Origin of the sequence: Kitasatospora gansuensis, assembly GCF_014203705.1 — a bacterium.
GTDB lineage: Bacteria > Actinomycetota > Actinomycetes > Streptomycetales > Streptomycetaceae > Kitasatospora > Kitasatospora gansuensis.
Map to the genome: position 1 here is coordinate 7,299,648 of NZ_JACHJR010000001.1, position 113,501 is coordinate 7,413,148.

At 71.0% G+C, this 113,501-nt stretch carries 106 protein-coding genes and 3 pseudogenes (2 of these 109 cut by a window edge); 51 read left to right on the forward strand and 58 right to left on the reverse strand.

Annotation, left to right across the window (positions count from 1 at the left end):
* The 4 genes from F4556_RS32890 to F4556_RS32905 form a co-directional block, all read left to right on the forward strand.
* Positions 1-1,017, forward strand: partial view of a cellulase family glycosylhydrolase gene (locus F4556_RS32890; RefSeq protein WP_184922683.1) — the 3' portion only. It extends 738 nt beyond the left edge of the window; 1,017 of the gene's 1,755 nt are visible here — the last part of the coding sequence; its start codon lies off the left edge, out of view; its stop codon occupies positions 1,015-1,017.
* A gap of 70 nt (positions 1,018-1,087) precedes the next feature.
* Complete coding sequence (locus tag F4556_RS32895; protein WP_184922685.1) at positions 1,088-3,217, forward strand: beta-galactosidase; 2,130 nt, start codon at positions 1,088-1,090, stop codon at positions 3,215-3,217.
* A gap of 62 nt (positions 3,218-3,279) precedes the next feature.
* A complete protein-coding gene (locus tag F4556_RS32900) occupies positions 3,280-5,697 on the forward strand; it encodes a SpoIIE family protein phosphatase (protein WP_184922687.1) in 2,418 nt (805 codons plus the stop codon).
* A 64-nt stretch (positions 5,698-5,761) separates the two neighbouring features.
* Positions 5,762-6,655 (forward strand): IS982 family transposase, encoded by an 894-nt coding sequence (locus tag F4556_RS32905; protein WP_184910699.1) that lies wholly within the window; start codon positions 5,762-5,764, stop codon positions 6,653-6,655.
* Positions 6,656-6,693: 38 nt separating this feature from the next.
* Here the strand turns inward: F4556_RS32905 and F4556_RS38700 are convergent, their stop codons facing one another.
* The 3 genes from F4556_RS38700 to F4556_RS39820 form a co-directional block, all read right to left on the reverse strand.
* Entirely contained in the window at positions 6,694-7,188 is a 495-nt protein-coding gene (locus tag F4556_RS38700; protein WP_184925799.1) for a hypothetical protein, read from the reverse strand.
* 152 nt (positions 7,189-7,340) lie between these two features.
* Positions 7,341-8,048, reverse strand: coding sequence for an HNH endonuclease (locus F4556_RS32915; RefSeq protein ID WP_184922689.1), 708 nt, complete (start codon positions 8,046-8,048; stop codon positions 7,341-7,343).
* 113 nt (positions 8,049-8,161) lie between these two features.
* Positions 8,162-8,434, reverse strand: a complete 273-nt coding sequence (locus tag F4556_RS39820) for an HNH endonuclease (protein ID WP_376775763.1) — start codon at positions 8,432-8,434, stop codon at positions 8,162-8,164.
* A gap of 475 nt (positions 8,435-8,909) precedes the next feature.
* Between F4556_RS39820 and F4556_RS32925 the strand changes: the two genes are divergently transcribed.
* Entirely contained in the window at positions 8,910-9,302 is a 393-nt protein-coding gene (locus F4556_RS32925; protein ID WP_184922693.1) for an SHOCT domain-containing protein, read from the forward strand.
* A 1,249-nt stretch (positions 9,303-10,551) separates the two neighbouring features.
* Here F4556_RS32925 and F4556_RS32930 read toward each other — a convergent pair.
* Positions 10,552-10,830, reverse strand: a complete 279-nt coding sequence (locus F4556_RS32930) for a hypothetical protein (RefSeq protein WP_184922695.1) — start codon at positions 10,828-10,830, stop codon at positions 10,552-10,554.
* A complete protein-coding gene (locus tag F4556_RS32935; RefSeq protein ID WP_184925588.1) occupies positions 10,827-11,606 on the reverse strand; it encodes a phytanoyl-CoA dioxygenase family protein in 780 nt (259 codons plus the stop codon). Before F4556_RS32935 ends, F4556_RS32930 begins: the two co-directional genes overlap by 4 nt.
* A 140-nt stretch (positions 11,607-11,746) precedes the next feature.
* Between F4556_RS32935 and F4556_RS32940 the strand changes: the two genes are divergently transcribed.
* From F4556_RS32940 to F4556_RS32950, 3 genes are all read left to right on the forward strand, one after another.
* Positions 11,747-12,592, forward strand: a complete 846-nt coding sequence (locus F4556_RS32940) for an AraC family transcriptional regulator (RefSeq protein WP_184922697.1) — start codon at positions 11,747-11,749, stop codon at positions 12,590-12,592.
* A gap of 30 nt (positions 12,593-12,622) precedes the next feature.
* Complete coding sequence (locus tag F4556_RS32945) at positions 12,623-13,576, forward strand: expansin EXLX1 family cellulose-binding protein (RefSeq protein ID WP_246511152.1); 954 nt, start codon at positions 12,623-12,625, stop codon at positions 13,574-13,576.
* Between the two features lie 237 nt (positions 13,577-13,813).
* Entirely contained in the window at positions 13,814-15,322 is a 1,509-nt protein-coding gene (locus tag F4556_RS32950; RefSeq protein ID WP_184922699.1) for a non-reducing end alpha-L-arabinofuranosidase family hydrolase, read from the forward strand.
* A 77-nt stretch (positions 15,323-15,399) separates the two neighbouring features.
* On the opposite strand, the gene F4556_RS32955 is transcribed toward F4556_RS32950, so the two are convergent.
* The 5 genes from F4556_RS32955 to F4556_RS32975 form a co-directional block, all read right to left on the reverse strand.
* Positions 15,400-16,800, reverse strand: a complete 1,401-nt coding sequence (locus tag F4556_RS32955; protein WP_184922701.1) for a GH1 family beta-glucosidase — start codon at positions 16,798-16,800, stop codon at positions 15,400-15,402.
* Between the two features lie 53 nt (positions 16,801-16,853).
* Entirely contained in the window at positions 16,854-17,756 is a 903-nt protein-coding gene (locus F4556_RS32960) for a carbohydrate ABC transporter permease (protein WP_184922703.1), read from the reverse strand.
* Positions 17,757-17,773: 17 nt separating this feature from the next.
* Complete coding sequence (locus F4556_RS32965; RefSeq protein ID WP_184922705.1) at positions 17,774-18,760, reverse strand: carbohydrate ABC transporter permease; 987 nt, start codon at positions 18,758-18,760, stop codon at positions 17,774-17,776.
* Positions 18,761-18,854: 94 nt separating this feature from the next.
* Positions 18,855-20,156, reverse strand: a complete 1,302-nt coding sequence (locus F4556_RS32970; RefSeq protein WP_184922707.1) for an ABC transporter substrate-binding protein — start codon at positions 20,154-20,156, stop codon at positions 18,855-18,857.
* Positions 20,157-20,387: 231 nt separating this feature from the next.
* Positions 20,388-21,401: a LacI family DNA-binding transcriptional regulator gene (locus F4556_RS32975; protein ID WP_184922709.1), complete on the reverse strand. Its 1,014-nt coding sequence runs from the start codon at positions 21,399-21,401 to the stop codon at positions 20,388-20,390.
* Between the two features lie 209 nt (positions 21,402-21,610).
* On the opposite strand from F4556_RS32975, the gene F4556_RS32980 reads away from it, so the two are divergent.
* The gene (locus F4556_RS32980) at positions 21,611-22,588 is read left to right on the forward strand and encodes a glycoside hydrolase family 6 protein (protein WP_184922711.1); all 978 of its coding nucleotides are present in this window, start codon (positions 21,611-21,613) and stop codon (positions 22,586-22,588) included.
* A 71-nt stretch (positions 22,589-22,659) separates the two neighbouring features.
* A complete protein-coding gene (locus F4556_RS32985; RefSeq protein ID WP_184922713.1) occupies positions 22,660-23,955 on the forward strand; it encodes a glycoside hydrolase family 6 protein in 1,296 nt (431 codons plus the stop codon).
* A 26-nt stretch (positions 23,956-23,981) separates the two neighbouring features.
* Here the strand turns inward: F4556_RS32985 and F4556_RS32990 are convergent, their stop codons facing one another.
* Positions 23,982-25,121 carry a DUF418 domain-containing protein gene (locus F4556_RS32990; RefSeq protein ID WP_184922715.1) on the reverse strand — a complete coding sequence of 380 codons (1,140 nt, stop codon included), beginning with the start codon at positions 25,119-25,121 and terminating at the stop codon, positions 23,982-23,984.
* Between the two features lie 206 nt (positions 25,122-25,327).
* Between F4556_RS32990 and F4556_RS32995 the strand changes: the two genes are divergently transcribed.
* The 4 genes from F4556_RS32995 to F4556_RS33010 all read left to right on the forward strand — a co-directional run bounded on the left by F4556_RS32995 (position 25,328) and on the right by F4556_RS33010 (position 28,641).
* Positions 25,328-25,999, forward strand: coding sequence for a response regulator (locus F4556_RS32995; RefSeq protein ID WP_184922717.1), 672 nt, complete (start codon positions 25,328-25,330; stop codon positions 25,997-25,999).
* Positions 25,996-27,114 carry a sensor histidine kinase gene (locus F4556_RS33000; protein WP_184922719.1) on the forward strand — a complete coding sequence of 373 codons (1,119 nt, stop codon included), beginning with the start codon at positions 25,996-25,998 and terminating at the stop codon, positions 27,112-27,114. The genes F4556_RS32995 and F4556_RS33000 overlap by 4 nt, the downstream gene beginning before the upstream one ends.
* Positions 27,115-27,355: 241 nt before the next feature.
* Positions 27,356-27,886, forward strand: a complete 531-nt coding sequence (locus F4556_RS33005; protein WP_184922721.1) for a SigE family RNA polymerase sigma factor — start codon at positions 27,356-27,358, stop codon at positions 27,884-27,886.
* The gene (locus tag F4556_RS33010) at positions 27,883-28,641 is read left to right on the forward strand and encodes a hypothetical protein (RefSeq protein WP_184922723.1); all 759 of its coding nucleotides are present in this window, start codon (positions 27,883-27,885) and stop codon (positions 28,639-28,641) included. The genes F4556_RS33005 and F4556_RS33010 overlap by 4 nt, the downstream gene beginning before the upstream one ends.
* A gap of 21 nt (positions 28,642-28,662) precedes the next feature.
* On the opposite strand, the gene F4556_RS33015 is transcribed toward F4556_RS33010, so the two are convergent.
* Both F4556_RS33015 and F4556_RS33020 read right to left on the reverse strand, forming a co-directional pair.
* Positions 28,663-29,346: a response regulator gene (locus tag F4556_RS33015; protein ID WP_184922725.1), complete on the reverse strand. Its 684-nt coding sequence runs from the start codon at positions 29,344-29,346 to the stop codon at positions 28,663-28,665.
* Positions 29,343-30,551 carry a sensor histidine kinase gene (locus F4556_RS33020; protein WP_184922727.1) on the reverse strand — a complete coding sequence of 403 codons (1,209 nt, stop codon included), beginning with the start codon at positions 30,549-30,551 and terminating at the stop codon, positions 29,343-29,345. Before F4556_RS33020 ends, F4556_RS33015 begins: the two co-directional genes overlap by 4 nt.
* 142 nt (positions 30,552-30,693) lie before the next feature.
* Here F4556_RS33020 and F4556_RS33025 point away from each other — a divergent pair, with 142 nt between their 5' ends.
* Both F4556_RS33025 and F4556_RS33030 read left to right on the forward strand, forming a co-directional pair.
* Positions 30,694-31,422, forward strand: a complete 729-nt coding sequence (locus tag F4556_RS33025; RefSeq protein WP_184922729.1) for an ABC transporter ATP-binding protein — start codon at positions 30,694-30,696, stop codon at positions 31,420-31,422.
* A gap of 83 nt (positions 31,423-31,505) precedes the next feature.
* Entirely contained in the window at positions 31,506-33,827 is a 2,322-nt protein-coding gene (locus tag F4556_RS33030) for an ABC transporter permease (protein ID WP_313068984.1), read from the forward strand.
* 19 nt (positions 33,828-33,846) lie between these two features.
* Here F4556_RS33030 and F4556_RS33035 read toward each other — a convergent pair whose 3' ends face one another.
* From F4556_RS33035 to F4556_RS33050, 4 genes are all read right to left on the reverse strand, one after another.
* Positions 33,847-35,355, reverse strand: coding sequence for a prealbumin-like fold domain-containing protein (locus F4556_RS33035; protein WP_184922733.1), 1,509 nt, complete (start codon positions 35,353-35,355; stop codon positions 33,847-33,849).
* Between the two features lie 106 nt (positions 35,356-35,461).
* A complete protein-coding gene (locus tag F4556_RS33040) occupies positions 35,462-35,824 on the reverse strand; it encodes a DUF1304 domain-containing protein (RefSeq protein WP_184922735.1) in 363 nt (120 codons plus the stop codon).
* 134 nt (positions 35,825-35,958) lie between these two features.
* Positions 35,959-37,374 (reverse strand): non-reducing end alpha-L-arabinofuranosidase family hydrolase, encoded by a 1,416-nt coding sequence (locus F4556_RS33045; RefSeq protein WP_221504663.1) that lies wholly within the window; start codon positions 37,372-37,374, stop codon positions 35,959-35,961.
* Between the two features lie 168 nt (positions 37,375-37,542).
* Positions 37,543-38,517, reverse strand: a complete 975-nt coding sequence (locus F4556_RS33050; protein ID WP_184922739.1) for a glycoside hydrolase family 11 protein — start codon at positions 38,515-38,517, stop codon at positions 37,543-37,545.
* 630 nt (positions 38,518-39,147) lie between these two features.
* Between F4556_RS33050 and F4556_RS33055 the strand changes: the two genes are divergently transcribed.
* On the forward strand, positions 39,148-40,581 hold the full coding sequence (locus F4556_RS33055; protein WP_184922741.1) for a glycoside hydrolase family 43 protein: 1,434 nt from the start codon (positions 39,148-39,150) through the stop codon (positions 40,579-40,581).
* Positions 40,582-40,641: 60 nt separating this feature from the next.
* Here F4556_RS33055 and F4556_RS33060 read toward each other — a convergent pair whose 3' ends face one another.
* Positions 40,642-41,265, reverse strand: a complete 624-nt coding sequence (locus F4556_RS33060) for a hypothetical protein (protein WP_184922743.1) — start codon at positions 41,263-41,265, stop codon at positions 40,642-40,644.
* A gap of 171 nt (positions 41,266-41,436) precedes the next feature.
* Positions 41,437-41,805: a nuclear transport factor 2 family protein gene (locus F4556_RS33065; protein WP_184922745.1), complete on the reverse strand. Its 369-nt coding sequence runs from the start codon at positions 41,803-41,805 to the stop codon at positions 41,437-41,439.
* Positions 41,806-41,875: 70 nt separating this feature from the next.
* Between F4556_RS33065 and F4556_RS33070 the strand changes: the two genes are divergently transcribed.
* Positions 41,876-42,751, forward strand: coding sequence for a LysR family transcriptional regulator (locus F4556_RS33070; protein ID WP_184922747.1), 876 nt, complete (start codon positions 41,876-41,878; stop codon positions 42,749-42,751).
* 77 nt (positions 42,752-42,828) lie between these two features.
* On the opposite strand, the gene F4556_RS33075 is transcribed toward F4556_RS33070, so the two are convergent.
* On the reverse strand, positions 42,829-43,527 hold the full coding sequence (locus tag F4556_RS33075) for an SDR family NAD(P)-dependent oxidoreductase (RefSeq protein WP_184922749.1): 699 nt from the start codon (positions 43,525-43,527) through the stop codon (positions 42,829-42,831).
* A 114-nt stretch (positions 43,528-43,641) separates the two neighbouring features.
* Between F4556_RS33075 and F4556_RS33080 the strand changes: the two genes are divergently transcribed.
* Complete coding sequence (locus F4556_RS33080) at positions 43,642-44,508, forward strand: helix-turn-helix domain-containing protein (protein WP_221503756.1); 867 nt, start codon at positions 43,642-43,644, stop codon at positions 44,506-44,508.
* 621 nt (positions 44,509-45,129) lie between these two features.
* Here F4556_RS33080 and F4556_RS33085 read toward each other — a convergent pair.
* Complete coding sequence (locus tag F4556_RS33085; protein WP_184925593.1) at positions 45,130-45,345, reverse strand: DUF6243 family protein; 216 nt, start codon at positions 45,343-45,345, stop codon at positions 45,130-45,132.
* Between the two features lie 68 nt (positions 45,346-45,413).
* Here F4556_RS33085 and F4556_RS33090 point away from each other — a divergent pair, with 68 nt between their 5' ends.
* Entirely contained in the window at positions 45,414-45,746 is a 333-nt protein-coding gene (locus tag F4556_RS33090; protein ID WP_184922753.1) for a hypothetical protein, read from the forward strand.
* Positions 45,747-45,814: 68 nt separating this feature from the next.
* On the opposite strand, the gene F4556_RS33095 is transcribed toward F4556_RS33090, so the two are convergent.
* Together F4556_RS33095 and F4556_RS33100 are read right to left on the reverse strand one after the other, a co-directional pair.
* Positions 45,815-46,045, reverse strand: a complete 231-nt coding sequence (locus tag F4556_RS33095; RefSeq protein ID WP_184922756.1) for a hypothetical protein — start codon at positions 46,043-46,045, stop codon at positions 45,815-45,817.
* Between the two features lie 402 nt (positions 46,046-46,447).
* Entirely contained in the window at positions 46,448-47,287 is an 840-nt protein-coding gene (locus F4556_RS33100; RefSeq protein ID WP_184922758.1) for an SDR family oxidoreductase, read from the reverse strand.
* Positions 47,288-47,379: 92 nt separating this feature from the next.
* Here F4556_RS33100 and F4556_RS33105 point away from each other — a divergent pair, with 92 nt between their 5' ends.
* Entirely contained in the window at positions 47,380-47,754 is a 375-nt protein-coding gene (locus F4556_RS33105) for a winged helix-turn-helix transcriptional regulator (protein ID WP_184922760.1), read from the forward strand.
* Positions 47,755-48,437: 683 nt separating this feature from the next.
* Here F4556_RS33105 and F4556_RS33110 read toward each other — a convergent pair.
* The 7 genes from F4556_RS33110 to F4556_RS33140 form a co-directional block, all read right to left on the reverse strand.
* On the reverse strand, positions 48,438-48,923 hold the full coding sequence (locus F4556_RS33110; RefSeq protein ID WP_184922762.1) for an NUDIX domain-containing protein: 486 nt from the start codon (positions 48,921-48,923) through the stop codon (positions 48,438-48,440).
* Between the two features lie 93 nt (positions 48,924-49,016).
* A complete protein-coding gene (locus F4556_RS33115) occupies positions 49,017-49,844 on the reverse strand; it encodes a protein-L-isoaspartate O-methyltransferase family protein (protein ID WP_184922764.1) in 828 nt (275 codons plus the stop codon).
* A complete protein-coding gene (locus F4556_RS33120; RefSeq protein WP_184922766.1) occupies positions 49,841-50,233 on the reverse strand; it encodes a hypothetical protein in 393 nt (130 codons plus the stop codon). The genes F4556_RS33115 and F4556_RS33120 overlap by 4 nt, the downstream gene beginning before the upstream one ends.
* Positions 50,230-50,379 (reverse strand): hypothetical protein, encoded by a 150-nt coding sequence (locus F4556_RS33125; RefSeq protein ID WP_184922768.1) that lies wholly within the window; start codon positions 50,377-50,379, stop codon positions 50,230-50,232. Before F4556_RS33125 ends, F4556_RS33120 begins: the two co-directional genes overlap by 4 nt.
* Positions 50,379-50,924 carry an NUDIX domain-containing protein gene (locus F4556_RS33130; RefSeq protein ID WP_313068987.1) on the reverse strand — a complete coding sequence of 182 codons (546 nt, stop codon included), beginning with the start codon at positions 50,922-50,924 and terminating at the stop codon, positions 50,379-50,381. Before F4556_RS33130 ends, F4556_RS33125 begins: the two co-directional genes overlap by 1 nt.
* Positions 50,925-50,957: 33 nt before the next feature.
* On the reverse strand, positions 50,958-51,998 hold the full coding sequence (locus F4556_RS33135) for an NUDIX hydrolase (protein WP_246511153.1): 1,041 nt from the start codon (positions 51,996-51,998) through the stop codon (positions 50,958-50,960).
* A 459-nt stretch (positions 51,999-52,457) separates the two neighbouring features.
* Entirely contained in the window at positions 52,458-52,673 is a 216-nt protein-coding gene (locus tag F4556_RS33140) for a hypothetical protein (protein WP_184922770.1), read from the reverse strand.
* A 334-nt stretch (positions 52,674-53,007) separates the two neighbouring features.
* On the opposite strand from F4556_RS33140, the gene F4556_RS38710 reads away from it, so the two are divergent.
* Together F4556_RS38710 and F4556_RS33150 are read left to right on the forward strand one after the other, a co-directional pair.
* Positions 53,008-53,460: a P-loop NTPase family protein gene (locus F4556_RS38710; protein ID WP_184922773.1), complete on the forward strand. Its 453-nt coding sequence runs from the start codon at positions 53,008-53,010 to the stop codon at positions 53,458-53,460.
* 161 nt (positions 53,461-53,621) lie between these two features.
* Positions 53,622-54,419 carry a hypothetical protein gene (locus F4556_RS33150; protein ID WP_184922775.1) on the forward strand — a complete coding sequence of 266 codons (798 nt, stop codon included), beginning with the start codon at positions 53,622-53,624 and terminating at the stop codon, positions 54,417-54,419.
* Between the two features lie 579 nt (positions 54,420-54,998).
* Here the strand turns inward: F4556_RS33150 and F4556_RS33155 are convergent.
* Positions 54,999-55,376: a VOC family protein gene (locus F4556_RS33155; RefSeq protein ID WP_184922777.1), complete on the reverse strand. Its 378-nt coding sequence runs from the start codon at positions 55,374-55,376 to the stop codon at positions 54,999-55,001.
* Between the two features lie 267 nt (positions 55,377-55,643).
* Between F4556_RS33155 and F4556_RS33160 the strand changes: the two genes are divergently transcribed.
* Positions 55,644-56,084, forward strand: a complete 441-nt coding sequence (locus F4556_RS33160; protein WP_184922779.1) for a PPOX class F420-dependent oxidoreductase — start codon at positions 55,644-55,646, stop codon at positions 56,082-56,084.
* 32 nt (positions 56,085-56,116) lie between these two features.
* Here F4556_RS33160 and F4556_RS33165 read toward each other — a convergent pair whose 3' ends face one another.
* Together F4556_RS33165 and F4556_RS33170 are read right to left on the reverse strand one after the other, a co-directional pair.
* On the reverse strand, positions 56,117-56,602 hold the full coding sequence (locus tag F4556_RS33165) for a universal stress protein (RefSeq protein ID WP_184922781.1): 486 nt from the start codon (positions 56,600-56,602) through the stop codon (positions 56,117-56,119).
* 4 nt (positions 56,603-56,606) lie between these two features.
* Positions 56,607-57,863, reverse strand: a complete 1,257-nt coding sequence (locus tag F4556_RS33170) for an arsenic transporter (protein ID WP_184925602.1) — start codon at positions 57,861-57,863, stop codon at positions 56,607-56,609.
* 292 nt (positions 57,864-58,155) lie between these two features.
* On the opposite strand from F4556_RS33170, the gene F4556_RS33175 reads away from it, so the two are divergent.
* The 3 genes from F4556_RS33175 to F4556_RS33185 all read left to right on the forward strand — a co-directional run bounded on the left by F4556_RS33175 (position 58,156) and on the right by F4556_RS33185 (position 63,422).
* Entirely contained in the window at positions 58,156-59,508 is a 1,353-nt protein-coding gene (locus F4556_RS33175; RefSeq protein WP_184922783.1) for a jacalin-like lectin, read from the forward strand.
* A 97-nt stretch (positions 59,509-59,605) separates the two neighbouring features.
* Positions 59,606-61,531, forward strand: coding sequence for a phosphatase PAP2 family protein (locus F4556_RS33180; protein ID WP_246511154.1), 1,926 nt, complete (start codon positions 59,606-59,608; stop codon positions 61,529-61,531).
* Between the two features lie 160 nt (positions 61,532-61,691).
* Positions 61,692-63,422 carry a hypothetical protein gene (locus tag F4556_RS33185; protein WP_184922785.1) on the forward strand — a complete coding sequence of 577 codons (1,731 nt, stop codon included), beginning with the start codon at positions 61,692-61,694 and terminating at the stop codon, positions 63,420-63,422.
* 59 nt (positions 63,423-63,481) lie between these two features.
* On the opposite strand, the gene F4556_RS33190 is transcribed toward F4556_RS33185, so the two are convergent.
* Both F4556_RS33190 and F4556_RS33195 read right to left on the reverse strand, forming a co-directional pair.
* Positions 63,482-64,957, reverse strand: coding sequence for an RICIN domain-containing protein (locus F4556_RS33190; protein WP_184922787.1), 1,476 nt, complete (start codon positions 64,955-64,957; stop codon positions 63,482-63,484).
* A 206-nt stretch (positions 64,958-65,163) separates the two neighbouring features.
* The gene (locus F4556_RS33195; protein ID WP_184922789.1) at positions 65,164-65,964 is read right to left on the reverse strand and encodes a FadR/GntR family transcriptional regulator; all 801 of its coding nucleotides are present in this window, start codon (positions 65,962-65,964) and stop codon (positions 65,164-65,166) included.
* Positions 65,965-66,328: 364 nt separating this feature from the next.
* Between F4556_RS33195 and F4556_RS33200 the strand changes: the two genes are divergently transcribed.
* The 12 genes and pseudogenes from F4556_RS33200 to F4556_RS33255 form a co-directional block, all read left to right on the forward strand.
* Complete coding sequence (locus tag F4556_RS33200; RefSeq protein ID WP_184922791.1) at positions 66,329-67,651, forward strand: ABC transporter substrate-binding protein; 1,323 nt, start codon at positions 66,329-66,331, stop codon at positions 67,649-67,651.
* On the forward strand, positions 67,648-68,556 hold the full coding sequence (locus F4556_RS33205; protein WP_184922793.1) for a carbohydrate ABC transporter permease: 909 nt from the start codon (positions 67,648-67,650) through the stop codon (positions 68,554-68,556). The genes F4556_RS33200 and F4556_RS33205 overlap by 4 nt, the downstream gene beginning before the upstream one ends.
* Positions 68,546-69,436, forward strand: coding sequence for a carbohydrate ABC transporter permease (locus tag F4556_RS33210; protein WP_184922795.1), 891 nt, complete (start codon positions 68,546-68,548; stop codon positions 69,434-69,436). Before F4556_RS33205 ends, F4556_RS33210 begins: the two co-directional genes overlap by 11 nt.
* Positions 69,437-69,471: 35 nt before the next feature.
* Entirely contained in the window at positions 69,472-71,496 is a 2,025-nt protein-coding gene (locus tag F4556_RS33215; RefSeq protein WP_184922797.1) for a DUF8034 domain-containing protein, read from the forward strand.
* Positions 71,493-71,828 carry an L-rhamnose mutarotase gene (locus F4556_RS33220; RefSeq protein WP_184922799.1) on the forward strand — a complete coding sequence of 112 codons (336 nt, stop codon included), beginning with the start codon at positions 71,493-71,495 and terminating at the stop codon, positions 71,826-71,828. The genes F4556_RS33215 and F4556_RS33220 overlap by 4 nt, the downstream gene beginning before the upstream one ends.
* Before the next feature lie 40 nt (positions 71,829-71,868).
* Positions 71,869-72,771, forward strand: a complete 903-nt coding sequence (locus F4556_RS33225; protein WP_184922801.1) for an amidohydrolase family protein — start codon at positions 71,869-71,871, stop codon at positions 72,769-72,771.
* Positions 72,768-73,811 (forward strand): zinc-dependent alcohol dehydrogenase, encoded by a 1,044-nt coding sequence (locus F4556_RS33230; RefSeq protein WP_184922803.1) that lies wholly within the window; start codon positions 72,768-72,770, stop codon positions 73,809-73,811. Before F4556_RS33225 ends, F4556_RS33230 begins: the two co-directional genes overlap by 4 nt.
* Positions 73,808-74,569 (forward strand): SDR family oxidoreductase, encoded by a 762-nt coding sequence (locus F4556_RS33235; protein WP_184922805.1) that lies wholly within the window; start codon positions 73,808-73,810, stop codon positions 74,567-74,569. Before F4556_RS33230 ends, F4556_RS33235 begins: the two co-directional genes overlap by 4 nt.
* Positions 74,566-75,189, forward strand: coding sequence for a bifunctional 4-hydroxy-2-oxoglutarate aldolase/2-dehydro-3-deoxy-phosphogluconate aldolase (gene eda / locus F4556_RS33240; RefSeq protein ID WP_184922808.1), 624 nt, complete (start codon positions 74,566-74,568; stop codon positions 75,187-75,189). The genes F4556_RS33235 and eda overlap by 4 nt, the downstream gene beginning before the upstream one ends.
* Complete coding sequence (locus F4556_RS33245) at positions 75,186-76,223, forward strand: sugar kinase (protein ID WP_184922810.1); 1,038 nt, start codon at positions 75,186-75,188, stop codon at positions 76,221-76,223. Before eda ends, F4556_RS33245 begins: the two co-directional genes overlap by 4 nt.
* Positions 76,224-76,319: 96 nt before the next feature.
* Complete coding sequence (locus F4556_RS33250; RefSeq protein ID WP_184922812.1) at positions 76,320-77,318, forward strand: aldo/keto reductase; 999 nt, start codon at positions 76,320-76,322, stop codon at positions 77,316-77,318.
* 43 nt (positions 77,319-77,361) lie between these two features.
* A pseudogene (locus F4556_RS33255) lies at positions 77,362-77,559 on the forward strand (DUF1330 domain-containing protein); the annotation flags it as partial.
* Between the two features lie 136 nt (positions 77,560-77,695).
* On the opposite strand, the gene F4556_RS33260 reads toward F4556_RS33255, so the two are convergent.
* The 4 genes from F4556_RS33260 to F4556_RS33275 all read right to left on the reverse strand — a co-directional run bounded on the left by F4556_RS33260 (position 77,696) and on the right by F4556_RS33275 (position 82,323).
* Positions 77,696-79,762, reverse strand: coding sequence for an alpha-L-fucosidase (locus F4556_RS33260; RefSeq protein WP_184922814.1), 2,067 nt, complete (start codon positions 79,760-79,762; stop codon positions 77,696-77,698).
* A gap of 285 nt (positions 79,763-80,047) precedes the next feature.
* Positions 80,048-81,112, reverse strand: a complete 1,065-nt coding sequence (locus F4556_RS33265; protein ID WP_246511155.1) for a class I SAM-dependent methyltransferase — start codon at positions 81,110-81,112, stop codon at positions 80,048-80,050.
* Positions 81,113-81,297: 185 nt separating this feature from the next.
* Positions 81,298-81,759 (reverse strand): cytosine permease, encoded by a 462-nt coding sequence (locus tag F4556_RS33270; RefSeq protein WP_313068993.1) that lies wholly within the window; start codon positions 81,757-81,759, stop codon positions 81,298-81,300.
* A 183-nt stretch (positions 81,760-81,942) separates the two neighbouring features.
* On the reverse strand, positions 81,943-82,323 hold the full coding sequence (locus tag F4556_RS33275; protein WP_184922818.1) for a YybH family protein: 381 nt from the start codon (positions 82,321-82,323) through the stop codon (positions 81,943-81,945).
* A gap of 138 nt (positions 82,324-82,461) precedes the next feature.
* On the opposite strand from F4556_RS33275, the gene F4556_RS33280 reads away from it, so the two are divergent.
* On the forward strand, positions 82,462-83,367 hold the full coding sequence (locus F4556_RS33280) for a helix-turn-helix domain-containing protein (RefSeq protein WP_184922820.1): 906 nt from the start codon (positions 82,462-82,464) through the stop codon (positions 83,365-83,367).
* A 12-nt stretch (positions 83,368-83,379) separates the two neighbouring features.
* On the opposite strand, the gene F4556_RS33285 is transcribed toward F4556_RS33280, so the two are convergent.
* The 3 genes from F4556_RS33285 to F4556_RS33295 are packed head-to-tail and all read right to left on the reverse strand — an operon-like array spanning position 83,380 to position 85,427.
* Positions 83,380-83,610, reverse strand: coding sequence for a hypothetical protein (locus F4556_RS33285; protein ID WP_184922821.1), 231 nt, complete (start codon positions 83,608-83,610; stop codon positions 83,380-83,382).
* Between the two features lie 28 nt (positions 83,611-83,638).
* On the reverse strand, positions 83,639-84,172 hold the full coding sequence (locus F4556_RS33290; RefSeq protein ID WP_184922823.1) for an NUDIX hydrolase: 534 nt from the start codon (positions 84,170-84,172) through the stop codon (positions 83,639-83,641).
* Positions 84,173-84,182: 10 nt separating this feature from the next.
* On the reverse strand, positions 84,183-85,427 hold the full coding sequence (locus tag F4556_RS33295) for an NsdA family TPR-like regulatory protein (RefSeq protein ID WP_184922825.1): 1,245 nt from the start codon (positions 85,425-85,427) through the stop codon (positions 84,183-84,185).
* A gap of 117 nt (positions 85,428-85,544) precedes the next feature.
* Here F4556_RS33295 and F4556_RS33300 point away from each other — a divergent pair.
* Positions 85,545-85,898, forward strand: a pseudogene (locus F4556_RS33300) (IS5 family transposase); the annotation flags it as partial.
* Between the two features lie 372 nt (positions 85,899-86,270).
* Here F4556_RS33300 and F4556_RS33305 read toward each other — a convergent pair.
* Together F4556_RS33305 and F4556_RS33310 are read right to left on the reverse strand one after the other, a co-directional pair.
* Positions 86,271-86,603 carry a hypothetical protein gene (locus tag F4556_RS33305; protein WP_184912732.1) on the reverse strand — a complete coding sequence of 111 codons (333 nt, stop codon included), beginning with the start codon at positions 86,601-86,603 and terminating at the stop codon, positions 86,271-86,273.
* 73 nt (positions 86,604-86,676) lie between these two features.
* Positions 86,677-87,546, reverse strand: coding sequence for an IS5 family transposase (locus F4556_RS33310; RefSeq protein ID WP_184912734.1), 870 nt, complete (start codon positions 87,544-87,546; stop codon positions 86,677-86,679).
* A gap of 80 nt (positions 87,547-87,626) precedes the next feature.
* Here F4556_RS33310 and F4556_RS33315 point away from each other — a divergent pair, with 80 nt between their 5' ends.
* From F4556_RS33315 to F4556_RS33330, 4 genes are all read left to right on the forward strand, one after another.
* Entirely contained in the window at positions 87,627-87,857 is a 231-nt protein-coding gene (locus F4556_RS33315; RefSeq protein WP_184922827.1) for a hypothetical protein, read from the forward strand.
* The gene (locus F4556_RS33320) at positions 87,812-88,186 is read left to right on the forward strand and encodes a hypothetical protein (RefSeq protein ID WP_184922829.1); all 375 of its coding nucleotides are present in this window, start codon (positions 87,812-87,814) and stop codon (positions 88,184-88,186) included. Before F4556_RS33315 ends, F4556_RS33320 begins: the two co-directional genes overlap by 46 nt.
* A 204-nt stretch (positions 88,187-88,390) precedes the next feature.
* A complete protein-coding gene (locus tag F4556_RS33325) occupies positions 88,391-88,729 on the forward strand; it encodes a hypothetical protein (protein WP_184922831.1) in 339 nt (112 codons plus the stop codon).
* Positions 88,730-88,736: 7 nt separating this feature from the next.
* Positions 88,737-89,006 (forward strand): hypothetical protein, encoded by a 270-nt coding sequence (locus tag F4556_RS33330; protein WP_184922833.1) that lies wholly within the window; start codon positions 88,737-88,739, stop codon positions 89,004-89,006.
* A gap of 75 nt (positions 89,007-89,081) precedes the next feature.
* Here the strand turns inward: F4556_RS33330 and F4556_RS33335 are convergent, their stop codons facing one another.
* A complete protein-coding gene (locus F4556_RS33335; protein ID WP_184922835.1) occupies positions 89,082-89,813 on the reverse strand; it encodes an SDR family oxidoreductase in 732 nt (243 codons plus the stop codon).
* A 100-nt stretch (positions 89,814-89,913) separates the two neighbouring features.
* Between F4556_RS33335 and F4556_RS33340 the strand changes: the two genes are divergently transcribed.
* Both F4556_RS33340 and F4556_RS33345 read left to right on the forward strand, forming a co-directional pair.
* Positions 89,914-90,408 (forward strand): RrF2 family transcriptional regulator, encoded by a 495-nt coding sequence (locus F4556_RS33340; RefSeq protein WP_184922837.1) that lies wholly within the window; start codon positions 89,914-89,916, stop codon positions 90,406-90,408.
* Positions 90,409-90,487: 79 nt separating this feature from the next.
* Positions 90,488-90,664 (forward strand): hypothetical protein, encoded by a 177-nt coding sequence (locus F4556_RS33345; protein ID WP_184922839.1) that lies wholly within the window; start codon positions 90,488-90,490, stop codon positions 90,662-90,664.
* Positions 90,665-90,728: 64 nt separating this feature from the next.
* Here F4556_RS33345 and F4556_RS33350 read toward each other — a convergent pair whose 3' ends face one another.
* From F4556_RS33350 to F4556_RS33370, 5 genes are all read right to left on the reverse strand, one after another.
* On the reverse strand, positions 90,729-93,212 hold the full coding sequence (locus tag F4556_RS33350; RefSeq protein ID WP_184922841.1) for a glycoside hydrolase family 9 protein: 2,484 nt from the start codon (positions 93,210-93,212) through the stop codon (positions 90,729-90,731).
* Positions 93,213-93,381: 169 nt separating this feature from the next.
* The gene (locus F4556_RS33355) at positions 93,382-95,745 is read right to left on the reverse strand and encodes a beta-xylosidase/alpha-l-arabinosidase (protein ID WP_446684976.1); all 2,364 of its coding nucleotides are present in this window, start codon (positions 95,743-95,745) and stop codon (positions 93,382-93,384) included.
* Complete coding sequence (locus F4556_RS33360) at positions 95,742-96,563, reverse strand: carbohydrate ABC transporter permease (RefSeq protein ID WP_184922843.1); 822 nt, start codon at positions 96,561-96,563, stop codon at positions 95,742-95,744. The genes F4556_RS33355 and F4556_RS33360 overlap by 4 nt, the downstream gene beginning before the upstream one ends.
* On the reverse strand, positions 96,563-97,456 hold the full coding sequence (locus F4556_RS33365) for a carbohydrate ABC transporter permease (protein WP_184922845.1): 894 nt from the start codon (positions 97,454-97,456) through the stop codon (positions 96,563-96,565). Before F4556_RS33365 ends, F4556_RS33360 begins: the two co-directional genes overlap by 1 nt.
* Complete coding sequence (locus F4556_RS33370) at positions 97,453-98,694, reverse strand: ABC transporter substrate-binding protein (protein ID WP_246511156.1); 1,242 nt, start codon at positions 98,692-98,694, stop codon at positions 97,453-97,455. The genes F4556_RS33365 and F4556_RS33370 overlap by 4 nt, the downstream gene beginning before the upstream one ends.
* A gap of 234 nt (positions 98,695-98,928) precedes the next feature.
* On the opposite strand from F4556_RS33370, the gene F4556_RS33375 reads away from it, so the two are divergent.
* The 3 genes from F4556_RS33375 (at position 98,929) to F4556_RS33385 (ending at position 102,167) form a co-directional block, all read left to right on the forward strand.
* A complete protein-coding gene (locus F4556_RS33375; RefSeq protein WP_313068996.1) occupies positions 98,929-99,948 on the forward strand; it encodes a LacI family DNA-binding transcriptional regulator in 1,020 nt (339 codons plus the stop codon).
* Between the two features lie 144 nt (positions 99,949-100,092).
* Positions 100,093-101,589: a glycoside hydrolase family 10 protein gene (locus F4556_RS33380; RefSeq protein ID WP_313068997.1), complete on the forward strand. Its 1,497-nt coding sequence runs from the start codon at positions 100,093-100,095 to the stop codon at positions 101,587-101,589.
* Between the two features lie 74 nt (positions 101,590-101,663).
* A complete protein-coding gene (locus tag F4556_RS33385; RefSeq protein ID WP_184922852.1) occupies positions 101,664-102,167 on the forward strand; it encodes a GNAT family N-acetyltransferase in 504 nt (167 codons plus the stop codon).
* Here F4556_RS33385 and F4556_RS33390 read toward each other — a convergent pair.
* The 7 genes and pseudogenes from F4556_RS33390 to F4556_RS38715 all read right to left on the reverse strand — a co-directional run.
* A complete protein-coding gene (locus F4556_RS33390) occupies positions 102,158-102,811 on the reverse strand; it encodes a lysophospholipid acyltransferase family protein (RefSeq protein WP_184922854.1) in 654 nt (217 codons plus the stop codon). The genes F4556_RS33385 and F4556_RS33390 overlap by 10 nt on opposite strands.
* Positions 102,812-102,946: 135 nt before the next feature.
* Positions 102,947-105,265 (reverse strand): protein translocase subunit SecD, encoded by a 2,319-nt coding sequence (secD, locus tag F4556_RS33395; RefSeq protein WP_184922856.1) that lies wholly within the window; start codon positions 105,263-105,265, stop codon positions 102,947-102,949.
* Between the two features lie 186 nt (positions 105,266-105,451).
* Positions 105,452-105,868, reverse strand: coding sequence for a hypothetical protein (locus tag F4556_RS33400; RefSeq protein WP_184922857.1), 417 nt, complete (start codon positions 105,866-105,868; stop codon positions 105,452-105,454).
* A gap of 115 nt (positions 105,869-105,983) precedes the next feature.
* Positions 105,984-109,913, reverse strand: a complete 3,930-nt coding sequence (locus F4556_RS33405) for an nSTAND1 domain-containing NTPase (protein WP_184922858.1) — start codon at positions 109,911-109,913, stop codon at positions 105,984-105,986.
* The gene (locus F4556_RS33410) at positions 109,910-110,311 is read right to left on the reverse strand and encodes a hypothetical protein (RefSeq protein ID WP_184922859.1); all 402 of its coding nucleotides are present in this window, start codon (positions 110,309-110,311) and stop codon (positions 109,910-109,912) included. The genes F4556_RS33405 and F4556_RS33410 overlap by 4 nt, the downstream gene beginning before the upstream one ends.
* A gap of 69 nt (positions 110,312-110,380) precedes the next feature.
* Entirely contained in the window at positions 110,381-111,466 is a 1,086-nt protein-coding gene (locus tag F4556_RS33415) for an LLM class flavin-dependent oxidoreductase (protein ID WP_184922860.1), read from the reverse strand.
* A gap of 36 nt (positions 111,467-111,502) precedes the next feature.
* Positions 111,503-111,706: pseudogene (locus F4556_RS38715) on the reverse strand (DNA starvation/stationary phase protection protein); the annotation flags it as partial.
* Between the two features lie 347 nt (positions 111,707-112,053).
* Here F4556_RS38715 and F4556_RS33420 point away from each other — a divergent pair.
* On the forward strand, positions 112,054-112,818 hold the full coding sequence (locus F4556_RS33420; RefSeq protein WP_184922861.1) for a glycoside hydrolase family 12 protein: 765 nt from the start codon (positions 112,054-112,056) through the stop codon (positions 112,816-112,818).
* A gap of 58 nt (positions 112,819-112,876) precedes the next feature.
* Here the strand turns inward: F4556_RS33420 and F4556_RS33425 are convergent, their stop codons facing one another.
* Positions 112,877-113,501, reverse strand: the 3' end of a protein-coding gene (locus tag F4556_RS33425; protein ID WP_184922862.1) for an alpha/beta hydrolase family protein. The gene runs 854 nt beyond the window's last position; the window shows 625 of its 1,479 coding nt (coding positions 855-1,479); the start codon falls outside the window, past its right edge; its stop codon occupies positions 112,877-112,879.

Genomic DNA, 113,501 nt, shown 5'->3' on the forward strand with positions numbered 1-113,501 from the left:
CTGGACAACCTGTACACCGCGATCGCCGCGCTGAACGACAGCCAGCTCATCGCGCAGGTGCACTTCTACAGCTGGTACCCGTTCAGCGTGAACGTCGCGGGCGGCACCCTGTACGACGCGGTCGCGCAGAAGCACCTGGACGACTCCTTCGCGGCCATGCACGACACCTTCGTCGCCAAGGGCATCCCGGTCTACGTCGGCGAGTACGGTCTGCTCGCCTACCCCGACCACTTCCACCCCTCCCGCATCGAGCGCGGTGAGGCGCTGAAGTACTACGAGCATGTGGGCTACGGGGCCCGCAAGAACGGCGTCACCACCGCCCTGTGGGACCCGTTCGCCTACCTGAACCGCGACACCCTCCAGTGGCGTGACCCGGAGCTGTTCGCCGTGATCAGGTCGAGCTGGACCACCCGCTCGGGCTCGACCTCCTTCGACAAGGTCTTCCTGCCGAAGTCCGCTCCGGTCACCGCCAAGTCGCTCACCCTGAACCTCAACGGCCTGGCCTTCCGGGGTCTGTGGCAGGGCGACACCAAGCTGGTCGCGGGCCGGGACTACACCGTCTCCGGCACCACGCTGACCGTCACCGAGAAGGCGCTGACCCGCCTGGCCGGCAACCGCGCCTACGGCGTCAACGCGACGCTCCAGGCCCGGTTCAGCCGTGGGCTGCCCTGGAACATCGGCATCGTCACCAACGACGTTCCGGTCGTGTCCGATGCCACGGGCACCAACGAGGCGTTCACCGTGCCCACCCGGTACAAGGGCAACGACCTGGCGACCATGCACGCCACCTACGCCGACGGCACCAACGCCGGCCCGACCGGCTGGACCCCGTACCAGGAGTTCAACCAGGCCTTCTCGCCGGACTACGCGAACGGCACGATCATCCTGACCCCGGCGTTCCTGACCTCGCTCCGCGAGGGTGAGACGGCGACGCTGGTGTTCCACTTCTACAGCGGCGACACCGCCACGTACCACGTCAAGAAGTCCGGCACCACGGTGACCGGCACCATCGCCTGACGATCCGTCATATCAAGCCCCGGCCACCGCACTTAGGCGGCCGGGGCTCCTCGCGTCCGGAGGTTCACCCATGTCCACGCTGCCCCCGCGCGTCCTGTTCGGCGCGGCCTACTACCACGAGTACCAGCCGTACGAGCGGCTGAAGGAAGACCTCGACCTGATGGCGCGGGCGAAGTTCACCGTCATCCGGGTCGGTGAGTCGGTCTGGTCCACCTGGGAGCCCTCGAACGGCCGGTTCGAGCTGGACTGGCTGCGGCCGGTGCTGGACGCCGCCCACGAGCGCGGCATCGCGGTCGTGCTCGGCACGCCCACCTACGCCGTACCGCCCTGGCTGGCCCGCCAGTACCCCGAGATCGCCGCCGAGGACGGCACCGGGAAGCCCGCCCCCTGGGGCGCCCGCCAGGAGGTCGACTTCACCCACCCCGCCTTCCGGTTCCACGCCGAACGGGTGGTCCGGCGGATCGTCGAACGCTATGCCGACCACCCGGCGGTGATCGGCTACCAGGTCGACAACGAGCCGGGCTGCCGACTGCCGCACAACCGGGGCGTGTTCCAGCGCTTCGTCGACGAGCTGCAGCGGCAGTACGGCGACGTGGAGACCCTCAACCGCGAATGGGGACTGGTCTACTGGTCGCACCGCCTGAGCACCTGGGCCGACCTGTGGACGCCCGACGGCAATGCCCAGCCGCAGTACGACGTCGCCTGGCGGGCCTTCCAGGCCCGGCAGACCGACGGGTTCATTGCCTGGCAGGCCGCGATCGTGCGCGAGTACGCGAGCCCCGGGCAGTTCGTCACCACCTGCCTCCAGTACGGCCACCCGGCCGTGGCGGACGACGAGCTGACGGACGCTCTGGACGTCACCGCGGGCAACCCGTACTACGACATGCAGGACGCCCTCGCGCTGCCCGACCCCACGCCCGACGACCACGTGCAGGGGTGGAAGACCGCCGGTGTCTGGGCCCTGTACCAGAGCGCCGACCGGATCTTCTCCTCCCGGCAGGAGCCGTTCCTGGTCACCGAGACCAACGCCCAGGCGATCAGCGGCACTTCGGAGAACCGGCCGGCCTTCGACGGCCAGTGGCGGCAGGCCGCCTGGGCGCTGGTCTCCCGGGGTGCGCGGATGGTCGAGTACTGGCACTGGCACACCCTGCACTTCGGCGCCGAGACGTACTGGGGCGGCGTCCTGCCGCACAGCGGCCGGCCCGGCCGGGTCTACGCCGAACTCGCCCGCCTGGGAGCCGAGTTCGAGACCGCCGGAGCACTGGTCGCCGGGATCGAGCCCGACGACGACATCGCGATGGTCTACTCGATGCCCAGCAGGTGGCTGATGCAGAAGTACCCGCCGCTGGCCACCAACGGCGGTGACCCGGACGGCAGTTCCTACCACGGGCTGTTCGACCCCTTCTACCGGGGCGCCTTCGAGGCCGGCCGCCAGGTCCGCATTCTGCACGCCCGCCAGCTGCACGACGCCCGGGGCGAACGGGAGGGCGTGGCACCGGAGTCGGCCGCGCAGCGGCACCCCGTGCTGGTGGTCCCCGGGCTGTACCTCGCCGAGGACTCGCTGCTCGACTGGCTCGCGGCCTACGCCGAAGCGGGCGGCCACCTCGTGCTCGGCCCCCGCACCGGCTACGCCGACCACGAGGCCCGGGCCCGCCACGAGCCCGCCCCCGCGCGCCTGGTGACGGCCGCCGGGGTCTGGTACGAGGAGTTCGGCAACCTCGCCGCCGCCTTGCCGGTACGGGCCGCCGCCGACAGCCCGCTCACCCTGACCGCCGACGCCACCGCGACCCGCTGGGTGGACGGCCTCACCCCCGTCGACGCCACGGTGCTGGCCGAGTACGACCACCCGCACTACGGCCGCTGGCCCGCCGTCACCACCCGCCGCCACGGCGCCGGCCGGATCACCTGCGTCGGCACCGTGCCCGGCCGCGAACTCGCCCGGGAACTGGCCGCCTGGCTGGCGCCGACCCCGCGCAGCGGCTGGCACGGCCTGCCCGAGTCCGTCACCGCGACCACCGGCACCTCCCCGGACGGACGCCGGGTCCACGTGGTGCACAACTGGAGCTGGCAGCCGGCCGAGGCCCAGGCACCCACGCGGCTGACCGACGCCCTGGACGGCAGCTCTGTTCCGGCTGGCGGGCCGGTGCGGCTCGCGGCCTGGGATGTCAGGGTCTTCGTCGGGGGACAGCGCGTCGGTTGAGCGGCCGGTGCCGCGGCGGGATGCTGGAGGGGCGCGGCAGGAACGAGGTCGGAATACCCGCCATGGAGAACGAACCCGGAACGCCCACACGGGGCGCAGCAGTGCCCGAGGACTTCGCGGTGGTCGTCGACGACCGCGGAGCCGTCCTGGTGTGGAGCGCCGGAGCCGGGCGGCTTCTCGGGTACGGGCCCGAGGAGGTGGTGGGCCGCCCGGCCGCCCGGCTGCTCGCCGCGGAGCTGCCCTCGGCCCTGCGGCATCACCTGGCCGCCGGTGAGCCCTGGACCAGCGATCTGGCGCTGCGGACCCGGGACGGCGACCGGGTCACCGCGCACCTTCGGGGCACGCCGCTGGCGGACTCCGACGGCCGGACCCCCTGGGTCGTCACCCCGGCGGCGGTACGGTACCCCGCCGGGCCGACCGACGCGGCGCCGGCCGAGCTGTGGGACCTCACGCTCGCTCAGCTCCCGCTGCCGGTCGCCGTGTACGACCGGGAGGCCCGGTTCGTGGCCTGCAACCAGGTGATGAGCCGGGCCATGGGGCTGACGCAGGAGGAGATGCGGGGGCGGACGCTGTGGGAGATCTATCCCAGCCCGCCCCTGGACGAGATCGACCGCCTGCAACGGCAGGTGCTGCGCACCGGCGAGACGGTCTTCCGGGAGGAGCAGCCGTTCCGGGCCTCCGGCGAGGTCCGCGACCACGCGTGGTCGGTCTACATCTCCCCGCTGAAGGACCGGGCGGGGGAGGTGCAGGGGCTGTCGGCCCTGGTGATCGACATCACCGAGCAGTACTGGGCCCGGCGCCGCCTGGCGGTGCTGAACGACGCCGGCCTGCGGATCGGCCGTTCCCTGGACGTGACCCGGACCGCCGAGGAACTGGCCGAGGTGGCGGTGGAGGGGTTCAGCGACTACGTCACCGTCGACCTGCTGGAGTCGGTCGCCCAGGGGCAGGAGCCGCAACCGGCACCCCCCGACAAGCCGGTCGTGTTCCGCCGCACGGCGCAGCGATCGGTGATTCCGGGGTGCCCGGAGTCGGTGGTCGCGGTGGGTGACACCGACGTCTACCCGCCAGGCTCCCCGCCCGCCCAGGCGCTGATCACCGGTCAGGGCGCCCACTACCGGATGGGTGACCCGCAGCTGCGCGATTGGTTGACGGCCTCACCGGCCCGCGCGGAGAGCATGCGACGGTACAAGATCCATTCGCTGATGCTGGTGCCGCTGCGCGCGCGAGGCATCACCCTCGGCGTGATGCACCTGCTGCGGCACCGCACCGCCGACCCCTTCGGTCAGGACGACCTGGTGCTCGCCGAGGAGATCGCCGCCCGGGCGGCACTGAGCATCGACAACGCCCGCCGCTACACCCGTGAGCGGCACACCGCGCTCACCCTCCAGCGCAGTCTGCTGCCCGAACGGCTGCCGGAGGTTCCGGCGCTGGACCTCGCCTACCGGTACCTCCCCGCCGGCGCGGGGGAGGAGATCGGCGGTGACTGGTTCGACGTCATCGCCCTGTCCGGCGGGCGGGTCGCGCTGGTGGTGGGTGACGTGGTAGGCCACGGGGTGCACGCCTCGGCCACCATGGGCCGCCTGCGCACCGCCGTACGGACCCTCGCCGACGTGGACTTCACACCCGACGAGCTGCTCACCCGGCTGGACGACCTGGTCCTCCGGCTCGACCGGGAGCGGGGGAGCGAAGGGGAGGGCACCTCCGGAGAGGTCGGGGCCACCTGCCTCTACGCCGTCTACGATCCCGTCACCGGCCGGTGCGACCTGGCCCGGGCCGGGCATCCGCCGCCCGTCCTGGTGACCCCCGACGACACCGCACGAATCCTGGACCTGCCCGCCGGGCCACCGCTCGGCCTGGGCGGGCTGCCCTTCGAGTCCGTCCGGATCGACCTGGCCGAGGGCAGCCTGCTCGCCTTCTTCACCGACGGCCTGATCGAGACCCCCGACCGTGACCGCGACATCGACGTCGGCCTCGAGCTGCTGAGCGAGGCACTGCGCCGCCCGGGCGCCGATCTGGAGGAGATCTGCGACGAAGTACTGCGCAAGGTACGTCCCGACCCGTCGGCCGACGACATCGTCCTGCTCCTGGCCCGCACCGCCACCCTCGGCGCCGACCGGGTCCGCAGCTGGCAGATCCCGGCGGACCCGGCGGCCGTGGCCGGCGTCCGCCGGGCGGCGAGCGAACAGCTGGCCGCCTGGGGGCTCTCGGAGCTCGACTTCGCCACCGAGCTGATCGTCAGTGAACTGGTCACCAACGCCATCCGCTACGGCAGCCTGCCCATCCAGCTGCGGCTGATCCGCGCCGACGTGCTCATCTGCGAGGTCTCCGACGGCAGCAACACCGCCCCGCACCTGCGGCGGGCCCGTAGTTTCGACGAGGGCGGCCGGGGCCTGCTGCTGGTCGCCCAGGTCTCCGAGCGCTGGGGCTGCCGCCAGAGCTCCGTGGGCAAGACGATCTGGGCCGAACAGCTGCTGCCTTGAGCTCTAGACGAGTAGATCCGAAGTTCGGTCCCGCCAAAGGGTCGAGGGCGTCCAAGATCAGTTTGTGACGACCGACCTGAACACCCTCTTGACCGCACTTTACGTGAAGATCGACGACGAGATCGGAGGAACGCGATGGCTGGGCCGCCCGCCCCTGCTCAGCGACTCTGAACTCGTCTGCCTCGCGGTGGCCCAGGCCCTGCTCGGGTACCACTCCGAGGCCCGCTGGCTGCGCTACGCGCACAAGCGCCTGTCCGGCATGTTCCCGTACCTTCCCCAGCGCGCGGGCTACAACAAGCGACTCCGTTCGGCACTGCCGCTGGTAAAGCGCGTGATCCGGGAACTGGCCCGGGATAGCGACTTCTGGACGGACACGGTGTGGATCACCGACTCCACGCCGGTGCCGTGCGGCATGTCGCGCCCGACCGTCCAGCGTTCGAACATGGCGGGCTGGGCCGGCTACGGCTACTGCGCCTCTCACTCCCGCTTTTTCTGGGGCCTTCGTCTGTATCTCGTGTGCACGCCGGCCGGCATGCCAATCCTGTGGGCGCTGGCGAACCCGAAGCTGGATGAGCGGGAGGTGCTGGCCGCGATGCTCGAAGTCGATGCGGAGCTGGTCGCCCGCCGCGAGGGCATGGTGCTCATCTCGGACAAGGGCTTCGCCTCGAAGACATTCGAGCGTGAACTCGCCGAGCTCGGCGTCGAGTTGCTGCGGCCCTCGTTCAAACGCGAGAAGAAGCGGTTCGGCGAGCCGATGCTCAAGAAGGTCCGCCAGCTGATCGAGTCGGTCAACGACACCCTCAAAGGGCAGCTCGACCTGGAACAACACGGCGGGCGGACCTTCGAGGGCGTCGCGATCCGGGTGGCCCAGCGAGTCCTGGCGATGGCCACCGCCATCTGGCACAACAACCGGACCGGCGCACCCGTCACGCGCTCGCTGATCGCGTTCGACCACTGACGGCATCCGGCAGTGACCGCAGGCAGGCTCTCGCCGAGTCAGAGGACCTCGGCCTGCTCTGGGGTCACGCAGTATTCGTGGTCGCCAACCTGCACGATGTAGCCCTTCGGTGGCTCCAAGGACGTCGTCCACCAGACCCCGGCGACCTCCCCGACAGCTTCCGTCGTCTCGCTCGGTGAGTCCGACTCAGTGCGGATTCGGACGCGGGTTCCGTCGGGCAGGTCGCTGCGATAGCGGGGCGGCATGTCGGGATGGAGTCGTCCCCTGGGGATCAGGAACTCCGGCCGTAGCCCCCAGGGACTGCCGTCCTCGGTCTCCACCGAGTAGATCGGCCCGACGTGGCCGTCGCGCTCGTCCTGCTTGATGACACACCCAACGACCACACCACGGCTGCCCACGATCTCCGGCCCGAGCCAACCCAGACTCGGAACTGGCGGATGCGGCGTCGTCAGTTCCACCAACTCGCCGTAAGCCAGGGTGGCCTGCTCTGGCCAGGGAGTCTCGTCCAGCAGCCACTGTTGCTCGACCGTCATGAGCCCCTCCATTTCATGACCTCGGTGGACCCACCAAACCATAACCGCGAGGTGATTGGCCTGATCGGTCTGGCCGGCCCTTCAACCGCGCGATCATGAGACTTCGGCCACCGTCACATCGGATCTACTCGTCTAGTACTTCGGTGAGAGTTCTAGGCGTCGCCCTGATGGCGCTCCGGCGTCGGGCAGACGCCGTCGCGCAGCGGCGTACCGCACAGCGTGAGAGCGACCAGACTGCCGAACACCGCAGTGCCCGTGACCTCCTCGCAGGTGAGGATCTTGTGGTGCGACTTCTTCGGGACATGGCCGAGACGCAGCCGCCGCTCCTGCTTGAGCCTCGTGCTCATGTCGTTCCACTCCTCTGAGTCACACAGCCGAGCGGGCTCGGAGACAAGCACCCGCATTGTCCACAGCTCCTCGATCCGAGTGCGGGACTCCGGCGTTGCCGGCGGCATGCGCAGATCGGTTTTAGCCCGGTGGCATCGCGCACACAGGAGTTGAAGGTTCGGCAGCTCGGGGGAATCGCCGTCGATGTGGTCGATCTCCGTACCGAGCTGTTCCTGGCACTGCTCGCACACGCCGTCGGCCTGGTCGCGGACCGCTTGCTTTACCTCGGGCGGCAGCCGTCGCGCCTTCCCGGCGTAGCCGCCCGCAAGGGCATGGGCGAGGGCGATCTGGACGCCGTACCGGACATCCGGGTTCGTGAAGAACTTGCCGTTGGCCATTGCGACTCGGGCCTTGCGGATGACCTTGGCCGTCTGTCGGCAGCCCTCGGTGCAGTACAGCGTGACGTTCTTCGAGGGCTGGAACGGCAGTGCGGCGTCGCAGTTGGCGCAGTGGTCGGGAGTGAAGGCGGTCATGATGAACAGTCTGGTGTAATGGCGCGGATGAGCACGCTGACCGGCTCCCGCCGGTGCCGCCAGCGCGTCGCGGCGTCGAGGGTGCGGTTGCCGTGGCCAGTGATCCCGCGCAGTCACAGCATGGTCTGCACGGCCGTGCGCTCGGCATCGTGCGGGACACCGAGTAGGTCTAGCCGAATCACGGCCCACCGCTGACCGAGACTCAGCTTCTCGGGAACGGCGCCGGTCCACTCGGCGTCCCGTCCGAAATTGCACCGAGTACACGCTGCGCGGAGGTTGTCCAGCTCGGAGGTGCCCTCGTCGGCCCGCCGGACGATGTGGTCCACGGTCGTCGCGGGCGCCTCGCAATCATTGATCTGACAGCGCCACCCATCGCGGTTCAGCACGGCCAGCCGCGGCTTGCGTTACTCGCGCGTTGTTACGTCCCACGGGGGTTGGGTCTTCGCTCTGTCCGGCGTCGCCTATGACGAGAACGGCCTCAAGCTCACCGCTCACGGCCTCCGCGCCGCTGGCGCCAGCATCGCCGACGAGAACGGCGCATCCCCCACCGACCTGTGACGGCAGGGCCGCTGGTCGCCGAACTCCAAGGTCGCCGACGGCTACGTACGCCCGCACTGCTCTGACCGTCCTCTCGAACGTGGCGCAGCCGCACGTCGATCGGCATCAGGCCGTAGGTGAGATGGCCTCACGCGGCGGGAACAGAGCGAATACGATGCCTTCACCTGCGAGCGGAGAAGGAACGAGATCGTGGCGATAAGGGTTCAGACAGGCTGTCAGAACTGCTCGAAGTGCACTGGGTCTATGGTCGGCAACGCGGGCCGCGCGGCTGGTCGCGCCGGAGCGGCCACGATGACCTTGGGCATGTCGGAGCTGGTGGCCCGCAAGTGCCGCGCCTGCGGGCACCTCCAGATGCTCCACGAGTCGACAACAACGGTCGTGCAGCAGAACGTCCAGGTGGCGCCTCAGCCCTACCCGGTTTACCAGCCGCAGCCTCCGTATCCGGCTCAGCCCTACCCGGCGCAGCCGCCGTACTACCCGCATCCCGTGCAGCCGCCCCAGTACCCGGCGCAGCCGTCGTACCCGCAGCAGGCTCAGTATCCGGCGCCTCCGCAGTACCCGGCTCCGCCAGTGCCCCCGGTGCAGCCCACCGACCGTGCAGCCCGGTTGAGGGAGCTCCAGGATCTCCGGGACCAGGAGCTCATCACTGAAGAAGAATTCCAGGCCCAGCGCCAGGAAATCATCCGCAGCATCTGACCAAATTCTCATCCTGAATCCTGGACGGCAACCGACGTGAACGACCCCATAGTCGTCGCCGAGCTCGTGCACGAGGCGGAAGCCGCACCTAGGGGTCGGCGCGCCAGCCTCGCGGTCGTCCCCGCACTCGCGATCGGAGCCGCCCTCCTCGGCGCCGGGGTTGCGATCGGCGCGCTTCTTCCCACTGCACCCGCCGATGGTGCCCGCGTTGACGCACCAACAGTAGTCGCGACCAGCCAGAGCCCGATGCCCTCCGCTACGCCAGACGCGTACAGTGCAGGCCGCACCTATGGAGCTTCGCTCTATCAGCACAAAGTGACTGGGATGCTTGATAGCTACGCCGAGGCCGCGTCGCTCTGTCGCGCGATCAAGAAGCCCGCCACCACTGACTTGTACAACTTCGTCAGGGGATGCGCTGACGCCCTCTCAGGGCAGTAGTTCCGGGCCGAGGTACCAATCGCCGGACCAGCGGGCCGATCACGTGCTCACAACGGGATGTACTCAATGGGTAGTGGCTGGGGTGCGGCCTTACGGTGGCCGCAGGGCGCCGACCTGGCTGAGAGGCCAACCGATGAGCAACGACAAGATTGCGTACCTCAGCCTACGGAGTGCTGATTGGGACGCGGATGCGGCCAGTGAAGGAGGTCGTCCGGCTCGCGCTGGGCCTGGAGACCAAGGAGGACGACAGGTTCCACTCCGAGAAGGCGTCAGCATGTCTGGACGCCCTCGGCCTGCGCGTCTTCGGCCTCACCCCCTTCACTGACGGCGGTGCGCTCATCCGCCACGACCGTGAGACCCATGAAGAAGGACACCGCGCGACGCCACGCGCGGGACGCCTGACTGAGTCCGGTGCGTGGCGCGGAGGGGCGGAGCCTGCGAAGGCCGCAGCCCGGTCAGGGTGGCCAAGGTAGGCGCGCGACCGTCCAGCATCTCGCGGAGGACTGGACTACGTCCGATCCTCCTGCAAAACCGCTGCGCTGGCTGGTCACTGTTTTCCCATGGCCTCTTCCAGCGCCACCAGCACCTCGGATCGACCACCATCCCCGCCGCGTGGTGGTGCGCGCGAGCCACCGTCGAATCCACGCTGACTAGTGACAAGTCCGCCTGACCGCGCCAGGCGGCCTCCGCGCTCAGCGCCTTCATCAGCGCGGCGAACATGCCCGAGTCACGCGGCCCGAGATCCGCAAGACGACGCACTGAACCAGGCGCGGCCACACTCACCAGGCAGGGGAACCCGGTCTCAGCAGCTTCACGTGACGATCCGTTCGAAGAAGAACTCGTGCTTGAGGAAGGAGACGTCGTACTCGTGGCCCGGGTACGGCGGGATCAGCTGGGCGGCCTGGAAGAGTCGCCAGCCGTCCCGGAGCGCCGCCACTCCCGTCTCGTACGGCGGCTCGTCGCTGTCGCCGGTGGTGGGCGAGGTGCGGCCGGTGCCGTCGTACCTCGACCAGCCGACGACGTGGGAGTCCAGCGCCGAGTCGGACAGGTAGAGCACCAGCACCTGCTGGCGTGTCGAACTCGTCGTCACTTCGCTGTCTCCTTCGGGCGGTTGGTGGCCCTGGTCACCCAGTGGTCGAGGTCGTAGCCGTCGTCGCCGGTCAGCTCCCGCCACAGCAGGATGCGGTTGTACCGTTCCAAGCGGCCGGTCGCCCCCTCGTACCACGGGAACATCGCGTCCAACTCCGCGTCCACCTGCGGGTCGTGGAGATCCGAGGTGTCCCACAGCCGTTGTTGACGCACCGTCGGGTTGAAGCGGATCTTGAACATGTAGCGCAGCGTGTCGCTGTCGTTGCGCCGGCCCCCGTGCCAGAGGCCGTGGTGCAGAAACACCACCGTCCCGGCCGGGCAGACCAGGCGGTCCTGGCCGCGCAGGTTCTGGTAGCGGCCGGTGTCCGACTCGTTGGTCCGGCGGAGGTGGCTGCCCGGAACGCTGAGGGTGCCGCCCATCTCCAGCGTCACCGCCTGCGGGTAGTACATCAGCTGGACGTCGAAGGCATCCGGCCGGACGTCGATGACGGCGTCCCCGTGCAGGGCCTGGGCGTCGCCGCCGTGCGGTTCGCGGGTGTGCACGAAGTGGTGGTCCACCCACGGCTCCGGCCCCACCAGGCTGTGCAACGCCCCGGCTACCTGGGGTAGTTCGAGCAGTCGGCGGACGAAGGAGCCGTCCGGGTAGGCCGTGGACACCGGTGTCCCGTACGGTACCGGTGGCACGTCGTCCGCCAGTACCCGCAGGCCCTCCGCGTTCAACTCCGCCGGGACCACCGCGTCCAGCCGCAGCGACCCGCGCGCGACGAAGCGCGCCATCTGTACCGAGCTGAGCAGCTCCTGTTTCTTCTCCACGGCGGCCACGCTAGGCCCGGCCACCGCCTCGCCGGGTGGGCCGTGTTCACCCAGTGGTGGTCGATTCTCACCATGCTGCGGGCGCCGTGGTAGAACTCCTGACCATGCACACGGCCCTCGCCCATCTCGACGAGCCTCCTACCCTCGCCGCCGTCGGCATCGGCGTGCACGGGCCGGCCGGCCGGGTGGAGGTGTTCTCGCTGCCCGACCTGTGGCAGCTCCATCTGTACGGCTACGACGCCGACTTGACGGTGGACGGTACCGAGCACACGATCCGCCCGGGGCGGGTGAGCCTGGTACCGCCCGGGACCGAGGTTCGCTACCGCTACCGGGGGCGCTCCGAACACCGCTACGTCCACTTCCGCCTGGGCACCGGGGGAGCGCCCACGAGCATCCCGGTGATCCAGTCGGCCGGTCCCGAACTCGCCTTTCTCGAAGCACAGTTGCAGCAGGCGCTGACCGCCTGGCCGCACACTCCGGCGCGGGCCGTGGCCGAGGTGTGGGGCGCGCTGTGGCGGATCGCCGGGCTCGCCCCGGCACGGGAGCGGACCGCGCAGGACTTCCATCCCGCGGTGGCGGCCGCGGTCGCCCTGATCGAGGCGCGGCTGACGGAACCCCTGACGGTGCCGGAGATCGCGAAGGCGGTCGGTGTCTCCCACAACCACCTGACCCGGCTGTTCCGGGCCGCGACGGGGGAGACGGTGGTCGGCTACCTTCGGGCCCGGCGGATGGAGCGGGCCCGCCACTTCCTGTGCGCGACCACGCTCTCCATCCCCGCCGTCGCCGCCTCGGTCGGCATCCCCGACCTGCAGGCGTTCAACAAGACCTGCCGCCGCGAACTCGGGGCGTCCCCACGCGGCATCCGGGCCGCCCGGCCCGTTCAGGCGGAACGCTCGTCGGCCCAAAAATACTCGGCAACCTTTCCGCCACCGGCGGCAACAGTGCACTGAACCATCGGCTCGACCCTCCGGACGGACGACATGCAGACAGCACGGCAGACACGGCAGGCCACCCGGCAGCGCAAGCGCTCACGCAGGCTGATGTTGGGCACCACGGCGGTGCTGAGCGTGGTGGGCCTGCTGGTCTGCCTGGCGATGGTGCTGCTGCGCCCCGACTCCGGGGTCGAGGCGGCCCCGGTCGCCGCTCCGATCGCCGGCACCGAGGCGACGGCGTCGCCCGCGCCAAGTGCGGCTCTGCCGACGGATGTTGTGAGCCCATCGGTGACCCCGACCCTGACCCCGAGTGCAGTCGTGACCTCCGCCACCGCGAAGCCCTCGCCGACGGCAAGCTCGCGGACCTCGGCCGCCACCGTGCCGTCGGGCGGACGGATCCAGCCCAAGGCCAGCTACAAGGGCGTTGCCACCGCCTACGAGGCCGCCGACGGCAACGGCGCCTGCACCTTCGGGCCGAGCGACGACCTCATGATCGCCGCGATGAACAGCACCGACTACGAGTCGTCGAGGGCCTGCGGCGCGTACGTCCTGGTCCAGGCCGCGAACGGCGCCTCGATCACGGTCCGGATCGTCAACGAGTGCCCGCTGCCCTGCGCACCGGGTCAACTCGACCTCAGCCAGCAGGCCTTCGCCAAGCTGGCCGATCTCAAGGTCGGCCGGATCCCGATCACCTGGAGCCTGCTGAGCCCCGGCAGCACCGGCGCGCTCTCCGTCCGGTACAAGGCCGGGTCCAGTGCCTACTGGTGCGGCATCCAGGTGATCAACCACCGCAATCCGGTCGCCCGGCTGGAGGTCCGTACCGCCGCCGGCTGGCGCCAACTGCCGCGCACCGCCTACAACTACTTCCTCGCCGCCGACGGCAACGGGTGCGGCGGCTCGATCAGGATCACCGACATCTACGGGGAGCAGCTGACGGTCGACGGGATCGCGGTGAAGGCGGACGTCGTGCAGCCGACCAGGGTCCAGTTCGCCGCGCACTGACGTGAACGGTCGGGGCGAGCTTGTGCGCGAGTACTTGACGGCCACTCACACCCCATGCTTTTCTCCCTGCAGCCGTTGTTCGACGTTCAAGTTGTTAGCGCTAACAAAGCGCGGGAACTCCGGTATCCCCCACCCCGCAGGGGCCATGTCTTGCCGCCGTCTCGGACGCGCCGTGCCGATGTGCACGCACCCGAGAGGGACTGACCCCTGCCCACGTCCACCCCTAGGAGGGTGCAGATGAACGCTCTCGGTAGATCTCCACGGACCTCGGCACGACGGGGTTGGCGCTCGCGCCTGGCCGCCGTGCTCTCGGTGGTCTCCCTGGCCGGCTTCCTGGTCTCCGTGAACACCACCGCCGCATCCGCCGCGTCGGTCGACACGGCCAAGTGGTACGTCCTGGTCAACCGCAACAGCGGAAAGGCCCTGGACGACTACAACTTCGCCACCGCCGACGGTTCGTCCGTCGTCCAGTGGACCCGCTCCAGCAACGAAGCCCAGCAGTGGCGCTTCCTGGACTCCGGCAGCGGCTACTACCGCCTGCAGAACCGCAACTCCGGCAAGGTCCTGGACAACTACAACTGGTCCTCGGCCGACGGCACCGACGTCGTCCAGTGGAGCGACCTCAATGCCACCAACCAGCAGTTCCGCCTCGCCGACTCCACCGACGGCTACGTCCGCCTCGTGAACCGCCACAGCAGCAAGGCCCTTGAGGTCCAGGGCGCCTCGACCGCCGACGGCGGCAAGATCGTCCAGTACGCCGACTGGGGCGGCAGCAACCAGCAGTGGCAGCTCGTCCCTGTCGCCGACACGGGCGGGGGCACCGGCACGTGCGCTCTTCCGTCGACCTACCGGTGGACCTCCACGGGTCCGCTGGCGGAGCCGGCGAACGGGCAGCTCGCGCTGAAGGACTTCACCACCGTGAAGTACAACGGCAAGAACCTGGTCTACGCGACCACCTCCAACGGATCGTCGTGGGGCGGGACGGCGTTCACTCCCTTCACGAACTGGTCGGACATGGCGGCAGCCACCCAGACCGGGATGAGCGACGGCGCGGTGGCTCCCGAACTGTTCTACTTCGCGCCCAAGAACGTCTGGGTGATGGTGTCCCAGTGGAGTCAGTGGCCGCTCTACTACCGCACGTCCAGCGACCCGACCAACCCCAACGGCTGGTCCGCCAAGCAGCCGCTGTTCACCGGCAGCCTCCCCGATGGCCCCCAGGGTCAGAAGGAAGCCCCGATCGACCCGACCATGATCGCCGACGACCAGAACATGTACCTGTTCTTCGCCGGTGACAACGGCAAGATCTACCGGGCGAGCATGCCGATCGGGAATTTCCCCAGCAGCTTCGGCTCCTCGTACACGACGGTCATGAGCGACACCGCGAACCTGCTGTTCGAGGCGCCGGAGGTCTACAAGGTCAAGGGCCAGAACCAGTACCTCATGATCGTTGAGGCGCAGGGTACGAACCGCTACTTCCGCTCGTTCACCGCCTCCAGCCTGAACGGTCCGTGGACCGTCCAGGCCGGCAGCGAGAGCAGCCCCTTCGCGGGCACCGCCAACAGCGGTTCCACCTGGGCCCAGGGCGTCAGCCACGGTGACCTGGTCCGCGACAGCCCCGACCAGACCATGACCATCGACCCCTGTAACCTGCAGTTCCTCTACCAGGGCCTCCTCAAGAACGTCCCGGCAGGCACCGACTACCTGAGCCTGCCGTACCGCCCGGGTGTGCTGACCCTGCAGCGCTGACCCGCCTGATCCCACCCGAACACGCCCGCGCCGCCGACTGGCCCCACGTCGGCGGCGCGGTGCGTTATGACGCGGCGTCAGCCGAGGGTGCCGCGGCGGATCACGTCGGCGTACCAGCGGGCGCTGGTCTTCGGGGTGCGCGCCAGGGTGTCGTAGTCGACGTGGATGATGCCGAAGCGCTTCTCGTAGCCGTACGCCCACTCGAAGTTGTCCAGCAGGGACCAGAGGAAGTAGCCGCGGACGTCCGCGCCGCCGGCGATCGCCTCGGAGACCGCGGCCAGGTGGTCGCGGACGTAGGCGGTCCGCTCGGGGTCGTGGACGCTGCCGTCGGGGGAGACCGTGTCCTCGAAGGCGGCGCCGTTCTCGGTGACCAGCAGCGGGAGGCCGAACTCGCGGTGCATGGCGAGCAGGGAGTCGGACAGGCCGGTCGGGTCGATCGGCCAGCCCATGGCGGTGACGTTGTCGTTGGCGAGGTGGAAGGCGACGTCCTCGGCGCCGGGCCAGGGGGACGGGCCGCCGCCGTGGCCGTCGTGGCGGGGGAGGTCCTTGGCGTTCTCGGCGCTCGAAACCACGGTCGGGTTGTAGTAGTTGAGGCCGAGCAGGTCGATCGGGCGGGAGATCTCGGCGAGGTCGCCGTCGTGGACCAGTTCGTCCCACTTGACCAGGTGGGCGGTGTCGGCGAGCAGGTCCTCGTCGTACCGGCCGTGGAACATCGGACCGGTGAAGATCCGGTTGCCGACGGCGTCGATCCGGCGGGCCGCCTCCAGGTCGTCGGGGTGCGAGCTGTGCGGCCGGACGGCGTGCAGGTTGAGTGAGACGGCCAGCTGGGCGGTGCGCGGCAGGGCGGCGCGCAGGGCGCCGACGGCGAGGCCGTGGCCGAGGTTGAGGTGGTGAGCGGCCTTGAGCGCGTCGGCCGGGTCGGTCCGTCCCGGGGCGTGCACGCCGGAGCCGTAGCCGAGGAAGGCGCTGCACCAGGGCTCGTTCAGGGTGGTCCAGGAGGACACCCGGTCGCCGAGGGCCTCGGCGGCCAGCGCGGCGTAGTCGGCGAACCGGTACGCGGTGTCCCGGACCGGCCAGCCGCCCGCCGACTCCAACTCCTGGGGCAGGTCCCAGTGGTAGAGGGTGGCGAGCGGGGTGATGCCGTGCTCGAGCAGCTCGTCGACCAGCGCTCGGTAGAAGTCCAGCCCGCGCTCGACGGCCGGGCCGCGCCCGGTGGGCTGGATCCGCGGCCAGGACAGCGAGAACCGGTAGGCGGTGAGGCCGAGTTCGGCCATCAGCCGGACGTCCTCGCGGAACCGGTGGTAGTGGTCGACGGCGGTGTCGCCGGTGTCGCCGCCGGCCACCTTGCCCGGGGTGTGGCTGAAGGTGTCCCAGATCGACGGGGTACGGCCGCCCTCGGTGACGGCACCCTCGATCTGGTAGGCGGCGGTGGCCGCGCCCCAGGCGAAGCCGGCCGGGAAGGTGTGGCTGACGGTCATTCGGATGGCTCCAAGAGGTGTGGTGATGGTGGGGCGGCAGATCTGACGGACGGTCAGCCCTTCAGTGCGCCCTGGGTGATGCCGCCGACGATCTGCCGGCCGAAGACGGTGAAGACCAGGAGCAGGGGCAGGGTGCCGACGAGGGCCCCGGCGGTGATGACGGACCAGTCGGTGGACCAGCCGGTGCCGAGCCCGGCCAGGGCCACCTGGACGGTCGGGTTGGTGGCGCCGTTCATTGCGATGATCGGCCAGAGGAAGTCGTTCCAGGACTGGACGAAGGCGAGCATCCCGAGCACGGCCATCGCGGGCCGGGCGATCGGGACCACGACGTGCCAGACCACCCGCAGCGAGTTCGCGCCGTCCACCCTTGCGGCTTCCAGGAGTTCGGTGGGCAGGGCCTGGCTGAGGTACTGGCGCATGAAGAAGACGCCGAAGGCGGTCACCAGGGTGGGCAGGACGAGCGCGCCGAGCTGGTTGCCGAGCCCCAGGTGCTTCATCAGGATGAACAGCGGGACGATGCTGACCTGGGCGGGCACGGCCATGGTGGCGACCACCAGGGCGAGCAGCGCGCCGCGGCCCGGGAACCGGAGCTTGGCGAACGCGAACCCGGCCAGCACCGAGAACGCCACGGTACTGAGCGCGACGGTGCCCGCGACCAGGGTCGAGTTGAGCAGCGCGACGCCCATGCCGCGCGCCCCGGCGTTGTTCCAGACGTAGCCGATGTTGTCGAAGAGGTTCCCCCCGGGCAGCAACGGCGGCGGCGTGGAGATCACCCGGTGGCCGTCGGTGGAGGCCGCCACCAGCGTCCAGTACAGCGGGAAGAGTGAGGCGAGGGAGACCAGGGCCAGTACGGTCAGGGCGAGCGGCCCGGCCCGGTGCTGGCCGCCCGCGCCGAGGGAGCGCGGCCGGCGCCGGCGCGCGGCGGTGGGGGAGTGCTGGACAGGGATGGTGGTCATGTCGGCGTCCTTCCCGCTCAGTTGGCGGAGCGCAGGCGGCGGGCGATCAGGGTGTTGGCCAGGCCGACCAGCAGGAGCAGACCGAACATCGTCCAGGCGATGGCGGAGGCACGGCCGAGCATGCTGTGGTGGAAGCCGGTGTCGTACATCAGGATGCCGAGGGTCTCGTACTGGTGGTCCGCGCCGCCCTGGTGGCCGCTCTGGCCGCCGAACAGGTAGGGCTCGCCGAAGAGTTGGGTGGCCCCGATGGAGGAGACCACGACGGTGAACAGGATGGTGGGACGCAGCTCGGGGATGGTGACGTGGCGGAACTGCTGCCAGCGGGAGGCGCCGTCGATGGCGGCCGCCTCGTACAGCTCGCGCGGGATCGCCTGCATCGCGGCGAGGTAGATCAGCGCGTTGTAGCCGGTCCACCGCCAGATCACGATCACCGAGACGGCGAACTGCGAACTCCACGGGCCGGCCTCCCACTGGACCGGGCCGGCACCGACCAGACCCAGCAGCCAGTTGGCCATGCCGCCTTCGGGGCTGAAGATCAGCGCGAAGACCAGGGTGGCGGCGGCCACCGAGGTCGCGTACGGCGCGAGCAGGGCGGTGCGGAAGAAGCCGCGGGCCGGGAGCTGGTAGTTGAGCAGGTGCGCGAGGCCGAGTGCGGCGAGCAACTGCGGGACGGTGGACAGCACGCCGAGGGTGATCGTGTTGCGCAGGGCGTTCCAGAAGAAGTGGCTGGGCGGGCCGAACAGCAGGTCCCAGTAGTTCTGCAGCCCCACCCAGTCGGCCTGGTCCACGTTGTAGAGGCTGACCCGGTGCAGGGAGAGCCAGCCGGTGTAGAGCAGCGGGAACAGGCCGAAGGCGGCGAACACCAGGAAGAACGGCGCGACGAACAGGTAGGGCGAGGCGGCGCGGTCCCAGCGGTGCAGGCGGCTCGTCCTGGCGCGGGCGGGTGGGTCCGTGGGCGGTGATCCTGGTGGGTCGGTTCGGTGGGTGCGGGTAGGGGTGGCCACTGGGGTCCTCCGTGCCGGGTGCGTCGTCGCGCTGTACTGGAAGGGGTTCTGGAGGCCGTACGGGCCGGGGCGCGGCCCGTACGGCGCGGCGGGCCTACTGGATGGTGCTGGTGATCTGCTTCAGGGTGGCGGCCCAGGCCTCGTCGGCGCTCTTGTGGTTCTGCTCCATCAGCAGCACGCCGTTGCTGAACGCCCCGTGCAGGGTGCCGTGGTGCGGGCCGGTCTCGGCCGGGGTGATCGCCTTCGCGGCGGTGGAGAAGATCTGGCCCGTCGGGGCCTTCGGGCCGATGTACGGGTTGGTGAAGTCCGTGACGCCGGGCAGCGTGTAGGCCTTCTGGTTGGCGGGGATGTTGCCGACCTTCTGGAAGACCTTGGCCTGCTGCTCGGGCGCGGTGAGCCAGGCGGCCAGCGCCTGGGCCTGCGCGACGTGCTTGCCGGAGGCCGGTACGGCGAGGAAGGAACCGCCCCAGTTGCCGGCGGCGGGCGCCTGGGCGATGTTCCACTTGCCGGCGTTGCCGGGGCCGGAGAACTTCTCGATGTTGGCCTGCTGCCAGGACGGGCAGACGGTGGTGGCGAAGGTGGAGTTGGAGAAGGCGGTCTGCCAGGGGGTGTCGAACTCCTTGAGCCCCTGGGTGACCCCGGCCTGGACCGCCTCGGCGGCCAGCTTCCAGCCCTGCTGGACACCGGCGGAGTCCTGGTAGGCGACCTTGCCCTTCCGGTAGTACTGCTCGGCGTTGGAGGAGACCACGCCGTTGTACAGGCCGGAGGCGGTGTCCATGAAGAAGGTGCCCTTGGGCGCCTTGGCCTGGTACTGGCGGCCCGCCTCGACGTACTTCGCCCAGTCACCCGCCCAGAGCGCGCTGACCGCGGCGGGCTCGGTGGGCAGGCCGGCCGCCTGGAACAGGTCCTGGCGGTAGCAGATCGCCATCGGGCCGACGTCCGTGCCGAGGCCGATGGTCTTGCCCTGGGCGGTGGTCGCCTGCTGCCACTTCCACGGCAGGTAGGCGTCCTTGTCGACGCCCTGAGCCTTCGACAGATCGGTGAACGCGCCCGCGAGTTGCTCGGAGCTGGCCAGCGCGATCCGGCTCAGCTCCAGCGCCTGGATGTCGTCGAGCCCGCCGCCCGACAGGCGGGTCTGCAGGGCGGTCCAGTAGTCGCCCTCCTGGGTGGTGGTGTTCTCGGTGATGGTGATGTTCGGGTGGGCCTTCGAGTACTCGTCGAAGAGCCCGGCCTCCTTGTAACCGAAGGTGCCGAAGTCGCCCACGCTGAGCGTGATCTTCGCGTTCGGGTCGTCGGAGCCCGTTCCGGCGGAGGAACATCCGGTGGCCAGCAGCGCGGTGAGTGCGGCGGCGGACACCAGGGCGGCGGTTCTGCGGGAACGGCGGTGCGCGGACATGGAATCTCCAGGAAAGGGGTGGGTGTGCGGGGTGGCGCGGCGAGGGCCCGGAGGGGCCGGAGCGCAGAGATGTGGGAGCGCTCCCAGGCGGCGGAGTGAAACCTTGCTCTCCCAGGTGAAGGGCTGTCAAGGGGTGATCTTCGCGGCCGCCGAAGGGCCGCGGGCCCGGGTGCGGGCAGGGCGGATCACCGCACCGCGCACGTGGCGGTGCGGTCGGCGGACCGACCGGGATCAGGCGGATTCGCGCCGGATCAGCGTGGTGGGCAGGATCAGCGGACTCGGCTTCTCGCCCGCGATCAGTGCGAGCAGCATGCGGGTCATCTCCCGGCCGATGTCCCGTATCGGCTGATGGACCGTGGTGAGCGGCGGATCGGCGATCTCGGAGATGGCCAGGCCGTCGAAGCCGACCACGGCGACCTCCGAGGGAACGGTGCGGCCCGCGCGGTGCAGCACCCGCAGCGCGCCCGCCGCCATGTTGTCGTTGGCGGCGAACACCGCGTCCAGGTCCGGGTGTCGGGTGAGCAGGGACTCCATCGCGGCCATGCCGTTCCGCTCGGTGAAGTCACCGCCGACCTCCGCGCGGTAGGGGAGACCGGCCAGGGTCAGCGCCTCGTGGTAGCCGCGTCTGCGGGCCCGGCCGACGTCGGTGTCCAGCGGCCCGGTGATGGTCGCGATCCGGGTGCGGCCGAGCGAGACCAGGTGTTCGGTCGCCTCCCGGGCGCCGCGCACGTTGTCCACGTCCACGTAGAACGGGGCGTGCCCGTGCAGCGGCTTTCCACCGAACACGGCGGGGACGCCGGCCTCCAGGGCTAGCTGGGACAGCGGATCGTCCCCGCGCAGGGACATCAGCATCACCCCGTCCACCGCCCGGCTCTGCAGCAGCTGCTTCACCCGGATCTGGCCGCGGGTGGAGGTGGCCAGACAGAGCACCAGGTGCAGGTCGGTCTCCTCCAGTGCGGTCGAGGCACCCGCGATGACCTGCCCGTAGAACGGGTCGGCCAGCACGGCCGGGTCCTCCCCGGCGATGATCAGGGCCACCGCCCCGGCCTGCTGGGTCGCCAGGGCGCGGGCCGTCGGATTGGGGACGTACCCGAGCTCCTTGATCGCGCGCTGGACGGCCTCGCGTTTGCCGCTGCTCACGTTCGGGGCGTTGTTCAACACCCTCGACGCCGCGGTACGGGACACCCCGGCGTGCTCGGCGACCTCGTCCAGGGTCGGCCTTCGGCGCGTCGGTTCGTCCGTCATGGTGGTTCACCTCGGTGTTGATGCCAGTGCACAGGATATCGCGCCTCCGTCGGGTCAAAACTGGAAGCGCTTCCAGTCGGGACTGTACCGCCGAGCACCGGCGCTGTGAAGGTAGCCGTAGGTATTGACATCGCGGCGCGCAGCCTCAATCATCTGGCAACTGGAAGCGCTTCCACCTCCCCCACTCCACCCACAGCGGAGGAAGCCCCATGCGCCGCACACGCCGCAGTACGGCACTTCTCATCGCACCAGCGCTGACCGCCCTGCTGTTCGCGGTCCAGCCCGGGACGGCGTACGCCGCCGACCCGACCGGCATGACCAACGGCTACTACGCCGACCCCAACTCCAGTTCCCAGCAGTGGGTCAACTCCCACCGCGGGGACGGCCGCGCCGCCGCGATCCAGAGCTCGATCGCCAACGTGCCGATGGCACGCTGGTTCGGCAACTGGAGCGGCACCATCGGGACCGCGACCGGCGCCTACGTCGGCGCCGCGGCGGCCGGCGGGAAACTGCCGGTCCTGGTGGCCTACAACATCCCCGGCCGGGACATCTGCGCCGGGCAGTCCGGCGGCGGGGCCGGATCCGTCGCGGAGTACAACTCCTGGATCGCCGCCTTCGCCAGTGGCATCGGCAACCGGCCGGCCCTGGTCGTCCTGGAGCCCGACGCGGTCGGGCACCAGGACTGCATGACGCCGGCTCAGATCTCCGACCGCAACGGGATGCTGCGCAACGCCATCGCCCAGTTCAACGCCAAGGCCCCGAACACCTGGGTCTACCTGGACGCCGGCAACCCCGGCTGGCTGAGCGCCGCCACCGCGGCCCAGCGGCTGGCCGCCGCCGGGGTGAGCGGGGCCCACGGCTTCTCGCTCAACGTCTCGAACTTCTACCCCACCGGGCAGAACACCACGTACGGCAACGCCGTCAACGCGGCGCTGAAGTCCTCGTACGGCTACAGCAAGTCGTACGTCGTCGACACCAGCCGCAACGGCAACGGATCCGACGGCAACTGGTGCAACCCGGCCGGCCGGAAGACCGGCACGCCCACCACCCGCACGGGCGGCGGTCCCGAGATGCTGCTGTGGGTCAAGGCCCCCGGCGAGTCCGACGGCAACTGCGGCACCGGCACCGGATCGACGGCCGGGCAGTTCCTGCCCGAGGTCGCGTACAAGATGATCTACGGCTACTGACCGGGGATCGACACCAACTCCGCTCGGGGCGGGCCACTCCCCGCTCCGAGCGGTCCAGAAGAGGAAAACCCATGAGACCGCGCATCCCCCGCACCCTGCTCCCCGCCGCGCTGGCCGCCCTGCTCACGGCCGTCGCCGTGCCGGTGCAGGCGGAGGCCCAGCAGGCCACCGGCCACACCCTGCCCGCCGGCACCCGGTTCTACGTCGACCCGCAGAGCGACGCCGCGAAGCAGGCCGTCCGCTACCTGCGGGGCCACGACTTCGCGGGCGCCGCCGCCATGGCCAAGCTCGCGAGCTGGCCGGAGGCCGACTGGTTCACCGACGGCACTCCCGCCGAGGTGGAGGTCCGGGCCCGTTCGCTGACCCGCCGTGCGGCCCTCACCGGGACCGTCCCGGTGCTGGTCGCCTACAACGTCCCGCTGCGGGACTGCTCGCAGTACTCCAGCGGCGGCGCGCAGTCCGACGCGGAGTACCAGGCCTGGATCGCGGCGCTGGCCCGCGGCCTGGGCAAGAGCAAGGCCGTGATCGTCCTCGAGCCCGACGCCCTGGCCAACCTGCCCACCGACTGCGGCCCGGACAGCGACCCGACCGGCGCGATCACGGCGGGCCGGATGGCCGACCTGCGGTACGCGATCGACGTGCTGGAGCGGCAGCCGAACACGGTGGTCTACCTGGACGCCGGGAACAGCCACTGGCAGAGCGTCGGCAACGCGGCGAAGCGCCTGCTGGACGCGGGCGTCGAGCGGACCCAGGGGTTCTCGCTGAACGTGTCCAACTTCTTCGCGACCGGCCTGTCCGACCACTATGGCACCTGGGTGTCGAAGTGCCTCTGGTACGCCACCAAGGGCCCGGAGGCCGCGCGCGGGCACACCGACTGGTGCGCGAGCCAGTACTACTCGCCGACCGCGCCGAACGACGGGCAGCCGGGGAACTCGGTCAACGCGGACGACCCCAGCACCTGGCACTGGACCGACCAGTGGTTCGAGCAGAACGCCGGAACCGCGCCGCTGAACGCGCTGACCCATTTCGTGGTGGACACCAGCCGCAACGGCCAGGGCGGCTGGACCCCGCCGGCCGGCAAGTACCCGGGTGACCCGCAGACCTGGTGCAACCCGCCCGGGCGCGGCATCGGGAACCGCCCCACCGCCGACACCGGCACACCGCTGGTGGACGCGTACCTGTGGATCAAGACCGTCGGCCAGTCCGACGGGCAGTGCAACCGCAACATCCCCGGCGGCACGATCGATCCCGAGTACGGCAGCGTCGACCCGGCGGCCGGTGCCTGGTGGCCGGAGCAGGCCATGACCCTGGTGCGCAACGCCAATCCGCCGCTGACCTTCGCCCCCTTCGGCCGGCCTGCGGCCTGACGGAGCGTCAGTGCCCGGCCCCGGGCTCAGGCACGGGGCCGGGCGAGCCTGGTTGAGACATGCAGCAGGTGCTCCAGCGGCCCGCGTCCGAACAGGGGTGACCACACGCCCGCGAAGAGCACCGACACCGTGACGAAGAGAGCGAGCACCGCCGGAGGGGAGCCGGGCAGCTCGTCGATCCCGAGCAGGCCGATGCCGATGACGTGCCCCACGTAGACCGTCAGCGACATCGTGCCGACGGCGATCACCGGGGCGAGCAGCCGCCGTACGGCGGGCAGCGCGTCGAGGAGCGCGAGGCAGCCGGCCACCACCAGCAGCGCCACCCCCGTGCCGCCGAGGATCTCGAAGGTGGTCCCGCTGTGCGGCGAGGCGATCAGCAGGCCGGCCGGGTTCGCGATCGGGACGGTGCCCGTCTCGGCCGGCGTGTCCGGCCCCGAGGTGGCCCGGAGCAGCAGCCAGGACAGGCCGTACCCGTTGGCCGCCAGAGCCAGACCGAGGCCCGCGAGCCGCCGGCGCACCGCCGCCGAGCCGAGGTCGAGGCGGCCCACCGCCATGCCCGCGATCACGAACGGCATCCAGGTCGCCGCCGGGTACACGCCGGTGAGCAGCAGCTCCACCGGGCTTTCGACCAGGCCGGTCGGAGGCTCGTCACCGAGCCCGAAGGCGGTGCGCACCACGAACGACAGCTGAGGACCGGTCAGGGCCCAGAGCGCCGCGATCAGCGCCAGCGTGTCGGCCGGCAGCCGGAGCAGCGGCAGCGCCAGCAGGAAGTAGACGGCGTAGTAGGCCAGGATCACCGCGACCGGGGTGCCCGACAGCGTGAGGCCGAAGCCGAGCAGCAGCAGGATCACCGCCCGGATCACGATCCGGGCCACCGCCTGCCGTCGGGCCGGGCCGGTCCTCGCCTGCGGGCGGCCCGCGACGATCACCAGCGCGACACCGGCCAGCAGGGCGAACAGCGCCGACGCCCGGCCATGGGTGAGGAACAGCAGCGCACCGCCGGGGCCGCCGACCGCCGGATCGGGGCCCACGTGCGCGGCGAACATGCCGAACACGGCGAGCGCCCGGGCCAGGTCCAGGCCGACCAGCCTCGCCGTCGGCGACACCGGGGCGGGGGACGGCCGGGCGCGGGTGGCGTGGTCGGGGCTCGGAAGCGGTCGGGTCATGTCCGTCAGCCTGGTTTCCGCGCGGGTACGTCAGGTACCCGGCGGCAGGCCGGACCTGACGGCCGGTCGGCGGTCGCCCGCCGCCACCCGGCCGCCCGGTGCCCGCCGACCGGCTGCCCACAACCGACCGCAGGGTCGGACGGCAGCGCGCTGATGGACCCGTAGGGTCGGGAGTCGGTGGGCTTGGGCGAGGACGAGGAACGTACGTGATCCGGGTAGTGGTGGTGGACGACGAGGCCCTGGTCAGGTCCGGATTCGGGCTGATCCTGGGCGCGTCCGAGGACATCGAGGTGGTCGCGACCGCAGGCGGGGGAGCGGCCGTCGAGACGGTGCGCCGGGAGCGGCCCGACGTGGTCCTGCTGGACATCCGGATGCCGGACGTGGACGGGCTGACCGTGCTGCGCGAGCTGCGGACGAGGACGGACGGGCCGGTGGTGGCGATGCTGACCACCTTCGACACCGACGAGTACATCCTGGCCGCGCTCGACTCCGGTGCGGCGGGCTTCCTGCTGAAGGACACCGAGCCGGAGCAGCTGGCCCCGATGGTCCGCACCCTGGCGGCCGGGGGCGTGGTGCTGTCGCCCAAGGCGTCCCGTGCCCTGCTGCGCGGCCACCCCGGCAGCGGAGCGGTGGCTGACGAGCAGTCGGCCCGGGTCCGGCTGCTCACCGACCGCGAGCGTGACGTGCTCGTCCTGGTGGCCGAGGGGCTGTCGAACGGCGAGGTCGGAGCGCGTCTGCACCTGGGGACGGGCACGGTGAAGGAGCACGTCAGCGCGATCCTGACCAGGCTGCGGGTGACCAGCCGGGTGCAGGCCGCCCTGCTGGCGCAGCGGGCCGGCCTGCTCGACGAGCACCGGCGGACGGAGACCGGCCGGTGAGCCGCGAACGGACCTGGTGGCGGCGGGTGCCCGCACCGGTCGTCGACCTCGCCCTGGTGCTGGCGGCCGCCGCCGACGTGCTGGTGAACTTCGAGGAGGAGGCGCCGCTCGGTCTGGCGCTGGCCGCGCTCGGCTGCGCCGCGCTGGCCTTCCGGCGCCGGTTCCCGCTCGCCGTCTTCGTGCTCACCCTGCCACTCGCCCTCATGCAGGACGTCGCGCTGGCCACCCTGGTCGCGCTGTTCACGCTGGCCGAACGCTCCCGGAACCGCCGGCTGCTCGCCGGGTGCGCCGTGCTGGCCGCCGCCGTGGGCACCGTCCCCTGGCCGCTGCTCGGCCCGGCGGAGCTCGGCCGGATCACCACGGCGATCTACGCCGCGTACAACCTGGCGACCGCCGCGGCGCCCGTCCTGATGGGCCAACTCGTCAGGGCGCAGCGGAAGTCCGTCCGGCAGCTGGCCGAGATCCAGGAGGCCAGGGAGCACGAACGGGCCCTGTACGCTCAGGCCGTGCTGGCCCGCGAGCGCGCGCAGCTGGCCCGCGAGATGCACGACGTGGTCTCCCACCAGGTCAGCCTGATCGCGGTACAGGCCGGGGCGCTCCAGGTCGCCACCCAGGACCCGGACGCCGAGCAGGCCGCCCGGACGATCCGGACCCTGAGCGTCACCACGCTCGACGAACTCCGCACCATGGTACGGCTGTTGCGCGCCTCCGGCGGCCGCGACACCGAGCTGACGCCCCAGCCCACGCTGGCCGATCTGCGCCGGCTGGTGGAGTCGAGCGGCATCCCGGCCGAGCTGACCGGACAGCTCCCCGCCACGGTGAGCACCCCGGCGCAGCGCGCCGTCTACCGCACGGTGCAGGAGGCGCTGACCAACGTCCGCAAGCACGCCCCCGGCGCCACGGCCCGGGTCGAACTCCGGCAGGAGGGGGAGCGGATCGGAGTGACCGTCACCAACACCCCGGCCACCCGCCCGGCGCTCCCGCTCCCCGGCTCCCAGCTCGGCCTGGTCGGGCTGGGGGAGCGGGCCGAGATCCTGAACGGCTCGCTGGAGGCGGGCCCGACGCCGGACGGCGGGTACCGGGTCCGGCTGCGGCTGCCGTTCGACCCGGCCTGACCTCCCCGGGAAAAAACTTTTCGCGCGGGCGGCAACCTTTCCTCCTCCGGCGGCCACCTAGGGATGCAACGTCGACTCGGGCAGGCGAACGGATGGGCAATGAGGACAACGAAACACGGCATTCCGCGGCTGCGGCGTGGGCGGGCGGTGCGGCGACCGCCGTCCTGACGTGGTGATGGGCACTGTTACGCTCAGGCCGATTGTTAACGCGCACATCGCAGGGAGAGGGCGACCGAGGGAGATGCTCCCCGACAACGCGTCCGCGGAGTTCCACGACTTCTTCGAACGCCACTACGCCGAACTGGCCCGTTTCGCCCACCTTCTGACCGGCGAGAAGGACGCGGCCGACGACCTCGCCGCAGATGCCCTGCTCGCCCTGTGGCAACGCTGGGACCGCCTGCGGGAGGCGCAGCACCCGGTCGCCTACGCTCGCGGCGTGGTGGCCAATCTCGCCCGCGAACGGATCAGGAGCGCGGTCCGCGAACGCCGCCGGATCACGCTGTTCTGGTCCCGCAGCCCGGAGGAGACAGCGGGGCCGGACGTGGCGGGCGTGCTCGACGTCCGGGCGGCGCTGGCCCGGCTGCCGTTCCGCAAGCGGGCGTGCGTGGTGCTGCGTCATGCCTTCGACCTGTCGGAGAAGGACACCGCCGCGGCCCTGGGCATATCGGTCGGTACGGTGAAGAGCCAGACCTCGAAAGGTATGGCCGAACTGGAACGAATACTTGGTGTACGAGCGGTCGGAGAACTGGCGATCGGAAGGGGGGCCCGATGAACGAGGAGATCAGCCGTCGTCTGCGCGAGGCGGCCGAGGCCCACCAGCCGGACCGCGCCCAGATCCTGGCGCGGATGGAGCGCGGCGCGGCCGGGGGCACCGTCAAGCACCGCACACCGTCGATCGCGAGGTCCTGGCGCAGGGCGGTGCTGGCCGGCGTCGTCACCTTCGGCATCCTGACGACCGGAGGTCTCGCCGTCGCGGGCATCGTCGGAGCACCGTCGCCGCCGGCCCCGGTTCCCGCCGTGCCGTCCCCGACCGCCACGCCGACTCCGACACCGTCGGCTCACAGCACCAGTGCCCCGGCCCCGGCCACCACCCCGAGCAGCCCGCGCCCCACTCCGTCGGCGAGCAGCCGGACCCAGAACGGCCCGCTGTGGTCGGAGGGGTCGATGGGCCCGCACAACACCGTGTACTGGGGCCAGAGTGACCTCGTCCTCAAGACCACCCAGCCGCTCACCTCGCTCACGGTGGAACTGCGGATCGCGCAGACCGGCGACGTACGGAGTACCGGAAACTGGCGGACCCTGCCGGTCGACGACTTCACCGTCACCGTCCAGGAGACCGGCGGCGCGCTGGTCTACCGCTGGGTCCTCAAGGCGGGCCGCACCGTGCCGGCCGGACAGCACGAGTTCGCGGCCCAGTACAACCACGCCACCGGCACGCGCAACACCGGCAAGGACAGCTATCGGGTGGAGGCGCCGAGCTCCGCCGGGTCCGCCGCGGTGTGGGGAGGTTTCGGCCCGGCCCAGTGAGCTTGCGCCTACCGTCTGCCCCTACCGTCTACGCGGCACGAGTCCGGTTTCGAAGGCGATGATCGCCAGGTGGACGCGGTCCCGAGCCTCGAGCTTGGCGAACAGACGCGCGACATGGGTCTTCGCGGTCGCCGCGCTGATCACCAGCCGCTCGGCTATCTCGGTGTTCGACAGTCCCTGTCCGACCAGTGCCAGCACCTCGCGCTCCCGGTCGGTGATCCCCGCGATGGGACTCGACTCCGCGGCGGGCCCGGCGTCCGGTTCGGGGGCCGCGGGGCCGGACGTTCCGGCGAAGTCCGCGATCAGCCGTCGGGTCACGCTCGGCGCGATCAGCGCGTCGCCCGCGGCCACCACGCGGATCGCTTCCAGGATCGCGTCCAGGGCCATGCTCTTGAGGAGGAATCCGCTGGCCCCGGCGCGCAGTGCGCCGTAGACGTACTCGTCGTGGTCGAAGGTCGTCAGCACCAGGACCTTGGGCGGGTCAGGCTCGGCGGTCGCCTGTCGGGTCGCCTCGATCCCGTCCATGCCCGGCATCCGGATGTCCATCACCACGACGTCCGGCCGCAGTTCACGCACCAGGCGCACCGCCTCGCAGCCGTCGCCGGCCTGGCCGACCACCTCCAGGTCGTCGGTGTCGCCGACCAGGATCCCGAGCCCCACCAGCATCAGTGGCTGGTCGTCGACCAGCAGCACCCGTACGCTCATGCCGGCAGCCTCGCCGTCACCCGGAATCCGCCCTCCGGACGCTGGCCGGCGCTGAACTGGCCGGACAGCAACGTCACCCGCTCGCGCATGCCGAGCAGGCCGAAGCCGCTCCCGCCGGCCGCGGAGAGCCTCGGACGGCCCGGCCCGCCATGACCGTCGTCCCCGTCGTCCACCACCTCGATCGTCACCCCTTCCGGCTCGTAACCAACCGCGACCCGGCACGTTCGCGCCCTGGAATGCCGCACCACGTTCGTCACCGACTCCTGGACGATCCGGAACGCCGACAGCTCGATCTCCGGCGGCAACGGACGCCGCTCGCCCCGCCAGGTCACCTGAACCCGCACCCCGGCGCCGGCCGTGCGTTCGGCGAGCTGCGGGACGTCGGCCAGGCTGCCGGCCGGCGCCAGCGGAGCGGCCTGCGGCATGGCGTCGTCGGGCTCGGCGCGGCGGAGCGCCCCGAGCATGCGCTGCAGCTCCAGCAGCGTCTCCCGGCTGGTGGTCTCGATGCCGGTCAGCGCCTGCCGCGCCTGCTCGGGCTTGGTCTCCACGACCCGCGCCGCCGCGCCCGACAGCACCGTGATGATCCCGATGCTGTGCGCGACGCTGTCGTGCAGCTCGCGGGCGATCCGCAGCCGCTCGGCCATGACGACGCGGGCCCCGGTCTGCTCCTGCAGGGCTTCGAGGTATTCACGGCGTTTGCGATACACCTGCCCGAAGACCCACGCGACCGCGAACCACAACGCGAACTGCCCGGCCCACTGGGACGCGTCGCTGACGGTCTGCTCGCGGCCGTGGAGGCAGTTGAAGAACGCGGCCACCACGGCCGCGACGGAGCCGACGGCGGCAGCCTTCGGCCGCCGGGCGGCGAGGTACCCGCCCAAGCCGACGAGCAGGACGAACACGATCAAGGGCCGCGCGCCGAAGGCGTCGCCGAGGACTGCTTCGCCCAGGACCGCCGCGAATACCGCCGCGGGCAGCCGGCGCACCAGCAGAACCGGCAGGGCGAGCAGGACGCAGAGACCGAGCATCTGGAAGGGATCGAGCCCGGGGAACCGGAACAGGCCGTCGTAGTGCGCCCAATCAGTGGGCAGCATCGTCAAGGCGAGAATCAGCGCGTACAAGCCGGCGGTGGCCAGCACCACGGCCTGTGACATCAGCCAGGTCACGCGCTTCGATGCCGAGAGACGCTGGAGAAGCTGTTCCATGCGGAGATCGTATTCAGTGGCGTCGGCGCTGCGCGTCGCCCCGGGGATGTACGCCGGATACGCCCCCGGGGCGATGGCCCGGGAAGGGGTGACATCCGCCGGCCGACGCGGTGGACCGTGGTCCGTTCCTAGGTTCATGGTCATGACGAATGCACCGATGATCGATCTTCGCGACACGACAAAGAAGTACGACGACGGCCCGCCCGCACTGGCCGGCGTCACCTTGTCCGTGGCGGCCGGCGAGTGCGTGGCGATCCTCGGCCATTCCGGCAGTGGCAAGTCCACGCTGCTGAACCTGATCGCGGGTCTGGACAAGCCTTCCAGCGGCACCGTGACCGTCGACGGCACCCGCGTCGACCAGCTCGGCGAGGCCGGTTCGGCGAAGTACCGCCGGGCCTCGATCGGCATGATCTTCCAGTTCTTCAACCTGCTGGACGACCTGACCGTGTTGGACAACGTCATGGTTCCGGCGCAGCTGGCCGGGATGGGCAAGGGCGAAGCGAAGCGGCGGGCCGTCGAGCTGCTCGACTCGCTGGGCATCGACCGGCATGCTCAGGCCTATCCGCAGCGGCTGTCCGGCGGGGAACGGCAGCGGGTGGCGGTGGCCAGGGCCCTGATGAACGAGCCGGCGCTGCTGCTGGCCGACGAGCCGACCGGCGCGCTGGACTCGGGCTCGGCCGAGGACGTGCGCGAGCTGCTGCTGGACCTGAACAGCGATGGCCAGACCATCCTGCTGGTCACCCACGACGCGCAGCTGGCCGCGCGCACCGCGCACCGCACGATCGAGTTGGTGGACGGCGCGGTGGCACGGGACGTGGTCAACACGGCGGGCGGCGCCACCGTCAACAGCTCGGCGGGAGCGGTCCGTTGAGCGCCCTGGGCAAGGTCGTACGTTCCGGCGTGGGCCGCCGTCGGGTCCAGTCCCTCGTCATCGCCCTGACAACGTTCGCCGCGGTGACGTCCTCAGTACTCTCCCTCGGCCTGTTGGCCGTCGTGCAGGCCCCGTTCGACCACGCCTTCAGTGCTCGGAACGGGGCGCACCTGGCGGTCCAGTTCGACGGCTCGAAGGCCACGGCCGCGCAGGCCGCCGCCACCGCGCACGCCGTCGGCGTCACCGAGGCGGCCGGACCGTACCCGGTCGCCGCCGCCCTGGACACGACGATCGGCACGGACTGCTCCAAGAAGGACTGGGCCGGTCACGACAACGGTCCGATCACCGTCACCACCCGGCCCGACCTGGGCAGCACCTCCGGGATGGACCAGTTGGCGCTGACCCAGGGGCGCTGGCCGACCGGCCCGGGCGAGATCGCCCTGCCGTGGCAGCACTATGCCACCGACTGCTTCGGCGATTCGGTGGTGTTCTCCGCCCTGCCGGGCAAGCCGTCGTTCAAGGTCGTCGGCTTCGCCAACTCGGTGACCAACAGCGCGACCGCCTTCGCCACCGCCGACGGTTTCGCGCGGCTCACCGCCGCCGGTGCCAAGTCCGACGTCCAGATGCTCTACCGGTTCGCCGAGGCCGGGACCGCCGCCGACATCGCCGCCGACAAGCAGGCGGTGGCCGCCGCCGTGCCGGCCGGCGCGGTCGAGGGCGGACAGTCGTACCTGACCGCGGAGCAGCAGGTGACCGGCAACGCCAAGGCCTACGTGCCGTTCCTGATCGCCTTCGGGATCCTCGGACTGTTCATGTCGGTGCTGATCATCGCGATCGTGGTCAGCGGGGCGGTGGCCTCGGGAATCCGGCGCATCGGGATTCTGAAGTCGTTGGGCTTCACCCCTTCGCAGGTGGCCCGCGCCTACACCGCGCAGGCCATGATCCCGGCGACACTCGGCCTGGTGCTCGGCACGGCTTTCGGCAACCTCCTGGCTGTACCGATCCTGGACGGGGCCACCAAGCAGCTCGGCGCGGCCAGTGCCACGATTCCGTTGTGGGTCAGCGCCGTGGTGCCGCTGGGCACCCTGCTGATCGTCGGTGTCACGGCTCTGGTCCCGGCACTGCGGGCCGGCCGGATGCCGACGGTGCGGGCCCTGGTGGTCGGCCGCGCCCCCAAGGCCGGGGGCGGTCGGGCGGCGCAGCGTCTGGCCTCGCGGCTGCCGCTGCCCCGGGCCGTGTCGTTGGGGCTGGCCCAGCCGTTCGCCCGGCCGGCCCGGGCCGTACTGGTCGGTGCGGCGGTGCTGTTCGGCGTGGTGAGCGTCACGTTCGCGGTGGGGCTGGAGTCCGGGTTCAACAAGTACCTGGACACCAGCACCTCGGGCTTCAACATCGCGTCGGAGTTCGTGATGCCCACAGCCGACGTGGGCGTGCCCTGGGATCGCTACGGCCCCAACGACCCGCGCAAACCGCACCTGGATGCCGCCGAGGTGGCCGCCGCGCTCGCCGAGATCCCGGGCACGAAGGCCGCGTTCGGCTGGGGCGACAGCGGCGCGACCATGGTCGGTGCCCCGCCCGGCGGCGAACCGCCCAGGGTGTTCACGGTCACCGGCGACTTCTCCTGGACGCACATGGAGCTGCTGTCCGGCCGCTGGTACTCGGCGCCCGGCGAGGCCGTGGTCGGCGACAAGTTGGCCTCGGCGGTGGGGATCCACGTCGGTGACGACGTCACCGTGGTGCAGCAGAACAAGCAACTGTCGCTGAAGGTCGTCGGCATCAACTTCGACACCAACCAGGGCGACTACACGGTCATGACGGATGCGGCCACCTTCACCGCCGCCGGTCTGATCCCGCACATCGACCTGTTCAACGTCGAGCTGGCCGACAACGTCAACGAAAAGGACTGGTCCGCCTCGGCCGCCGCCGCGCTGACCCCGCTGAACGCCTCGGTCGAGGCGAGCTCGGGCGGGGGCAAGAACATCATCGTGATCACCATGGGCGCCCTGGTGGCCACCCTCACGCTGATGATGATCGCGGTCGCCGCGCTCGGGGTGCTGAGCACGGTGGTGCAGGACACCCGGGAGCGGGTCCATGATCTGGGGATCCTCAAGGCCCTCGGGATGACGCCCAAGCAGACCGTTGCGATGGTGCTGACCTCGGTGACCCTCACCGGCCTGATCGCCGGGCTGATCGGGGTCCCGCTCGGGGTCGCGGTGGAGCAGGCGACGCTGACCCCGATGGGGAACGCGATCGGCCGGCACCTGCCGCCGAGCGTGTCCCACGTCTACACCCCCGGGCTGCTCGTCCCCCTGCTGGCCGGCGGGATCGTGATCGCCCTGCTCGGGGCACTGCTCCCGGCCGGCTGGGCGGCCCGGTCGCGGACCGCCACCGCGCTGCGGACCGAGTAGGACCGAGCCGAACAGTGAGTCAGCCGCGGCGCCGGGCGGCGAGCAGCAGGACCGTACCCGCGAGAGCGAGCCCGGCCGCCGCGGTGGCGAGCACCGCGAGTCCGGTGCCACCGGTCTCGGGGAGTGCCGGGCCCGGCTCGGTCGAGTCCGGCGCGGGCGTCGGAACGGTGGTGGGTGCCGTCGTGGGCGTGGGCGGCGGCGGGTTCTCCCTGGTGTTGGTGACCGTGCAGGTGGCGCCGCCCGCCGGGAGGTCGAGGGTGAAGCCGTCGGCGGAGGGGGTGGCGGTGGTGCCCTGGCAGGAGACCGCGCTGAGCGACCAGCCGTCCGGGATCGCCTCGGTGACGGTGTGTCGGCCGGGCGCCAGGAACGTCGTACCGGCGCTGACCGGGGTGTCCGGCTGGGTGGTGGTGGCCCGGCCGAGTGCGGTGCCGTCCTCGGCGGTGAAGCCGAACGGCCCGCCCACGCCGCCGCTGGTCTGCTTCAGCAGGGTGAGCGGCGCGACGCTGTCGCTCGGCGCGTCGGTGTAGACGCAGGTGACCGTGTCGGCGGCGGCCAGGGTGACGGAGGCCCGGGCGCCGCTGGTCGTGCTGGTGCTGCGGCCGTTGGCCGAGGTGCAGGCGAGCGAGGTCATGGTCCAGCCGGTGGGAACCTGTTCCTGTACGGTCCACGGCCGCCCGGTTTCGGCGGAGGCCGCCCGCCGGAAGCTCTGCTCGCCGTCGGCGCCGGGCCCGGCGGTGAGCTGGAACAGGCCACCGGGGTTGAAGGAGAGGTCGCCGTCGAAGGCGAACGGCCGTGCCGCAGCAGTGCCTTGCACGTGCTTGCGCACCACGATGGTGCCCGGCTCGCTGGGCTGACGGACGGCGTAGTAGTAACAGAACACGTGGGTGGAGCCGGTCGGGTAGGCGGCCCGGTCCACGTTGTCGGCGCGCTGGTTGTCCACGGCGCAGCGCAGCGTCGCGAAGGAGAACGTGTTGCCGAGCTGCTGCTGGTTGAGCGGGTCGGTGGGAGTGCCGCCCTGGATCTGCAGGCGGCGGTTCCGGGCGACGGTGATCAGGCTGTCGTCCAGGTCGACGGTGACGGCGCCGGCCAGGGTGCGGCCGGTGTCGGCGCGGTTGGTGTCCAGCTCGGGGACGGAGGCGACGGTGGTGGCCTGGGTGAGCCCGTCCGGGACGGGGGTGACGGTGGACAGGCCCTGCACCTCGCCGCCGATACCGCTGCCGAGAGTGAACCGCCAGCCGGTCAGCGGTGTGCAGTTCGGGTCGTTCGCGGCCTCGATGTCGGGGGCCACGGGCTGGCCGTCGGTGTACACCGAGTCCTTGCCGAGGTCCTGCAGCGACTGCATGTTGTCGCCCCGCTGCCGGTTGGCCATCACGTCGCCGTAGCTCGCGCAGACCCGGGCCACCAGGGTCAGCTTGAGGTCGCCGGTGGCCCGCGGCGCGGCGACGGCGGGGCCCGCCCCCAGCACGGGGACGGTCGCCAGTGCTGCCGCCGCCGCACACCGGAAGACGCTGCTGCGCAGGGATCTCATGCGCACCAGCCTGGCGGCTCCGCAGCGGATTCGTGATCAAGGCCGAGGGCGCGGTGGCGTGTCCACCCGATCGGCCCTCCCGTGGCTTCGGGTCGGGCGCGCACGCTCAGTGGGCCGCCAGCACCAGCGCCAGGGCGATCAGGGCGGGGACGGTCTGCACGAAGATGATCTTCCGGCTGGAGGTGGCGGCACCGTACGCGCCGGCCACCGCGACACACACCAGGAAGAACACCTTCACCTGGAAGCCCACCGGGTCGGACGCGACAGCGCCCCACACCAGACCTGCGGCGAGGATGCCGTTGTACAGCCCCTGGTTGGCCGCGAGCGTCTTCGTCGCGGCGGCGAACTCAGCGGTGGTGCCGAAGCTCGCCCGGGCCTTCGGAGTGGTCCACAGGAACATCTCCATGATCATGATGTAGACGTGCACGGCGGCGATGAGCAGGACTGCGACGGTGGCGGCGATTGACATGGGGTCAGGCTCGCACGGCCGTACCGGTGTTGCCCCGAGGCGCGTCGTCGGCCCGTCGGCAGCGCAGAGGTACCCCAGCCGATGCCCCGGCTGGGGTACCTCTAGGCGGTGCTGCCGATCAGCAGACGATCAGGTCAGCGCTGCAGGGTGAGGACACCCGGCCGCCAGGGCAGCTGGTCGTAGGGGCCGCCCGCGTTGGGGGCCTTGCCCTGGTAGAGGAGCTGGAGGTTGCAGGGGTCGATGGTCATGGTCTGGTCGGGGTTGTTGCGGACCAGGTCGCCGTGGCTGATGTCGTTGGTCCAGGTGGCGCCGCTGTTGGCCTTGCCAGCGAAGGGGTTGTTCTCGGTGGCGGCCTGCGGGGTCCAGTTGCCGTTCAGGCTGGTGGCCGTGAAGGAGCGGAAGTAGCGCTGCTCGTTCGTACCCCGAGCCTCGACGATCATGAGGTACTGGTTCTGGCCCTTGACCTTGTAGACCTGGGGTGCCTCGAACAGGTTGGCCGTCGTGTCGGTCATGATCGTGGTGTAGGAGGAGCCGAAGCTGCCGGGGAAGTTCCCGATGGGCATGCTGGCGCGGTAGATGTTGCCGTTGTCGCCGGCGAAGAACAGGTACATGTTCTGGTCGTCGGCGATGAGGGTCTGGTCGATGGGGCCGGTGCCGGAGTTGGGGATGCTGCCGGTGAACAGCGGCTGCGGCGCGGACCAGCCGTTGGGGTTGGTGGGGTCACTGGAGGTGCGGTAGATGAACGGCCACGCGCCCCACTGGTAGGCCAGCACCCAGATGTTCTTGGGCGCGAAGTAGAACAGCGTGGGCGCCACCGCGCCCTGGCTCATCCCGGTCTGGGCGGTGGACGCCATGTCGGACCAGTTGGTGAAGGGGGCGAACGCCATCGACCCGTACGAGGATCCGTTCACGTTCGAGGCGTAGACCAGGTGCTTGCCGTTGTACACGACGTTGGTGAAGTCCTTCACCGACGCCCAGCCGTTCGCGGGCTGCGCGAGTGCGCCGGTCGAGCTCCACCGGTACGTCGACGGGAGGGCACACGTACCGCCGGTCGGCGTGGGGGTGGGGGTGGGGGTCGGGTTCGGCGTACCGGTCAGGCCGGTCCACTGCTGGTTGGTGCCGCCGTTGCAGTTCCAGATCTGCACCGCGGTGCCGTTGGCCGTGCCCTTGGCCGCAACGTCCAGGCACAGCCCGGACTCCACTCCGACGATCGTGCCGTCGGAGTTCACCCGCCACTGCTGGTTCGCCGCGCCGGTGCAGGACCAGATCTGCACCCGGGTACCGGCCGTGGTGGCGTGGTTCGGAACGTCCAGGCACTTGTTGCCGTACACGGTCAGCTGGTTGGTGGACGTCGACGTCCACGTCTGGTTGGTGCCGTTCGAGCAGTCGTAGATCTGCAGGAGCGCGCCGTCGGCCTGGCTGACGTTCTGCACATCGAGACACCGGTTGGAACCTGTACCGCGCAAGGCGCCGCTGCCGGCCGCCTGGGCGGGGTTGGCGACGAGCATCGCCGCCAGCGCCACCACGGCCGCGACAACGGCGGTGAGCATGACGGACAGTTGCCTGCGGCTGGAATTTCCGCTGCGCACGGGTACCTCCTTCGTGATTGGGTGGGAGTTGTCACACAGCTCTGTGAGCGCTCACATTCGCGCGCTCCCTGAAGCGCGCGAACGTGAGGGTGATCGACCGGGCGGGTGCCGCCGTGAGCTGGATGGGGGTCAGCTCACGCTGCAGGAGACCGTCGGCCAGGTGGTGCTGCCGTTCTTCAGGATGGTCATGCCCCAGTTGTTGCCCGCGCCGTTGGGGGTGGCGACGAGCGTCTGGGCGTCGGGGAAGGACGTGGTGGCGTTCCACGTCGAGCCGACCTTCTCCGGGGAGGGGACCTTCACGGTCACCTTCCAGGCGTTCGATCCGGTGACCGAGACGTTCAGGTTGTAGCGGTCGCTCCACGAGGCGCCGGCGGAGAGCGTCGCGGTGCAGCCGCCACCAGGGGGGTTGCCGCCGGTGGAGCCCAACGTGATGTTGGAGCTGCCGCTGCTCTGGTAGCCCTCGGTGGCCATGATCTCGTAGTTCATGGTGCCGAGGTTCATGCCGGCCCTGGCCCACGCGTCGAAGTGGTTCGCGACGGTGATGGTTCCGCCGGTCCGCTTGGTCTGACGGACGCTCCAGTACTGGTTGAAGGTCTTGATGCCTTCGATGGAGGGGGCGTTGTAGCGCGTCGTCTGGTAAATGTCGTAGGTGCCGCCGTCACTGGTGACGGTGCCCTTGTACGTGCCGGAGGGCCGGTACGAGCCGTAGTTCTCGACGACGTAGTACTCGACCAGCGGGTTGGTGCTCCAGCCGTAGAGCGCCAGGTAGGCGTTGCCGTTGGTGCTCCAAGTACCCGAGTACGTCACCGGGTTGCGCGATCCGGTGCGCCAGCCCTTGCCGCCGACGAAGTTGCCGACGTTGTTCCAGGAGGTGCCGTAGTTGCCGCCGCCGTTCAGCGACATCGAGGACTGACCGGAGCCGTCGCTCCAGAACGAGTAGAAGTACCCGCCGTCGGTGCCGGTCTGGTTCGTGTTGATCGTCGCGGCCTCGGCGGTGCCGGGCAGGATCAGGACGGCCGCGAGGGCCAGCGCGAGGACGCGCGCTTTGCTGACGATCCGCCAGATGCGGTTGGTGGTGCGGCTCTTGGGGTGGGGGGAGTTCACGGGCGTGATCCGTCCTGCCGGATGTGTGGGGGTGGGGGAGGGCGTGGGGGTGGGTGCAGCCCGGCGCCACCGATGACCGCGAGGGGGCGGTTCGGCCGGACGGTGTCGCGCGGCGGTGCACGGAGTCGACCAGGCGTCAACATCGTTGAGCCCGAGGCCGGTTGACACGTGCGGCCCGGATACCAGGCCGTTCGGACTTGTCGACGGCGACAGTGTTGGCCCGTGCTCGACGGGCTGTCAACAGTTTCGACCGAAACGGCGACAGATTCGTTCTCTGTCAAGTCGACCCAGGCCAATGACTTCGCAGGTCAGGTAGTTGATGGTCCAGGGCGAGCCCGAGAACTTGACCAACACCTTGCTCATTTCCCGGTGACTACTCCCCGGGTTGGTCGAAACATTCGCGAAAGATCAGCGAAAGTTTCGGAATTCTCGGCATCAGGCGGGGGGTCAAGATTGGGTAACGGCGGATCCCACCTCTTGTCCCGCTGAATTGTGAGCGTTAACAATCTCACAGCGGCGAAACAGTGGCGTCATCTCCGGTTCACACAAACGACCCGGAAGCGCTGCTGCCCGAACCGCGCCGGACCGGGCTGAGCACGGCCCCGGCCCCGTCTGCGTCAGGAGATGTCCATGTCCGCGCTTCGCGCACGGCTGTCGGCGATGCTGCTCGCCGTCTGCCTCCTCTTCACGGGCCTGGCCGTGGCCGCACCACAGCGCGCCGTCGCCGCCGAACCGGGCTACCTGATGGTGCACTTCACCGGTGACGGGTCGACCGGCCAGCAGACGTACCTGTCGCACAGCACGGACGGCGTGCACTGGAACGACCTCAACGGCGGCGGCATGGTCCTGCGCTCCACGGTCGGCACGCAGGGCGTGCGCGACCAGGCGTTGGTGCGCTCCCCTGACGGGAGTCGGTACTGGATCATCGCGACCGACCTGTGCATCGGCTGCGGGCAGAACTGGGATCAGGCCGTGAACAACGCCAGCCGCAACCTCGTGGTGTGGGAGTCGACCGACCTGGTCACCTGGTCGAAGCCGTGGCTGCTCAACGTTGCCGGCGCGATCCCCGACGGCCGTAACGCGTGGGCGCCGGAGGCGATCTGGGACCCGACGACCAACGACTACGTCCTGTACTGGGCGACGAACGCGACCCTGAACGGCGTGCTCAAGCACCGCATCTACGCCGCCCGCACGAGCGACTTCCACTCCACCACCACCCCGCAGGTCTACATCGACCGCGCCGGCACCCAGAACATCATCGACACCCAGATCGTCGAAGTACCTTCGGGCGTCGGCAACTTCCGCTACGTGCGGGCCTCCGGTGACGGGCAGATCACGCTCGAAGGCAGCAACTCGATCATGGGGACGTGGACCAACCTCGGCAACCTCTCCGGCATCGGCCTCACCGGCTCGCAGGTCGAGGGTCCGATGTGGATGAAGTCCAACAGCGGTAACCAGTGGGCCCTCTACCTCGACCAGTACGCCTCGGGGGGCGGCTACATGCCGGTCCTGACGACCGACCCGTCCAACCCCGCCGCCTACCAGAAGCAGGCGTCGGGCAGTTACAACATGGGCGGCACGAAGAAGCGCCACGGCTGGATCCTGAACCTGACGGCCGCCGAGGAGAGCCGGGTGATGGCCCGCTGGCCCAACACCCCCGCCCAGCGGATCCAGTCGTTCAACTTCCAGGACAGGTACGTCCGGCACACCAACCTCGACGCGCGCATCGACCCGAACGTCAGCCCCGCCGACGACTCCCGGTTCCGGCTGCGGCCCGGCCTGGCGGGCACCGGCACGGTCTCCTTCGAGTCGGTGAACTTCCCCGGGTACTTCCTGCGGCACTCCAACTACGACTTCCAGCTGGCCTACTACGACGGCAGCACCCAGTTCGCCCAGGACGCAACCTTCCGTCAGGTGGCCGGGCTCGCCGACCCGAGCTGGTCGTCGTTCCAGTCGTACAACCACCCCGACCACTACATCCGGCACTACGCCTACGAGTTGCGGCTCGACCCGATCACCACCGCGACCGCACGTGGTGACGCCACCTTCCGCGTGACCAGCTGACCCGACCGGGGTGCCGGCGCCTCCGTGGAGAGCGTCGGCACCCCGAGTGCGTCGCCCCGCTCAGGCGGGGTGCTTGCCGCAGGACGTCCGGAACGGGCGCTTGAGCCCGCGTACCGGGAGCATCCCCATCAGCCAGCCGCCATCCGCCTCGCCGCCGCGCATCACCACCACGCTGTTGTGGTCACGGGCCAGTTCACGCCGGTAGGCCGTCAGGAAGCCGTCGGCACTGCCGCCGGTCAGTTCGAGCACGACCGCCTCCAGGAAGCAGACCGGGCAGCCACTGCCCACCTGAAACCGGGACCGCTCGATCCCGGCGTGCTCCAGGCCCCAGACCATCAGGGTCCCGTCGTGGCCGACACCGAAGCGGAACCCCTGCTCCTGGTTGGCCCGGGCGGCTGCCACCAGCCGGGCCGCGAACTCGTCCCCGGGGACCGGAACGACCGCGGGCATGGCGGAGTGCAGCGCGTTCACCACGCAGGCGAGCAGCGCCAACCCGATCACCACCCAGGCGAGCACCGACATCCAGCCCCGGTCGAGTTGCTCACCCGCCACCAACAGCAGTCCTGTCCACAGACCGACCGGCAGCAGCGACCGCGGCCCGACGTCCCCCGCCCAGAGCCGGACCAACGACCAGACGGCGGCCACCGCCAGCAGCCACGGCCCGGCCTCCTCGAAAACGAACACCACACCCTCCCCCCGGCGGCGGCGCGCGCCGACCCCCGGACGCCATTGGAGGGCCACCGCCACGTACTGTCAACGGCTCTGACGGTCCGTCACCTCTGTGCGCCGCAGTGACGCCCGGGCCCCGGACGGCCAGGGCGGGTATCGAGTCTTGATCGCCAGGGTCTGCCGCACTCAGCTCGGCCTCTCGAATCCCGCCAGCAGCATGCGGGGGTCGAAGGTCACCCGGATCCGGGTGACCTTCCCGTCGTCCACGTGCATCCAGTTCGCCGTCGGAGTGGGTGGCGCAACGCTTGTGTGCAGGTCGAACCAGGTGATCACGTCATCACCTTCCGCTACCCGCACCTTCATGTCGATCTTCTCCAGCACCTGACCGAGCCCCTTCAGCCCGGCGAGCGCCGCCTCTACCCCCGACGCCGTTCCCAGCGCTCCGACGAAGTCGACATTCTCGGCCAGCAACCCCCGCAAGGTATCGAAGTCGCCCGCCTCCCAGGCGGTGAAGTAGGCCTCGGCAAGCTCTCGCGCAGTCCTCGTCGTCGTCATGTCCCCATCCTCCAGCCATGCGATCCATCCGTCCAACAGATGGATCGGATGGCATCTATCATTGTCGGATATGGAGATGCACCAGCTGCGCTACTTCGCTGCGATCGTGGACGAGGGTTCCTTCACCGCTGCCGCCCGACGTCTGCACGTCAGCCAGTCCGGCATCAGCACCCAAGTGGCCAAGCTGGAGTCGGAACTGGGCCAGCAACTGCTCGACCGCTCCGGCCGTCAAATCCGCCTCACCCCGGCCGGTGAAGCCGTTCTCCCCCTTGCGAAGAACGCCCTTGCCACCTTTGAAGCCATCAAGCACACCGCCGCCGAGTTCGCCGATGCCGTCCGTGGCCGGGTCCGTCTCGGCATGATCATGGGCTGCTCGATCCCGGCCTTCCTCGACACCATCGCCGACCTCGGCCGCACCCACCCCGGCATCGAGGTCAGCCTGCACGAGGGCTACTCCGACGACCTCCAGACCCAGGTCCTTGCCGGCTCTCTCGACCTCGCCCTGATCGGCTACGCGGGCAGCGTCGCCCCAGGTCTGGAGGCGAGCACCGTCATCGACGAGCCGATCACCGCAGCCGTCCCTGCCGGGCATCCCCTCGACCGGCCGGACCTGCGCCTCGGCGACCTGCGGGGCGAGAAGATTCTCTGCCTCTCCCCGGGCACCGGCATCCGCGCCGCCTACGAGGACTCCTGCCACAGGATCGGCCTCGACCCACGCGTGGACATCGACGCCAGCTCTCCAGCCACCCTGCTCCGCCTCGCTGAGCGCGGTGCGGGCATCGCTGTCCTCAGCGCGTCATCCACAGAAGGCACCGGCCTGCGGACCGTCCCGCTCGCCAACGCGGCCACGCACGCCCGGCTCGGACTCATCACTCGCCGAGGTCAGCACTCCCCAGCCGCACAGCTCCTGCGCACCAGGCTCCTCGCCGCTCTGCAAGCCGGCTAGGTATCCCTGCTTGAGGGCCTGAGCTTGAGGGCCTGATCGCGGAAGCCGCGAAGCGGGGCGAAGTGGCGCGGACGGTTTCAGGACCAGGCGATCTCGCCATGGCGGGAGACGAAGCGTCCGCTGCCAGCGCCGCGCCCCTCGGTGGCGAGGGCGACGATCGCGTCCGTGCCCTCGGTGACGGTTTGGGGGCCGCTGTGACCGTTGAGGTCGGTCGCGGTGTAACCGGGGTCGGCGGCGTTGACGCGGATGTCCCTGAGCCCCTTGGCGTACTGCGTGGTCAACATCGTCAGCGCCGCCTTCGAGGAGGTGTACAGCGGCGCGACGACGTGGGACTCGGGCCGGCCGGGGTCGTGGGTGAGGGCGAGGGAGCCCATGCCGCTGCTGACGTTGACGATCACAGGGTCGTCCGAGCGGCGCAGCAGCGGCAGGAACGCGGTGGTGGTGCGGACGACGCCGATGACGTTGACATCGAGGACGGCGCGGGCGTCGGCGGCGGTGAGGTCGCCGGGATCGCCGACGGGGCCGTGCACACCGGCGTTGTTGATCAGGACGTCGATCCTGCCCTCGTGTTCGGCGACGTTCGCGGCCGCGGCGGCCACGGACGCGTCGTCGGTCACGTCGATGGGGACGTAGCGTGCGCCGAGCGCGGCGGCGGCCTCCTCGCCCTGCTCGCGGTCGCGCGCTCCGACGAGCACGGTGTGGCCACACTTGATCAGGCGGCGGGCGGTCTCGCGGCCGAGTCCCTTGTTGGCTCCGGTGATGAAGGTGATCGTCATGCGTTCGATCCTGGTCCCGACCAGGGAGGCGGGCCAGGGACGCTTCGACGGTAGGAAGACCAGTACCACCCTCGCGCCCCCATGCACGACCGGGGATGCCGGAGGATGGAGTCCATGTCGGCGACACCCGGAATCGGACTGGGCGCGATGATCCGCACGTGGCGGGACCGGCTGCCCCCGTCGGCCGCCGCGCTGCCGGTGGCCCGCGGGCGCCGGGCGGCCGGGCTGCGGCGCGAAGAACTGGCCGACCTGGCCGGGGTGTCGGTCGACTACATCGTGCGCCTGGAACAAGGGCGGGCCACGACACCCTCGGCGTCGGTGGTGGCGTCCCTGGCGCGTGCCCTGCAACTGTCCACCGCCGAGCGGGACCACCTCTACCGGCTGGCCCGGCTCGTACCGCCGGCGGACGGCGCGATCGGTGACCATGTCCCGCCCGGCATGCAGCGGGTGCTCGCCCGCCTCGGGGACGTGGCGGTCGCCGTGTTCGCGGCGGACTGGCAACTGGTGTGGTGGAACCGCGGGTGGGCCGCCCTGCTGGGCGACCCTGCCGCCTCGCCGCCGCGGCTGCGCAACTTCGCCCGCGACAGGTTCCCGGTGGACGCCGGCCCCGCCCGCCTCGCACGGTGGCCGGTGACCGAGGCGGACCGCGACACCACCGACGCCGCCGTCGTCTCCGACCTGCGACGCGCCACCGGCCGCTTCCCCCAGGACAGCCGCTTGGCCGCGCTGATCCGCGATCTGAACGCGGGCAACAGGAGGTTCGCCGAGCTGTGGGCGACCGGTGAGGTGGCCGCGCACCGCGAGGACCACAAGACGATCGACCACCCGTCGGTGGGCCGGGTCACGGTGGACTGCGACGTCCTGACCGACGGCGACTCCGAACTCAAGATCGTCATCATGACCGCCGTGCCCGGCAGCGAGGACGAGACCAAACTCCGCCTCACCGCCATCGCCGGCCCACCGGCCACCACGCGCAACTGATCCCACCTACGCGTCGATCGACCGGCCGGACCCGGCGGCCGCCGTCGACCACCTGGTCCGCGATCTCGCCGCCCAGCTCACCCGGTGGCGGAGGCCATCCACCGGCTCGCCGACAACCTGGCGGAGGCCCGCGCAGGGCCGGCCGCTGCCCGAGCACGTCGCCGACACCGGCCGCACCGAGGACGCCGGACTCGCCCGTCTCGCCAACGACATCGGCATCACCACCGACAAACTGCTGGCGTGCCGCCGCTACGTCATCTCCGGCAACGTCCGGGCGATGGACGGCTGGTAGAGCCGCAGGCCACAGCGGGGGTCTTACAGATTCGCGACCGCTGTCGAGACGGCTCGGCCGAGGCCCGGTCTATGAAACCCTCCCAGGTCAGAGCCGTACGGTCTCACCGCGTCCAAGCCCTCTAGGCCGACCCGCCACCCCACCAGGGGTGCGCATGCTGAGCTATTGGTGCAGCTCGGGCTGGTGGCGGTGACGGGGCTATCAAACCCTGTGGCTGCTCCGGGTGGTCGGCTGCGGCGCGGCGGTCGGCCGAGAGCTGCACGGGACCGCCGCGCCGGGGACGGCAGCAGGACCCGTCGGATGCAGTGCCGCCCTGAGGCGGCAGTGCGTCAGCTCTGTGCGGTTTCGTCGCCCGCCTGCCCGGCGTCGTCAACTGCGCTTTCCTTCTCGCGCATCTTGCGTACCAGCTCCGCCTTCTGGTCGGCTGCACCCTGGCGGTCGAGGTTGCGGTGCGGACCGTTGTTCTGCCGCTCGGTGCGGGACAGCCTCTTCCGCTGGCCACCGCCCATGCCCACGGGGTTGTTGATGTTCTTGCTCACGGTTATGGGTTCTCCCGGTAGTGATGTGAAGTGATCTGCGGATTCATCGGTGGGGACGGGGGTGACGTTGAAGTATGTCAGCAGGGGCGATCACGCTCTCACTCGTAGATCGGCGCCTAGAAGAAGATGACAACGACGTCACCCGGTTCCGTCGGCCCTGCCCGGCGCTGCGTGGCGAACTGACCACGGCCTTCGTCGCGGGCCTGCACGAGATCCGCGAGGAACTGCAGCGCGCCGTGGGCCGGGAGTCGATGATCCTGACCGACGCGCAGCGGGAGATCCGCCAGCTGCGCCGGCAGCTGGACGAGGCCCGCGCCAGCGCCGGTGGCGGCCTCTGCGGCCCCGAAGGCGGCGTTGCCGCCCGGCTCTCCGGATCACGGCTCGGTCTGGAAGTCCGCTGGGCGTGACGCTTCCGACCCGGCCCTTGTCCTGGACTGTTCGGAGGTCCGGCATCTTTCCCGTTTGTGCGGGTGGTTCAGGTGCGGGCGAGGCTGGTGATGGTGCGGGCGGCGGCGAGGAGCAGGCGGTTGGCCGTGCCGGGCACGACCGTGGGGCGGCTGCGGCGGCGCAGGGCTGTACAACCATCAGTCTGGACGACCGCCCTGGTGACTGGACCGAGCTGGATCTCGATGTGTGCTGGACGCGAGACGGACTGCTCGAAGTAGCGGCGGACATTGGCGTCGCCTCTGCTTGCGAGGTCGATCACGGAACGCACTACGTACGGCAGTTCAGCAGGACAGTCGCCGATGGCCTCCCCCTGGCCGAAGCGTTCGAGCAGGCGACCGTTCAGGCGATCGCGTGGACCTCAGGACCGAACGACCCCAACCTCCTGCGGGCCGGCGCCGGACTACCGTCGCCGACCGCGTAGGGGCAGCCCGGACACCCGCAACAGTGCTCAACTCCCCAACTGAAGCGCCAGCTGACCCGGGCTCAGGTCTTTGCCGCCAACCACGAGGCGATGATGCGCGAGACCTTCCCGGACCAGGACTGCCGTGCCTGCTTCTCACCGAGCAACCGGTGTGAGCCGCCTTGGGCTTGGCGCTGTTGTCCTCCGGGGTTCAGCAGCCGCCCCTGAAGGGTGGACGCGGCCGTTCGCCGGGCGACCGGTTCAGCGGAACGCGGCGACGTGCCGGGCGGCCCAGTCGGAGAAGGGGCGCGGAGCACGGCCCAGGACCTGCTCGACGTGCGGGCTGATCCGTAGTTCGGCGGCGTTCGGGGCGCCGATGATGTCCAGGGTGTCGTCGGCGAGCTCTGCGGGCATGGCCAGGGCCATGGCGGCCTTCGCCTCCTGGCGCGTCAGTTCGTGGAACCTCACCGGGGCTCCCAGCGCCGCCGCGAGGTCCGCCGCCTGCTGACGGGGGGTGGTGACCTCGGGGCCGGTCAGCTCGTACACGGCACCCGCGTGCTGCTTCTCCAGTAGGCAGGCGGCCGCGACCTCCGCGATGTCGGCCGGGTCCACGAGGGGCACGCCGGTGTCGGCGAAGGGGGCTTCGACCAGCCGCCGTCCCCGGACGGAGTCGGCCCACCACAGGGCGTTGGAGGCGAAGCCGCCCGGACGCAGGATGCTCCACTCCAGGCCCGATCCGCGCAGTTCGTCCTCCAGCGAGCGCATCGCGACCCGGGTCGGCCCGGAGGGCCGGGTCACCACGCCCAGGGTGGAGAGCAGGACGACCCGTCCCACCCCGGCGTCCACGGCGTCGCGGACGAGGGCGGCGGGGTTCGCTCCGAGGGCGTGCAGGTCTCCCGACAGCAGCAGGAACAGCGCCTCGGCTCCCGTGAGCACGGGCCGCAGAGCGCCCGGCCCGGCCAGGTCGGCCACCACGTGGACGACGCCCTGCGGCACTTCGGCCGCGTGCCGGGACACGGCCCTGACCTGCTGCCCCGACGCCGCCAGCACCTGGGTCAGCGGCCGGCCGATGTTCCCGGTGGCTCCGGTCACCACGATCATGATCACTCCTTCTGGAAGGGTCGTTCGAGGCCCTCACGGTAGGAGCGGCGGCTTACTTCCGGTAAGGACGTACCTCGGGGTAAGTTCATGACATGAAGGAAGGCGTGCAGGACAGGCGGGCCGGCGCGGTGCGCCGCTATGACGTGTTTCACACCGACTGCCCCGCCCGCGAGGTGGTCGACCACGTGACCAGCAGGTGGGGCGTGTGGGTGCTGATCGCCCTGCGCAACAGCGACCTGCGCTTCTTCGAACTGCGCGAGAGCGTCCGGGGCATCAGCGAGAAGATGCTCGCCCAGACCCTGCGCGCACTGGTCGAGGACGGCCTGGTCTGGCGGAAGGTCGAACCGACCACCCCGCCCCAGGTCACGTACGGCCTTACCGAGTTCGGCCGTGACCTCGGCGTTCCGCTGACCGACCTGCTGGAGCGCATCACCCGGCGCCTGCCGCCGCCACCCGTCGTGCCGTAGCGGCCCGCGGTGACGAGGTTGGCCGGGGCGAAACTCACTGGGTGGGCGTGACCCGTCGGCCGCAGGTGAGTTCACCGGAGGAGCGGGCCGCGCTGGAGCCGGCAGCCGCGACCGGGGCCCGGGTGGTGAAGTAGCTGCGGGTGCTGGCCGACCGCGTCCTGGACGGCGCCAACCCGGCCGACGACGGCGACGAGCCGCGCTTCGGTCTCGGTGGGGGCCTGCGGCATCTGACGGGCACGGTGGCCGCGGTGATGGACGGAATCGACCCGGCCGGAGAGGGCGACGTCGACTTCGAGCAGCGGTACGGGCTGACCAGCATGGTGCGCCACTGCGTAATGGAGCCCGCCGGCCGGGAGCTGCTGAGCCGGGCCGAGCGCAGCGCGCTGATCGCGATCGACGACGCCCTGGTCCTCGCCACCGGTGACGAACCGGCAGCCGCTGTGCCCAGCACGGCGGGTGACGGGCCGTCGGATAGCGTCAGCGGGATGAGCAGCACTCCAGCACGCAGGCCGCTCGGCGCGGGGCCGGCCGCCGAACAGCACCCGACCGCACCCACGGCCGAGCGGGCGCCGCCGAGTAGGCCGACGCAGGCGCCCTTGCCCGGACCGGCCGGTCCGGGATCACCGTGGGTCTGCTTCCCACCAGCGCCAGCCCAGCAACTCCCCGTCGGGTGTGCGGATTCGTCACGCCTCGACCAGCCGGTGGTGATCCGGAGTGTCGTCGAAGCCGTAAGTGGTGAACGCCGGACCGCCGTCCAGGTACGCCTCCAGCGCGGTCTTCGACGTTGGGAACATCGGACCGGGCAGCGCGCCGGCCGGTGCCCAGCGGGCCTCCAGGTGCTTGGTGGGTTCGGTGTTGACCAGCTCGCCGGTGAAGGCGGAGGCCGCGAACACGAACATCAGGAACCCGCCCTTGCCGTCCCAGCCCTCCTTCACCTGGACCGTGTGGACCAGGCGTAGGTCGGCGGGCGCGACGACGAGGCCGGTCTCCTCCAGCAACTCCCGGGCGGCGGCGATGTGGATTTCCTCGCCCGGGTCGACCTTCCCACCGGGGATCGTCCACGCCGGACCGGGGCTCCAGCTGCGCTGGGCGTAGTGGAGGGTGGCGATCCGGTCGGTGACCAGGTCGTGGACGATGACGCCGGCGGCGAACCTGTTCGTCTCGTGCATCAGGTGCTCTCCTATTTCTCAGGTGCCGACTCGTGGGTAACGGTGCTGGTAGCGGGTGAGGGCCGACCGGGGTGGTGGTGCGCGGCCGTGCGGTCAGCACACACTCCGACCCTCGTCCCGGCCGGGTAGGTGCCAGGTCAGGCCCGTCCCGCCGTCCACTACTTGGCGCTCGTCCCTGCAGTCCAGGTCGAACGTTGTCGGGCATTCGGCCGCAGACCAGCGGGTGTGGACTTTCTCGGCCTCGGCCCACAGGTCACGCGGCCCCCACGCCTCGGCGAGGGAGCCGTCCGGGGCGACGTGTGCGCGGGAACCGTCCTCGCCGACCAGCACCACCGTCGGGTCCGGCTCGGTGGGCCAGTGGCGGCGCACTCCTGGCAGCAGGTGCGCGAGGGCGACCCAGAACCCGCGTTCGCGGAAGTCCGGGGGCGCCAGCACCCAACTACGCTGCCGAGAGACCCCGTCGGGCTGCTCGGGTACGGGCAGCCACGGGACGCCGCGTGCCAGGACATGCCCCAAGGTGTCGGCGCGCAGCCGCCCGCCGAGGGTGCCGTCGGGGTTGTGTTCGATGACGGCGGTGGCGTGCCAGCCGGGCGCGCCGGTGGAGATGGTGCAGGTCAGCGCCCCGCCCACCGCGAGCTGACGCAACCACGGCTTGGGGATGGCTGGGACGGCGAAGGAGCCGGCGATCCGGTCCCACGGTCCGTCAGGAAGTCCGCGCAGCCCGTCTCGGGCGACCATCCGCACGTCGATGCCGGCCTGGGCGGTTCGCACGGCCGCTGCCCTGGCCAGGTCGGGGTCGATCTCGACGCCGGTGACCTGCCGGCGGGTGATCAGCGCGGCAGCCGCGGACAGGATGCCGGTGCCGGCGCCGACCTCGACGAAGCAGTGCCCCTCCTCCAGGCGCAGGTCCTGCAGCGTCACGGCCAGCAGGCCAGCAGGCCGGCACCGGAGCTCTGTGCGGTCGGCCGGCCGCGGTGAACGGCGCCGCGTTGGGCAGCCGCTGCGGGCCGACCCTCGACTTGGACGACGACCTGGTCCATCGAGTACACCTCCTGCAGCAACGCGGCCGGGTCGTGCTCACCGCGTACCGCCCGCCACGCGGTGGTGGGCCGAAGCGCACCAACGGGGGTGAAGGCCGCGTCGATCAGCCGGTGCCGCTCCACCGCCCCGAGAGCGGCGACGACCCTGTGATCACGGACACCGGGCTGCTGGCCCGGGTCCTCCACGAAGGCCCGTCGCGCCTGCTCCACGGCAAGGCCGTCCCACCAACGCCGGGCTGGCGGCAGGCCGGTGAGTGCCGCGCGCCTCATGCCACGACCCCGTGAACGGTCAGGGCACTGCCACCGCTGATCGCCGCCGGTCCGGTACCGGGGCTTGAAGCGCGCTCGATCGCGATCCGGTCGGTGGGCTTGTCGTGGACGATGCCGCTGAGCGCCTGCCTACTCGTCTCGTGCATCAGTTGCTCGCCGCCACTCGGTGGGTCGCTTCGGCGGTACCGCTGGCGGGCGCTCCTGACCCAGTGCGACGGGCGGCCAGCAGGACGGCTGCCAGGGTGCCGGCCTCGGTGATACGGCCGTCGCCGCACATCGCCACCGCTTCCTCCAGGGGCACCCAGCGCAGGTTCATGTCGGCCTCGCTCGCGTCCCGGTGGTGCCCGCCGACCGTCAGGCCCCTGGCGAGGTACAGGTGTTCGCGGGTGCGCGCGCCGGCGGGCATCCGCCACATCGTCGTCAGCAGCTCGACCTCGTCGGCGCGGATACCGGCCTCCTCGGCCAGCTCCCGCCGGGCGGCCGCGAGCGGTTCCTCCCCGGGTTCGCATCCGCCTCCGGGGCACATCAGCAGCCGCAGGCCGCAGACGTAGACGTTCTCCTCCACCAGGGCGATCCGGCCCCGGTCGTCGAGGGCTAGGACGCGCACCCCGTCGACGGACTCGGTGTACTCGTACGTCCCCAGGCTCTGGTCGGTGCGCCGCACCGAGTCGCGGCGCACCACCACCCGCACGCCCGTGAACTGGACAGCCGAGGACAGCGTGGTTCAGCCGTCGAACAAGGCGGGCACCGTGGCGGCGGGTGCCGCCCTGCTCGGCCGCGCGCGGCCGAGCAGGGCGGTGTGGTGGGCGTGGATCAGCCGGCGGGTGGAGTCGCGCAGCCGCAGCCGGTGCAGTTCCTCGGGGCGGAACCAGTGCAGCAGGACGCCCTCGCGGAGGTCGGCCGCCTGGGGGTCGCCCTGCCAGCGGGTGGTGAAGATCTGGATGGGCACGGCCAGCCCGTCCACGCCGGTGGTCCACTCGACGGTCAGCGGCTCCACCTCACCGAGGGTCAGCCCTGGTGCTTCCTCGGCGAGTTCACGACGCAGCGTCGCCTCCAGGCTGCCGTCCCCGGGTTCCGCGCCGCCGCCGAGCAGGCTGAACTCGCCCGGGGTCCAGATGTGGTCGAAGTTGTCGCGCAGGTGCAGGAGGTAGCGGCCGGTGCCGTCGTGGATCAGCGCGCTGGCGTTCACCGGCTCCGGCCTTCCGTCCAGGCCAGCGGCGTGCAGCTTTGCGCGCAGTGACGGCGAGGCGACCTGGTCGAAGGGTCGCCACTCGCAGCCGGTGACCTCCTGCTCCTGGAGCGCGGTCTCGGGCGTCGCGGGGTCGGCGAGGTAGAAGGCGAACCGGAAGTCGTAGTGCTGGTGGGCGCCTTCGCCCTTGCCGGGGTTGGGGTCGATGTCGTTCGCGTCGATGTCGACGGGCCGGTCGAGCAGCTGCGGGGGCAGGCACAGCGCGCCGGGCGGGATGCCGGCCTCCTCGGTGACCTCGCGCAGCGCGGTGGCCAGTAGGCTGGTGTCGGCTTCCTCGCCGTGACCGCCGGGGCACAGCGTCAGCCCGGTGGCCTTGTGGTGGATGTGCAGGACCTGCCGGTCGTGGTTGATGACGACGGCGCTGCACGTGACGTGCGCGGGCAGGGTCTTGCGGCTGGCCGGCTCCGCCGTGGTGGCCAGCATGGCGAGCAGCGGTGCGAGCTTGGCGTGCTCGGCGGGATGGCGGTCCAGGTAGGCGCGGGTGACGGCGGCAATGAAGTCGGAGGACGGCGGCAAGCGGGTCTCCTTCGAAGTGAGGTTGGGCGGGGCACGGTGGTTCCGGGCGCAGCGGACCGCTCCCGGGTGCGCGCCGGGAGGGGAATCTGCCTCGCTGGGACGTCCCACCGTAGAGGGTCCGGCAGGGCGCGGTCGACGTGTCGCCGCACATCCCACACGATCCGGTGAAGTCATCAACTCACTTCAATTCCAATGGCGTTGAGGGCCCGCCCGGATTCTTCCAGAACGCTCTGACAGCGTCGCCCGCCGTGCCCCGCGAGCCGGCCTCTGCACCAAGACGAGCCCACCGAAGCCTCCCGCACACAATCGGATCCCCGGGGCGCTCCTCCACTCCCTCGGCGAGGCCCTGGACCTCTACGAGCACGTGCTGCGCGTCAACACCGGCCTCTTCACCGGCACCGACCATCCGCTGCTCGGCCTGGACGTGGACGACCACTACTCCGTCGCCGACGCCTTCCTCTACCTGACCCCGCCCGGCGCCAAGCGCGAGCTGGTCACCCTGGCGCTCACCGAGATCCCGGAAGCGGAGTACGGGCCTTCGTCGTTCACGTCCACAACGCGATCGCCGACGTCGGCCCGGCCCGCGAACTGCGCCGCGCCCTCATCCCGGCGGCCGAGGCCGAGCTCAAGCGCACCATCGCCGACACCGCTGGCCGCCGCCAGGCCGAGCAGCACCTGTAGCAGGTCACCGCCCGGGCGAAGAGCGACATCCGCATCCCCGAGCCCGCCGCGAACTCGAAGCCGCCCACGACCGCTGGCACGAACTGGCCGGCCGTCGGCACACCTGACCCCGGATTCCGGCTGGCAGTGCTTCTCCCACAGACCCCGGCCGCCACACTGCGAGACCCCTTCACCCCGGCACAGCTGGAGCAATGCCTTCCACAGCCGGGCCACCGAAGACCCCTGGGGCGACACCGTCCACCAAGTTCCTCGGCCTCGACGCTACGCACGCCGACCACGCCGCACCGATGATCTGTTCTCAACCCTGGCCATGGGTACGGTCGGCGGTGTGGACGACAGCGTGGAGAAGCCCTCCGCCTCAGGTGTCGATGCCGGGGCGGGCAGCGCAAGCACCGTGCTGGTGGCGGTGCGCGGACCAAGCGGCGCCGGGAAGTCGAGCACCGCCGCCCGGATCCGCTCCGCGTACGGCCGGGGCCTGGCGATCGTCGGACAGGACCTGCTGCGCCGTGAGGTGCTGCGTGAGCGGGACGTCGCCGGCGGCGCGAACATCGGCCTGATCAGCCTGGTTGCCCGGCATGCCCTCGACAGCGGCTGCCACACCGTCGTCGAGGGCATCCTCGACGCCGAGCGCTACGGCGCGATGCTCACAGACCTGGTGGCCCACCACCGCGGGCGCAGCTTCCTCTACTACTCACCCCACCGGACTGGACACCGCTCCCCTGAAACCAACGGCCAGGCGGGCCGGCCGGCCCGTGATCCGTGGGACCACGGCGTGTGGTGACGTGCTCGGTCGACGCGAACCGCACGGCGGGCCGACCAATACGCGAAGCGTGACTACCAGACCAGGTGACGGTCAATCAGGCAGACAGTACCCCGGGCAGCGCGGCAGGATGGTGGGGCGGCGCGCGGCGGTACCGGCCGGCGGCCGTCGGGGAGGGGAGCATGGAACGGTTGCGCGTCACCGGGGTGACCTATCTCGGCGGGCATCCGCGACACCCGCGCCTGATCGAGGGTCTGCGGCTGGACGTCGCCCTGGCGGGCCTGTCGGTGGGACGGCCGCTACGCAGCCTGCTCTCCGTGAGCTGGCCGTCGCTCACCTCGCTCTACGTCCTGACAGTGGAGGACGTAGAGCGCAAGGCGCACAGCTGGGAGTTCCTCAACTTCCCGAACCTGCCCCGCACATGGGATCCCGGCGACGCCGCAAGCGTGATCGGGCTGGGCATCGACGACGTCACCTGCTGGCTGCTCGTGCCGCAGATGCCCGTCCGGGAGCTCAGGACGCGGCTGGCCTCCTGGACGCTCGGCGCCACCGACGCCCAGCAGCAGGCGGGCACGGGCGACGCGGGTACACCGGAACAGACGGCTTCGCAGGCCATCGCGTTGTGGCGCGCGGCCGGCCTGGGCCGGGAGCCGCTGACCGACCGCAAGACGCTCAGCTACCGGCTCGCGGTCGCCGAGCAGCACCGCCGCAGCGGCGACCTCCTCAGCGCGCTGACGCTGCTCCAACAGCTCGCCACGCAGGCAGTCGAGACCTTCGGCGCGACGGACCAGGCCACCGTCGTGGCACGCAACAACCTCGCCTTCGCCCTGGCCGTCGGCGGCTTCCGGCACGAGGCCATCGAGGCGTACTGGGAGATCCTGGACGATCTGGCAGCCGCCGGAATCGCCGACCAGGCCAAGGCGGAGATGTTCGCCCGCCAGAACCTGGCGCGACTGCACGACCCCCACTGGCAGCCCTGACCAGCCTCGCCGCCACGACGGGTCGGCCTCGCCAACCGCCGACGGGATCCGCATTTCAGTAGTGCCACCCACTTCGTCGGAGCGCCAGGTGTGTTGACCGGCAGTCGTACGCGTCCCCGGTGCGGGGCGCGGCCACGGGGACGAGGACAGCTGAGGGGCCGTCACCACCGGTGGTGCCCGCCGACTCGAGGTCCCTCTCGGCCACGGCCGCCGCCTTCGGCAGCTTGTCCGGTGGTTCTCCCCGTACACGCGGGGGCAGCCGCCTCAGGTCACCCGGGCTTCCCGGCAACTGACCAACGATCAGGGTCTCCTCCGCTGTTGTCCCCTCGCCGCTGGCCGTAATGCGGCAGGATGGCGCCGCTGGACCACCGTCCGAGGAGACCACTGTGGAGCCCTGGCACTTCGTCGTCATCGCCCTTGCGCTGCTCGCCCCCGCCGTCGTCTGCATCGTCAAGAGAATTCGCCGCAGGTAGCTGTCCCACCCAATTCGGTGTGACAAGTCGTCACCTGTTCGGCGGGTCATGCTGCGGCCGCGGGGCACCGCAGGCCGCGGCATGACCAGTGAGCCTCGGGCGAGCGTCAGAGCGGCTTGATGCGGGCCTTGAGCAGGCAGAACTCATTGCCCTCGGGGTCGGCCAGGACATGCCAGTGCTCGTCCCCGGTCTGGCCGATGTCGGCCCGGCGGGCACCGAGCTTCAGGAGGCGTTCGAGCTCGGCGTCCTGGTCGCGGTCGGTGGGGTTGAGGTCGATGTGCAGCCGGGACTTCCCCGGCTCCGGCTCGTCCCGGACGCTGAAGAAGATCGTGGGCTGCGGACCGCCGAACCCTTCCGGCGTCCCGATCTCCACGCAACCCTCCTCGCGGCCGACCACGACGTAGTCCAGGACCTCGCACCAGAACCGCGCCAACAGTTCGGGGTCGCGGCAACCGAGCACAAGCTCACCGATACGACATGCCATAAAGCAAAAACCTGCTCTCAGTCGGCGGGCCGCCGGGGCCACGCGTGCAGCTCCGGGGCTCCCAGCAGCGAAAACAACTCCGCGACCGTACCGGACGAGGCAAGCACGAGAAAGATCTTTTCCGTGCCGAGGGCCGGCCGGCCGGCCGTTCTGTTCGGTGTGGGGTGGCCGCACAACAGGATTCCCAGGAGTCCGCTCACAGTGCCTTCCCGCGACAGCCGGCCGCAGCCAGGTTCCCCGCCCCTTCGGAGCGGGTAGTGCCCCGGGATGGCTGTGACATTCGACGAGGCCGTACGGGCCCGGCTCCGCGCTCCCAACATCTGGTACGTCGGCACCGTGTTCGCCGACGGTGCCCCGCAGGTCAGCCCGATGTGGGTGGACCTGGAGGGGGAGGGGGAGCTGATGTTCAACACGTCGGTGGGCCGGGTGAAGGAGGAGAACCTGCGCCGGGACCCGCGGGTCTACCTCTCGCACGCGGACCCCGCCGACCCCTACGACCGGGTGCAGATCAGCGGCGTGGTGAGCCGCTTCGTCGAGGGGGAGCCGGCCCGGGAGCTGATGGACCGGCTCGCCCGCAAGTACGTGGGCAGCGAGCGCTACGAGTGGATGCTGCCGGGTGAGCGGCGGATCGCGGTGGTCGTCCGACCGCTGAAGGTGCGTCACATCGTCGGAGTGGAACGGTTCCGTCCGGGCGGCCCGGGGAACTGAGACGGGGCGCCGCCTCTGCGGCACCGAGTCGGCTAGCGTTCCGGCGCCCGGTCGGGCCAGAGCAGCAGGACGGGGCAGGGCGCGTGGTCGACGACGTAGCGGCCGGCCGGGCCGAGGCTGTGCGGTCCGCGGTGGGTGCGGGAGCCGTCGCGGGCGAGCACGAGCAGTTCGGCGTCCTCGGCGGCGGCGACCACCTCGCGTTCGGCCCGGCCGTGGGCCACCCGGACCGTGCACGGCCGGGCCAGGCGTTCGGCGGCGGCCCGGAGCAGGTCCTCGCCGGTGGCGGAGGCGAGCTGCTCCAGCCGGTCGCCGGGATCGCTGCCCCATCCGGCGGCCGGGTGCCGCGGGCCCGGGTGGCCGCGGCCGAGCAGGCCCGCGAACGCTCCGTGCGCGGCGCCCGGTACCTCCGCCGACGCGACGTACAGCAGGACGATCTCCGCGTCCTCCGGGAGCCGGGCGCGGGCCGCGTCGACGCAGGCCGGCCAGGTGCCCTCAGTGATCCAGACGACGACTCTCACGGTGTCACACTCCGAGTGCGTGCAGTGACCCCCACAGTGCCACCACGGCCAGGACCAGGGAAGCAGGCACGGTCAGCAACCCGAGCCGGGTGAACTCCCCGAGGCCGACCTCGGTGTCGTGCGCGTGGACGATGCGCCGCCACAGCAGGGTCGCGAGCGACCCCGCGTACGTGAGGTTGGGGCCGATGTTGACTCCGAGCAGCACCGCGAGCACCGCGCCAGGTCCGGCCGGCGCGGTGAGCGGGAGCAGGACGAGGGTGGCGGGCAGGTTGTTGATGACGTTCGCGAGCACGGCGGCCAGCGCGGCGATGCCGAGCAGGGCCGCCAGGCCGTGACCGGTCGGCACCAGGTCGCCGAGTGCGTCGGCGAGGCCGTTGTCGACGACCGCCCGCACGACCACCCCGAGGGCCAGCACGAACGCCAGGAACGGCACGCTCACCGACCGCAGGATTGCCCGTGGCGTGGTGCGCCGCCGGGCCAGTGAGCGGATCCCGAGCACCAGCGCGCCGGCCAGCGCGGCCCAGGCCGGATCGATCCCGATGATCGAGGTGAGGACGAAGCCGGCCAGCGTGCCCGCGATCGTCAGCAGGGCGAACAGTGGCATCTCCGGCTCTGCCGCGGTGGCCTGCGCCGTGGCACCCGCGTCCAGGTCGGCGGCGAAGAAGCGCCGGAGGACCGCGTACTCGACGCCGATCGCCACCAGCCACGGCAGGGTCATCAAGGCCGCGAAGCGGGTGAAGCTCAGTCCGCTGGCCGCCAACGCGAGCAGGTTGGTCAGGTTGGAGACCGGCAGGAGCAGGGACGCGGTGTTCGACAGGTGGGTGCAGGCGTAGACGTGCGGCTTCGGGCGGGCCCCGAGCCGCGCCGCCGTGGCGAACACCACCGGGGTCAGCAGCACCACCGTCGCGTCCAGGCTGAGTACCGCCGTGATCACCGAGGCGGCCGCGAACACCTGGACCAGCAGCCGCTTGGGCCGGCCCGCCGAGGTGCGGGCCATCCAGGCCCCGCAGGCGTGGAACAGCCCCTCGTCGTCGCAGAGTTGGGCGAGCACCAGGACCGCCGCGAGGAAGCCGATGACCGGGCCCAGCCGCGCCGTCTCCTCCGCCGCGTGGTCGAGGGAGATCGCGCCGGTGCCGATCACCAGCCCGGCGGCCGGGACCGCGACCACCGCTTCCGGCCAGCCGAACGGGCGCACCACCGCGCAGACCAGCACCAGTACCAGCAGGCCGACGGACAGCGCCTCGGCGACAGACGTACTCAGGACCCGATCCCTTCTCGACGTACAAGATGTACGGACAGTCAGGCCCTCATCGAAGCAGACCGGTTCGGCCGGGGAGGCATCGCACCCGGCGACACGAGCAGGCGGCCCGGATCGCCCTGCGCTGGCGAGAACATCATGTTAACGCTCACATAATCTTCCGCGACCATCAGGCCTTCTACGAAGAACCTGCAGCTCACAGGGGTGACGGCGGCTCAGAGGCGATGTTGACGTGGACATTTGACGCTCATACGCTCCGGGGCGCCGGGTCCTTGCGCCTCCTGATCGGAGCTCGATGAACAAGCACCGCTTCCGCCGTTCCGTCGGTACCTGCCTCGCCGGAGTCCTCGCCGCAGCGGGTCTGCTCGGCGTCGTGCCCGCGCACGCCGCGCCGACCGCGTCCGGCGGGTCGCTCTCCGTCCTGACGTACAACGTGGCCGGGCTGCCCCAGGTGCTGTCCAGCGCCTCCACGGACCGGCAGACGAGCACGACCGCGATAGGTCAGCGGATCGCGCCGTACGACCTGGTGCACGTCCAGGAGGACTTCAACTACCACGCCGCCCTGTACGCGGCCGACGCACACCCGTACCGCACCGCGACCAGCGGCGGCGCGGGCATCGGCAGCGGCCTCAACACCCTCTCCGGATCGGCCTACGACGGCGACGACTTCGAGCGGGTGCGGTGGAACGACTGCCAGCTCGACTCGGGTGACTGCCTCACCCCGAAGGGCTTCACCTTCATGCGGGTGCGGCTCGCCGAGGGCGTGTACCTGGACGCGTACAACCTGCACGCCAACGCCGGTACCGAGGACGGCGACGAGAAGGCCCGGGCCGCGAACCTCGCCCAGCTCACCGCGTTCATCAAGACCCACTCGGCGGGCAACGCCGTGCTGGTGATGGGCGACACCAACACCCGCTACACCCGGGCGGCCGACACCATCGCCGCCTTCGCCGCCGACAACCGGCTCACCGACCCCTGGGTGACGCTGGAGCACGGCGGCGTGGCGCCGAGGCCCGGCGCCGACCCCCTGCTGTGCGACCCGAACGCGGTGACGGACACCTGCGAGGTCGTCGACAAGGTCCTCTACCGCGGCAGCCGGCTGGTCTCGCTCACCGCCACCTCGTACGCCAACCGGCACGCCGACTTCCTGGACCCGGCCGGCAAGATGCTCTCCGACCACGACCCGATCGCCGTCGGGTTCTCCTGGAGCCGGAACCCGGCCTACCAGGCGAGCGAGCAGTACGGCGGCCCGCACGGCGACTACTACACCGACATCGACCGGGTCGCGCCGGGCGCCGGGGTGTCGGTGGTCGGCCTGCGCGCCGGATCGCGTCTCGACCAGGTCGGGCTCACCCTCGCGGACGGCACCGCCCTGACCCACGGCGGCACCGGGGGCACCGCCTCCTCGCTCACGCTGGCGAGCGGCGAGTACCTCGACTCGGTCGCGCTCTGCCAGGGCCAGTACAACGGCCGGACCCGGATCTTCTCCGCCAAGTTCACCACCAACCTGGGCCGTTCCCTGGCGGGCGGCGCGACGACGTCCGACTGCGTCACCAGGACCGCGCCGGCCGGGTGGCAGATCGCCGGGTTCACCGGCCGCGCCGGCGACAACGTCGACAAGCTCGGGCTGATCTACACCCAGCGCTGACCCGCCGCCCCACACTCTCCCCGGTCCGGGCCGCCACCCGGGCCGGGGGTACGTACGTCCCCACGAGGCGTCCAGAGGACGCCACAGGAAGAAGAACATGAACGAGCAGAACGCCATGGGCCGCCGCCGATTCCTGCGGACCTCCGCCGGTACGGCAGCCGGCCTGTTCGCCGTCCCGACGGCCCTGGGCCTGCTGACGGCCCCTCAGCAGGCGGTGGCGGCCGAGCAGGGCGCCGCCCCGGCGGCCTTCGTCGACGCCTACACGACCAACACGATGGCGGACCTCACCCCGGAGGGGAACGCGGCGGTCCGCATCCTCACCGGAATGAACCGGGTGTGGAAGACCGGGCCCACCTGGAACACCGGCTCGCCGCTGATGGCCGAGATCCTCCGCGCCAACATGGACTACTGCGCGAGGGTCACCGCGCGGCGGACCGCCGCGCAGGCCCGGGAGGCGTTCATCTACGACCGCCAGCACCAGAGTTACGCCGTCATCGCGGGGCTCGGCCCGCTCGCTGAGCCGTACCGGACCGGCGCCAGGGCCGTCACCTCCATCACCACGGCACCGGATGGCACCCCGCCCGCGAAGATCGACGACGCCGTCCCGGCGGGCGCGCCCGCGGGCGCCGCCCTCGGGCCCGGCGCCGAGGACTCCGAGCTGGGGTCGGTGGTCCGGCTGGTCAACACCGTGCGCGGCCCGTACGCCTCCGGCAACCCCTCCAAGTACGCCTACCGGTACCCGCGGCCCTGGCGTTCGAACCGGGACAGCGCGGTGGTCCCGACCGGTGCGACGGACGCCCTCGGCTTCCCCGTCTACCAGTCCGAGGTCATCGTCGCGCCGCAGCTGCTGCGTCAGCGCAGCACCTCCCCGGCCGACGACGGCGGCTTCGTGAGCGGGCACACCAACGCCTTCCACCTGGCGGCGATCGCCCTCGCGTACGCGGTGCCCGAGCGCTTCCAGGAGCTGATGGCGCGGGCGAACGAGCTCAGCCACACCCGCATCCTGGCCGGCATGCACTCGCCCGTCGACGTCATCGGCGGCCGCACCCTGGCCACCGCCCTCGCCACCGCGACCCTCGCCGACCCGAAGAACGCCGAGCTCAAGGCGGCCGCCCGGGCCCAGGCGGCCGCGTACCTCCAGGCGCACACCGGCTCCACGGCCGACACACTCCAGTCCTTCGCCCACTCGGCCGGCCCCGGCAGCGACCCGTACGCCGACCGGGAGACCAACGCGCGGAACGTCACGCCCCGGCTGACCTACATCCTGCAGCGGCACGGCCGGGAGATCCCGATGACCGTGCCCAAGGGCGCCGAGGTGCTCCTGGAGACCCGCCTGCCCTACCTGGACGCCGCGCAGCGCCGCGAGGTCTGCCGGACCACCGCGCTCCCGTCGGGCTACGTGCTGCTGGACGGCCCGGAGATGTGGGGGCGACTGAACCTGTTCGCCGCCGCGGACGGGTACGGCGCGTTCGACCAGGACGTGTGCGTCACCATGAACGCCGCCGACCGCGGCTTCTCGGCGGCCGACGCCTGGCGCCACGACATCGGCGGCTGCGGCGGCCTCACCAAGCAGGGCACCGGGACGCTGACCCTCAGCGGCACCAACCGCTACACCGGCGGCACCGTGGTCGCGGCGGGTGTCCTCACCGCCGCCTCGCGCGACGCCCTCGGGCGCGGTGACGTCGAGGTCCGCGGCGGTACGTTGCGGCTGGACGTCACCCGGGGCGGGGTCCGGATCGGCGGCGACTACCGGCAGTCGGGCGCGTCCGAGCTGGCGGTGACGATCCATCACCCGCACGCTCCGGCAATGGACGTCCGGGGGCAGGTGACCCTGGAACGCGGCGCGCGGCTCTCCGTCCGGCTGGCCGACACGCGGGGGCTCGGGCGGGAGGCGCTGGTGCCGGTCATCGGCGGCGGTCCGATCCAGGGCGAGTTCGCCACCGTGACGGTCGACGCCGAGGGCTACCGGGCCGTCCCGGTCCGCACCTGGGCGGGCCTCTCGCTCCGGCTGACCCGGCGCTGACCCTGTCGGCTGAGGTCGAGCCGACGAGTCGTCAGTTCCCCTGCTGTCACCCGTTGTTGGTGGACCGGGTGGCAGCAGGACTCGAACAGACTGTCGGTACGAGTCGGTACGATCTTCCGGACCGGCGGGCGACGGGCCCGTCGAGGGAGGGGGTATCGCCATGCGTGTCAACCGTCGGGTGGGGCTGGGGGCGGCCGGAGTCGTACTGCTGGGCGGGCTGCTGCCGGTCCAGGCCGCGAGTGCGGCACAGTTGCCGGCCACATTGCAGCTGGAGTGTGAGACCGCCAATCCGGACATCAGGGTTCCGTGGTCGGCCGACCGCCCGTTCGAGCTCGCGGGCGGGGTGGACTACAACCGGGTCTGCGTGGCCTTCATTCACAACCTGCCGCCCGCAGGTCTGGCGGGCCTGAGGGCGAGTTACACGATCTCCGCCGAGTCCGTCACCGCCAGCGGCTACACCGCGCAGCAGCTCTCCCGGACGATCGTGATGAACGCGGCCATCACCGACGGGGGCGGTCTGCAGAGCGCCGAGACCTGGCCGTGGAAGGTGAACGGCGACGGCTCGCTGACGATGGAGTCCCCGGTGTTCAGCGTCCTGCCGCACGGCCCCGGGACGACCGCCAACGGCGCGATCACCATGCAGTTCTCGGCCGGCTCCGGCCTGCGGTCGGCCCAGCTGCCGGGCCAGTTCAAGGTCACCGGCGCCCAGGGCACGGTGCAGGCCGGCGGCGGTCTGCACTACGTCGCCGACGGCAAGAGCTTCCCCACCGGCACCGCCGGGACGTTCAAGCCCGTCACGCCGGTGCGCGCCCTGGACACCCGGTCCGCGATCGGCGCCCCCCAGGCCCCGGTCGGCCCGAACGGCGAGGTCACGCTGCAGATCGCGGGTGCCAACGGCATCCCGGCCACCGGCGTCACCGCCGTGGTCCTGAACGTCACGGCCACCAACGCCACCCAGAACAGCTACGTCACGGTCTATCCGCACGGCCAGAGCCGCCCGACCGCCTCGAACCTCAACTTCACGGCCGGTCAGACCGTCCCGAACCTGGTCACCGTCCCGGTGGTGGACGGCAAGATCACCCTCTACAACGCCGCCGGGACCACCGACCTGGTCGGCGACATCGGCGGCTACTACACCTCCGCCGGCACCGGCTCCCGCTTCACCACCGCCGGGCCGACCCGGGTGATGGACACCCGGTCCGCGATCGGCGTCCCCAAGGCCCCGGTCGGCCCGGGCCAGGAGGTCACCCTCCAGGTCGCCGGGCAGAACGGCGTGCCCGCGACCGGCGTGACCTCCGTCGTCCTGAACGTGACCGCGACCCAGGGCACCACCGGCGGGTACGTCACGGTCTACCCGCACGGCCAGAGCCGCCCGACCGCCTCGAACCTCAACTTCACGGCGGGCCAGACCGTCCCGAACCTGGTTTCGGTGCCGGTGGTGGACGGCAAGGTCACCTTCTACAACGCCGGCGGCTCCACCGAGCTGATCGCCGACCTGGCCGGGTACTACTCCGGCACCGGCTCGGTCTTCGTGCCCACCGGCCCGACCCGCGCGCTGGACAGCCGCAACGGCACCGGCGGCGTGCACGCCCCGATCCAGGGCGGCAAGAAGGTCAACGTCCCGATCGACAGCTGGAGGAACGGCGTCCCGCCGTTCGGCGCCACGGCCGTCGCGCTCAACGTCACCGCCACCAACGCCTCGACGGCCGGCTACGTCAGTGTCTTCGGCGGCAAGCAGGCCACGCCCAGCTCCTCCAACCTCAACTTCACGGCGGGCCAGACCGTACCGAACGCCGTGATCACCCCCGTCGGCGGAGGAGTGTGGTTCTTCAACGCCGCGGGCAACGTCGACCTGGTCGCCGACGTCGCGGGCTACTTCACCGCGAACTAGTCCGGATACCTGAAGAGCAGCGGGCCCGGCCGTCGGCCGGGCCCGCTGCTGTCGGTCCGTCAGGACAGGGTCCAGTTCTGGCTGGTGGCGCGAGCACCGGTGCTGCTCTCCTGGGCCACCGCGACGCCCTGGGTGGTCGAGCCGCCGGTGCCGATGGTCAGGCCGCTGGCGATGTTGACCAGCGCGTACTTGCTGCCGGTGAGGCTGCCGGTGAGGTCCAGCGCCCACTGCTGGTTGGTGCCGCCGTTGCAGGTCCACTGCTGCAACTGCACACCGGTGGCGGTCGACCTGCCGGGAACGTCCAGGCAGAGTCCGCTGCTGACGCCGGCCAGGGTGTAGACGTTGTCCGCCACCTTGCTGAGCGTCCACTTCTGGTTGGCCCCGCCGGTGGCCGGCCACTGGATGATCGCGCCCCCGTTGGCGGTGGAGTTGCCGGACACGTCCAGCAGCATCGAACTGGCCGCGTTGGTCAGGGAGTAGGTGCCGGGGGAGGGGATTCCGCTGCCGGCCGACCAGGTGCCCGCCGCCGTGTCGAGGGACCAGCTGGGGTACTGGCCGAGGTTCACCGTCGTCCCCCGGATGGTCAGCGGGAGCCAGATCAGCTTGGAGTTGCCCAGGTCGCCGGTGTCCCAGCGGTCGCCCGCGTAGAGGTACGTGGTGCCCGCGGAGCCCTGGACGGTGATGATGTTGGCCGTCTGGCTCGCGTACGTGTTGGTGCCGGGAGCGGCCAGGTTCTTCCAGGACGACCACGGTCCGCTCAGGGAGGTGGCGGTGGCGTAGACGTTGTCGTTGAGGTTCCAGCCCGTCAGGTGCGACCCCAGCATGTAGTAGGTGCCACCGACCTTCACCAGGGCCGGGGACTCGATCGGGCCGCCGCCCATCAGGACGACCGCGCTGTCCACCGAGAGGTAGTCGGCGGAGAGCTTGTCGATCCGCAGGCCGCCGCTGTTGCGGTCCTCGGTCAGCAGGTAGCCGGTGCCGTCGCTCTCCTGGAACAGACCCAGGTCACGGCTGACGTTGCCCAGCGGGCGGAAGCTGCCCCGGTAGGTGTACGGGCCGCAGGGGGTGCTGCTGGTGGCCACGCCGGCTTTCGCGTCGGAGTAGTCGGCGTTGTCGATGTGCAGGTACATCACGTACGTGCCGGTCGAGGCGTTGTGGATGACCTTCGGCCGCTCGACGATCCGGTTCGGCCCCAGATCTCCGCTGCTCTGCCTGGTCAGCGCCGCGCCCTGGTAGGTCCAGGTGCCGAGGTCGTTGGAGGTGTAGCAGGGGATGTTCTGGAACGAGGTGTCCGTCGAGTTCCGGCCGGTCTTGTCCTCGCCGAAGCCGTACCAGGTGCTCCCCGCCTTGACGATGCCGAGCCCGTGCAGTTGGAGTGCGTTGCCGTTCTGGTCGGTGCGGGCGGCGCCCAGGGTGAATCCCACCGAGGCCGCGTGGGCCTCCGCGGCGGGCAGCAGCACCGTCCCGAGGGTGGCCAGCAGGGCAAGAAGCCACCGGCTGATCGGGCGACGGTTGCGTAAAGGGCTGGGGTACAAGGTTTCACCTCTGCAAGGAGAACGGAACCGACCAGAACCAACCGAGATCGAACACTCTCGACGGTTCAGCAAAACGCCGGTCGCGGGTCCATGTCAAGGCTCGTGCACACAGAACGATCCGATGAATCCCCGGAGTTGAGTGCCGGTCAGCCCAACTGGTCGCTCAGCGAGGGAGAAACATCGGATCTCGTCGTCGCCGCGACGCGCTACCCGAACAGGCGGCGCTGGATCTCCCGTCGGTAGTCCTCCAGCGTCCGGTCGAGGTGGATCACCGTGGCCGCGGCCGCCTCCTCGGGCCGGCCGTCGCGGATCGCCCGGTAGATCGCCTCGTGCTCCTCGACCGCGGCCCTGGCGGCATCGCCGAGCATGTCGTGGATGCCGATGGCGCTGGACTGCCGCTGCAGTCGACGGGCGTCGCGTACGGCGCTGAGCAGGAAGGTGTTGTGCGCGGCGGTGGCCACGGCGGTGTGGAAGTCGTCGTCCGCCTGGTTGAAGATGTCGACCTGCTCGTGTTCGACCCCGTGCCGGCACTGCTGCATGGCGACCTCGATGGTGCGCAGCTCGGCCGGCGTGGCCCGGGTGGCCGCCAGACTGCTGGCGGCGGTCTCCTGAACCTTGCGGAATTCGAACAGCATGAGGACGTGGTCGAGGTCGACGGGGCGGAAGAAGCCGCCCCAGCGGCTGGTGATGAGCATGCCCTCGTCGTCCGCGACGAACAGACCGCGCCCCTTGTGGGCACGGACCCGGCCGAGCGCCGAGAGGATCTTCACGGCCTCCCGCACCACCGCCCTGCTGGTGTTGAGCGTCTTGGCCAGGTCGTGCTCGGTGGGCAGCCGGTCGCCCGCCACCAGGCGTTCGCCGGCGATGTACTCGAGGATCTGCTCCGACACGATCTCGTACCCGGGCCGGTAGTCCCGCCGCTCCTCGCCCGAGCCGTTCACGGCTGCTGCGACGGCGGGGGTGGCCTGCCCGGGCAGGGCCGTTCCGGTCGTGGGCGTGTCGTTCATCTGTCCTGCCTCCGGGCTGACTGGCGCGAGGGTTCATTGATCGCTGTGGAGCTGGCTCATCGTACCGCAGGCATTGATGAGTACTACTCATCTGCCAAAGATTATCGGTGTGAATCGACCAGTGAGTCGTAACAAAGGCTGTTATCTCGGGCATAAGGTCGTTGTGTCGACGGGGAGTCGGTCCAAAGGTGTCCGGAATGAGCCTGTGAAAACCCTTGACGGCTCTCTCGATAGGGCGGCTAATTTATTCCACCAAGGGCGGCAGTGGAACGGCAGCCCTCCGTACCGACGGCGGAGCGGGATGGCCCGGCGTCGACCCACCCCACCTCCCGACCTGGTCGGGGCCTCTGCAGTGGAGTCGTTCATGACGAAGAGACGATCGGTGTTGCTGGCCGCGTGTGCGGCCACGATGGCAATGACCGTGGCCGCCTGTGGTGGTTCGGCACCCGAGAAGACCACCAAGGACGGCTTCGCCCAGGCGGCGCAGACGGACGGAACGGTGACGGTCTGGGTGGACGCCACCCGGGTCGCCGCCGCGAAGCAGTATCAGGAGCTCCACCCGGAGGCGAAGTTGGACATCGTCACCTACGACGGTGACGCCAACGGGTCGAACTACCTCCAGACCAAGGTCCAGCTCTTCAACCGGACCGGCAAGGGCTGGCCGGATGTCGTCTTCAGCTCGCAGAACAACGAGGTGACCTGGGCGGTCGACGCGGGCTTCGCGGCGCCGCTCGACAAGGGCCTGATCCCGGCGGCGACCCTGGGCGGGTTCGCCAAGGGCGCCAACGACGTCTGTACCGTCAACGGCACCGTCCACTGCCTGCGCAACGACCTCTCGCAGGCGGTGCTCTGGTACAACGCGCCGCTGATGAAGCAGTTCGGCTACACCGTCCCCAAGACCTGGGAGGAGTACCAGAAGCTCGGCGAGAAGGTGGCCGCCGAGCACCCGGGTTACCTGGTGGGCGACGCCGGTGACTCCTTCAGCCCCGAGATCTACCTCTGGGCGAGCAAGTGCGGGGCCAACCACATCACCGGCCCCAAGTCCGTCGAGGTGAACACCACCGGTGAGAACTGCACCAAGATGGCCAATCTGATGGACGGGCTGATCAAGAACAAGTCGATGTCCATCAGCGGCGTCTTCAGCACCGAGTTCGCCAAGAACGAGGCCGACAAGGTGCTGCTCATGCCCGGCCCGGCCTGGTTCGGCGGCGCGGTGTTCAAGGACACCCTCAAGACCGCGAGCAAGACGATCGCCGTGGCCCCGATCCCCCAGTGGCAGGGCGAGACCTCGCCGGCCACCGGCAACGTCGGTGGCGGTACCTGGCTGCTGTCCCAGCACTCCACCAACCTCAAGGCGGCCACCGACTTCCTGACGTGGGTCACCACCGACAACGCCTACCAGGGTGAGAAGTCCCCCGGCTTCCCGGCGTACGCGCCCGCCGCCGAGAACTGGCTGAAGGCCCAGGGCACCGCCGGGTACTTCGTCGGGGACCTCGGCGCGCTCAAGGAGGGCTCCTCCCAGGTGTGGCCGGGCTGGGGCTCGGGCCAGTTCAGCCAGGAGGCCATCTGGGCGGCCACCGTCAAGCCCGGTCTGACCCAGGGTCAGACCATCGCCTCGCTGCTGCCGGCCTGGCAGGACGCGATCGTCAAGCACGCCCAGTCGTTCGGATACAAGGTCAACTCGTGAGTGTCACCTCCTCACCGGCCGGCCCCGGTCGGCGCCCTCGTGGCGCCGGCCAGGGCTGGGCCGGCCCGGCCTTCGTCGCCGGTTACACGATCCTGCTGGTCGCCTTCGGGGTCCTCCCGATCGGCTACGCCGTGTACTTCGCCTTCACCGACGCGGGGGGCACGTTCACCGGCTTCGCCAACTTCGTCGGCACGGCGCAGGACTTCCGGTTCCTGGACGCGGTCGGCCACGTGGCGGTCTACTTGCTGTTCTGGCTGGTCTCGCTGGTGGTGTTCGTGGTGGCGCTGGCGCTGCTGCTGCACCGGCTGGCCTCCGGGCCGGTCAGCCGGACGCTGCGCTTCCTCTACTACATCCCCGGCGCGCTGGCGGGTGCCGCGAGCGTGCTGGTGTGGCTCTTCATGCTCGACCCGACGGTGAGCCCGGTCAGGTCGCTGCTGTCGGGCATGGGCTTCGACACCTTCGGCCAGGTGATCGCACCGGGCAACCTGGCGGTGCTGTTCACGATCATCGCCTTCTGGACCGGGGCGGGCGGCTGGATAGTCGTCATGTACGGCGCGCTCAACAACATCCCCCAGGACGTGCTGGAAGCTGCCCGGATCGACGGCGCGGGTGCGTGGAAGACCGCCTGGCACGTGCAGATCCCGATGCTCCGCAAGTGGATCGTCTACATGGTGATCCTGGCCTTCGCGGGCGGCGTCCAGCTCTTCGTCGAGCCGCAACTGCTCTCCCTCGCCAGCGTGGGCGTGGCCGGTCGCGACTACTCCCTCAACCAGCTGACCTACGACTTCGCCTTCCAGATGAACAACATCAACGGAGCCGCCGCGGTCTCGGTGGAGCTCCTGGTCGTCAGCGCGTCGGTGGCCGGCTTCTTCGTCGCACGGTCGGGATTCTTCGATGCTGATTAAGAGCAAGACCCCTGCCACTTCGAGCACTTCGTACCGGCTGCTGGCCGGCTCCGTACTCACCGTGTTCGTGGTGTTCTTCGTCCTGCCGGTGCTCTGGCTCGTCCTCGCGGCGACCAAGACCGACCAGCAGCTGGTGCACGGCCACCCGCTCTCCTTCGGCTCCTTCCAGGCGCTGCTGGACAACTGGGACTCGCTGACCGGCTTCCAGGACGGCGCGATCCTGCTGTGGCTGGGCAACTCCGCGCTGTACGCCGTGATCTCACTGGTCATCACGCTCGGCGTCTCGGTGCCTGCCGGGTACGCGCTGGCCATGACCGAGTTCCGCGGCCGGCGGACCCTGCTGATCGCGACCCTGATCGTGATGCTGATGCCGACCGCCACGCTGGTGGTGCCGCTGTTCCTGGAGATCAACGCGGCCCGGCTGATCGGCACGATGTGGTCGATCGTCCTGCCGTACGCGTTCTACCCGTTCGGTGTGTACCTGACGTACATCTACTTCACCACCGCCGTACCGAAGGACCTGCTGGCGGCCGCCCGGATGGACGGCTGCTCCGAGTTCGGTGTCTTCCGCCACGTGGCACTGCCGCTGGCGACGCCGGTCATCGCGCTGGTGGGCTTCTTCAGCTTCGTCGCCAACTGGACCAACTACTTCCTGCCCTACGTGATGCTCCCCGAGAGCGACCAGATGCCGATCCAGGTGGGCGTCGGCAACCTGCTCAGCAGCGTGCCGCAGTTCAACCCGACCGCCGGATCGCTCGCCGTCGAGCGCCCGCAGCTGGCCCTCGCCACCCTGGTGGCCATCACACCGGTACTGGTGGTCTTCCTCTTCGCCCAGCGCTTCCTGGTCAGCGGAATGCTCGCCGGAGCCACCAAGGAATGACGCCCGTGCCGTCACCCCGATCGGAGATCCTCCCCATGTCACTCAGCTCCACCGAACACCCCTCGGGCGAGGACGCCTCCCCGCCGGAGATCCAGGCCGGGGTGCCGCTGCTCGAACCGCCCGGCTGGGCGGTGGCGCAGCGCGCGCTGTTCGACCTGCTCGACCACGGCTGGCGCCGCTTCGCCCGTGACTTCACCGGCCCCGACGGCCGGCTGAACTACAACGGCGAACTGACCACCCGGGACGGCGTGGACGACTTCTACGAGGTCTTCTTCAACTGGCCGCAGCTCTACCTCCTCGGCGGCGCCGACGACCTCCTGACGGCCAGTGAGAAGCACTGGGAGGGGGTGACCAGGCACCTCACCGAACTCGACATGCTCCACGACGAGTACGAGCGCGGCTACGACTGGTTCCACCAGGGCGAGAGCCTGCTGCTGCTCTACTTCCTGTGCATGGCCGACCCGGAGCGCTGGTCCGAACGCGCCCTGCGGTTCGCCGACCTGTACGTCGACCCGGCCCACGGCAACTACGACCCCGAGCACCGCATCATCACTCGCCCGCACAACGGCAGTGACACGGAGCGGCGGGGCCTGTCCGAGGGCGACGTGTACCCGTGGCTGCAGAAGGAGGCGGACACCTACGGCTACCCGCTGGAGTGGATCCCCGAGGCGGAGGGCGGCCCGTTCCCGCTGTCAGCGGACCCGCGGCTGGGGACGCAGATGCGGGACCGGATAGGCGTCGGCGACACCGCGGTCAACCTCGCGGCGGCCGGTCTCGTCCTCAACGCCTGGGTGGTCTCCGGCGAGCAGCGCTACCGCGACTGGATCGTCGAGTACGTCGGCGCGTGGCGGGACCGCACGCTGGCGAACGACGGCATCATCCCCGACAACGTCAGCCCGGACGGGGAGGTCGGCGGCCTGCTGGAAGGGCGCTGGTACGGCGCCCACTACGGCTGGTCCTGGCCGCACGGCTGGCACAGCGTGGGCCACGCGGCGACCGTGGCGGCGCTCGCCGCGGCGGCGACCACCGGGGACGACGACTACCTCTCGATGGTCACCACCTCGCTCGACGCCCTGATCGCCCGGGGCAAGGTGATGCCCTTCAGCGAGGCGGACTCCAGCCTCCGGTCCAAGTGGGTGGCCGAACTCGGCCCGGACGTCGACAAGCCGACGCTCCACCTCCCGTTCCGGCACAACGACTCGGGCTGGTTCGACTACAACCCGGTCACCGCGCCGGTGCCGGTGGCGCTCTGGCACCACACCGCCTCCGACGCGGACCGCGTCCGGCTGGAGCGGCTGCGCGAAGCGGACCCCATCGACTGGCGCACCGTCAGGCCGTTCCGGGCCAAGGAGGAGTCCGGGCACGAGAAGGCCTGGTTCGCGTTCCTGGCCGGTGACGACCCCGGCTACCCCGAGCGGATCCTCGCGGCCGCCCAGGCGCAGGTCCGCCACCGCCTGCGGCGGATGGACGCCTACCGCGACCTGGACGTGGACGAAGCCGACATCCACGTGTGGCAGCAGTCCAACCCCGTGGCCACCGAAGCCCTCGTCCAGCTGACCTGGGGCGGCCCCCAGGTGCTCTACAACGGCGGCCTGCAGCAGGCCCGGCTGCGCTACCACGACGCCGAGGCCCGCCGCGCGGGACTGCCGCAGGACGTGGCCGCGCTGGTCACCTCCATCGACCCGGAGGCGACCACCGTCGAGCTGGTCAACCTCTCGCCCGAGGCGGAGCGGACGGTGATCGTCCAGGCGGGCGCCCTCGCCGAGCACACCATCACCTCGGTCCGGTACACGACCTGTGCGGACGACGGCTGGATGGGCGGCATGTACGACTACGGCCACACGGAGCCGGTGGTCGGCGAGGCCGAAGCGGTCTGCGACGGCACGTTCCTGACGGTCCGGCTGCCCGCGTCCACCCGGATCCGGCTGACGCTCGGGCTCGAGCTCCGCACCCAGGCACCCAACTACCGCTCGCCGTTCGGCAGTTCGGCCGGCGAGGCGCAGGTCGACGGGTCGCAGGCCGACGAGTCGCACGCCGCCACGGAGGAGGAGTCCGCATGAAGCGCTTCGCCCAGACCATCAGGCTCCGGCCCGAGCACCGCGAGGAGTACCTCGAACTCCACTCCGCCGTCTGGCCCGGAGTCGAGGCCGCCCTGCACCGGGCGCAGATCCGCAACTACAGCATCTACCTGCACGGGGACGCGCTGTTCGCCTACTTCGAGTACCACGGCGAGGACTTCGAGGCCGACATCGCGGTCCTCGAAGCCGACCCCGAGACCCAGGAGTGGTGGAAGCTCACCGACCCCTGCCAGGAGCCCTGGCCCGACCGGGGCGACTCCCGCCAGTGGACGGAACTCCCCGAGATCTGGCACCTGAGCGAACCCGGCGCCTGACCCGGCCGCCGCGCCGGACCGACCCCACCCGGAGCCTCCAGTGACACCCACCCCGCCGCCCGCGCTCATCGACGCCCACCACCACCTGTGGGACCTCGCCCAGCGCCCGCAGTCGTGGCTCGACGAGCCCGCCCTGACGTCGATCCGCCGTACGTTCACCCCCGACGACCTGCGCTCCACCGCCACCCGGGCGGTGGCCGGCCGCCGCCTGCACAGCACGGTGGTCGTGCAGTGCGTACCGGACGTGCCCGAGACCGAGGACCTGCTCGCGCTCGCCGCACGGGAGCCGCTGATCGGCGCAGTGGTCGGCTGGGTGGACCTCACGTCCGCCGCCGTCGGTGACGAGCTCGACCGGCTGCTCGCCGGGCCGGGCGGCGGCCACCTGCGGTCGCTGCGCAGCCTGGTCCAGGGCGAAACGGACCCGGAATGGCTGCAACGGGCCGACGCGGAGCGCGGGTTGGCGGCGGTCGAGGCGCGTGGGCTCGGCTACGACGTGCTCGTCCGCAGCCACCAGCTCGACCAGGCGGCCCGGCTGGCCGAGCGCTTCCCCGGCCTGCCCCAGGTGCTGAACCACGCGGGCAAGCCGGACATCGCCGGCGGCGACCTGGGGGAGTGGGAGAGCCGGCTGCGCCGGCTGGCCGGGCATCCCCAGGTGGTCTGCAAGGTGTCGGGCCTGATCACCGAGGCCGACCACCACGCCTGGACCACCGCCGACATCCGCCCGGTGTGGGACGTGCTGCTGAGCGCCTTCGGCCCCGACCGGCTGATGTTCGGCTCGGACTGGCCGGTGGCGAACCTCGCGGGCGGCTGGAACCGCTGGGCCGCCACGGTGGACGAACTGCTCGACGGGTGCTCCGCCGACGAGACCTCGGCGGTTCTCGCGGGCACCGCGACCGCCTTCTACCGCCTCACCCGTACCGAAGAGACTGTGGGATCACGATGACGCTTGCTGTTCGTTACACGGCCGCCCGGACGCTGGACACGGCTCCGGTCGAGCCGTCCGAGCCCGGCCCCGGCGAGGTGCTGCTGGCGCCCGCGTACGTGGGGATCTGCGGGACCGATCTGCACATCTTCCACGGCGACATGGACGCCCGGGTGGCCGCGCCGGCCGTCCTCGGCCACGAGATGTCCGGCCGCGTGCTGAAGGTCGGCGCCGGGGTGGAGGGCTGGCAGCCCGGGGACGCGGTGACGGTGATGCCGCTGCGCTGGGACGGCACCTGCCCGGCGTGCCTGAGCGGTCATCAGCACATCTGCCAGAACCTGGACTTCATCGGCATCGACTCGCCGGGCGCGATGCAGCAGCGCTGGACCGTTCCCGCGTCCACCCTGGTGCGCCTGCCCTCCGACCTCGCGCTGGAGCACGCGGCGCTGGTCGAGCCCACCGCCGTGGCGGTCCACGACGTGGGCCGCGCCGCAGTGCTGCCCGGCGAGCGGGTCGTGGTGGTGGGCGGCGGTCCGGTCGGGATCCTGATCGCGTTGGTGGCGCGGGCAGCCGGGGCGGAGGTCCGGGTGGTGGAGCCGAGTTCCCACCGGCGTTCACTGGCCGAGGAGTTGGGGCTCGCCGCCTGGGACCCGGCCGCCTCCGACGTGCCCGCGGCGGTGGTGGAGTGGACCGGCGGCGCGGGTGCGGATGTCGCGTTCGAGGTGTCCGGTGCGGCGGCCGGCGTCGACACTGCCGTGGAGGTGCTGGGGGTGCGCGGCAGGCTGTGTCTGGTGGCGATCCACCCCCGGCCCCGCGAGATCAACCTGCACGGGTTCTTCTGGCGTGAACTCACCCTGGTGGGCGCCCGGTTGTACGACCGTTCCGACTTCGAGCGGGCGGTGGCGCTGGTGGCTGACGGCACGATCCCGGCCGAGCGGCTGATCAGCAAGGTCGTGCCGCTGACGGAGGCGCCCGCGGCGTTCGAGGCCCTGGAGGGCGGCGGCGACGTGATGAAGATCCTGGTGGACTGCACCGACGACACCCAGGGAGCGACCGCATGAGCGCCTTCGACCTGACGGGCAGGCTCGCCGTCGTCACCGGAGCCCGGCGCGGCATCGGCCGGGCCATGGCCCGCGCCCTGGCCGAGGCCGGCGCGGACGTCATCGGCGTCAGCGCCAACCTGGAGGACACCGGCAGCGACGTGGAGAAGGACGTCCTCGCTGCCGGGCGTACCTTCGAGGCGATCCGTACCGACTTCGCCGACCCGGACGCGGTGCGGGTGCTGGGTGCGGACCTGGCGGGCCGTCAGCGGCCGGTGGACATCCTGGTCAACAACGCCGGTACGATCCGCCGCGCACCGGCCGCCGAACACCCGGACGCCGACTGGGACTTGGTGCTCCAGGTCAACCTGAGTGCGCAGTTCGCGCTGGCTCGGGCGGTGGGCGGGGCGATGGTCGCCCGGGGTCAGGGCAAGATCATCTTCACGGCCTCGCTGCTCAGCTTCCAGGGCGGCATCACGGTCCCCGGCTACACCGCCGCCAAGCACGGTGTCACCGGCCTCACCAAGGCGCTGGCCAACGAGTGGGCCGGGCGTGGCGTCAACGTCAATGCCATCGCGCCGGGCTACATCGCCACGGACAACACCCAGGCGCTGCAGGACGATCCGGCCCGCAGCAAGTCGATCCTGGAGCGGATCCCGGCCGGCCGCTGGGGCCGGGCCGAGGACCTGGCGGGCGCCACGGTCTTCCTGGCCTCGGACGCCGCCGCCTACATCCACGGCACCGTGCTGCCCGTCGACGGCGGGTGGCTGGGCCGATGACCACCTCCCTGGGTGCCGTCCTGGCGGGCGCTCGTGTCGTGCCGGTGCTGACCGTGCGTCAGCCGGCCACGTCGGGCCCGCTGGCCGAGGCGCTCGCGGCAGGCGGCGCCACGTGCGCCGAGGTCACCTTCCGCACCCCGGACGCCGAGCAGGTGCTCAAGACGATGGCGGCCCACGGCGGCCTGGCCGTCGGGGCCGGCACGGTCCTCACCGCCGAGCAGGCGGAACGTGCGGTGGCGGCCGGGGCCCGGTTCGTCGTCTCCCCCGGCTTCGACGAGGAAGTCGTCGCCAAGTGCCGGGAGTTGGGCGTGCCCGTGGTGCCCGGCATCGCCACCGCCACCGAGCTGATGCGGGCCCTGCGGGCCGGCCTCGACACCGTCAAGCTCTTCCCCGCCCAGGCCGTCGGCGGCCTGCGGGCGCTCCGCGCGCTCGCGGCGCCCTTCCCAGGCGTGCGCTTCATGCCGACCGGTGGGATCGGTGTCGACCTGCTGGCCGGCTACCTCGCCGAGCCCTCGGTCCTTGCCGTCGGCGGTAGTTGGATGGCGACGCCCGCGCACCTGGAGAACGGGGACTGGGCGGAGATCCGTCGCCTGACGGCCGAGGCCGTGGGGACGCCATGACCGAGGTGGTGGCGCTCGGCGAGGTCATGCTGCGGTTCGACCCGGGGGAGGGGCGGATCCGCACCGCCCGAACCTTCCACGTGTGGGAAGGCGGCGGCGAGTACAACGTCGCACGCGGTCTGCGCCGCTGCTTCGGCCTGCGTACGGCCGTGGTCACCGCGCTTGCCGACAACGCGGTGGGCCGGCTCGTCGAGGACCTGATCCTGCAGGGCGGTGTCGACACCTCGCTGATCCGCTGGGTCCCGGAGGAGGGCATCGGCCGCACCGCGCGCAACGGCCTGAACTTCGTCGAGCGCGGCTTCGGCATCCGTGGCGCGCTCGGCGTCAGCGACCGCGCCCACACCGCCGTCTCCCAGCTGTGCAAGGGAGACGTCGACTGGGACACGGTCTTCGCGGCGGGGGTCCGCTGGTTCCACACCGGTGGCATCTTCGCCGGGCTGTCGGACACCACCGTCGAGGTCGCCGAGGAGGCGATGGCGGCCGCCCGCCGCCACGGTGTCACCGTCTCGTACGACCCCAACTACCGCTCCAGCCTGTGGGCCGGCCGCGGTGGACCGGAGCGGGCTCGCGAGGCCGACCTGCGGCTCGCCCGGCACGCCGATGTCATCGTGGGCGCCCTGGGGATGGCGGGCCGTCATCCGGGCGCCGACCGCTTCGGCGCCGACGAGGTGCCGGACGCGCTCGCCTCGGTGGCTGGTCTGCTCCCCGACGCGCGGGTGCTGGCGACCACCCTGCGCGAGGTCCCCTCGGCCGGCGTCAACGACTGGTCCTCGGCCGCATGGTCGGCGGAGACCGGGTACGTCACCGGCCCCCGGATGCCCGGGCTGCACGTCCTGGACCGCATCGGCTCCGGTGACGGGTTCGCCGCCGGCCTGATTCACGGCCTGCTCGCCGGCGCCGATTTGGAGCGGGCCCTCGCCTACGGCACTGCCCTCGGCGCCCTCACCATGACGACACCCGGCGACGTCGCCATGGCCTCGATCGAGGAGGTGGAGGCACTGATTGCGGGCGCCTCCGCTGTGGTCAGACGCTGACCGGTGGCCCTGCCTGTACCACCAGATCCATTTTTCGAATGCCTTTGCCTTGATGGGAGTTCACGTGAAACTGCGGCTGCGATCGGAGGTGGCTTTGTGACGCTACGTCAGAATGCGGTTGGGCGTGGTTCGGTGGGGGTGAGTGAGCTCGCTTTTGGTGCGGCGGGTATCGGGAACCTGTTCGCGGCGGTGTCCGATGCTGAGGCGGAGGAGGCTGTGGCCGCGGCTTGGGAGTGTGGTGTGCGGTATTTCGATACCGCTCCGCATTACGGTCTGGGGTTGTCGGAGCGGCGGTTGGGTGCGGTGTTGGGTGGGATGCCGCGCGAGGAGTACGCGATTTCGACGAAGGTCGGGCGGCTGCTGGAGCCGGTTTCGGGTGCTGTGGGCGGTGACCTCGCCAATGGCTTTGCGGTGGCGGCCGACCACCGGCGGCGTTGGGATTTCAGTGCGGAGGGTGTGCGCCGGTCGCTGGAGGGGAGCTTGGAGCGGCTGGGGGTGGAGCGGGTCGATATCGCTTATCTGCATGATCCGGATGATCACGCCGAGTGGGCGCTGAGTGAGGCGTATCCGGAGTTGGAGCGGCTGCGTGCGGAAGGTGTGTTGGGGGCGATCGGGGTCGGTATGAACCAGGCCGGGTTGCCGGCCCGGTTCGTGCGGGAGACGGACATCGACGTGGTGCTGCTGGCCGGGCGTTACACCCTGCTCGACCACGGCGGTCTGGCCGAGCTGCTGCCGCTGGCCGACGAACGCGGCGTCGGCGTCGTCATCGGTGGGGTCTTCAACTCCGGCCTGCTCGCCGACCCGAAGCCCGGTGCGACCTTCGACTACGCCACCGCGCCCGCCGAGTTGGTGCAACGAGCGCTCGATCTCAAGGCGGTCTGTGAGAGCCACGGTGTGCCGCTGCGGGCTGCCGCGCTGCGGTTCCCGTTCGGGCATCCGGCTGTTGCGTCGGTCCTGGTCGGTACGCGCAGTGCTGACGAGGTGCGCGACGCCGCCGCTATGATCCAGCGCCCTGTCCCGGACGCGCTCTGGGCGGATTTGAAGGAGCGCGGGTTGCTGCCCGTGGGCGTTCCGACTCCGGTGGAGGTGGGCTGATGCGGATCGCTCTGTTCATCAACTCCAGTGCTGCCAGTGCGGGTGGCGCGGACTCCGCCAAAGCCGCACCGGCCGTGGTCAATTCGACGCTGCGGGTGTTGCGGAGCAGCAGGGCCGTACCGAGTTCCGTAGCTTTGAACAGGCCGTCGCGGCATACGAGAGCGAGGCGTACCAGAAGGCGCTGGTGGCCCTCCCCGACGGCGTCGAGCGCGACTTCTGCGTCATCGAAGGCATCGACTGACCGGCGATTGCGAGTACTCCCCACCAGCCAAGTGCCGTTCGTTTCGGCGTCACGGTGACGCGGAAACGAACGGCACTCTCCGGCTCAGGACGTCGGCCCAGGAAGTGAACCCGACAACCGCTGCCCTACCAGGTGGTCAGGAGGTGGGCTGGAACGTCCACAGCAGGTTGGTGGTGCCGGCCACCCAGGTCCACTGCTTGGCCACGGACCCGGAGGGGACCTGCCCGCCGCCGTCGAGGACAAGTCCGGTGCCGCGGTTGGCGATCGAGTACTGGCCGTTGCCACGGTCGGTGATCTGCCACTGTTGGTTGGAGCCGCCGTTCCAGGCCGCCTGCCGTGCCGTTGCGCCGGCGTTGGTCGAGCCCCAGCCGTCCACGACCATGCCGTTGGTCCGGTTCACCAGCCGGTGGTAGCCGTTGCCGAGATCGACGGCCTGCCACTGGAGGTTGGCGCTGTCGACGAGGGTCCACTGCTTGAGGTCCGAACCACTGGCGACGTTCCCGCCGCTGTCCAGGGCGAGACCGTCGGTGACATTGACCAGCCGGAAGTACGAGGCCGAGTTGAACGTGACCTTCAGCGAGACGATGGCGTCGTTGTTGCCGGTCACCCGCAGGTCGGGGTTGTCCGCGCTGAACGTCCAGGCCGTACCGGTGAAGTTGTCGGCGGAGTAGCCCGTCACCTGGTACCCCTGGGGCACCCGCAGTGAGGAGATGGCCGAGGGTCCCACCCCTGCGGTCGACAGCTGGGCGGAGGTGTAACTGCCCAGCGGCAGAACGGCGTTGCCCGCCGAGTAGCCCGTGTCCTGGAACGCCACCACCCTGGCCGCACCGCTGGTGGCGGTGGGGATGCCGCTGACCTCGACGCAGACCACGGAGTCGCTGGCGTCCGGCGCGGAGGCCGGCACGGTGACGCTGATCTGGCCGCCGCCGACGGTGTAACCGAGCGCGGCCGAGGGGTTGTTCATCAGGTAGACCCGGCTGATGGAGTTGGAGACCGCCGGGATCTGCAGCACGCCGTTGGCGGGCCAGTTGAAGACGTGGGCGAACAGCTTGCCGTCCTTCTTGGTGACCTTGCCCCAGCTGGGCTCGGTGGCGAAGGGGCTCGCCGTGGTCCCGTGCACGCTGTCGCGGTACGTCGCCATCCAGGAGGCCAGGCCACGCAGCACGGTCACGGATCCGGCGGTGACCGAGCCGTCGCCCTTGGGTCCGATGTTCAGCAGGAAGTTGCCGTCCCGGGAGACGCAGGTGACGAGCTCCTGGACGAAGTCCCTGACGGGCCGGTAGGAGTTCTCGGCACCCGCGTTGTAACCCCAGGCGCCGTTCATGGTGTCGCACCGCTCCCACTGTCGCTCCAGCGGCGCACTGGGGAGGCCGAACTCCGCGACCGCGTAGTCGCCGAGGCCGAACTCACGCTTGACCCGCTCGTTGACGACCAGGTTCGGCTTGCGGGCGATCAGCCAGTTGTAGAGGTCGACGCCGTCCGACCGGACCCACCAGTCCTCCAGGGTGGGGCTGGCCGGTTCGGCGAACCAGTCGCCGTCGAACCACAGGAGCGCCGGGTCGTAGCGGTCCAGCAACTCCTGCAACTGGGCCTTCATGTCGGCGATGTACGCGGTACGGGCGGCCTGCGAGGTCATCGTGGTGAGGCCCCCTCGGTTGTTCTGGGAGGGGTGGTTCCAGTCCAGGATCGAGTAGTAGAGCCCGAACTTGACGCCTCGCGCCTCGCACTCCTTCTTGAGCGAAGCCAGCAGGTCACCCTGGTAACCGGCGTAGTCGTGCAGGTTGTACAGCTTGGTGCCGGTGCTGTCGGTGAAGCCGGGGACGTTGGTGTCCCACATGGCGAAGCCCTCGTGGTGCTTCGCGGTGATCACCAGGTACTTCATGCCGGCGTCCGCGGCCAGCTGGGCGATCGCGGCGGGGTCGAACGCGGAGGGGTTGAAGCCCGCGGAAACCTGGCTCTGGTAGGCGGACTTGGACCAGCTCTCGGCGCTGAAGGCCCATTCACCATGGCCGAGACGGGAGTACGACCCGAAGTGGATGAACATCCCGAACCGGGCCTGGTACCACCAGTCCAGCTTCGAGGGGACAGTGTAGGCCTCGGCGGTGGCAGGCCACAGGGCCTGCGGCAGCCCGATGGCCACGGTTCCGCCGGCGAGCGCGATGGCCTTGATCAGGGAACGCCTGCTCAGGGGTGCGGAGGACATGGTGCGGCTCCTGAAGTGTCGGGGGACTTCCGGGCATGCGCCTTGCTCCTCCAAGTGGGGTGGATGGAGGGGCAGTTGACCGGTTGGCGACACCCTAGGACACTCGATACATCGGATCAATAGCCTGGCAACAAGTTCGTCACACGACTTGTGACCGCTCTCATCGCGAAAAGAGCGGGGACTCATCGGATCACTGGCCGATGGCGGGCGGGCTTGCTACGTGACGGCATGCCGATGCACCGGCCCGGCACGCCCTTCAGCGGGGCCGCCCGCCTGAAGCACGCGTCAACGCCGCGCCACGTAGTAGACGTTCAGGATGTCCCCCTCGACCCGCTGGGTGTCGACCTGGCTGAAACCGGCCTCGGCGAGCATCCGCAGGGCGGTTTCCTCGCCCCACGCCGTTCCCAGCCCCTCGCCGCCCTCGCTGAGCGAGACACTCATGCAGTAGAACGTCGAGAACGTGTACAGCGCCGGACCCAGGGGGTGCTCGATGTTCTCCTCCAGACGGCTGGACGCCGCGATGTCGCCCATCAGGAACACCCCGTCGTCCTTCAGCGCACCGGCGACCGAGGCCAGCGCCTGTGCGGGTCGGGCCAGGTCGTGGATGACGTCGAACGCCGTGACGAGGTCGTAGGCGCCGGTCAGCTCGGCGCAGTCGCCGATCCGGAACGCCGCGTTGGCCAGGCCCAGTTCGGCGGCCTCGGCGCGAGCTGCGGCGATGCCGTCCTCCGACATGTCGATCCCCTGGAAGGAACTGGCCGGGAAGGTCGTGGCGAGGACGTTGACCGCGTGACCCTGGCCGCAGCCGATGTCCAGTACGTCGGCGCCCGCGGCCAGCCGCTCCGGCAGTCCCGGAACCAGCGGAACGATCCCGTCCACCAGCGCCAGGTCGTAGACCTCCCCGGACTCCTCCGCCTGGAGCGCCTGGAACCTGGGGTACGCCGAATACGGAACGCCGCTCCCGGTGCGGAACGCCTCCAGCACCTGCTGTTCCACCTCGCCCATCATGCCGAGGTCCTGGGCGATCCGGGCGAGGTTGTCCGGCCCCGACGCCCTCGTCAGGGAGGCGGCGTGCTCGGGCGGCAGCACGTACGTGGTCCGCTGCGGGTCGTAGTCGACGACCCCGCCTACCACCATCGCCCCCAGCCACTCCCGTACGTAGCGCTCGTTGAGCCCGGCCGCCCGGGCGATCTCCCCGCTCGTGGCCGGAGCCATCCCGGCCATCGTGTCGAACAGGCCGCTCTCGTGGCCCAGACCCGCCATCAGGCCCAGGCAGGCGTCGTTCACCATCTGGAGCATCCGGCCCGCGAACGCCTCCTGCTTCACCGCGTCCAGCTCTGCGACGGACATCATGCCTCCTGACCATCGGGCCAGGACGTGAGGCGGGACGCGCTGCCCGCACTCGCGGGCGGCTCGATGAGACTGCGCGGGAAAAACCTGCTCTGTCAGGCTACGTCTGCCCACTCACGCCGACCGCGCGAACCTGGCCGACCGGTCCGTGCCGTCCGCCGGGAGGATCCGGCTCCTGCCGCCGCTCACCGCGAAGTACAGCGAGCCGGCGACGATGACGCCGATGAACCAGGTGTACGGCCCGAGCGCCGCGCCGTAGCCGGCCGGCCCGTAGACCGGGAGGAGGCTGGAGAAGACCGCGCCGACGGCGGCGGCCGCGAAGGCCCGGATGTTCCAGCCGCCTTGGAAGCGGAACTCGCCGTCAGCGCGCCGGCCTTGACCGACAGGACGACGGCGAGGACCAGCATCATCAGCCAGACGGCCGGCCCGGCGAAGTCCTGGAACCGGCGAACCGTCTCCATCCCCTTACTGATGATCAGCAGCTGCCCGGCCGACACACCCAGGAAGCACACCACCTCCAGGCTGCTGTGCCCGAGCAGGTGGGTGCTCTGGTGGAAGTGCTTGGGGCCGCTGTATCTGGTGAGGAACGCGACGATCGCACCGGCCGCCGCGCTGGTCTGCGCCCCGTACCAAAAGGTGGCGACCACGGCCCGCACCAGCGCCGGGACGAGGGAACGGGCCGTGCGTTTCCTCGCGATTCCGGAGAGGTAAGCGACACATCAACGTCGGAAGCATCATTTCGCATGGCGGAGAACAGTGGTGTGGCCCTCCCCGGATCGGCCGACACCGAGCGGCAGGGTCCCGCTCGGTGTCGTGGGGGAGGGGCGGGTTCAGACGGTGCCCAGCGGGTTGAGGAGGGTGAAGCGCCAGCCGCCGTCGGCGCCCCGGTGGGCGATGTTGGCGGTGGTGCCGGTCGGAGCGATCCGTTCGCCGTCGGGGCCGTCGATCTCCAGCGTCCAGTCGGTGACCAGGAGGGCGGTCTCCGCGCCGACCAGGGTGTGGCGCTGAACGTTCGTCAACTGGCCATGGGCGAGGACGGTTCCGGCGAGCTCCGCGCGCAACGCCTCGGCTCCGGTGACGAGTTCGCCCGTCACCGTGCGCATGCCCGCGTTCGGGGCGAACAGGGCCAGTACGGTGTCGACGTCGCCGTCGTTCAGGGCGTCCTGGAACAGGATCGGCAGCTGCGCGGGATCGGTGACAACAGGGGACATGGTGAAAGGTCCTTCCTTCGGAACAGGGTGATGTGACGGCTTCTCAGTCGGCTGCGCGGTGTGTGGCGCCCGCTGTCGGCCGTGCCTCCACCATGCCTCCGCGGGCGCCCGCGCGACGAGGTAGAGTCACGCCTCGACATGGTCGAAACTGGACAGCACGACATCATCGACATCGCCTACGACAACCCCGGCCGCCGGCCCACCGGCGTCGAGGTGCTGGCCTTCGACGCACTGAAGGCACGGCTGAAGAGCTCAGTTGCCCGGCGGCCGAGCCGCCTCGACTTCCACCAGCTCATGCTGGTACGCCACGGCAAGGGCACCGCGATGGTTGATTTCGTCACCTACCCGTGTACCCGCGGAACACTGCTCCATCTGCGACCCGGCCAGGTTCAAGGTCTGCCCGTCGGCTCGGATGACGCCATCGCGGAGCTCGACGCCACCCTGCTGCTGTTCACCGCCGACTTCCCGCCACCGTTGCCTGCGACCCATGAGGTGCTCGACGCGTTCGGCCCGGTGTCCTGGCGGCTGCCGCCCGCCGAGTTCAACGCCCTTGACCGGGCCGTGATCGACCTGCAGTCGGAGTACCGGAGACTGCAGGACACACAGGCCCCCGCTCCCACCGAGCTGACCCAGGCGCTGCTGCGCCAGCTGCTCGGCGCACTGCTCATCCGCGTGGCGCGCCTGCCGGGCCCGGCCGGACGCTCCGCCACGACCGGCCTCCCCGGCGCGGAGGTCCATCTGGCCTTCCGACGCGAGCTCGAGCGTTCCTTCGCCACCACCCGCTCCGTCGAGGACTACGCCGCGCGCCTCGGCTACTCGTCCCGGACCATCACTCGCGCCTGCCTGGCCGCCACCGGCCGAAGCGCCAAGCAGCTGGCCGACGCCCGCGTCGCCCTGCAGGCGCGGCGGCTGCTCGCCCACACCGATCTGCCCGTGGCCGCGATCGGCCGTGCGCTCGGCTTCACCGAGGCCACCAACTTCGGAAAGTTCTTCGCCCGCGAGACCGGCCGCACCCCCGGCGACTTCCGCCGCACCCACCGGTGAGGTGACGGCCCGTCAGCTGACGGGCGCCTCCGGCGGATTGTTGTGGCAACTGGGCGAGCTGGTCGTCCGCGCGTCCGGGGTGGTCGGGAGTGGGGGCCGGCCGTGCTCGGCTTCGTGCTGCTCGATCTCGGCGATCCGCTGGTGGACCTGGGCGTCGGCCTCGACCCACTGGCGGTGCAGGTCGATCAGGTCTGCGGGGATCTCGATGGTGTCGCTCGCGTGCGCGATCGTAGGCCCGGCCACCGACAGCCCGACGGAACAGCGCGGCCCACTACGCCAGTCGGTGCGGGCCGAGGTAGTACGAGAGTGCGGCGAGCGAGGGGCCGTCTGCCACGTTGCCCGAGGTCAGCAGCTTTACGACCTCGACCTCCGGCAGCCACTCCACTTTGCCCTCGCTCGAATCGACCGGCACTCCAACCTGCGCGCACCCGGTGGCGTGGAAGCTGCGGAAGTGCATGGTGCTGATCCCGGCCAGGGCGTCGTACTCGACGAGCGGCTCCACCTTGCCCGGCCGCCAGCCCGTCTCCTCCTCGATCTCCCGGGCGATCGCCGCAGCCGGGTCCTCACCAGGCTCGGCCCACCCAGCCGGGACCTCCCAGCCCCACCGCCCGGTGATGAACCGGTGCCGGTAGAGCAGCAAGAAGTCGCCCGCCTCGTTGGTCACCACCGAGGTAACCGACGCCTTCGGCATGGTGATGACGTGGTGGTCGATGCGGCCGATCCCGGGGATGTCGACGTCGTCCAGCCAGACCTCGACGTAGGGGCTGTCGTAGACCCGCCGTCGGCCGTAGCTTTTCCACTCCACCGGGTCCTCCTCAGGTACGGACGAGCTGGTGCTCCGACTCTCTCACGCGAGCGCTGAGCTCCCGTACGGGGCCGGATGCCCGCCACGGCCCGAGGGATGCCTGGAACGCGCGAGCCCGCGCGACCAGGGGCTGGATGATGCTGCCTCCCGCGATGTCCAGCGCGCTGTGCGCCAGCGAGCAAGCGCTGGCGACATCGCCCTGGCCGATCCGACACTCGGCGAGGTCGAACGTCAGCAGTGCCAGGCCCTTCACGTCAGCCTGGTCTCGCCGCTCCAGCGCAGTGGTCAGCAGGTCGGCCGCGACGTCGTGGTGGCCGAGCAGGGCATGGCTCTCGCCGGTGATGCCGTCCAGACGAGGCCTGGTGAAGAAGTCGAGTCCGCCGAGCGGTTCGACTGGCGCCAACTCCAGCAGCTCGGCGGAGCGGTCCAGCGTGGCCAACGCGGACCGGTGCTGGCCGGTGGCGGCGAGGGAGCGGCCGAGGTTCGCGGCGATCCACGCGCGGCGCCGGGGGCTGGCTCCTGCCGCCAGGACGTCGGCCTGCCCGAGGAGGCCCGCGGCCTGCTCCGTCCGCCCCGCCGTGTAGTCCACGATGCTCTGCATGGTCAGCAACCAGGCCGTCAGCTCGGCGGTCTCGCTTTCCTCTGCGGCCACCTGGCCCATGTGGAACGTGGCGTCGGAGCGGCTTCGGTCGCCGCAGTCGTGGTAGGCCAGGCCCAGCAGGCCAGACAGGACAGTCAGTATCCGGACGCACCGTCGGCGAGCACCGAGAGCCTGCGGCCGGCTGAGAAGCTCGTGTACGGCGGCGAGCTGACGCTGCATCAGCGGTACGCTCGCCGCCGGCGAGGTGACCGGGTACCTGAACGCTGACTCGGCGACCGCTGACTCCAGGTGCAGCAGGGTGGCGTCGCTTGCGGTCGACCGGGTCAGCATGTCCAGGATCTCCCAGGTCTCGGGGATCGCGGCCGACTGGTAGCTGGCTGGTGTTGCGGGGGTTTCCCAGGGGCGGTCAGCGAGACCGAGCATCCGGCCCGGGATGCCGAGGCCGTCCGCGACACGCTCACAGACGTCCATGCTCGTGGCCACTCGCCCACTGGTCACGTACTCGGTGACACGGCTGGTCTGGAGCCCGGTGAGCCGAGCGATCTGTGCTGGGTAGATTCCAGCACGGATCTTGGCGAGGTGAAACACCGTGCCGATCTTGCGGTCGGCGCACGCGGTGACGAACTGGCGGTCGGCCAGCAGGTGCGCGGGCACCTGATCCGGGCTCGGCATAGGGGTCTCCCGTCGCGGCGATCCACCGAGGCTACCGACGCCGCCTGCTACATGGTGAGTACTCATGGTGGCCCTAGGGCGTGTCTGATAATTGATCACGTGACTGGTCGGGGTGAGTTGACGGATGCGGCGTGGGGGCGGATAGAACCGCTGTTGCCGCAGGTGGATGGGCGTGGCCGTCCGTGGCGCGATCACCGGCAGGTGGTCAACGGGGTGCTGTGGCGGCTGCGGACGGGGGCTCCGTGGCGTGATCTGCCCGAGCGGTACGGGCCGTGGCAGACGGTCTACGAGCGGTTCGCCCGCTGGGAGGCGGACGGGACGTGGGCGAGGCTGCTGGAGCACATCCAGGTTCGTGACGACGCGGTGGGCCGGGTGGAGTGGACCGTCTCGGTCGACTCCACGATCAACCGAGCCCAGCCGGCCAGCAGTCCGAGGAACACCCCCTTCACGGCGCCGTACCCGACCGGGGTCCAGACGTTCCACGGGTAGTTGGCCTCGTGCTCGGCCCGCCGGGCCCCCGCAAGGCCCCAGACGAGCGCGCCCGCTGCCACACCCCATGGCACCACGCCCGCCACGCGCCCAGGCCGGTCCGCACCGGCAGGTCCGCGCTCCGGGGGCACGACCATGACGCCCTCCACCATCTCCGCCAAAGACCGGCCCACCCGCTCCGTCGCTGTCCCGTACGCGGACGCACCGCCGCGCTCGTACGGGGGACGCACGCGCCCGCTCCGCGGTTGCGCACCGCCGGGGCGACCGGTGAACCGGAGCCAACGGCTCCGCGAACCGGCCAGGTGATCATTTGTCAGACACGGCCTAGGCCGTGTTTTAGAAGGCGTCGAAGGTGCCTCTGGTTGGCCGTCCGGGGAAGCTTCGGGCGGCCAGCCAGAGGATGAGGTCGCGCGCGATCGTGTGGATGCTGGTCTCGGTGACCACGTCGTGTTCGCGACGGCTCGCGTCACGGCGGACGATCTCGTATCCGCCCTTGTCGAGGACAGCGACCGAGAGGTACCAGATCGGGTCGTCCTCGTCGGGCTGGATGACGACGAACGTGTTGTCGGTGTCGTTGAGATCGTCGACCAGCATGAAGATGGCGTCTTCGGACGGGTCGTCGATGTGGTCGCCGTTCTCGCTGTCGGCGCAGTAGTAGTCAGCGGCCACCGGTCTCTCCCCTGTGCGACACCCCGCTCCGGGCTCGCGGCCAGCATGGCACGCGAGCCCGACACATCGGTTCTCACAGCCACTGGTTGATCGCGGCGACGAGGACGGCCGCCTCGAAGCGGACGGCGAGTTTGTCGAACCGGGTGGCCACCGCCCGGTGCTGCTTCAACCGGTTGATGCCGCACTCGACGGCATGGCGGCCCTTGTAGTCCTCTCGGTCGAAGTGGGGCGGACGTCCCCCGCTCGCGCCGCGCCGCTTGCGGTTACGGATCTGGTCGGCCGGCTCCGGGATGGTGCACAGGATGCCGCGTCTGCGCAGGTAGGCGCGATTGGCCTTGGACGAGTACGCCTTGTCGCCGCGCACTCGAAGCGGCAGGGTGCGGGGGCGGCCGGGCCCGGTCCGGGGCACGCGTATCGCGTCGAGCACCGCTTCGAACTGCGGTGAGTCCCCGCGCTGGCCGGCCGTGACGAGGAGGGACAGCGGCTTCTGCCGTTGCTCGCAGGCCAGGTGAATCTTGGTCGTGAAACCGCCTCGCGACCGGCCCAGTCCGTGGTCCGCGGGCTCCTTGCCCACGCCGCCTGGCGGCTCCTTCTGCGCGGCCCCGTCCCGCCGGGCGCCAGCGGCGTGTTGGTGGGCTCGGCAGATCGTGGAGTCGACGTTCACTTCCCAGACGATCAGCCCCGCCGCATCGGCCCGCGTCTGCAGGCCAGCCAGGATCTGCTGCCAGATGCCCTGACGCTGCCAGCGGCGGAACAGGCCATAGATCGTCTGCCAGGGTCCGTACTCCGGCGGAACGTCCCGCCACGGAGCTCCCGTCCGCACCCGCCACCGAATCCCGTTGACCAGCCTGCGGCGCGACCTCGCCGGACGACCCACCCCGGCCATCGGCAGCAACGGCTCCAGCACAGCCCACTGATCATCCGACAGATCCCCACGCCCCATCCACAGAGCCTGGCATCACGCCGGACGACCTTCCAAAACAGCCCCTAGTCGCCGTCCTGGCCCGGCCCGAAGCTCGCCCCATGACATCTGCATCACCGGCCCCGGCGGCCGTGCTCGTCACGCTCCGGCCCCTCACCGGGGACGAGTGCGAGGTCGAGGTCACCAGCGAGCAGCTCCACGGCCGCCGCTGCATCGGCTGTGGCACCGACCACCAGCTGGTCGACGCTGGCCACGTCTACACCCCGACCGGGGAGGCGCCCCTCGGGTGGCCGGTCCGGTCCTGCGCGCGCTGCATGGCGGCCGAGCGGTGACCCCGGAGGAGCGGTTCATCGTCGAGGAGTTGGAGCCCGACGAGAAGGGCCGGCCGGGCTGGGGCCTACGCGACCAGGTCACCAGCGAACTGGTCCTCGCCGGTGGCGAGACAGACCGGTACGGCACCCCGTTCCAGGCCCGGATGCACATTCAGAGCCACTGGTACCACGCCCAACGCCTGGCAGCAGTGGACGACCACATCGACCTGTTCGTGGCCGAGGCCGCACACCGCCGCAACGGCCAACTACTACCGCCAGGCGAGCCGCTGTTCGCGCCGGCCCGCCGAGTACGCCGCGCCATTCCCAGCCCGGAGGCCACCAGTGCCTGACCGCTACGAAGCCCGACTGCTGCCGCCGGTCGGCGCGGCGGAGCCCCTGTGGGGGGCCTGGGACCTCAAGAACAAGGACTGGGTCCGGGTCCCGTCGCCGGACCGCCGGCCGGAGTGGTTCACCACCGAGGCTCGCGTCAGCACGTGGGCTGCTCAGCAGGCTTCCGGCCGCAAGGTTCCCAGCTCAACGAGAAGGAGTGCGCATTGAAGTTGCCCGGAAAGAAGAGCGGGCCCAGCGACACCGATCGCGCCGAGGCCGCCAACCAGGCCGAGCTCGCCGGGGTCAGCCTGGATGCCAACGACTCTGCAGCAGGCGCCGCGATGATCGGGAACGCCTGGCGGGCCCTCGGCGGAGGCAAGTTGGCCCGCGAGAAGCGCGACGTTCAGCACCTGTTGGACGTCCCGCGTGGGAGAGGTGCTCGGAGCATGGGCTGGTCGCTGTCTGTTCGTTGTCGGGCGGCGTTGGCCGCCGTTCTCGTGGTGTCCGTGCTGGGTGGGGCGGCGCCGGCCCGGGCGGCGGGGGGCGTCGAGCACTTCGTATGACTTCCACATGGATCTGCCCGACGGACGGTATGTCCAGAGCGGCCTCGACCGGGACGACTTCGCGGTGGTGCTGCGGCTGCCGTACAGCACGGCGGGCAGCTTCAGCGCGCAGGACGAGCGCACGATCCACGCTGCGGACGGGACGGTCATCGGGACCCTGACGATCCGTGAGGACCACGAGGTGGTCTACCGGGACCTGAACACCAACGGGGAAGCGGACCCGGGTGAGGTGACCCTCGAGCGGCACGAGTTCCGGCTGAGCTGCGGCGCGCCGTAGGCGTTCCGTGCCGAGAAGGCCCCGGAAGGCCGCCGCCCCGTTGCGGGTGGCGGCCTTCGGTGCTGCCCGGAGTGGTCAGCCGTTGAGCCAGTCCTGGTAGTGGGTCGGTGCCAGGCGGGCGCCGGGGCCCGGGGTGAGGACGTCTCCGTGGACGGCGGCGAACAGGCCCGCCTGGGCGTCGACGATGACGGGGCGTCGGTCGCCCCGGGCGGCGAGCGTCATGCGGCCGATCTCGTCGAGGGTGAACTTGTCGGGGCCCGCGATGTCGAGAACCCCGCCGAGCGGCGTGCCGGTGGTCACGTCCGCGAGGATGTCGACGATGTCGCGGCTGGCGATCGGCTGGAGCAGCGTCGCGGGCAGTCGCACCGCGGTCCCGTCCGAGGTCCAGGACATGGTGGGCTCCATGAACTCGAAGAACTGCGTGGCGCGCACGATCGAGTAGGGCGTCGGACCGCCGCGCAGCAGCTCCTCCTGGAGCGTCTTGGCGCGGTAGTAGTCCAGTTCGGGGACCTGGTCCACGCCGACGATGGACAGCACCACCTGGTGGCGGACGCCGGCCCGCTCGCCCGCGGCGAGGAGGTTGCCCACCGTGGTGCGGAAGAACTCGATCGACTGCTCGTCGAAGGTGGGGGAGTTGGTCACGTTCACCACGGCCTCCGCGCCGGCGAGCGCCGTGTCGAGACCGGCCCCGGTGAGCAGGTCGACGCCGGACGACAGCGACGCGGTGGTCACCGCGTGGCCTCGTGCGGTCAGCTCGGTGGCGAGCTGCGAGCCGATGAGTCCGGTACCGATGACGGTGATCTTCATGGTGCGCCTTCCTTCGGGTGGGGCATGCCCTCGCAAACTCGGACAGCTTATGTCCGAGATAGTACTCGGATATCCTGTGTCCGAGTCAAGTGGAGGTGGCATGAAACTGTCCGGTGGCGTCGAGTGGGCGCTGCACTGCTGCGTGGTGCTGACGGCTGCCGGTGATCCGGTGCCGGCGGCTCGGCTGGCCGCGCTGCACGACGTGTCGCCGAGTTACCTGGCCAAGCAGCTGCAGGCGCTGTCCCGCGCGGGTCTGGTGCACTCGGTGCAGGGCAAGACCGGCGGGTACGTCCTCACCAGGAGGCCCGAGGAGGTCAGCCTGCTGGACGTGGTGCAGGCCGTCGACGGGGCGAATCCCGCGTTCGTCTGCACCGAGATCCGTCAGCGCGGACCGCTGGGGACGCCGCCGGAGCAGTGCACGAAGCAGTGCCCCATCGCCCGGGCGATGGGAGCCGCCGACGCGGCGTGGCGCGCGTCGCTGGCCGCCGTCACGATCGCCGACCTCGCCGCATCGGTGGAGGGCGACAGCGGTCCGGAGGCGCTGCCGAGGGTCGGCGCCTGGTTGAACGGGGACCCGGACGGACGGCCCCGCTGATCGGCTGCGTTACGGAGCGTCAGCCCGTCACTGGAACGTCCACGCCTGGCGGGACTGGTTCAGGGCCATCGACTGATCGATGACGGCCCCGTTCGTCGTCGATCCGCCGGTCGCCTCCACCACCGGCGGAAACGGTGGCGTGGAGAACATCAGCGGGCTGTCCGGCTCCGGACGCTACGTGCGGATGTACGGCACCGCGCGCGCCACCCAGTGGAGCCACTCGCTGTTCTCGATGCAGGTGTTCAGCAGCCAGTGACGGGGCGGCGGGCCCCTCGATGTACTTGAGGGGCCCGCCGCCTGACGGTCTGTCAGTCCCGAGCTCAGGCGCAGACGGCGCCGTTCAGGGTGAAGGGGCTCGGTGCGGCGTTGGTGCCCGAGTAGGTGGCCTGGAAGCCGAAGCTCGCGGTGGCGCCGGGTGCGAGGGTGCCGTTCCAGCCCGAGTCGCGGGCGGTCACCGCGCTGCCCGACTGGGTCACGGTGGCGTTCCACGCGTTGGAGACCTTCTGGTCACCCGCGAAGCTCCAGCCCAGCGTCCACCCGGAAATGGTCGAGGTGCCGGTGTTCTTGACGGTCACCGTCGCGGTGAAGCCGTTGCCCCAGGAGTTGTCGACCTTGTACGCCACGGAGCACGAGGCCGTCGGGGGAGCGCTGTCGTCGTCCGCCTCGGTGGCGGTGAAGGCCGCCGCCGTCACGCCCGAGCCGCCGGCCGAGAAGGTCGCGCTGCCCGCCAGGGTGTCCGCGTCCTGCGCGGCGGACAGCGAAACCTGCTGCGCGCTGGCCCAGTTGGCCGGGGTGAAGACCAGGGTGGCGCCGGACGAGACCGCCAGGTCCTGGTCGCCGGAGGTGCGGGAGACCGCCACCGTGACGTTCTGCGCGGGCGCCGAGGAGAGCCGCACGCCCACCGCGGCCGAACCGCCCTCGGGGACGGTCACCGCCGCCGGGGTCACCTGGACCGCAGGCGTCGTCGGGGTGCTGCGCCGCTCCGCGGCGAAGGCCGCGAGCCAGGCCAGCGAGGCGTTCCAGTTGATCGCCACCTCGTTGGTGGAGTACGAGCCGATGTCGTCGACGTAGCAGGCCGCCGGTGCGCAGCCGGTGAGTTGGGCCTTCGCGATCGGGTCCTCCAGGCCCGCGTTCGGACCGCCCGCGAAGGAGCCGGCCGGCGGGTGCGGCAGCGAGGCGTCGTTCTGGTGCGCCCAGAACCGGTGGTGCTGGTTCTCGGAGGCGCGCTCGCCGTAGCCGCTGACGTACGAGCGGTCCAGGGCGTTGCGGCCGAGCAGGTAGTCCAGCGACTCCAGCGCGCCGGTGCGGTAGCGCTGAGCGCCCGTCAGCTCGTACGCGACGCCCAGCACCATCGCGTTGTTGGCCACCGAGCTGTTGGAGCCCCAGACGTAGGCGTCGGCCGCGATCGGCACCGCGTAGCCCTGGCTCGACATGGTGGAGAGGTGGGTGTCGGCGGCCGAAGTGAGCAGGCCGCGCACCCGGGTGATGTCGTCGGCGGGCAGGGCCACCCCGGGGACGGTGGCGAGGGTGATCCGGCCCAGGCTCGCGGTGCCGCCCCACCAGAAGCCGTCGACCGGCTTGGTGTGCTGCGGCGAGGAGGTCACCGCGTCCCGGTACTGCGACTCGCCGGTGGTGGCCAGAAGTTCGGCCGCCGCCCAGTAGAACTCGTCGGAGACGTCGGCGTCCTCGTACGCGCCGCCGCCGGTGTTGTCGGTGGCCGGGGCGAGCACGTTGGGGTTGGCCTTGGCGGCGGCCCAGGCCCGTTTGGCGGCGGTCAGCGCCCGCCCGGCGAAGGCCGCGTCGTACGGGGCGTACACCCGCGCGGCCTGCGCCGCGGTGGCGGCCAGGTTGAGCGTGGCCGCGGTCGAGGGCTTGTGCAACTCGCGGTTCTCGGCGTCGAGTTCGGGCCTGGTCGGCAGGGCGGTCCACTTGGTGTCGTGCATCTTGTGGAAGGCCATGCCCGCCTGCGGCTTCCCCTCCGGCACCTGCATCCGGAGCAGGAAGTCCAGCTCCCAACGGGCCTCGTCGAGCACGTCCGGTACGCCGTTGCCGCGCTCGGGCACCCGCAGGGTGGAGTCGCCGAGCGCCGCTTCGGCGCCCGAACGGCGGGCGCGCTCGAAGGAGTTGACGATCTCCCAGGTGGCGATGCCGCCGTTCACCACGTACTTGCCCTGGTCGCCCGCGTCGTACCAGCCGCCGCGCACGTCCAGCTGGTAGTCGCAGACCCCGGCCTGGCAGGGCACGCTGGTGTCGCCCTTGTTCGGCGCCACGCCCAGGTGGCCGGCCGGGTGGGCGTAGGCGGAGCCGGCCAGGGCCGCGTCGATCGCGATGCCGCTGCGCTGCTGGTAGAAGAACGACATGCTGTCGGAGCGCAGGCCGTCGTAGAGCGAGGCCGAGATGTCGAACGGGTGGCTGGCCCGGCCGTCGACCACCAGTGTGTAGCCGGTGCCGGTCCCGGTGTACGCGCCGAAGTCCACCAGGTGGGTGGACTGGCCGGAGGCCCGGTCGGCGCCGCGCGCCGTGGTGCTGCCCGAGGCGGCCAACGCGCCGGAGCCGTCGCGCAGTTGCCAGACGAGCGGGGTGGTGGCGGTGCTGATGACGGTGGCCCGCTTGGGGCCGTCGGGCAGGTAGCCGAGCTGGTTGACCCGGACCGGGACGTCGGCCGGGGCCGCGGCGGTGGTGGCCGCGCCCGCCGGGAGGGTCGTGAGCGCGGCGGTGGTCAGACCGCCGGCGGCCACGGCCAGACCGGTGAGCAGGGCGGCCGCGCGGCGTGACAGACCGCGAGAGGAGAGGACAGGAGGCACGGGTGGAGCCTTCCTAGGTGGGGTGGGGGATTGTGGGAGCGCTCCCATAGGAAGCCAGAGCCGGACGGCTCGCGTCAAGAGCCAGGATCGATACGGCCGTTGACGAACTCCCAGGCACCGGGTCGTGCGGATGCCCCGGGCAGCAGGAGGTGCTGCCCGGGGCATCCGTTCAGCCCGGTGGGGCCTGGACGGTGATCGCGGGGTGCAGTCTTCGGGTGTGGTCGACCCGGCGGACCGGACCGGTGAGGCGGAGCGGTACGGCGAACCGGACGTCGGTGCTGGAGGCGGAGATCCGCAGTTCCAGGGCGCCCGGCTCGACGATCCGGTGATGGTCGCGGCCGGTGAAGGAGGCCAGGTCGGCCGGGAGTTGGAGATCGACTCGGCAGCCGGCCCCGGCGTCCAGCGTGATCCGCCGGTAGCCGACCAGCCGTTGCACCGGCTGGACCACGGAGGCCACCGGGTCGTGCAGGTAGAACTGGACGACTTCGGTGCCGGTCCTCTCGCCGGTGTTGCGCAGGTCGAAGGAGACCCGGAACTCGCCGTCGGTGCCGGTCTCGGCCGTCTCCACCGCGAGGTCGGACCAGGCGAACTCGCTGTAGCCGAGGCCGTGTCCGAAGCCGTAGGCCGGTGTCGGGTCGGTGCTGGAGACCTCGCCGGCCTGGGCGAGCCGGGCGGCCAGGTAGGTGGAGGGCTGGACGCCGGGGTGGGCGGGGACGGAGACCGGGAGCCGGCCGGAGGGGTTGACCCGTCCGCTGAGCACGCCCGCGAGCGCCTGGGTGCCGGACTCGCCGGGGAAGAAGCACTGCACGATGGCCGCCGCCTCGGTGACGGCGCGCCCGAGCGCGTACGGCCGCCCGGCCAGCAGGGCGAGCACCACCGGCGTTCCGGTGTCCAGCAGTTCGTCGAGCAACTGCTGCTGTCGGCCTGGCAGTTCGAGGGTCGGGGCGTCGCAGCCCTCGCCGCTGGTGCCGCGGCCGAACAGCCCGGCCCGGTCGCCGAGCGCGAGCACCACCACGTCCGCCTGCCGGGCGGCCAGGACCGCTTCGGCGATCCCGTCGGTCTCCTCGCCGTCGACCGTCACCCCGCGTATCGTGCGCACCTCGCTGCCGGGGAACTCCTCCGCCAACGCCTCGCGCAGGGTGGGCAGTTCGATGCCGAGCGGGGTGTCCGGGTGCTGGCCTCCGACGTGCACGGGGAAGGCGTAGCAGCCGAGTACGGCGGTGGGCTCGTCCGCGTTCGGTCCGATCAGGGCGATCCGCGGGGGCCGGTTCAGCGGCAGGTGCCCGTCATTGCGGAGCAGCACCACGGCCTGCTCGGCGAGTTCGGTGGCGAGCGCCCGGTTGGCGGGCGGGTCGAGGTCGACCAGGCCGCGCAGCTTCTCCGGTGTGCTCAGGTCGGTGTCGGCGAGGACGTCCGGCACCGGGTTCCAGTCGGCGTCCAGCAGGCCGAGTTGGGCCTTCTGGACCAGGACCCGGTGCAGCGCCCGGTCGATCAGCGCCTCCGGTACGGCGCCGGCCTCGATGGCGTCCAGCAGCGGCTGTCCGAAGGTCTTCACGGTGGGCAGTTCGACGTCGACACCGCTGGCCAGGGCCAATCCGGCGGCGTCGGACCAGTCCTCGGCGACACCGTGCAGCACCTTGAGGAAGGCGATGCCGAAGTAGTCGGCCACCAGCGTGCCGGTGAAGCCCCAGGTCTCCCGGAGCAGTCCGGTGAGCAGGGCTTCGTCGGCGGCGGACGGCAGCCCGTCGGTGTCGGTGTAGGCGTGCATGACCGAGCGGGGGCGGCCCTCGCGGACGGCCATCTCGAAGGGCGGCAGGATGACGTCGGCCCGCTCGCGCGGGCCCATGCTCACCGGCGCGAGGTTGCGCCCGGCCCGCGAGGCCGAGTACCCGGCGAAGTGCTTGAGGGTGGCGACGATCCCGGCGGACTCCAGGCCCTGGACGTAGGCGGTGGCGACGGTGCCCACCAGGTACGGGTCCTCGCCGATGGTCTCCTCGACCCGGCCCCAGCGGGCGTCGCGGACCACGTCGAGCACCGGGGCGAGGCCCTGGTGCACGCCGACGGCCCGCAGGTCGCGGCCGATCGCGGCGGCCGTCCTCCCGACCAGCGCCGGGTTGAAGGTGGCGCCCCAAGAGAGCGGCACGGGGTAGGCGGTGGCGCCCCAGGCGGCGAAGCCGGCCAGGCACTCCTCGTGGGCGAGGGCCGGGATGCCGAAGCGGTTGGCGGCGGCGATCCGCTGCTGGCTGCGCAGCAGGGAGAGCGCGCCGAGCGCCGGGTCGACCGGGGCGGTGCCGAACGGGCGGGTCAACTGGCCGAGCCCGTAGGGCAGTAGCTCGTCGAGGTCGGGTGGCGCTTCCATCTCGTGCTGGTGCGGGGCGACTTCGCCGCCCTCGTCGCTGGCGCCCACCCAGACGCCGACCAGTTGGGCGGTCTTCTCGCGCAGGGTCATCGCCGCGATCAGGGCGTCGGCCCGGGCCTCCGGGGGGAGTGAGGTGTCGTGCCAGGCGGGCCGGGTGTTCTGACGGTGGTTCACTTTCCTCCCACACCCATCAGGCCCTGGACCAGGGCACGACGGGCGAACAGGTAGACGACGAAGATGGGGAGCACGGACAGCACGACGGCGCTGAGCAGGCCGGGTACGTCCACGCCGTGCTCGGTCTGGAACTCGTACAGGCCGAGCGTCATGACCTTGGTGGCGTCGGACTGGGTGAGGATCAGCGGGAACAGGAAGCCGTTCCACGCCTGGAGGGCGGAGAAGACCACGATGGAGGACAGGCCGCCCTTGGACAGCGGCAGCACCAGCTGCCGGAACACCCGCGCCGGGGTGGCCCCGTCGATGGCCATCGCCTCGTACAGTTCGGGCCCGATGTCGCGCATCGCGCCGGTCAGCACCAGGGTGCACACCGGCAGGCAGAACGCGGCGGTCGGCAGGATGACGCCGATCAGGTGGTCGTACAGGCCGGTCTTGCTGATCACGTAGAACATCGGCACGATCACCGCCTGGGCGGGGATCGCCAGGCCGAGCAGGAACAGCCGGAACACCCAGCCGGTGGCCCGGCCGCGGGCGCGGACGATCGCGTACGCGAGCGGCGGGACGAGCAGCAGTACGATGGCGACCACGCTCACGGTGACGACCAGGGTGTTGAGGAAGTCCTGCCCGAAGCCGTTGGACAGGTCGTTGAGGTAGTTCTGCCCGGTCCACTCGCGGGGCAGGCTGAGCGGGCCCTCGGTGGAGTAGTCGGAGCGGGTCCGCAGGGTGGCGATCAGCAGCACGTAGAGCGGCAGGCCGACCAGCAGCAGCCACACCAGGGATCCCAACCCGGCGAGGTAGTTGGGTCGTTGACGGAGCATCAGAGGCCTTCTGTCGTGGAACGCATCCGGTCGTAGCCGGTGAACCGGACCACCGCGAGCGAGATCAGGGTGGCGACCACCACCAGCACCAGGGCGATGGCCGAGCCGGCGCCGAAGTCGAAGCCCTTGAAGGCCTTCTGGTACATGTAGTACGCGCTGACGGTGGTGTCGGTGCCGGGGCCGCCCTGGGTGAGGATCAGCACCGTGTCGAAGGTGGTCAGGCCGCCGACCACCATCAGGACCGTCGAGGTGATCACGGTGTTGCGCAGCTGCGGCAGGGTGATGTGGATGAACTGCCGTACCCGGCCCGCCCCGTCGATCGCGGCGGCCTGGTAGAGCACCTGCGGGATCGCCCGGGCGCCGCCCTGGTAGATCAGCGCGTGCAGCGGGGTGAACTGCCAGACCCCGACGAAGGCCAGCACTCCGATCGCGCCGCTCCGGGTGCCGAGCAGGTTGCCGTCCCCGAACAGCCAGGTGAGCTGGGAGGGCACACCGAAGTTGGGGTCGAGGACGGCGCGCCACACCACCGAGACGGCGGTCGCGGACAGCAGCAGCGGGACGAAGTAGATCGCCGAGAGCACGGCCCGGTTGCGCTGCCGGCCGGCCGCCCAGACCCCGAGCAGGATGCTGACCGGGGTCTGGGCCGCCACGCCGAGCGCGGTGAGCAGCAGGGTGGTGCCGATCGACTCGATCATCACCGGGTCGTGCAGCAGGCCGGTCCAGTTGTCCAGGCCGTTGAACTTCGGTTCGTTGATGCCGTTCCAGCTGGTGAAGGAGAGCACCGCGACCAGCAGCAGCGGCACGATCGCGAACAGCAGGAAGAACACGGCGGCGGGCGCCGCCCAGCCGAAGCCCGGCCGGGTCACCCCCGCACCCGGTTGCTTCGCCGTCATGAGGTCGGCAAGGCCTGCATGGCCTTGATGAAGCCGTCCGCGTCGGTCTTTCCGTTGAAGAACTGCTGGACGGCGGTGTGGATCGAGGTCATGGCGCTCGGCGGGTAGGCCTGGTCCCAGGAGAGCTGGAACGAGGGTGCGGCCTTGACCAGGTCGTACTGGTACTTGGAGTACGCCGGGCTGGCCGCCGTGTCGAGGAAGTTGACGGTGTTGGTGGTGGTCGGCAGGTTGCCGATGGCGAGCTGCGCCTGCACGAACTCGTCGGAGTACATGAGCTTGAGGAACGCCGCGGCGGCCTCGGGGTGCTTGGTCTTCTTCAGCACCGAGTAGAAGTTGTTGGTGTTGCCGACCACGTCGGCCTGGTCACCCTTGCCGCCGCTGACGGAGGGGAAGCCGGTGTAGCCGAGGCCCGACTTGGCGAAGTCGGGGTTGGCGTCCTGCTGGGTGGAGTAGTACCAGGAGCCCATCAGCTCGAAGGCGGCCTTGCCCTTGGCGACCAGGGCGGGGGCGCCGCCGTCGGTGAACTTCACCGAGTCGAAGTTGGTGCCGAAGGCGCCCGCGTCGATCAGTTCCTTCAGGGTGGCCAGCGCCTTGCGGCTGTCCTCGCTCGCCCAGGCGGCCTTGTCGCCGTTGAGCGCCTGCTGGAACAGGCCGGGCCCGGCGACCCGGTCGTACAGGTACTCGAACCACATCAGGGTGGGCCACTTGTCGCCGCCGCCGAGCGCGATCGGGGTGATGCCCTTGGCCTTCAACGCCTTGGCGTCGGTGACCAGTTCGTCCCAGGTCTTCGGCGCGGTGAGGCCGGCGTCGGCGAGCACCTTCTTGTTGTGGAACAGCAGCACCGGCTGGGTGCCGCGCATCGGCACGCCGTACGGCTTGCCGTCCACCACCGCCGAGTTGAAGACCGACGGCAGGAAGTTGTCCTTCAGGCCGGGCTCCTTGGCGATGAACCCGTCCAGCGGGAGCAGCAGGTCCGCCTTGACGAACGGCTGGATGGAGCCGCCGCCCCAGTTGAAGAAGACGTCGGGGGCCTGCGGGGTGTTGATGACGGTCTGCAGCTTCTGCTGGTAGTCCGCGCCGGGGACGGTGTCGAGGACGACCTTGACCGGGGAGGTCTTGTTGAAGGTCTCGACGAGCTGCTTCTCGACCTTGTTGGCGGCGTCGCCGTAGACCAGCACGTGGATCGTCCCGGAGTCCCCGCCGGAGGCTCCGCCGCTGGAGCCGCAAGCGGCGGTCATGCTCAGGAGAAGCGCGGTGGCCGCAGCAGTCGCGGCAAATCTCGAACCCATACCCTGCCCTCGGTTTCGAATGTTTCGGTTATATTGCCGAATGTTGTGGGAAACTTAGGGCCGTGCCAGTCGCCAGTCAAGGGGTTCGGCGGGATCGGATCCGGCCCGCCGAGGGGCTAGCATTCGGGCCGTATGCAGGCCGACAACGGTGTTCGCCCAGCAGGGGCAGTGCAGGAGGTACTCGTGACCAGAGCAGCCACGCTCGCCGAGATCGCGCAGGAGGCGGGGGTTTCCGCGCCGACTGTTTCGAAAGTTCTGAACGGACGGGCCGACGTCGCCCCGGCCACCAGGGAGCGGGTGGAGGACCTGCTGCGCCGGCACGGCTACCGGCGGCGGCGCGGCACCGCCCAGGCCGCCCCGCTGCTCGAGCTGGTCTTCCACGAGCTGGAGAGCGTCTGGGCGATGGAGGTCATCCGCGGGGTCGAGAACGTGGTCCGCGAGGAGGGTCTGGGGATAGTGCTCTCGGAGTCCTCCGGCCGGCTCAGCCCCGGCCAGTCCTGGGTGGACGGGGTGCTCGCCCGCCGCCCCACCGGCGTCCTGCTGGTGCTGTCCGGCCTGGACCGCGCCCAGCAGCAGCAACTGGCGGGCCGGGACATCCCGTTCGTGGTGCTGGACCCGGCCGGCGACCCCGGCCAGGGGGTGCCCGCGGTCGGCACCACCAACTGGGACGGCGGCCTCGCCGCCACCCGCCACCTGCTCGACCTCGGCCACCGCCGGATCGGCCTGATCGGCGGCCCGGCCCGGATGATGTGCAGCCGGGCCCGCGCCGACGGGTACCGGGCGGCGCTCGACATCGCGGGCATCGCGTACGACCCGGAGCTGGTCCGCGAGGGCGACTTCCACCACGAGTCCGGGCGCCGGGTCGGCCTGGAGCTGCTGAGCCTGCCGGACCGGCCGACCGCCGTCTTCGCGGGCAACGACCTGCAGGCGCTCGGGCTGTACGAGGCCGCCCGTGAACTGGGCCTTCGCATCCCGGAGGACCTCAGTGTGGTCGGCTTCGACGACCTCTCGCTGGCCCGCTGGGTCGGCCCGCCGCTGACCACCGTGCGCCAGCCGCTGACCGAGATGGCCGAGGTCGCGACCCGCCTGGTGATCGACCTGGCCAGGGGCGTGCAGCCCGGCACCCTGCGGGTGGACCTGGCCACCAGCCTGGTGGAGCGCAGCAGCACCGCCCCGCCCCGGTCGGTCCGCGCGAACGGTTGACGGACGGCCGGACCGGCCCTAGGGTCACCGATCGGAATCGGCATGGACAGCGAAAGTTTCGAAGACTTCGCCTCCCGTCGGCCTTCCGTGCCCCACCGCACGTCCAGCTCTTTCCCCCACCCGAGAAGAGAAGGGACCACGCCGGTGCCCGTCCGTACGCTCCGCACCCCCCACCCGAGGAACGCCCGTCGCGCCCTCGGCACCGTCGCCGCCACCGTCACCGCCGCCGCCCTGGCGGCGGCCGCCCTGCTGCCGGCCGGCCAGGCCGGCGCGGCAGGGCCGAGCCTGCGCACCCTCGCCGAGTCGAAGGGGATCTACTTCGGTACCGCGATCTCCCAGTTCGACCTGGGCAACGCCACCATCACCGGCCTGGCGAGCAGCCAGTTCGGCATGCTGACCCCCACCAACGAGATGAAGTGGGACACCGTCGAGTCCTCGCCGGGCAACTTCAACTTCGGTCCCGGCGACCGGCTGGTCTCCTTCGCCCAGGCCAACTCCATGAAGACGCGCGGCCACACGCTGGTCTGGCACAGCCAACTCCCGTCCTGGGTCAGCAACCTGCCGAACAGTCAGGTGCAGGGCGCGATGCGCAACCACATCACCACCACGGCGACCCACTACAAGGGCAAGCTCTACGCCTGGGACGTGGTGAACGAGATGTTCAACGAGGACGGCAGCTTCCGTAACGACGCCTTCTACCGGGCGATGGGCAGCGGCTTCGTCGCCGACGCGCTGCGCACCGCCCGGGCCGCCGACCCGAGCGCCAAGCTCTACCTGAACGACTACAACACCGAGGGCCTGAACGCGAAGAGCGACGCCATGTACAACCTGGCGAAGTCGCTCAAGAGCCAGGGCGTCCCGCTGGACGGCATCGGCTTCCAGGGCCACTTCATCCTCGGTCAGATCCCGTCCAGCCTGAAGGCCAACCTGGAGCGGTTCACCGCGCTCGGCCTCGAGGTCGCCATCACCGAGCTCGACGTCCGGATGCCACTGCCCGCGGACGGCGCCAAACTGGCCCAGCAGGGACGCGACTTCGCGAGTGTGACCAACACCTGCCTGGCCGTCAAGGGCTGCGTCGGCATCAGCCAGTGGGCCGTCGGTGACCCCGACTCCTGGGTCCCCGGCACCTTCCCCGGTGAGGGCGCCGCCACCCTGTACGACAACAACTACCAGCCGAAGCCCGCCTACACCGCCACGGTCAACGCCCTCGGCGCCTCCACCGCCAGTCCTTCGCCGTCCACCTCCCCGTCCAACTCACCGAGCCCGAGCCCGAGTCCGAGTTCCAGCCCGAGCCCGACGTCGAGCCCGAGTCCGACCGGTGGGGCCACCTGCAAGGTGACCGGGGAGATCAACGCCTGGAACACCGGCCTGACCGAGAACCTGACCATCACCAACACCGGTTCCACCACCGTCAACGGCTGGGCGCTGGCCTTCACGCTGCCCGGCGGCCAGACCGTCACCAACGGCTGGAACGCGACGGTCAGTCCCGCCACCGGCCAGGTCACCGCTCGGAACCTCAGCTACAACGGCACCATCGCCCCCGGCGGCTCGGTCTCCTTCGGATTCCAGGCCACCCACTCCGGGAACGCGGGCCCGGCCGGTCAGTTCAGCCTGAACGGCGTTGCCTGCAGCACCGCCTGACGACCCCACGGCACCTCGCCCCGCCGCTCCGTGCGGCGGGGCGAGGTGCCGTGCGACCTTGGTAGCGTGCCGGGATGGGAATGACTGTCACGTACCTGGAGATGACCGGTCCCGGGGAGCTGAAGCCCGGTCGGACCGTGCCGGCGTTGGAACTCCGGCGTGAGGCGGGGCTGTCGGCGCTGGTCCGCTCCGTCCAGGCCCGGGTCGGCGCGGCCTACGGGTGGCGCAGTTCGACGCGCTCCGAGCAGGACTGGCAGGAACTGGCGCTGGCGCACCCGCTCCGCCAGTACTGGCTGCTCATGCTGGCGGGCGAGACGGCCGGGATCGCGGCACTGGAGCCCCAGCCCGGCGGGGACGTGGAGATCCGCACCTTCGGACTCCTGCCGGAGTACGTCGGCCAGGGCCTCGGCGGGCACGCCCTGACCCTGGCCCTGCAACAGGCATGGGCGACCGAACCGTTGGAGGCGGAGGCCGTCCGCCGGGTGTGGCTGCACACCAACTCCAACGACCACCCGAGCGCGCTCGGCAACTACCGGAGCCGGGGGTTGCGCGTCTACCGCACCGAGGTTCAGGAGTAGCGGTCGGTCAGGTGCCCTTCCGCGGCGCGCCAAGCCGTGGTGACGGCGTGGTGGGCGGCGGCGGTCGCCTCGGTGATGTCGCCGGGCAGCCGGACCGGGGCGCCGAGGTGCACGTGCAGGGCGGGTCGGCGCAGCGGGGCGGTGGCGAAGCCGGCGAGTTGCTTGGTGGTGCTGCCCGAGCTGAGTCGCCGGGCGCCGCACTGGCCGAGCGGTACCACGGGGGCACCGCTCGCTGTGGCGAGGCGGGCCGGGCCGGTTCGGAACGCGCGTGGCTCGGCGTCTCGGGGGTCCCGGCGCTTGGGCAGGCCGCCCTCGCCGTAGATCAGTACGACGCGGCCTGCCGCGAGCGCGGCGGCGGCCAGGTCGAGGGCCTCGGCCGCCCGGGCCGTACCGCGCTGGACCGGAATGTGCCGGCCGGCCCGCAGCACTGCGCCGAGCGCTGGCACCCGCCACAGACCGGCAGCTGCCATCACCACCGGCTCGGTACCCAGTCGGTGCAGTGCGGCCAGCACCACCCCGGGGTCGGCGAGGGAGCTGTGGTTGGCCACCACGATGCTGCCCGGAGCGATCGGGCCCGGCAGTTCGGAGGTGACGGACAGTCGGCCGAGGACGGGTACCAGCGTGCTGGCGATCCGGCTGAGCATGGACGGTTCCTTTCGTCGCCTCGGGCGAGGCCATGACCCCATCCTCGTGGATCGCCGCTGGTGGCGGCTTGAGTACCCGTACTCACCTGGGACGGCACGTGCCGTCGTCAGCCCAGGGTGTGCCGCTGAAGGACTTCAGACCACGGCCCCGTTGCGGGGCCGTGCCGGGCTGCTCGGGTGCGGCGGCTGGGTGTCGCGCGGTCGGTCAGGGAAGCGTCCCTGGAGCAGGACGATCACCGGCATGGCCGTGAACACGGTGGACGCCATGCCCAGGAGGACCCCCGCGAGCAGGGCCACCGAGAAGTCGGTGAGCGAGTCACCGCCCAGGAAGGCCAGCGAGATCAGGACAAACAGCGCGCCCATGCCGGTGTTCACCGTGCGGGGAAGGGTCTGCGCGACGGCGTGGTCCGCGAGCTCCGACCGGTCCGACGACGGGCTGGTGCGGCGTAGTTCGCGCAGGCGGTCCAGGACCACCACCGTGTCGTTGACGGAGTATCCGACGATGGTGAGCAGCGCGGCGAGGAAGACGCTGTCCACGGGCTTGCCCAGCCAGGCGAAGAGGCCGACGACGAGCAGCACGTCGTGCACCATGGCTGCCACCGCCGCGGCGGCGTACGTCCAGCGGAACCGGACGGTGAGGTACAGGAGTTGGGCCGCGACCGCGAGGCCGAGGGCGATCAGGGCGTAGTTGCGCAATTCGCTGCCGAGGCTCGGTCCGATCAACTCGTCGCTTTCCAGGGACACTTGACCGGTGACCTTGGTGAGCGCCGCCTGGATTCGCTGCTGCTGGTCGTCGCCGGTCTCCTTGGTGCGGACGGACACGCCCGCGTCGCCGGTGGTCTGCACGACGGCCTGCGGGAAGCCGGCGTCGACCACCGCTGCTCGGGCGGCGTCCGCGTCGACGTGTCGGGCGGCGGTGTACTGCGTCACCCGGCCGCCGGTGAACTCGACCCCGAAGTCCAGGCCGCGCACGCCGATCCCGGCCACGGCGAGCAACAGCAGCCCGGCGCAGATGCTCAGCCAGCGCCGCCGGTGGCGCATCAGCCGGGGCGGTCGCCGGGTCAGGCGGGAGCGCAGCCGGCCGGTGCCCGCGATGCCGGTCAGGGCGGGCCGCCGGGCGACGGCCGGCCGCCGGACCGCCCATTCGGCGAGCAGCCGGGTGATCACCATGGTGGAGACCATCGAGGCCAGCACACCGATCGAGAGCGTCACCCCGAAGCCCTTGACCGGCCCGGTCGCGAAGACGAAGAGCAGCCCGGCGGCGAGCAGCGTCGTGACGTTCGAGTCGGCCACCGCGCTCCACGCCTTGGCGAACCCGGTGCGCAGCGGGCGGCTCAGGTCGTGTTCCGCTCCGGGGGCCGTCTCGCGGCGCTTGGTGTACTCCTCCCTGGCCCGTTCGAACACGAGCACGTTGGCGTCCACGGCGATGCCGATGGCGAGCACGAACCCGGCCAGCCCCGGCAGCGTCAGCGTGGCGCCGAGCGCGACCACGGCGGCGTACGAGATCAGCCCGTAGAGCGTGAGCGCGACGGTGGCCAGCAGACCGAGCAGTCGGTAGACCACGATGACGAAGACCCCGGTGCACAGCAGGCCGATGCCCGCGGCGAGCGCGCTGGCCTGGATCGCCGCGGCGCCGAGGGTGGGGCCGACGGTGCTCTGCTCGATCGCCGTCACCGGGACGGGCAGGGCGCCGCCCTTCACCAGGGCCGCCAGGTCGTGGGCCTCGTCGGCCGAGAAACCGCCCGTGATCTGTGCCGACCCGCCGGGGATGCCCCGCCCGCAGGGCACGCTGTTCTGCATCCCGGGGGCGGACACGATCCGGTCGTCGAGCACGATCGCCACCCGCCGGGCGGGGTCTGACGGTGCGGCACACGCGGCGTCCGCCGTGAGCCGGGCCCAGGTGTCGCCGGCCGTGCCGCGGAAGGAGAGGTCGATGCTCCAGCCACGGCCGGAGCTGGAGTCGAGGGTCGCCTCGGCGTCGTCGACGCCCTCGCCCGTCAAGGCCGTCGGGCCCAGCCGCAGGTGCCTGCCGGGTGCGTCCGGATCGGCGAGGACCCGTGAGCCGTCCGCAGCCGGAGACCCGTCCGGGCCGTCGGCGGCCGCGGTGACGGCGTGGAAGGTGAGTTGGGCGGTCCGGCCGATGACCTCGGCGGCCTTGCGGGGGTCCTGGACGCCGGGGAGTTCGACGACGATGCGCCGCTCCCCGGAGCGGGCCAGGGTGGGTTCGGCCACGCCGAGGCCGTCGACCCGGCCGCGCAGCACCTCCAGGGCCCGGTCGGTGGCGGCCGCGTCGGCGCGGACGGTGGGCGAGTCCTGGCTCTCCAGGACGATACGGGTCCCACCGCGCAGATCGAGTCCGAGGCGGGCGGGTGTGGTCAGGGCGACGTAGAACGAGACCCCGACGATGGCGAGCGCGACGAGCGCGCGCCAGAACGTGGCACGGCGAGAGGGCATGAGTACTCCACGGGCGGTCCATGGGATCGGTGTGTCCGCGCGCAGGCGGACGCCACCACCCGGGGACGGGCGGACGCAAGGGGATGACGCACCGTCAGGACGGTCCGGCGCAGGGCGGCCGGAAGCCTCTTGCGTCCCGGGCCGCGGGCATGCCGCGGCTCCCGGAACGGCGGGCGCGTGAAAACGTCAGCTGTGCCAGGTGGAGGGAGGACCGCGGGTGTACCGCGGGTCGTACACGTCACGGGGCGGCGCCCGCTCCTGGCGCGGTCCCGCGACGAACGCCCCGAGCAGAGGCCCCGGACCGGCCGTGTGCACTAGCGGGAGCAGGGCCGGCGGGAAGCCGGGCAGCCGTACGGCGGGCTCCGCGGCCGTGGTCCGCTGCTGGACGGTGTCGGACCGGTCGTGCTCCGCTGTGCGCCGGACTTCCGGGCGGGCCGGGCCGCTGCGTAGGGGCGGGGCGGGCGAGGCGGACGGGGCCGCCAGTGGGCCGGGGGTCGCGTTGGCGCCGGGGGCCGCGCCGAGGAAGACCAGCAGCAGGGCCCAGGTGACGAGGAGCAGGCACGGCAGCGCGGCCGCGACGGTCGGCCGGACGTGTCGGTTCATCCCAGCCCCCCTCGGCACTTGTTCCCCATCTGGCCCGCCCGGTAACGGACTTACTGTAGGTGTACGACGGTGCACCGTCCAGGCCGGCGCCGACTACGCGCCGCTGGCGAGGGCGTCACCGCGGGCAGGTCTGCTCGTAGGGCAGGCCGGACGCGTACGTCTTCGTCCAGACCTGCTCGGCCAGGCCGGTGCCCACGAGCCGGCAGTCGAGGCCGGTGGTGTTGGTGACGGTCGTGGGCAGGTCGCCGAGGTCCCACAGTTGGACAGCCCCGCCCTCCTCGGGGAGCAACATCAGCGTCCGGCCGTCCGGGCTGAACCGGACGTCCTGCGCGGTCTGTTCCAGCGTCACCGCGAGGACGGGCAGGGCAGGGTCGGTGACGTCCCAGAGCCGGACGGCGCCGTGCTTCTCGGCGGTCACCAGCAGGTGACCGCCGGGGTGGTAGCCGACCTGGACGGAGTTCCTGGCCGGCACGGAGCCGAGCGGGTGGGCACCGACGGCCTGGTCGGCCGGCCACAGGCTGACCTCCTCGTCACTCCCGCGCCCGGCCTCCGCCAACCGGTGTCCGTCGGGGCTGAAGGCCGCCCGGTCCATCCCCGACAGCGAGGGTCGCGGCCAACGCCGGTCATCTGCCGGGAGGTTGGCGTGACGCACGCGGACAGGCGCCGACGGGTCCGACACGTCCCAGAGGGAGCCCGACAGGGCCAGCAGCCGGCCATCCGGGCTGAAGGCGGTGGGGGTGGCCGCGACGATGAACGGCACCGCGAGCGGCTTCGGGTCCTCGGTGTCGTGGAGCAGCTGGTTCAACGACTCGTGCAGGTACGAGCGGGTGGGCACCGGCGTACCGGTGTCCCAGAGAGCGACCCAGGTGTTGCCGGCGCCGTTCGTCTTGCCCGAGGCGGCCAGCGTGGCGGTCCGGGGGCTGAAGGCCAGCGAGGTCACACCCGTGGGAGTGGCCAGCACGGCCCGCCGCTGCGGCCGGTCGGTGTCGGTCACGTCCCAGAGCACGATCTCGCCGTGGTCGGAGTTGGCGTCCGCGATGGTGCCCGCGGCCAAGGCGGTGCCGTCCCGGTTGAACGCCACCGTCTGCACCGGTTGCGCGGACTGGCTTCGCAGCGGCGGCAGTTCACGCGGCCGGGCCGGGTCGGTGACGTCCCACCGGTGGATGTCACCGCCGAAGCCGCCGACCGCGAGACGGTGGCCGTCGGGACTGAACGCGGTGCCCTCCGGGTTCGGATCGCCGCTCGGGAAGGTCGCCGCGAGGCCGGGCGCGGTGCGTGGGGTGACGCGCCAGCGCGAGATCGAGCCCGGGAGGAGGGACGGGCTGTCGACCGTGACGACGTGCCGGCCGTCGGCACCGAACGCGAACCCGGCCAGATCGGCCGGACACGGGATCCGGGTCGGCCCGGCCGGTCGGGCCGGGTCCGTGAGTTCCCACAACTGGGCCCGTCCCCCCTCGGACGCGGTCAGGATGCCACGCCCGTCGGGCCGGAAGGCGGCCCCCGTGACCCGGGTCGGATGCTCCAGTACGGCGATCCGCCTGGGCGCGGCCGGGTCGGTGAAATCCCACAGGGCGAGCCGGGCCCCGATCCCCACCGCCAGCACCGGGGCGGTCGGGCTGACGGTGAGCGGTCCTTGGAAGCCGAGTTCGCGGAAGACGGCACGGGGCCGGCGCAGATCCTGGACGTTCCAGAGCTGCCAGCCGGAGTAGTGCGTGATGGAGTTCCCGTCGAACGAGAAGTCCGTCTTGCGCAGCTCGGCGGCCGTGACCAGGGTGCGCCCGTCGGGGCTGAACCGTACGGTGTCGGCGTCGGTCGCGGCGGTCGGCTCGGAGAGCCTGCGGGGCGAGGCGGGGTCTCCGAGGTCCCAGAGGGTCAGCGTGCCGTCCGCGCCGCCGGCCACCACCGCCAGCGTTCTGCCGTCCGGGCTGAAGGCGGCATCCGTCACCTTGTCCGCGCCCGCTCGGAAGGGCAGGCGGCGGGGCCGCTCACGGTCCGTCAGATCCCACAGCGACAGCTCGTGGACGGCCTGGGAGCCGAGGTCACTGGTGACCACGGCCAGCAGCCGTCCGTCGGGGCTCGCCGAGACGTGGGCCACCGGCTCGGGGAAGTCGGCCAGGGTGGCCAGTCGGCGCGGGCGGACGGGATCGGCGGTGTCCCACAGGTCGACGGACTTGGCGCGGTAGGCGCTGCTCGCCAGCAGGGTGCCGCTCCGGAGGAAGGTGGCGATGCCGTCCGCCCGGCCGAGTACCCCGTCGGGTGACGCCCCGTCGAACCGGGTCTGCTGAAGGGTGGTCAGCAGACCGTGCCCGCCCTCCGGAGTCGGGTCGACCCGCTGGGCCGTCAGGCTGAGCTGAAGGGAGGTCCGGGGGTCACTGTCGCGGAGGTTCTCGGCCTGCGCCCTGAGCGCCCGGCCGACGGCCAGGCGGGTCTGCTTCTCCGCCTCCGTGCGCTGCGTGTCGGCCCGGGTGCTCTGCGACTGTGCGGTGACGGCGCCGACGACGGCGAGCAGGGTCAGCACGACCAGGGTCGCCACCGCACCGCGGAACAGCGCGGTGGTCCGGCGAGCCAGCCGGAGCGAGGCGTCGAGGAAGTCGGCGGCGGTGGGGCCGAGGCCGTCGCGGTCGGTCCGGTCCGCCCACGTGCGGGCGTCCGCCAGCCGGCTGCCCCGGTAGAGGTGGGCCCGGTCGCGGTCCTTCCCGGCCCAGGCCGCCGCGTCCTCCTCGAGCTGCTGACGCAGCAGGTTGTCGGCCCGGTGGGCGTCCACCCAGTGCCGCAGCAGGGGCCAGGCCCGCAGGAGGGCCTCGTGGGTGATGACCACCGTCTCCCGCTGCCGGGTGAGCAGCCGCCGTTCGGTGAAGCCGGTCAGCACCGCCTCGGCCACCGCTGGGTCGATCCCCTCCGTCAACTGCTCGACGGGCAGGGGTCGTCGGGTGTCGTCGGTGCCCTCGCCGATCCGGACCAGGCGCCGGAACATCACCTGGGCGGCCTGCCGACCGCGATCGTCCAAGCCGCTGTGGACGTCCTCTGCGCTCCGGGCGACCGCGCCCCGGATGCCTCCGGTGGCGAGGTAGGCCGACAGGGTCAGCGTCCGGTCGCCCTGCAGCCTCCGCCAGGTCTGCCGGAGCGCGTGCGCCAGGTGCGGAAGCCGGCCGGGTTCGTAGCCCTCCTCGGTACCGAGGTCGGTCAGCAGCAGCTCGACCAGCCCCTCCGCCACCTCCACGCCGAGTGCTTCGGCCGGCGAGACGATGGCCTGGCGCAGCTCCGTCCGGTCCATCGGCTCGACCAGGACCTGACGGTGCTTCAGGGCCTCGCGCAGCGGCCGGTACCGGGTGCAGTGGCCGTAGAAGTCCGCCCGCAGGCCGTACACGACCAGTGCGGGCCCGTCCGGTCGGGCCAGCCGCTCCAGCGCGGTGACGAACCGCTGCCGTTCACGCTCGTCGGTGACGAGGGTGAACAGCTCCTCGGCCTGGTCGACGACCACCACCAGGCGGCCGGCCTTCCGCTCGGCGAGTGCGGCGCGCAGATGGCGGGCCAATTCGTCTGGTCCGCTGTCCAGTTGCTCTGCGATCCGGCCCGGCGTACTGTCCGTCAGCACGGCCAGCTGCGTGGTCAGCGCGGCCATCGGCGCGGCGGTCGGGGTGAACACCAGGCAGGGCCAGTGACGCGAACCCGGCAGTGCGCCCAGGGCCAGGTCCGGTACGAGGCCGGCCCGCAGGAGCGAGGACTTGCCCGCGCCGGAGGCGGCCACCACGGCCAGGGCGCCGCCCCGTTCCAGGCACTCGTCCAGACGGTCCGTCAGCCGGGCGCGCAGGGCGTCCCGGCCGAAGTACCACTGCGCCTGTTCGGGACCGAAGGCGCTCATGCCGGGATAGGGGCACTCGTCGACCGGGTCCGGATCCGGCCGCACCCGGTGAGCGCCGTCCTCGTAGTGCAGGTGCAGGTCCCCGCCGGCGATGTACTGGCTCCCGGCCGCCACGTAGATGGTGGCGGATCCGGAGGCGTACGCCTCCAACCGGACCTCGGGCCTGCTCTCCTCGGTGGTCACCGGTTGTTGACGTGCACGTCGCCCCCGGCCATGTAGATCGTGGCGTGGTCGGAGGCGGTGCCGCGCACCACCCGGCTGCCCTGGGCCGCCTCGGGCGCCAACGGGCCCAGCTCGGCCAGCAGTTCGCGCAGGTCACCGGCGAGTTCCGGGTCCGCCGCGAGCAGGCTGCGCAGCCGGGTGCGCCACACGATCTGCAGCTCTCCCTCGGTCTGACGGTTCGTCAGCAGCTCGGTGCGGGTCTCGACCAGTTCGGCCTCGATCGTCTCCACCTCTTCCGGACGGCGCCGCCGCCACACGGCCGCGACCGCCCGCTTGGCGCTCTCCCAGCCGTCCGTCGCCATCATCCCGACCACCGTGGTCGCCGCCGACGACGCCAGCGCCATCAGTTCCGCATCCATGGTTGGACCCCCTCCTCCGGTACTGAACTGACGCCCACCATAGCCGTCTGCGTGCACACGGTCAGGGCTTCATGCGGTCACCCCGACTACGGAGGCGAGCAGGGAGTGGTGGGTCGGCGCCTCGGGTACGTCGGCCGGCCGGCCCTTCGCGAACTCCTCGCGCAGCACCGGTACGACCTCCTCGCCCAGCAGGTCGAGTTGCTCCAGGACGGTCTTCAGCGGAAGTCCCGCGTGGTCCATGAGGAACAGCTGGCGCTGGTAGTCGCCGGCGTACTCGCGGAACGACAGGGTCTTCTCGATGACCTGCTGCGGTGACCCGACGGTCAGTGGGGTCCGGTCGGTGAAGTCCTCCAGGGACGGCCCGTGCCCGTACACCGGCGCGACATCGAAGTACGGCCGGAACTCGCGTACCGCATCCTGGGAGTTCTTCCGCATGAAGACCTGGCCGCCCAGGCCCACGATCGCCTGCTCCGGGGTGCCGTGCCCGTAGTGGGCGTACCGCGTGCGGTAGAGCTCGACCATGCGCTTGGTGTGCTCGGCGGGCCAGAAGATGTTGTTGTGGAAGAAGCCGTCGCCGTAGTACGCGGCCAGCTCGGCGATCTCCGGTGAGCGGATCGAGCCGTGCCAGACGAACGGCGGTACGCCGTCCAGCGGGCGCGGGGTCGAGGTGAAGCCCTGCAGCGGGGTGCGGAACTTCCCATCCCAGTCCACCACGTCCTCGCGCCACAACCGGTGCAGCAGGTGGTAGTTCTCGACGGCGAGGTTGATGCCCTGCCGGATGTCCTGGCCGAACCACGGGTACACCGGGCCGGTGTTGCCGCGGCCCATCATCAGGTCGACCCGGCCGTCGGCCAGGTGCTGGAGCATGGCGAAGTCCTCGGCGATCTTCACCGGGTCGTTGGTGGTGATGAGGGTGGTCGCGGTGGAGAGAATCAGCTTCTCGGTCTGCGCCGCGATGTAGGCGAGCATGGTGGTCGGCGAGGACGGCACGAACGGCGGGTTGTGGTGCTCACCGGTCGCGAAGACGTCGAGACCGACCTCCTCGGCCTTCAGCGCGATGGCGACCATGGCCTTGATGCGCTCGCGCTCGGTCGGCGTCCGCCCGGTGGTGGGGTCCGGTGTGACGTCACCGACGCTGAAAATTCCGAACTGCACGGTTTCCTCCGGGATATCAGGTGATGCAGTGGCTCGTCAGGCGCGGACCAGCGGCGTGTCGGCCAGGCGCTCGGCCACGAACCAGGCCGGCCCTCGGCGGTCCGGGCGGCGGCGTCGTGGGCGTCGATGAGGATGCTCTCATGGGGCGGCCGGCGGCCGGGACAGCATGGCCGGTACTTCCTCAACTCCGTCCGGGGGCCGCGGGATCGACCTGATCTCGGCGACGTGCCGGGGATCGCCCTCCTGGATCACCTCGCCCTTCTGGTGCAGCCAGGGCGGGCTGCTGTCGATGCCATTCGAAGCGCTTCGACACTGACGCTTCGACAGTTCCGTCCGAGGGTGAGAGAAATGTGTCTTCCTGTGCAAAGCATTGCTGTTGAAGCGCCCCATCATTACTGTCCACAGACGCAAGCGCTTCGACGCTTCGCACCTGCGTGTGCAGTCGGCCAACTGCGCACGCAGTTCGGACGGGGTTGAGTCGCGCCGTCCCGAGCCCGGACTCGCCGGCGAGCGACACCTCGCGGCGCCGGAGTCCGCCACCAGACCGGGGGGTCCGCCACAGCCCATCGCCGTCCTTGGAGGGACACATGAGATGGCAAGCCGTTAAATCCATCAGCAGCAAGTCGGTCGGTTTCGGTCGGCTGGCCGTGATCGGCGCCGTGACAGCCGGGCTCCTGAGCTTCGCGTCTCCGGCGCAGGCCCAGGTGTACTCCACCTGCGACCAGTGGGGTCAGTACACCCAGGGCAGCTGGACGATCTTCAACGACGTCTGGGGCCAGAACCGCGGCCCGCAGTGCCTGACCGTGAACAGCATCAAGTCCTGGTACGTCGACGCCAACCACTCCGGCGGCGGGATCAAGTCCTACCCGAACACCGGGGTCCGGCCCCAGACGCCCCTGTCGCAGTTGAACTCGGCGGGCTTCTGGTACAACACGTCGTCGGCTCCCGTCTCCGGCAGTGACTGGTGGAACTGGACGAGCGACATCTGGTCGGCCGGCAACCAGGACGAGATCATGGTCTTCACCAGCTGGTCCGGGACGGCAGGCGGCTGGGGACGGCAGATCGGGTCCAACGTGACCATCGGCGGGATCCTGTACTCGTCGGTCTGGCAGGCCGATCCCGGCTGGAACGTTCTGCAGCTCATCCCCGCCCGGCAGAGCAATACCGGCACCATCGACGCCTCGGCGGTCTGGCGATGGGCCGCGTCGCAGAACCTCCTGCGCAACACCAATTTCGACAACATGCAGTTCGGCATCGAGATCACCTCGACCAGCGGTGTACAGAAGCGGTACTCGCTGAACGCCTACAGCGCCTGGTGGAACAACACCTCCGGCGGCGGATCGACCATCTAGCCGCGAGGCGAACGCCGGAGCGATTCCCGAACGCATGCCTTTCCGCCGGGCCTGTGGCTCAAGACCGGTGGACGCTGAGCTCGCCGTAGGCCGACAGGTCGCCGGCCAGGTCGCCGGGCTTGTTCCGCAGGGTGGCGTCCAGGAAGGCGAGCGTGGTGGCGGCCACGACGTGCGGGCCCTCGTTGCGGCCCAGGGTTCCGACGATCGAGGGCACGGGCGGCAGGTAGAGGGGGCCGTCCATGAAGGTGAGGTGTGCGGCGCCGGGGACGGTGAGCCGGTAGGTGGTCGCGGTGCTGTGATCGAGGGCCTCGGTGAGACGGGGCAGGTAGCGCGGGTCGGTGCCGGGGGTGATGGCCTGGGTGAGCGCGAGCGTCGGCTGACCGAGGGTGGGCGAGGTCGGGCCGTGGGGGTAGCCGTCCAGGTCGATGACGGCGTCGAACCGGCGGTCCTGCCGGGCCGCCTGCAGAGCGGCGGCGCCACCTGTCGAGTGTCCGGTGACCGCGACTCGGGCGGTGTCGAGGCGTCCGGTCAACGGGTCCGCGATCTCACCGCGGTCCAGAGCGTCCAACTGCGTGAGGACGAAGCCGAGATCGGCGGCCCGGACGGCCGTCCAGCCGACCGCGAGCTCGTTGTCCTTGTCCCGGTCCCCGGTGGAGGCGATCGCGGTGTCGACGGTCCGACCG

Excerpts from the sequence above, each read along its gene's own strand:
- F4556_RS32895 (WP_184922685.1), top strand. The coding sequence starts at position 1,088 with ATGTCCACGCTGCCCCCGCGCGTCCTGTTCGGCGCGGCCTACTACCAC.
- F4556_RS32900 (WP_184922687.1), top strand. The coding sequence starts at position 3,280 with ATGGAGAACGAACCCGGAACGCCCACACGGGGCGCAGCAGTGCCCGAG.
- F4556_RS38700 (WP_184925799.1), bottom strand. The coding sequence starts at position 7,188 with ATGACGGTCGAGCAACAGTGGCTGCTGGACGAGACTCCCTGGCCAGAG.
- F4556_RS32915 (WP_184922689.1), bottom strand. The coding sequence starts at position 8,048 with ATGACCGCCTTCACTCCCGACCACTGCGCCAACTGCGACGCCGCACTG.
- F4556_RS32925 (WP_184922693.1), top strand. The coding sequence starts at position 8,910 with ATGTCGGAGCTGGTGGCCCGCAAGTGCCGCGCCTGCGGGCACCTCCAG.
- F4556_RS32935 (WP_184925588.1), bottom strand. The coding sequence starts at position 11,606 with ATGGCGCGCTTCGTCGCGCGCGGGTCGCTGCGGCTGGACGCGGTGGTC.
- F4556_RS32940 (WP_184922697.1), top strand. The coding sequence starts at position 11,747 with ATGCACACGGCCCTCGCCCATCTCGACGAGCCTCCTACCCTCGCCGCC.
- F4556_RS32945 (WP_246511152.1), top strand. The coding sequence starts at position 12,623 with ATGCAGACAGCACGGCAGACACGGCAGGCCACCCGGCAGCGCAAGCGC.
- F4556_RS32950 (WP_184922699.1), top strand. The coding sequence starts at position 13,814 with ATGAACGCTCTCGGTAGATCTCCACGGACCTCGGCACGACGGGGTTGG.
- F4556_RS32955 (WP_184922701.1), bottom strand. The coding sequence starts at position 16,800 with ATGACCGTCAGCCACACCTTCCCGGCCGGCTTCGCCTGGGGCGCGGCC.
- F4556_RS32960 (WP_184922703.1), bottom strand. The coding sequence starts at position 17,756 with ATGACCACCATCCCTGTCCAGCACTCCCCCACCGCCGCGCGCCGGCGC.
- F4556_RS32970 (WP_184922707.1), bottom strand. The coding sequence starts at position 20,156 with ATGTCCGCGCACCGCCGTTCCCGCAGAACCGCCGCCCTGGTGTCCGCC.
- F4556_RS32975 (WP_184922709.1), bottom strand. The coding sequence starts at position 21,401 with ATGACGGACGAACCGACGCGCCGAAGGCCGACCCTGGACGAGGTCGCC.
- F4556_RS32980 (WP_184922711.1), top strand. The coding sequence starts at position 21,611 with ATGCGCCGCACACGCCGCAGTACGGCACTTCTCATCGCACCAGCGCTG.
- F4556_RS32985 (WP_184922713.1), top strand. The coding sequence starts at position 22,660 with ATGAGACCGCGCATCCCCCGCACCCTGCTCCCCGCCGCGCTGGCCGCC.
- F4556_RS32990 (WP_184922715.1), bottom strand. The coding sequence starts at position 25,121 with ATGACCCGACCGCTTCCGAGCCCCGACCACGCCACCCGCGCCCGGCCG.
- F4556_RS33005 (WP_184922721.1), top strand. The coding sequence starts at position 27,356 with ATGCTCCCCGACAACGCGTCCGCGGAGTTCCACGACTTCTTCGAACGC.
- F4556_RS33010 (WP_184922723.1), top strand. The coding sequence starts at position 27,883 with ATGAACGAGGAGATCAGCCGTCGTCTGCGCGAGGCGGCCGAGGCCCAC.
- F4556_RS33015 (WP_184922725.1), bottom strand. The coding sequence starts at position 29,346 with ATGAGCGTACGGGTGCTGCTGGTCGACGACCAGCCACTGATGCTGGTG.
- F4556_RS33020 (WP_184922727.1), bottom strand. The coding sequence starts at position 30,551 with ATGGAACAGCTTCTCCAGCGTCTCTCGGCATCGAAGCGCGTGACCTGG.
- F4556_RS33025 (WP_184922729.1), top strand. The coding sequence starts at position 30,694 with ATGACGAATGCACCGATGATCGATCTTCGCGACACGACAAAGAAGTAC.
- F4556_RS33035 (WP_184922733.1), bottom strand. The coding sequence starts at position 35,355 with ATGAGATCCCTGCGCAGCAGCGTCTTCCGGTGTGCGGCGGCGGCAGCA.
- F4556_RS33040 (WP_184922735.1), bottom strand. The coding sequence starts at position 35,824 with ATGTCAATCGCCGCCACCGTCGCAGTCCTGCTCATCGCCGCCGTGCAC.
- F4556_RS33045 (WP_221504663.1), bottom strand. The coding sequence starts at position 37,374 with ATGCTCACCGCCGTTGTCGCGGCCGTGGTGGCGCTGGCGGCGATGCTC.
- F4556_RS33055 (WP_184922741.1), top strand. The coding sequence starts at position 39,148 with ATGTCCGCGCTTCGCGCACGGCTGTCGGCGATGCTGCTCGCCGTCTGC.
- F4556_RS33065 (WP_184922745.1), bottom strand. The coding sequence starts at position 41,805 with ATGACGACGACGAGGACTGCGCGAGAGCTTGCCGAGGCCTACTTCACC.
- F4556_RS33070 (WP_184922747.1), top strand. The coding sequence starts at position 41,876 with ATGGAGATGCACCAGCTGCGCTACTTCGCTGCGATCGTGGACGAGGGT.
- F4556_RS33075 (WP_184922749.1), bottom strand. The coding sequence starts at position 43,527 with ATGACGATCACCTTCATCACCGGAGCCAACAAGGGACTCGGCCGCGAG.
- F4556_RS33080 (WP_221503756.1), top strand. The coding sequence starts at position 43,642 with ATGTCGGCGACACCCGGAATCGGACTGGGCGCGATGATCCGCACGTGG.
- F4556_RS33090 (WP_184922753.1), top strand. The coding sequence starts at position 45,414 with ATGTCAGCAGGGGCGATCACGCTCTCACTCGTAGATCGGCGCCTAGAA.
- F4556_RS33100 (WP_184922758.1), bottom strand. The coding sequence starts at position 47,287 with ATGATCGTGGTGACCGGAGCCACCGGGAACATCGGCCGGCCGCTGACC.
- F4556_RS33105 (WP_184922760.1), top strand. The coding sequence starts at position 47,380 with ATGAAGGAAGGCGTGCAGGACAGGCGGGCCGGCGCGGTGCGCCGCTAT.
- F4556_RS33110 (WP_184922762.1), bottom strand. The coding sequence starts at position 48,923 with ATGCACGAGACGAACAGGTTCGCCGCCGGCGTCATCGTCCACGACCTG.
- F4556_RS33120 (WP_184922766.1), bottom strand. The coding sequence starts at position 50,233 with ATGAGGCGCGCGGCACTCACCGGCCTGCCGCCAGCCCGGCGTTGGTGG.
- F4556_RS33125 (WP_184922768.1), bottom strand. The coding sequence starts at position 50,379 with ATGCACGAGACGAGTAGGCAGGCGCTCAGCGGCATCGTCCACGACAAG.
- F4556_RS33150 (WP_184922775.1), top strand. The coding sequence starts at position 53,622 with ATGGAACGGTTGCGCGTCACCGGGGTGACCTATCTCGGCGGGCATCCG.
- F4556_RS33155 (WP_184922777.1), bottom strand. The coding sequence starts at position 55,376 with ATGGCATGTCGTATCGGTGAGCTTGTGCTCGGTTGCCGCGACCCCGAA.
- F4556_RS33160 (WP_184922779.1), top strand. The coding sequence starts at position 55,644 with ATGGCTGTGACATTCGACGAGGCCGTACGGGCCCGGCTCCGCGCTCCC.
- F4556_RS33175 (WP_184922783.1), top strand. The coding sequence starts at position 58,156 with ATGAACAAGCACCGCTTCCGCCGTTCCGTCGGTACCTGCCTCGCCGGA.
- F4556_RS33180 (WP_246511154.1), top strand. The coding sequence starts at position 59,606 with ATGAACGAGCAGAACGCCATGGGCCGCCGCCGATTCCTGCGGACCTCC.
- F4556_RS33185 (WP_184922785.1), top strand. The coding sequence starts at position 61,692 with ATGCGTGTCAACCGTCGGGTGGGGCTGGGGGCGGCCGGAGTCGTACTG.
- F4556_RS33195 (WP_184922789.1), bottom strand. The coding sequence starts at position 65,964 with ATGAACGACACGCCCACGACCGGAACGGCCCTGCCCGGGCAGGCCACC.
- F4556_RS33200 (WP_184922791.1), top strand. The coding sequence starts at position 66,329 with ATGACGAAGAGACGATCGGTGTTGCTGGCCGCGTGTGCGGCCACGATG.
- F4556_RS33210 (WP_184922795.1), top strand. The coding sequence starts at position 68,546 with ATGCTGATTAAGAGCAAGACCCCTGCCACTTCGAGCACTTCGTACCGG.
- F4556_RS33215 (WP_184922797.1), top strand. The coding sequence starts at position 69,472 with ATGTCACTCAGCTCCACCGAACACCCCTCGGGCGAGGACGCCTCCCCG.
- F4556_RS33220 (WP_184922799.1), top strand. The coding sequence starts at position 71,493 with ATGAAGCGCTTCGCCCAGACCATCAGGCTCCGGCCCGAGCACCGCGAG.
- F4556_RS33230 (WP_184922803.1), top strand. The coding sequence starts at position 72,768 with ATGACGCTTGCTGTTCGTTACACGGCCGCCCGGACGCTGGACACGGCT.
- F4556_RS33235 (WP_184922805.1), top strand. The coding sequence starts at position 73,808 with ATGAGCGCCTTCGACCTGACGGGCAGGCTCGCCGTCGTCACCGGAGCC.
- eda (WP_184922808.1), top strand. The coding sequence starts at position 74,566 with ATGACCACCTCCCTGGGTGCCGTCCTGGCGGGCGCTCGTGTCGTGCCG.
- F4556_RS33245 (WP_184922810.1), top strand. The coding sequence starts at position 75,186 with ATGACCGAGGTGGTGGCGCTCGGCGAGGTCATGCTGCGGTTCGACCCG.
- F4556_RS33260 (WP_184922814.1), bottom strand. The coding sequence starts at position 79,762 with ATGTCCTCCGCACCCCTGAGCAGGCGTTCCCTGATCAAGGCCATCGCG.
- F4556_RS33265 (WP_246511155.1), bottom strand. The coding sequence starts at position 81,112 with ATGTCCGTCGCAGAGCTGGACGCGGTGAAGCAGGAGGCGTTCGCGGGC.
- F4556_RS33275 (WP_184922818.1), bottom strand. The coding sequence starts at position 82,323 with ATGTCCCCTGTTGTCACCGATCCCGCGCAGCTGCCGATCCTGTTCCAG.
- F4556_RS33280 (WP_184922820.1), top strand. The coding sequence starts at position 82,462 with ATGGTCGAAACTGGACAGCACGACATCATCGACATCGCCTACGACAAC.
- F4556_RS33310 (WP_184912734.1), bottom strand. The coding sequence starts at position 87,546 with ATGGGGCGTGGGGATCTGTCGGATGATCAGTGGGCTGTGCTGGAGCCG.
- F4556_RS33315 (WP_184922827.1), top strand. The coding sequence starts at position 87,627 with ATGACATCTGCATCACCGGCCCCGGCGGCCGTGCTCGTCACGCTCCGG.
- F4556_RS33330 (WP_184922833.1), top strand. The coding sequence starts at position 88,737 with ATGGATCTGCCCGACGGACGGTATGTCCAGAGCGGCCTCGACCGGGAC.
- F4556_RS33335 (WP_184922835.1), bottom strand. The coding sequence starts at position 89,813 with ATGAAGATCACCGTCATCGGTACCGGACTCATCGGCTCGCAGCTCGCC.
- F4556_RS33340 (WP_184922837.1), top strand. The coding sequence starts at position 89,914 with ATGAAACTGTCCGGTGGCGTCGAGTGGGCGCTGCACTGCTGCGTGGTG.
- F4556_RS33345 (WP_184922839.1), top strand. The coding sequence starts at position 90,488 with ATGACGGCCCCGTTCGTCGTCGATCCGCCGGTCGCCTCCACCACCGGC.
- F4556_RS33360 (WP_184922843.1), bottom strand. The coding sequence starts at position 96,563 with ATGCTCCGTCAACGACCCAACTACCTCGCCGGGTTGGGATCCCTGGTG.
- F4556_RS33365 (WP_184922845.1), bottom strand. The coding sequence starts at position 97,456 with ATGACGGCGAAGCAACCGGGTGCGGGGGTGACCCGGCCGGGCTTCGGC.
- F4556_RS33370 (WP_246511156.1), bottom strand. The coding sequence starts at position 98,694 with ATGACCGCCGCTTGCGGCTCCAGCGGCGGAGCCTCCGGCGGGGACTCC.
- F4556_RS33385 (WP_184922852.1), top strand. The coding sequence starts at position 101,664 with ATGGGAATGACTGTCACGTACCTGGAGATGACCGGTCCCGGGGAGCTG.
- F4556_RS33390 (WP_184922854.1), bottom strand. The coding sequence starts at position 102,811 with ATGCTCAGCCGGATCGCCAGCACGCTGGTACCCGTCCTCGGCCGACTG.
- secD (WP_184922856.1), bottom strand. The coding sequence starts at position 105,265 with ATGCCCTCTCGCCGTGCCACGTTCTGGCGCGCGCTCGTCGCGCTCGCC.
- F4556_RS33400 (WP_184922857.1), bottom strand. The coding sequence starts at position 105,868 with ATGAACCGACACGTCCGGCCGACCGTCGCGGCCGCGCTGCCGTGCCTG.
- F4556_RS33410 (WP_184922859.1), bottom strand. The coding sequence starts at position 110,311 with ATGGATGCGGAACTGATGGCGCTGGCGTCGTCGGCGGCGACCACGGTG.
- F4556_RS33420 (WP_184922861.1), top strand. The coding sequence starts at position 112,054 with ATGAGATGGCAAGCCGTTAAATCCATCAGCAGCAAGTCGGTCGGTTTC.